General features: G+C 42.2%; 79 protein-coding genes, 1 tRNA gene, 1 other RNA gene and 1 pseudogene (1 of these 82 only partly in view). 36 read left to right on the plus strand and 46 right to left on the minus strand.

Features of this window, described 5'->3' with window-relative positions:
• A protein-coding gene (locus FTU00_RS06045) for a glutamine--tRNA ligase/YqeY domain fusion protein (RefSeq protein WP_180003190.1) crosses the window boundary here: on the minus strand, positions 1 to 514 show its beginning. Its footprint begins 1,214 nt before the window's first position; the window shows 514 of its 1,728 coding nt (coding positions 1-514); its start codon is at positions 512 to 514; the stop codon falls past the left edge of the window.
• Positions 515 to 944: 430 nt separating this feature from the next.
• Between FTU00_RS06045 and FTU00_RS06050 the strand changes: the two genes are divergently transcribed.
• On the plus strand, positions 945 to 1,454 hold the full coding sequence (locus FTU00_RS06050; protein ID WP_004786097.1) for a peptidylprolyl isomerase: 510 nt from the start codon (positions 945 to 947) through the stop codon (positions 1,452 to 1,454).
• 154 nt (positions 1,455 to 1,608) lie between these two features.
• Entirely contained in the window at positions 1,609 to 2,334 is a 726-nt protein-coding gene (locus FTU00_RS06055; RefSeq protein ID WP_166136617.1) for a UDP-2,3-diacylglucosamine diphosphatase, read from the plus strand.
• A 37-nt stretch (positions 2,335 to 2,371) separates the two neighbouring features.
• On the opposite strand, the gene FTU00_RS06060 is transcribed toward FTU00_RS06055, so the two are convergent.
• Complete coding sequence (locus tag FTU00_RS06060; protein WP_004786100.1) at positions 2,372 to 2,590, minus strand: hypothetical protein; 219 nt, start codon at positions 2,588 to 2,590, stop codon at positions 2,372 to 2,374.
• Between the two features lie 652 nt (positions 2,591 to 3,242).
• Positions 3,243 to 4,037, minus strand: coding sequence for a 4-hydroxy-2-oxoheptanedioate aldolase (gene hpaI, locus FTU00_RS06065; RefSeq protein ID WP_125278322.1), 795 nt, complete (start codon positions 4,035 to 4,037; stop codon positions 3,243 to 3,245).
• Positions 4,038 to 4,282: 245 nt separating this feature from the next.
• Here hpaI and nfsB point away from each other — a divergent pair, with 245 nt between their 5' ends.
• Both nfsB and FTU00_RS06075 read left to right on the plus strand, forming a co-directional pair.
• Positions 4,283 to 4,936 (plus strand): oxygen-insensitive NAD(P)H nitroreductase, encoded by a 654-nt coding sequence (nfsB, locus tag FTU00_RS06070; protein WP_166136614.1) that lies wholly within the window; start codon positions 4,283 to 4,285, stop codon positions 4,934 to 4,936.
• Between the two features lie 107 nt (positions 4,937 to 5,043).
• Positions 5,044 to 5,271, plus strand: a complete 228-nt coding sequence (locus FTU00_RS06075) for a hypothetical protein (protein WP_004786112.1) — start codon at positions 5,044 to 5,046, stop codon at positions 5,269 to 5,271.
• Here FTU00_RS06075 and FTU00_RS06080 read toward each other — a convergent pair.
• From FTU00_RS06080 to FTU00_RS06095, 4 genes are all read right to left on the minus strand, one after another.
• On the minus strand, positions 5,234 to 6,088 hold the full coding sequence (locus FTU00_RS06080) for a DMT family transporter (protein ID WP_180179338.1): 855 nt from the start codon (positions 6,086 to 6,088) through the stop codon (positions 5,234 to 5,236). The genes FTU00_RS06075 and FTU00_RS06080 overlap by 38 nt on opposite strands.
• Positions 6,089 to 6,173: 85 nt before the next feature.
• Positions 6,174 to 7,211: a class II fructose-bisphosphate aldolase gene (gene fba, locus FTU00_RS06085; protein WP_104426189.1), complete on the minus strand. Its 1,038-nt coding sequence runs from the start codon at positions 7,209 to 7,211 to the stop codon at positions 6,174 to 6,176.
• Between the two features lie 120 nt (positions 7,212 to 7,331).
• Complete coding sequence (locus FTU00_RS06090; RefSeq protein ID WP_180003184.1) at positions 7,332 to 7,610, minus strand: hypothetical protein; 279 nt, start codon at positions 7,608 to 7,610, stop codon at positions 7,332 to 7,334.
• A 149-nt stretch (positions 7,611 to 7,759) separates the two neighbouring features.
• Entirely contained in the window at positions 7,760 to 8,947 is a 1,188-nt protein-coding gene (locus FTU00_RS06095; RefSeq protein ID WP_034702596.1) for a phosphoglycerate kinase, read from the minus strand.
• A 141-nt stretch (positions 8,948 to 9,088) separates the two neighbouring features.
• On the opposite strand from FTU00_RS06095, the gene FTU00_RS06100 reads away from it, so the two are divergent.
• From FTU00_RS06100 to FTU00_RS06110, 3 genes are read left to right on the plus strand one after another with little or no spacing between them, the layout of a single operon-like run.
• Positions 9,089 to 9,472: a DUF2237 family protein gene (locus FTU00_RS06100; protein WP_034170328.1), complete on the plus strand. Its 384-nt coding sequence runs from the start codon at positions 9,089 to 9,091 to the stop codon at positions 9,470 to 9,472.
• Entirely contained in the window at positions 9,472 to 10,065 is a 594-nt protein-coding gene (locus tag FTU00_RS06105; RefSeq protein WP_034702599.1) for a nucleoside triphosphate pyrophosphatase, read from the plus strand. Before FTU00_RS06100 ends, FTU00_RS06105 begins: the two co-directional genes overlap by 1 nt.
• Positions 10,066 to 10,089: 24 nt before the next feature.
• Complete coding sequence (locus FTU00_RS06110; protein ID WP_180179339.1) at positions 10,090 to 11,259, plus strand: cupin domain-containing protein; 1,170 nt, start codon at positions 10,090 to 10,092, stop codon at positions 11,257 to 11,259.
• A gap of 85 nt (positions 11,260 to 11,344) precedes the next feature.
• Here FTU00_RS06110 and FTU00_RS06115 read toward each other — a convergent pair whose 3' ends face one another.
• The 5 genes from FTU00_RS06115 to FTU00_RS06135 all read right to left on the minus strand — a co-directional run bounded on the left by FTU00_RS06115 (position 11,345) and on the right by FTU00_RS06135 (position 16,259).
• Positions 11,345 to 13,207 carry an ATP-binding protein gene (locus FTU00_RS06115; protein ID WP_180179340.1) on the minus strand — a complete coding sequence of 621 codons (1,863 nt, stop codon included), beginning with the start codon at positions 13,205 to 13,207 and terminating at the stop codon, positions 11,345 to 11,347.
• 59 nt (positions 13,208 to 13,266) lie between these two features.
• Positions 13,267 to 13,950 carry a response regulator transcription factor gene (locus tag FTU00_RS06120; protein ID WP_180179341.1) on the minus strand — a complete coding sequence of 228 codons (684 nt, stop codon included), beginning with the start codon at positions 13,948 to 13,950 and terminating at the stop codon, positions 13,267 to 13,269.
• Positions 13,951 to 14,172: 222 nt separating this feature from the next.
• Entirely contained in the window at positions 14,173 to 14,970 is a 798-nt protein-coding gene (locus tag FTU00_RS06125; protein ID WP_034702605.1) for a glutathione S-transferase N-terminal domain-containing protein, read from the minus strand.
• Positions 14,971 to 15,071: 101 nt separating this feature from the next.
• Complete coding sequence (gene rraA / locus FTU00_RS06130; protein WP_125278329.1) at positions 15,072 to 15,581, minus strand: ribonuclease E activity regulator RraA; 510 nt, start codon at positions 15,579 to 15,581, stop codon at positions 15,072 to 15,074.
• 12 nt (positions 15,582 to 15,593) lie between these two features.
• The gene (locus tag FTU00_RS06135; protein ID WP_180179342.1) at positions 15,594 to 16,259 is read right to left on the minus strand and encodes an NAD-dependent epimerase/dehydratase family protein; all 666 of its coding nucleotides are present in this window, start codon (positions 16,257 to 16,259) and stop codon (positions 15,594 to 15,596) included.
• A 213-nt stretch (positions 16,260 to 16,472) separates the two neighbouring features.
• On the opposite strand from FTU00_RS06135, the gene rpsT reads away from it, so the two are divergent.
• Positions 16,473 to 16,742 carry a 30S ribosomal protein S20 gene (rpsT, locus tag FTU00_RS06140; protein WP_004786139.1) on the plus strand — a complete coding sequence of 90 codons (270 nt, stop codon included), beginning with the start codon at positions 16,473 to 16,475 and terminating at the stop codon, positions 16,740 to 16,742.
• Positions 16,743 to 16,881: 139 nt separating this feature from the next.
• Here rpsT and FTU00_RS15555 read toward each other — a convergent pair whose 3' ends face one another.
• The 3 genes from FTU00_RS15555 to FTU00_RS06150 all read right to left on the minus strand — a co-directional run bounded on the left by FTU00_RS15555 (position 16,882) and on the right by FTU00_RS06150 (position 18,787).
• The gene (locus tag FTU00_RS15555; RefSeq protein ID WP_004786141.1) at positions 16,882 to 17,004 is read right to left on the minus strand and encodes a hypothetical protein; all 123 of its coding nucleotides are present in this window, start codon (positions 17,002 to 17,004) and stop codon (positions 16,882 to 16,884) included.
• A gap of 121 nt (positions 17,005 to 17,125) precedes the next feature.
• Positions 17,126 to 17,875, minus strand: coding sequence for a histidine phosphatase family protein (locus tag FTU00_RS06145; RefSeq protein WP_179992317.1), 750 nt, complete (start codon positions 17,873 to 17,875; stop codon positions 17,126 to 17,128).
• 60 nt (positions 17,876 to 17,935) lie between these two features.
• Positions 17,936 to 18,787 (minus strand): 3'(2'),5'-bisphosphate nucleotidase CysQ, encoded by an 852-nt coding sequence (locus FTU00_RS06150; RefSeq protein WP_180179343.1) that lies wholly within the window; start codon positions 18,785 to 18,787, stop codon positions 17,936 to 17,938.
• 12 nt (positions 18,788 to 18,799) lie between these two features.
• On the opposite strand from FTU00_RS06150, the gene FTU00_RS06155 reads away from it, so the two are divergent.
• The 4 genes from FTU00_RS06155 (at position 18,800) to FTU00_RS06170 (ending at position 21,798) form a co-directional block, all read left to right on the plus strand.
• Positions 18,800 to 19,486 (plus strand): HAD-IA family hydrolase, encoded by a 687-nt coding sequence (locus FTU00_RS06155; protein WP_180179344.1) that lies wholly within the window; start codon positions 18,800 to 18,802, stop codon positions 19,484 to 19,486.
• Positions 19,479 to 19,919 (plus strand): RNA-binding S4 domain-containing protein, encoded by a 441-nt coding sequence (locus tag FTU00_RS06160; RefSeq protein WP_004786147.1) that lies wholly within the window; start codon positions 19,479 to 19,481, stop codon positions 19,917 to 19,919. Before FTU00_RS06155 ends, FTU00_RS06160 begins: the two co-directional genes overlap by 8 nt.
• A 145-nt stretch (positions 19,920 to 20,064) precedes the next feature.
• Positions 20,065 to 21,108: a recombinase RecA gene (gene recA, locus FTU00_RS06165; RefSeq protein WP_004786150.1), complete on the plus strand. Its 1,044-nt coding sequence runs from the start codon at positions 20,065 to 20,067 to the stop codon at positions 21,106 to 21,108.
• A 75-nt stretch (positions 21,109 to 21,183) separates the two neighbouring features.
• Entirely contained in the window at positions 21,184 to 21,798 is a 615-nt protein-coding gene (locus FTU00_RS06170; RefSeq protein WP_180179345.1) for a regulatory protein RecX, read from the plus strand.
• Positions 21,799 to 22,102: 304 nt separating this feature from the next.
• On the opposite strand, the gene ffs is transcribed toward FTU00_RS06170, so the two are convergent.
• Positions 22,103 to 22,199, minus strand: an RNA gene (gene ffs / locus FTU00_RS06175) — signal recognition particle sRNA small type.
• A gap of 295 nt (positions 22,200 to 22,494) precedes the next feature.
• Between ffs and FTU00_RS06180 the strand changes: the two genes are divergently transcribed.
• Positions 22,495 to 23,298, plus strand: coding sequence for a YbgF trimerization domain-containing protein (locus tag FTU00_RS06180; protein ID WP_180003113.1), 804 nt, complete (start codon positions 22,495 to 22,497; stop codon positions 23,296 to 23,298).
• Between the two features lie 68 nt (positions 23,299 to 23,366).
• On the opposite strand, the gene lpxA is transcribed toward FTU00_RS06180, so the two are convergent.
• From lpxA to rimO, 12 genes are all read right to left on the minus strand, one after another.
• Positions 23,367 to 24,155 carry an acyl-ACP--UDP-N-acetylglucosamine O-acyltransferase gene (gene lpxA, locus FTU00_RS06185; protein WP_004786156.1) on the minus strand — a complete coding sequence of 263 codons (789 nt, stop codon included), beginning with the start codon at positions 24,153 to 24,155 and terminating at the stop codon, positions 23,367 to 23,369.
• Positions 24,152 to 24,637: a 3-hydroxyacyl-ACP dehydratase FabZ gene (gene fabZ / locus FTU00_RS06190; RefSeq protein ID WP_171064833.1), complete on the minus strand. Its 486-nt coding sequence runs from the start codon at positions 24,635 to 24,637 to the stop codon at positions 24,152 to 24,154. Before fabZ ends, lpxA begins: the two co-directional genes overlap by 4 nt.
• 5 nt (positions 24,638 to 24,642) lie before the next feature.
• Positions 24,643 to 25,713 carry a UDP-3-O-(3-hydroxymyristoyl)glucosamine N-acyltransferase gene (lpxD, locus tag FTU00_RS06195; protein ID WP_180179346.1) on the minus strand — a complete coding sequence of 357 codons (1,071 nt, stop codon included), beginning with the start codon at positions 25,711 to 25,713 and terminating at the stop codon, positions 24,643 to 24,645.
• Positions 25,714 to 25,716: 3 nt separating this feature from the next.
• Entirely contained in the window at positions 25,717 to 26,208 is a 492-nt protein-coding gene (locus FTU00_RS06200) for an OmpH family outer membrane protein (protein ID WP_213064459.1), read from the minus strand.
• An 80-nt stretch (positions 26,209 to 26,288) separates the two neighbouring features.
• Complete coding sequence (bamA, locus tag FTU00_RS06205; protein ID WP_179992311.1) at positions 26,289 to 28,793, minus strand: outer membrane protein assembly factor BamA; 2,505 nt, start codon at positions 28,791 to 28,793, stop codon at positions 26,289 to 26,291.
• A gap of 38 nt (positions 28,794 to 28,831) precedes the next feature.
• Positions 28,832 to 30,187 carry an RIP metalloprotease RseP gene (rseP, locus tag FTU00_RS06210; protein ID WP_004786165.1) on the minus strand — a complete coding sequence of 452 codons (1,356 nt, stop codon included), beginning with the start codon at positions 30,185 to 30,187 and terminating at the stop codon, positions 28,832 to 28,834.
• Between the two features lie 3 nt (positions 30,188 to 30,190).
• Entirely contained in the window at positions 30,191 to 31,387 is a 1,197-nt protein-coding gene (ispC, locus tag FTU00_RS06215) for a 1-deoxy-D-xylulose-5-phosphate reductoisomerase (protein ID WP_180179347.1), read from the minus strand.
• Positions 31,388 to 32,212: a phosphatidate cytidylyltransferase gene (locus FTU00_RS06220; protein ID WP_180179348.1), complete on the minus strand. Its 825-nt coding sequence runs from the start codon at positions 32,210 to 32,212 to the stop codon at positions 31,388 to 31,390.
• Positions 32,213 to 32,217: 5 nt separating this feature from the next.
• Positions 32,218 to 32,970: a polyprenyl diphosphate synthase gene (uppS, locus tag FTU00_RS06225; protein ID WP_179992307.1), complete on the minus strand. Its 753-nt coding sequence runs from the start codon at positions 32,968 to 32,970 to the stop codon at positions 32,218 to 32,220.
• Between the two features lie 7 nt (positions 32,971 to 32,977).
• Positions 32,978 to 33,532: a ribosome recycling factor gene (gene frr / locus FTU00_RS06230; protein WP_005235283.1), complete on the minus strand. Its 555-nt coding sequence runs from the start codon at positions 33,530 to 33,532 to the stop codon at positions 32,978 to 32,980.
• A 79-nt stretch (positions 33,533 to 33,611) separates the two neighbouring features.
• Entirely contained in the window at positions 33,612 to 34,340 is a 729-nt protein-coding gene (gene pyrH / locus FTU00_RS06235) for a UMP kinase (RefSeq protein ID WP_004786170.1), read from the minus strand.
• Between the two features lie 46 nt (positions 34,341 to 34,386).
• The gene (gene rimO, locus FTU00_RS06240) at positions 34,387 to 35,730 is read right to left on the minus strand and encodes a 30S ribosomal protein S12 methylthiotransferase RimO (protein ID WP_004786172.1); all 1,344 of its coding nucleotides are present in this window, start codon (positions 35,728 to 35,730) and stop codon (positions 34,387 to 34,389) included.
• A gap of 350 nt (positions 35,731 to 36,080) precedes the next feature.
• On the opposite strand from rimO, the gene glnL reads away from it, so the two are divergent.
• Both glnL and glnG read left to right on the plus strand, forming a co-directional pair.
• On the plus strand, positions 36,081 to 37,190 hold the full coding sequence (gene glnL / locus FTU00_RS06245; RefSeq protein ID WP_180179349.1) for a nitrogen regulation protein NR(II): 1,110 nt from the start codon (positions 36,081 to 36,083) through the stop codon (positions 37,188 to 37,190).
• A complete protein-coding gene (gene glnG, locus FTU00_RS06250) occupies positions 37,177 to 38,658 on the plus strand; it encodes a nitrogen regulation protein NR(I) (RefSeq protein ID WP_005235270.1) in 1,482 nt (493 codons plus the stop codon). The genes glnL and glnG overlap by 14 nt, the downstream gene beginning before the upstream one ends.
• 56 nt (positions 38,659 to 38,714) lie before the next feature.
• Here glnG and FTU00_RS06255 read toward each other — a convergent pair whose 3' ends face one another.
• The 3 genes and pseudogenes from FTU00_RS06255 to mnmG form a co-directional block, all read right to left on the minus strand.
• Positions 38,715 to 39,041 (minus strand): hypothetical protein, encoded by a 327-nt coding sequence (locus tag FTU00_RS06255; RefSeq protein WP_180003121.1) that lies wholly within the window; start codon positions 39,039 to 39,041, stop codon positions 38,715 to 38,717.
• A 76-nt stretch (positions 39,042 to 39,117) separates the two neighbouring features.
• Positions 39,118 to 40,041: pseudogene (locus FTU00_RS06260) on the minus strand (ADP-ribosylglycohydrolase family protein).
• Positions 40,042 to 40,186: 145 nt separating this feature from the next.
• Positions 40,187 to 42,067, minus strand: coding sequence for a tRNA uridine-5-carboxymethylaminomethyl(34) synthesis enzyme MnmG (gene mnmG / locus FTU00_RS06265; RefSeq protein ID WP_159122801.1), 1,881 nt, complete (start codon positions 42,065 to 42,067; stop codon positions 40,187 to 40,189).
• Positions 42,068 to 42,316: 249 nt separating this feature from the next.
• On the opposite strand from mnmG, the gene FTU00_RS06270 reads away from it, so the two are divergent.
• The 8 genes from FTU00_RS06270 to purD all read left to right on the plus strand — a co-directional run bounded on the left by FTU00_RS06270 (position 42,317) and on the right by purD (position 50,424).
• Positions 42,317 to 42,724: a hypothetical protein gene (locus FTU00_RS06270; protein ID WP_180104293.1), complete on the plus strand. Its 408-nt coding sequence runs from the start codon at positions 42,317 to 42,319 to the stop codon at positions 42,722 to 42,724.
• A 146-nt stretch (positions 42,725 to 42,870) separates the two neighbouring features.
• On the plus strand, positions 42,871 to 43,758 hold the full coding sequence (locus FTU00_RS06275; protein WP_179992304.1) for a bile acid:sodium symporter family protein: 888 nt from the start codon (positions 42,871 to 42,873) through the stop codon (positions 43,756 to 43,758).
• 87 nt (positions 43,759 to 43,845) lie between these two features.
• On the plus strand, positions 43,846 to 44,745 hold the full coding sequence (locus tag FTU00_RS06280) for a bile acid:sodium symporter family protein (RefSeq protein ID WP_180179350.1): 900 nt from the start codon (positions 43,846 to 43,848) through the stop codon (positions 44,743 to 44,745).
• 123 nt (positions 44,746 to 44,868) lie between these two features.
• On the plus strand, positions 44,869 to 45,774 hold the full coding sequence (gene prmA / locus FTU00_RS06285; protein WP_159122777.1) for a 50S ribosomal protein L11 methyltransferase: 906 nt from the start codon (positions 44,869 to 44,871) through the stop codon (positions 45,772 to 45,774).
• 18 nt (positions 45,775 to 45,792) lie between these two features.
• On the plus strand, positions 45,793 to 46,653 hold the full coding sequence (locus FTU00_RS06290; protein ID WP_180014129.1) for a DUF3426 domain-containing protein: 861 nt from the start codon (positions 45,793 to 45,795) through the stop codon (positions 46,651 to 46,653).
• A gap of 401 nt (positions 46,654 to 47,054) precedes the next feature.
• Complete coding sequence (fis, locus tag FTU00_RS06295) at positions 47,055 to 47,324, plus strand: DNA-binding transcriptional regulator Fis (protein ID WP_001086304.1); 270 nt, start codon at positions 47,055 to 47,057, stop codon at positions 47,322 to 47,324.
• A gap of 94 nt (positions 47,325 to 47,418) precedes the next feature.
• Complete coding sequence (gene purH, locus FTU00_RS06300) at positions 47,419 to 48,993, plus strand: bifunctional phosphoribosylaminoimidazolecarboxamide formyltransferase/IMP cyclohydrolase (protein ID WP_180179351.1); 1,575 nt, start codon at positions 47,419 to 47,421, stop codon at positions 48,991 to 48,993.
• Positions 48,994 to 49,140: 147 nt separating this feature from the next.
• Complete coding sequence (gene purD / locus FTU00_RS06305) at positions 49,141 to 50,424, plus strand: phosphoribosylamine--glycine ligase (protein WP_180179352.1); 1,284 nt, start codon at positions 49,141 to 49,143, stop codon at positions 50,422 to 50,424.
• A gap of 272 nt (positions 50,425 to 50,696) precedes the next feature.
• On the opposite strand, the gene FTU00_RS06310 is transcribed toward purD, so the two are convergent.
• The gene (locus FTU00_RS06310; protein WP_159122780.1) at positions 50,697 to 50,972 is read right to left on the minus strand and encodes a hypothetical protein; all 276 of its coding nucleotides are present in this window, start codon (positions 50,970 to 50,972) and stop codon (positions 50,697 to 50,699) included.
• 72 nt (positions 50,973 to 51,044) lie between these two features.
• Here FTU00_RS06310 and FTU00_RS06315 point away from each other — a divergent pair, with 72 nt between their 5' ends.
• The 13 genes from FTU00_RS06315 to FTU00_RS06375 all read left to right on the plus strand — a co-directional run bounded on the left by FTU00_RS06315 (position 51,045) and on the right by FTU00_RS06375 (position 68,948).
• Positions 51,045 to 51,584 carry a GNAT family N-acetyltransferase gene (locus FTU00_RS06315; protein WP_180179366.1) on the plus strand — a complete coding sequence of 180 codons (540 nt, stop codon included), beginning with the start codon at positions 51,045 to 51,047 and terminating at the stop codon, positions 51,582 to 51,584.
• Positions 51,585 to 52,124: 540 nt separating this feature from the next.
• Positions 52,125 to 53,000, plus strand: coding sequence for a MetQ/NlpA family ABC transporter substrate-binding protein (locus FTU00_RS06320; protein ID WP_099339387.1), 876 nt, complete (start codon positions 52,125 to 52,127; stop codon positions 52,998 to 53,000).
• 72 nt (positions 53,001 to 53,072) lie between these two features.
• Positions 53,073 to 54,098: a methionine ABC transporter ATP-binding protein gene (locus FTU00_RS06325; protein WP_163171439.1), complete on the plus strand. Its 1,026-nt coding sequence runs from the start codon at positions 53,073 to 53,075 to the stop codon at positions 54,096 to 54,098.
• Positions 54,095 to 54,790, plus strand: coding sequence for a methionine ABC transporter permease (locus tag FTU00_RS06330; protein ID WP_004786199.1), 696 nt, complete (start codon positions 54,095 to 54,097; stop codon positions 54,788 to 54,790). The genes FTU00_RS06325 and FTU00_RS06330 overlap by 4 nt, the downstream gene beginning before the upstream one ends.
• Before the next feature lie 596 nt (positions 54,791 to 55,386).
• The gene (gene dnaE, locus FTU00_RS06335) at positions 55,387 to 58,959 is read left to right on the plus strand and encodes a DNA polymerase III subunit alpha (protein WP_180179353.1); all 3,573 of its coding nucleotides are present in this window, start codon (positions 55,387 to 55,389) and stop codon (positions 58,957 to 58,959) included.
• A gap of 35 nt (positions 58,960 to 58,994) precedes the next feature.
• Positions 58,995 to 59,843 carry an RNA methyltransferase gene (locus tag FTU00_RS06340; RefSeq protein ID WP_034703830.1) on the plus strand — a complete coding sequence of 283 codons (849 nt, stop codon included), beginning with the start codon at positions 58,995 to 58,997 and terminating at the stop codon, positions 59,841 to 59,843.
• A complete protein-coding gene (gene cysE / locus FTU00_RS06345) occupies positions 59,843 to 60,652 on the plus strand; it encodes a serine O-acetyltransferase (RefSeq protein WP_159122783.1) in 810 nt (269 codons plus the stop codon). The genes FTU00_RS06340 and cysE overlap by 1 nt, the downstream gene beginning before the upstream one ends.
• Positions 60,653 to 60,774: 122 nt before the next feature.
• Entirely contained in the window at positions 60,775 to 61,725 is a 951-nt protein-coding gene (locus tag FTU00_RS06350; RefSeq protein WP_004786208.1) for an ABUW_2363 family tetratricopeptide repeat lipoprotein, read from the plus strand.
• 124 nt (positions 61,726 to 61,849) lie between these two features.
• Positions 61,850 to 63,856 carry a triacylglycerol lipase gene (locus FTU00_RS06355; protein WP_180179354.1) on the plus strand — a complete coding sequence of 669 codons (2,007 nt, stop codon included), beginning with the start codon at positions 61,850 to 61,852 and terminating at the stop codon, positions 63,854 to 63,856.
• Positions 63,857 to 64,144: 288 nt separating this feature from the next.
• On the plus strand, positions 64,145 to 66,769 hold the full coding sequence (gene mutS, locus FTU00_RS06360) for a DNA mismatch repair protein MutS (protein WP_180179355.1): 2,625 nt from the start codon (positions 64,145 to 64,147) through the stop codon (positions 66,767 to 66,769).
• A 204-nt stretch (positions 66,770 to 66,973) separates the two neighbouring features.
• Positions 66,974 to 67,297: a ferredoxin FdxA gene (gene fdxA / locus FTU00_RS06365; RefSeq protein ID WP_004786212.1), complete on the plus strand. Its 324-nt coding sequence runs from the start codon at positions 66,974 to 66,976 to the stop codon at positions 67,295 to 67,297.
• A 139-nt stretch (positions 67,298 to 67,436) separates the two neighbouring features.
• The gene (locus FTU00_RS06370) at positions 67,437 to 68,150 is read left to right on the plus strand and encodes a D-Ala-D-Ala carboxypeptidase family metallohydrolase (RefSeq protein ID WP_004786214.1); all 714 of its coding nucleotides are present in this window, start codon (positions 67,437 to 67,439) and stop codon (positions 68,148 to 68,150) included.
• 132 nt (positions 68,151 to 68,282) lie between these two features.
• The gene (locus FTU00_RS06375; protein WP_180179356.1) at positions 68,283 to 68,948 is read left to right on the plus strand and encodes an O-methyltransferase; all 666 of its coding nucleotides are present in this window, start codon (positions 68,283 to 68,285) and stop codon (positions 68,946 to 68,948) included.
• Between the two features lie 170 nt (positions 68,949 to 69,118).
• On the opposite strand, the gene FTU00_RS06380 is transcribed toward FTU00_RS06375, so the two are convergent.
• The 14 genes from FTU00_RS06380 to FTU00_RS06445 all read right to left on the minus strand — a co-directional run bounded on the left by FTU00_RS06380 (position 69,119) and on the right by FTU00_RS06445 (position 88,119).
• Complete coding sequence (locus FTU00_RS06380) at positions 69,119 to 69,961, minus strand: universal stress protein (RefSeq protein WP_034703837.1); 843 nt, start codon at positions 69,959 to 69,961, stop codon at positions 69,119 to 69,121.
• 187 nt (positions 69,962 to 70,148) lie between these two features.
• Complete coding sequence (locus FTU00_RS06385) at positions 70,149 to 70,766, minus strand: DapH/DapD/GlmU-related protein (RefSeq protein ID WP_180179357.1); 618 nt, start codon at positions 70,764 to 70,766, stop codon at positions 70,149 to 70,151.
• Positions 70,759 to 71,358: a YigZ family protein gene (locus tag FTU00_RS06390; protein WP_180179367.1), complete on the minus strand. Its 600-nt coding sequence runs from the start codon at positions 71,356 to 71,358 to the stop codon at positions 70,759 to 70,761. The genes FTU00_RS06385 and FTU00_RS06390 overlap by 8 nt, the downstream gene beginning before the upstream one ends.
• 114 nt (positions 71,359 to 71,472) lie before the next feature.
• A complete protein-coding gene (locus FTU00_RS06395; protein WP_004786223.1) occupies positions 71,473 to 72,660 on the minus strand; it encodes an HlyD family efflux transporter periplasmic adaptor subunit in 1,188 nt (395 codons plus the stop codon).
• Positions 72,657 to 74,795 (minus strand): type I secretion system permease/ATPase, encoded by a 2,139-nt coding sequence (locus FTU00_RS06400; protein ID WP_180179358.1) that lies wholly within the window; start codon positions 74,793 to 74,795, stop codon positions 72,657 to 72,659. The genes FTU00_RS06395 and FTU00_RS06400 overlap by 4 nt, the downstream gene beginning before the upstream one ends.
• Positions 74,792 to 76,333 carry a TolC family outer membrane protein gene (locus FTU00_RS06405; protein ID WP_180179359.1) on the minus strand — a complete coding sequence of 514 codons (1,542 nt, stop codon included), beginning with the start codon at positions 76,331 to 76,333 and terminating at the stop codon, positions 74,792 to 74,794. The genes FTU00_RS06400 and FTU00_RS06405 overlap by 4 nt, the downstream gene beginning before the upstream one ends.
• A 140-nt stretch (positions 76,334 to 76,473) precedes the next feature.
• A complete protein-coding gene (gene lptB / locus FTU00_RS06410) occupies positions 76,474 to 77,217 on the minus strand; it encodes an LPS export ABC transporter ATP-binding protein (protein WP_004786227.1) in 744 nt (247 codons plus the stop codon).
• On the minus strand, positions 77,217 to 77,783 hold the full coding sequence (gene lptA, locus FTU00_RS06415; protein WP_159122791.1) for a lipopolysaccharide transport periplasmic protein LptA: 567 nt from the start codon (positions 77,781 to 77,783) through the stop codon (positions 77,217 to 77,219). The genes lptB and lptA overlap by 1 nt, the downstream gene beginning before the upstream one ends.
• The gene (lptC, locus tag FTU00_RS06420; protein WP_175967395.1) at positions 77,767 to 78,315 is read right to left on the minus strand and encodes an LPS export ABC transporter periplasmic protein LptC; all 549 of its coding nucleotides are present in this window, start codon (positions 78,313 to 78,315) and stop codon (positions 77,767 to 77,769) included. The genes lptA and lptC overlap by 17 nt, the downstream gene beginning before the upstream one ends.
• A 33-nt stretch (positions 78,316 to 78,348) precedes the next feature.
• The gene (locus tag FTU00_RS06425) at positions 78,349 to 78,888 is read right to left on the minus strand and encodes an HAD family hydrolase (RefSeq protein ID WP_034170294.1); all 540 of its coding nucleotides are present in this window, start codon (positions 78,886 to 78,888) and stop codon (positions 78,349 to 78,351) included.
• Between the two features lie 3 nt (positions 78,889 to 78,891).
• Positions 78,892 to 79,869 (minus strand): KpsF/GutQ family sugar-phosphate isomerase, encoded by a 978-nt coding sequence (locus FTU00_RS06430; RefSeq protein WP_004786235.1) that lies wholly within the window; start codon positions 79,867 to 79,869, stop codon positions 78,892 to 78,894.
• 273 nt (positions 79,870 to 80,142) lie between these two features.
• Positions 80,143 to 80,218: transfer RNA gene (locus tag FTU00_RS06435), tRNA-Gly, on the minus strand.
• Positions 80,219 to 80,283: 65 nt separating this feature from the next.
• Positions 80,284 to 81,705 (minus strand): cysteine--tRNA ligase, encoded by a 1,422-nt coding sequence (gene cysS, locus FTU00_RS06440; RefSeq protein WP_180179360.1) that lies wholly within the window; start codon positions 81,703 to 81,705, stop codon positions 80,284 to 80,286.
• Between the two features lie 150 nt (positions 81,706 to 81,855).
• Positions 81,856 to 88,119: an Ig-like domain-containing protein gene (locus FTU00_RS06445; protein WP_218951765.1), complete on the minus strand. Its 6,264-nt coding sequence runs from the start codon at positions 88,117 to 88,119 to the stop codon at positions 81,856 to 81,858.
• Positions 88,120 to 88,156: the final 37 nt, after the last annotated feature.

The following is an 88,156-nucleotide window of genomic DNA, read 5'->3' on the forward strand; positions in this document are numbered from 1 at the left end:
CGCGTTGTGGCGAGTTTTTACCTGGCTCTACAAAGTTACCGCGGTTCAGCTTGATCTCTTCCGGAGTTTGCAGATCCACATAGGCATCGCCCTGTTCAATCAGTTGAATTGCCCATGCATATAACTGATCAAAATAGCTTGATGCATAGCGTGGCTCACCATTCCACTGAAAGCCCAGCCATTTCACATCATTGGCAATACCATCCACATATTCCTGCTCTTCTGCATCTGGGTTGGTATCATCAAAACGCAGGTTGCACAGGCCACCAAATTCTTCAGCAATACCAAAGTTCAGGCAGATTGCTTTTACATGACCAATATGCAAATAACCATTTGGTTCAGGCGGGAAACGGGTGACCACTTGCTGGGTACGGCCAGCTGCTAGATCGTCAGTAATCACCTGACGTACAAAGTCTAAGCCTGGTTGTTGTTCCTGCTGCTGCGCTGAATCGACTGCATTCTTATTTTGGGTCGGGTTGTCGGGCAGAGACGTCACAACATCATTTGGCTTCATGATTAATCATTCACTTCTAAAGTTAAAAAGGGATTAATGAATATGCAGTAGCTCACGCGGTCTAACTGTATTCACTAAATAAAGGTTCTTTAGTTTAACTATAGGTGAATGATCTCTCAACCGTTAACTTAGGTATTTGATTTCAATTCGTTCATTTTCAAATTGGAAAATACAATAGCTTACCAAATCGTAAAATATCCGCTTTTGACTGAGCCAGCAGATCAGTGCATGCTCTTAGGGTCAGACAAGCTTTATGAAGACGCATGATCTAGAAGAAATGACTTTGTAAATCAATGCATAAATAAGATACGATTTTTATGTTTTTAACAAAGAAAATTATGTTTTTGCTTGCCTTGTCGATTGTAGTTTGCTTATGCTTCCTTCATTCAGAAAAAACCATGGCATTAGTCCATGATTAGGAGATTACACAATGAGTTTTCCTCAAGTCGAATTAAACACCAATAAAGGTCGTATTGTTCTTGAATTAAACGCTGAAAAAGCACCTAAAACAGTAGCTAACTTCTTGCAATATGTACGTGACGGTTTTTATGACGGCGTAATTTTCCACCGCGTTATTGATGGTTTCATGATCCAGGGCGGCGGCATGGATGAAAACTTCAAAGAAAAAGCAACACGTGATGCGATTGAAAACGAAGCTGACAACGGTTTAAGCAACGATGTAGGCACCATTGCAATGGCACGTACTCAAGCACCTCACTCTGCTTCTGCTCAGTTCTTCATTAACGTGAAAAACAACTCTTTCCTTAACCACACTGGTAAAACTGCACAAGGTTGGGGTTATGCCGTATTTGGTAAAGTAGTTGAAGGCATGGACGTTGTTGATGCAATCAAAGGCGTTCGCACTGGTAACCGTGGCTACCACGCTGACGTTCCTCTAGAGAACGTTGTGATCGAATCTGCAAAAATCATTTCTGAGTAATTTTAAATCCTCCCTAACCCTCCTTTAATAAAGGAGGGAACCACCATTTTTAAAGATGGTTTTTCTCCTCCCTGAGTAAGTTTTAAAGCACTGCTTTTAAAACGAAACGCAAGAAAGGGAGGTCGGGAGGGATTAAAAAATAAGGAAAAGATTCGTGACCTATCTGTTTATCTCAGATTTACATTTGTCACCTGATCACCCTCGACTCGTTCGGGGGTTTTTAGATTTATTGGCAGCTTATCAGCATAAAAATACCCAACTGTATATTTTGGGCGACTGGTTCAATGCCTGGATTGGAGATGACTACACTGCTCCCTGGCTGGATGAAATCGTCAGTGCTTTAAAACAGTTTAACCAGGCCGGCAATCAGATCTATTTTCTCATCGGTAACCGTGACTTTGCCTTAGGCCAAGATTTTCTGAATCAATTTTCCGGACAGCTTTTACCTGAAATGACCAGTTTAAATATCGGTTCGATCCGATACCGGATCGAACATGGCGATGCACTCTGTACCGATGATGTGTCCTATCAACGTTTCAGAAAAATCATCCGTCATCCCTGGATGTTAGGTTTTTTAAGAAAAATGCCTCTTAGCTTTCGAGCCAGACTCGCCAACGGTTTCCGCAAGAAAAGCCATGAAGCACAGCAATTGAAAAGCTATGAGGTTATGGATGTAAACCCATCTGCGGTAGAAGCAGCACTCAAAGAAGCAGATGTGCTGATTCATGGACATACTCACCGCGCTGCAATCCATGATGTAAATGGTAAAAAAAGAATTGTTTTAGGAGATTGGAAAGCTGATTATGCTGAGATTTTAGAGCTGGGCAGCTCGGATATTGATATTCATAACATTCAGCTAAAAATCTGGTATTACCCATAAAAAAAGCAACTGCGAGTAGTTGCTTTTTATATTTTATTTAACTTAAACGGTATAACTGGTTAAAACCAGTATAGAAACTTTTACCATCCAGATTAAATGGATATTGTTCACCATTTTCAAGTTCAATCATCTTGCCCACATTGACCATAATCATACCATTGATGGTATTTTGCTGACGTTGCATTGGTACAACTTTGACTTGAATTTCACAACCATTAATGGCGGTCGCGATAGACCATGTATTTAAATTTTTCAAAATATTCACTCATAATATGAGCTTTTTGTGATTAAACAAGGAGAGCTATAGACTAAAAATAAATCTTATTTCTGGGTTTGCTAGAGTTTTTTTAACAGGAAAACCTGTCTTTCGTGTATCACAATCAGCTAAAAATAAACCAGCGAAAACAGTATTCGCTTTAAAGTAATTATCTTATAACTCTTTTTTGACCAAATAGCAAAATTACATTGTAATGACATATGTCAAGAGTAGTATTTTTCAGATGCTTTTTCGCCTATCTGAATGTCCAGTAAAGAAGTATTTCAACATATAAAACAAACCGATCAACATCATGATACTAAAGCCAGAGATCAAATCACCTGAATCAAGAAAGTTTAAAACTGCCAGATATCCACTAAGCAATGTATAAGTCAGCATTAAAGACGAATAAGATACGTTGCCCTAAATGATAACGTTGTTGTTTTTTTGCTCATGGATCTGTTTTTGCTGCTCAAAAAATATATCAATTTCTTCTGGTTTCATTTTACAATCCCACCCATCTTATTTTTTAAACTACTATAGCTAAAGTAAATAAAAAAGCTCTGACAAATCAGAGCTTTTATAAAATATCTTCTATGTAAGTAATCAATATTGAGAAACCACAATTTACGACTCTCTGATATTTTTATAATCAATAACCGCCTTCTGACTTGATGACTTCAGCATCAGGTTTATATTTCGCCAAAAGTTCACGAAGCGAATTCATCAGAACACTGGTATCAACCCCTACTGCAACGAACTCAGTTCCAAGCGCCAGATATTTCTGGGTAGCTTCATGCTGAGTCGATAAAATCCCAGCAGCCTTACCTGATGCACGAATCCGCTGAATAGCGTCTACTACTGCTTTTTGTACTTCAGGATGGTTCGGATTCCCCTGATAACCCATAGTCGCTGAAAGATCTACCGCCCCAATAAATACACCATCAATCCCCTCAATCTTGAGGATTTCATCCAGATTTTCCAGACCTGTCACCGATTCAATCTGAATTAACAAACAGATATTTTCATGAGCAGTCTGATAATAATTCGGGATACTGTTCCAGCGTGTCGCACGTGCCAGCGCAGCACCCACACCACGAATTCCTTCCGGTGGATAACGGACTGCTTTGACCATTAATTCGGCCTGCTCCACAGTTTCTACCATAGGAATCAATAAGGTCTGTGCGCCAATATCGAGTAACTGCTTGATCAGTTGTACACTGCCGATTGGTGGGCGTACTACAGCTTGAGATGGATAAGCAGCGATACTCTGTAATTGAGAGAGCGTTGTTCTTAAATCGCTTGGGGCATGCTCACCATCAATCAAGAGCCAGTCATAGCCCGCATTTGCCGCAATTTCTGTTCCATACGCGTCAGCCAGTCCGACCCACAAGCCAATTTGCTGCTGCGTCTTTAATTTACGTTTAAAGTAATTGGTATATTGCATCGGCCCACCTATCTTGCATGCTATTGCCTGAAGTTCTTATTAAACTCCTGTTACCAGAAACTGCCAATATACAAAAGCTTGCTTTTTATCTGATTTAACTCTTAGTTTTTCATAAAATTTCACTCAAGATTATATAAATATAAACTTTGCCGATGATGTTTTTATTGTAATAATCTTTTGATCAGAAAAATCTAGATGCCTAAAGCATATTTCTAAACGCCTTATCAAAAGATTGGAGTCCATCAATGGATTTACTCAAGATCGCTCAAACCCGTTATACCACTAAAGCTTATGACCCTAACAAGAAGGTTCCAGCAGAACAATTTGAACGTTTATTAGAAATCTTACGCCTGACGCCATCTTCGATTAACATTCAGCCTTGGCATTTTTTTATTGCCGACAATGATGCCGCTAAACAGCGTATTGCCAAAGCACTAGTTGGAACTTATGCCTACAATGCTCCCAAAGTGCTGGACTCTTCACATACCATTTTATTTTGTACCAAAGCCGATATTGACGAGTTACATCTGGACAATCTGTTAAATCGTGATGATCTCAGTGGTCGTTTTAAAGATGAGAGCGCCAAAGAAGGTCAAAAGAATACCCGTACCGGCTATGTACATTATTATCGTAATGAAAAAGGTGATATTCAGCGCTGGGCAGAAAACCAGACCTTTATCGCGCTGGGACAAATTCTATTAGCTGCAGGAAGTGAAGGGATTGATGCCACTCCGATCGGTGGTTTTGATGAAGACATTCTGAGTGAGGAATTACAGTTAGCTGAACAGGGCCTGATTCCATCAGTACTGCTTACTTTAGGTTATCGCAGTGAAAATGATTTCAATGCCAAATTACCGAAATCCCGTCTGCAAGCTGAAGATATTTTCACCAAACTGTAAGCATTTTATGTTATAAAAGGGGTCTAGTGCCCCTTTTCTTGTCAATTTGGGCCTAATTTTTGCTTTATTCTCCAAACATCCAACTAGAATAACAATTAGAGGTACCCATGTCTGTTTTACCATCCAGCTCTTTAAAATTCGAATGCAAACACTGCGATAAGATCTATTTACATCACTATGCTAATGCCCAGCATCGTTATCCGCATTGTCCAGACTGCAAACAGGCAGGCTTATTGCTTGGACGGGCTGAAAAAGAAGACCTGTTACGTTATCCGCTTGAATTTGCATCTTCCTATGTTAAACAGACATTGCATATGCTAGGCAAACAACACTAATCACACCTAGAATCAACCCGATCACACTTGCAGGTTTGAGTCGTTCTTTAAAGATGAGCAATCCTGCAATCACACCAAAAATCACCACCAGAATATTCATGCCCGCAAATACAATCGCTGGCGTATCTTTGAGCATCATGTGTGCTTTGACGTAAAAAGCAATATTGGCAAAGTTCAACGCACCCAATAACAGACCGAAACCAATATCCTTGCCAGAACCCAGATGACGATATTGCAGCAGCAGATAGATCATCGACAGAATCATGGCGCAGATAAACATCAAGTTCAGTGCCACAGCAAATTGTAGACCAAGGCCGGTGGTATATTTCAACAAGACATCAATCAGTGCATAACCAAACCACACCAGACCCAGAAAAAACATTCCCTGCCTGGAGCTTTCTGATGCCTGACGGTGTGAGAATAGAATGCACAGTACGGAACTTATGCCTAAGACAATACCCAGCATCTTGAGCTGGTTAAATTGTTCCTGAAAAATGAAATAAGCAGCGGCCAGTGATAGTACAACCGATAATCGCTGGGCAATTTCAGTTTTTAAGATTCCTGCTGTTTGTAATGACTTGGCCAGAAACAGGAAGACACTCGGTAATAAAACGCCAAGCGCCAGAATCAGTAGCCATGGAGTCTGACTCATGGAAATATGCTGGATGTCTGGCTTGAACCAGAAAAAACACAATACGCTGGCTGTAACATAATTCCAGCTAATCATGTGGATGGGGCTCAAGCCTCTATTTTTAGCAATTTTTAAGAGTATCGAGACTGCAACACTACATAATGCTGCAATAAAAATCAGTTCCATATGCTGCTCTTATTCTTCATCTTTATTTAAATATAAAAAAGCCCACATTCGCTGTGGGCTCTTCTTATAAATTATTCACAAGGAATTATTTATAACGCTCAACCATTTTCTCTAAAGAGATTGGGCGAATCTTGTCTGCATTACCTGCAGTACCAAATGCTTCGTAACGGTCGATACAGATTTGCTTCATTGCATCTACAGTTGCGCTGAAGAATTTACGTGGATCGAATTCGCTTGGTTTTTCAGCCATCATACGGCGCATTGCACCTGTAGACGCTAAACGCAAGTCAGTATCGATGTTGATTTTACGAACACCGTGTTTGATCGCTTCAACCAGTTGCTCAACAGGAACACCATAAGTTTCTTTGATGTCGCCGCCATACTGATTAATCACAGCCAGCCATTCTTGTGGCACAGAGCTTGAACCGTGCATTACAAGGTGAGTATTTGGCAGTGCTTCATGAATTTCTTTAATGCGGTCAATTGCAAGAATATCGCCTGTAGGTGGACGAGTAAACTTGTATGCACCGTGTGAAGTACCTACTGCAATGGCTAATGCGTCAACATTGGTATCTGCAACGAATTGACGAGCTTCTTCAACTGAAGTTAGCAGTTGAGAATGGTCAAGTACGCCTTCAGCGCCTACACCATCTTCTTCGCCTGCCATACCTGTTTCAAGGCTACCCAGACAGCCGATTTCACCTTCTACTGAAACGCCACATGCGTGTGCCATTTGTACAGTACGGCGAGTCACATCAACGTTGTATTCGTATGAAGTCGGTGTTTTACCATCTTCACCCAGTGAGCCGTCCATCATGACTGAAGTAAAGCCTAACTGGATAGAACGTTGACATACGTCAGGGCTAGTACCATGATCCTGGTGCATTACCACTGGAATATGTGGCCATTCTTCAACTGCAGCCAAGATAAGGTGACGTAAGAATGGTGCACCTGCATATTTGCGAGCACCTGCAGATGCCTGCACGATTACAGGTGAATTCGTTGCATCTGCTGCGAGCATGATTGCGCGCATTTGTTCTAAGTTGTTTACGTTAAACGCTGGTACGCCGTAAGCATGTTCGCCGGCGTGATCCAAGAGCTGGCGCATCGAAATAAGAGCCATAATATCCTCCCAGGTAATGGGCCATATTCTACATGTTCAACTATTGCAATACAGCCAAAAAATACAATATTTTATAAAAAATCCCTGCAAAAGCAGGGATTTTTACTTGCATAGTCTGAGTTATGGTGTCATAGGCTCGGAAGCGCCTGATACAGATTGATCTACAGTCGCAGCATCTGCAGGTGCATTGGCAATTTCAGCTGGAACATCTGTATTTTTTTCATCCAGAACCGGTTTATCAATTGCATCAATTGCGGCCTGCTGTTCCGGACTAATGAACTCTTCATTTACAGCTGTTGTATTTTCTACGTCCTCGGCTGGTGTATTTTCCTGCTGGGTACAGGCAGTAAAAATAAAAGATGCTGCCAGCAATGCAGCTAAAGTGAGGTGCTGTTTCATCAAAAGATCTCATCTCCATACTCTATTGTCTGCATCTTATGACAGCTTTATTGCACTTTAATGAATCAGTGATGAACAGATCTGGAATAAATAAGCGATAAAAATAAAAAAGCTGGCATCAAGCCAGCTTTTTACATTAGGACATGCGATTAAGCACGTTCTAACAATACCGCAACTGCAGGAAGTGTTTTGCCTTCAACGAATTCAAGGAATGCACCGCCACCAGTCGAGATGTAGCCAATTTTGTCAGCAACTTCGTATTTGTCGATTGCAGCTAAAGTATCGCCACCACCAGCAATCGAGAAGCCTTCAGATTCAGCAATTGCTAAAGACAGTGCTTTAGTACCTTCACCGAACTGATCTACTTCGAATACGCCGACTGGACCATTCCAAAGGATGGTTTTAGACGTTTTCAGGATTTCAGCAAATGCTTTTGCAGTTTCTGGACCCACGTCAAGGATCATGTCATTGTCTGCAACATCTTCAACTTTCTTCACAGTCGCTTTCGCTGCAGCTAATGAACCCAGGAAGTCATCAAAGTTGATTTCAGATGCATCAGCAACCACAACATCAGTTGGAAGCGGAACTGAAACTTTTGCTGCAATCGCTTTCGCTGTATCGATCAGGTCATTTTCACACAGTGATTTACCTACATTGTAACCAGCAGCTGCAAGGAACGTATTTGCGATACCACCACCAACGATCAATTGATCACAGATATCAGACAATGAAGTCAAAACATCAAGCTTGGTAGAAACCTTAGAACCCGCAACGATCGCAACCATTGGTTTTTCAGGCGTTTTCAATGCACGACCCAATGCATCCAGTTCAGCTGCCAATAAAGGACCTGCTGCTGCTACTTTAGCTAAACGAGCGACACCTTCAGTTGATGCTTCTGCACGGTGTGCAGTACCAAATGCATCCATCACAAATACGTCGCAAAGTGCTGCATATTTTGCTGCAAGTTCAGGATTATTCTTCTTTTCACCTACGTTGAAGCGGCAGTTTTCCAGTAAAACCACTTGACCCGGCTGAACTTCAACACCGTCCAGATAGTCTGTGAAAAGTTTTACTTCCTGACCCAATGCTTCAGTCAGATAAGCTGCTACAGGCGCAAGAGACTGTTCAGCCTTCGGCTCACCTTCAACTGGACGACCAAGGTGTGAATACACCATGACAGCCGCGCCCTTTTCTACTGCAGCTTTAATTGTTGGTAATGCAGCACGTAGACGCGCATCGCTAGTGATTACACCATTTTTAACCGGTACATTTAAATCTTCACGGATCAGAACACGTTTACCCGTCAGGTCAAGGTCAGTCATACGCTGAAAGTTCATTGTAGAGCTCTCTTTATAGATATTAAAAACGAGGCGATTTTAAATGATTATGCAGAAAAAGGTTAGCATCTTTTGCAGAAAACATTATGAATGCCAAAGTTTTGTTATGATAGAAAAAAGCTTCTTCCAGATTCAGTACCTATGTCGATACATCCTGATCCTAATCTTAACCGTCTTAATGTTCTGGGCGAGCCTTTGGCAAGCTGTTGTTTTGATCCCATTACTGGGTATTTCCGTAATGGCTTTTGCCATACCGCACCTACCGATCTGGGACAGCACACTGTCTGTGCACAGATGACCTCTGAATTTCTGAATTTTTCCCAGAAAGTGGGCAATGACCTGATTACACCATTACCAGAACTGGGATTTCCTGGACTGCAACCTGGTGATTTCTGGTGTATCTGCGTTACACGCTGGGTAGAAGCTTATGAAGCTGGACAAGCGCCACCGATCAAGCTGCAAGCCTGTCACAAAGCTGTCCTTGCTTACGTTCCTCTCCATATTTTAGAAGAATACGCTGTCTAATGAATACCGCAAAAATCATCTTGGCTTCTTCAAGCCAGACCCGTAAAGAACTGATGAACCGTCTACGTCTTGATTACGTATCGGTCGTCCCGGACATAGATGAATCACCCCAAGGTGAAAATCATGCGGATGAATTAGCCAAACGCCTGGCTTTTGAAAAAGCTCGTCATATCGCTGAGCTACATCCTGATGCGATTGTAATTGGGTCTGATCAGGTAGCCTGGCGTGAAGGCGCACCAGATATCTTTATGGGTAAGCCTTTAACAATAGAAAAGGCCATTCGCCAGCTGCAGGCCAATTCGGACAAGATTGTGTATTTCAGTACAGCGCTCAGCGTTCAGCAGAAATCTACCGGTTTTGAACGTACGCTGGTAGAACATTACAAAGTCAAATTCCGCAAACTGTCTCAAGCGGAAATTGAGCGTTATGTAGAGATCGAACAGCCGCTGCATTGTGCCGGTAGTTTTAAATGTGAAAGCCTTGGGATTAGTCTGTTTGAAACCATGATCGGTCAGGATCAAACTACCCTGATGGGTATGCCAATGATTCAGCTATGTAATATTCTTCGTGAGCTAAAGATTTTAGTTCCTTAATCTCCTTTATTTTAGGCTTTATTTATGTCCCTACCTCTAGACGTTTTAGGCGGTATTACCGCTGAACAATTCCTTGCCGAATACTGGCAAAAAAAACCGCTGCTGGTACGTAATGCCATGCCTGAAATCGCAGGCCTGCTAGAGCCTGATGATGTGATGGAGCTAGCACTTGAAGAAAATGTCACTGCACGTCTGATCAAGCAGAAAGATCGTGATCCAAATCAGTGGTCGGTCAAGACATCTCCTTTATTAAAAGCTGACTTCCAGAAGATGCCTAAGCTTTGGACTTTACTGGTTCAGGCTGTGGATCACTATTCTTTCGACCTGTCTGAACTCTGGAAAAAGTTTGCCTTTATCCCTCAATGGCGTCGTGATGACATCATGGTGTCTTATGCACCTCAAGGCGGTTCAGTCGGTCAACATTTCGACTTTTATGATGTTTTTCTGGTTCAAGGCTATGGTCATCGCCGCTGGCAACTGGGGCAAATGTGTGATGCCGAGACCGAACTTGTACCGGGGCAGCCATTAAAATTATTGCCAGAAATGGATGTGCATTTTGATGAAGTTCTTGCACCCGGTGATTTGCTGTATATTCCACCCGGTCTGTCTCATTACGGCGTAGCAGAAGATGACTGTCTGACTTTCTCTTTTGGTTTCCGTATGCCAAATGTCAGTGACATGATGGACCGTGTAGGCGATAAATTTTCGGAAAATGAAGTCTTACGCAATCCATTGACTGACATCATTCGCGATCATATCAGTGCTGCGGGTGAAGTCACAGGCAATGAACTTGAATATCTGAAAGGCAAAATCATGGAGCAGTTGCATAACTCCAATGTGCTTGAAGATGCCATCATGAGCCTGATGTCAGAACCAAAATATGAAGAGAATATTCCGGAAGCTGAAGAAATTGGTACAGGTGATCTGGAAGAAGCACTTGATCAGGGCTATAGCCTGATGCTTGAACCCGCTTCACGCTTACTCTATACAGAAGAAGATGGTGAAACCTTATTCTGGGCCAATGGTGAGGGAATCTGTATTTCTGAAGCATTTACTTCAAAACTGAAGCAGATTGCTGATGGTGCGCGTGTCTTATTGGATGAAGATTTCGCTGACGAAGATATACTGGAGGATGTTGCTGAGCTATTGAATGATTCTGTACTGATGCTAGTGCCACCGGCTGACGAAGAGTAAGTTTTTATATCTCGGTCATTTTAAGTCTATAAAAAAAGAGGATCATATGATCCTTCTTTTTTATGTATGTATAATTTTGAGATGATTAAGGCTGATAGAGTTCCATCACCACGTGTACGCAAGTATCGCCTTTCGCAGACTGAATATCCAGCATTCCACCCATGCGTTCAATACGCATTTTCATACTGCGCATACCAATGCTCATGCCATTTTTCTGCACCATCTCCGGATTAAAACCGATACCATTGTCCTGAATTTTTAAAGTCAGTTGATGTGGTTGTGTATATTCCATACTCACACTCACTTTTGTGGCCTGACTATGCTTGATAATATTGGTCAAGCTTTCTTCTACCACACGGATCAGGGTCAGACATTGTAAAGCCGTAGGTTCACGCTGCCAGACTTTAGGAAATGACCATTCTACGGCGATATCCATTTCTTCCAGCAATTGAGTAAATCGGTAACGTACTGGCGCAATCCAGATCACTGGCGTTTCAGGCACTTTATTGTCAATAGAAGAACCGCTATCGATGATTTGACGCAGGTCATCCCTAAGCAGCTTCAGCATAGATAAAAACTGTCGATTGGAAATGTTTTCGGTACTTTGATCCACCAGAATCATGGAACGCACAATCGAGCCACCTAGTCCATCATGCAGTTCATGTGACAGATTAATCCGTTCCTGCAAACGCACATTATCCAGTTCCAGCTTATGCTGATCACTCAGGCTTTTATTTAGATCTGCACTGACTTGCCGTACTTTGGATCCCAGCTGCGTATTAAATTTTTCGATTTTTTTAATATTACGATTCAGTCGTGTCCCCATAATTAGCACGACAAACAGGATAATAATCGGTGATGTATAAGGTGATAAAGGTGAGAATTCACTAACCGCCGTTTGACCCAGAATGATCAGATCTATAATGACACACAGCAAAATTCCCCACAGACAAAGCATCAGAAACAGATATTCGCCATTTCGAGTTTTAATTGCCCAGTAGCTAACATAGATGACACAACTAATATAAAGCAGCACATAGCAGACAAAAGCAACACTGAGCACTGCTTCTAAATGATCTAAAGAACTGGCTATGATGAATAGACTGAATAAAGCAGTCACCCCGATAAGTCCCCGCTCCAAACGCTGAAATTTCTGCTTCAAGAACCGAATTAGATACAGACAAAAACAGTGCATATAGAGGATAAAGAAAATCAGATTGGCTTTACCGGCCCATATACTGGAGGGAAAAGGAAAATTCTCTGTGGTTAATACATTGGAGATAAACAGAATCCACAATAATGAACTCAACGCCAGCCAGCCAAAAGTGGTTTCTGAACGTCGGAATAGCCAGATAATCAGGCTAATGACTCCAATCGTACCGGATAGAATCATATTGATCTGAAAGAGCGTACGGCGATCCCAGATCTTTTTTGAGTAATGCTGGTCATTGGCCATGATGTTGTGAAATTCAATTCTGCCAAGCCCTGCACCCTGGAAACTATAGCCTCGTACATAAATCAGCAGTTCATTGTCTGTCTGCTTCAAGCCCGCAATGGGCAAAATCCAGTAACGTGGTACATTCCAGCTTTTAGACAAAGGCTCTTGCAGGTTTTGATCCGACCACAGCAGATCATCATTCAGGAAAACAGCTCCAGCAGAGTTCAGATAATCAATACCAAAAACAATGGGTTCAGCGAGACGTATATTGTCCTGACAAGACCAGCCCCAGCGAATTTTATACCAGGCACCCCCATTATATTTTGGCCAGTTATTTTTCCAGTTATCCGGCAATGTTACAGGTTGCCAGCCCGCCTCCGGAATTTCGAGATGACTTGGGACTTGAACTTTTTGTTGCTGTTCAATGTTCACCTGACAAAGCTCGTTAATCTGAAAATTATTCTGTGCCAGACTGATGCAAGAGAATAGGCTCAGCCAGCTCCCTATCATTAATAGAGCGAAGAGCCTTAGTCTTTGCCCAAACATCTTGCTAACAGACAGCATTCGCACTAAAGAATACCTAAATGCCGGGCGGTGCTGACTGCTTTGGTCCGCTTGCTAACAGAGAGTTTGCGGTAAATATGCTTGATATGACTTTCAACGGTATAACGTGACACGCAGAGTTCATCAGCAATTTCACGATTGCTGAGCCCCTGTGCCACCAATGAAAGAATTTCTTTTTCCCGTTGGGTCAGGCTTTCCTGTTCAGGATCAGGTACAACCTGCTCCAAAGAGGAAGATGGCTCTGAACTGGAAATCTGCTTGAGAATTTCACGCGCAATAAAAGGATCAATGGGTGCGCCGCCCCGCAAAATACTACGAATTGCCAGACTCACTTCTGTATCATCGCGTTCCTTGAGTACATAACCAGTTGCTCCTGCCTTAATTGCTTTTAACAGGCTGTCCTGAGTACTCCAAGCGGATACGACGAGTATCAAAGTTTGTGAACCGAGCTCATGTATTTTTTCAATAATGGAAATGCCATTTCCATCTGGCAGTCCAAGATCAATCAGTGCTAAACAGAACGGTTCTTGTTGCAGAAGATATTCGGCTTCCCTGACATTATTGGCGAACAGCAATACTTCATCGCTATACCCCAGATCCTTCAAAATATTTTTTAAACGGCACTGAATGACATATTCGTCTTCAACAATTAATACAGGTACCGGTAGTACGGCGTCTTGTGCTGTCATAAGCACACCCCTTATCGTTATTCTTATCACCCCATTGAAATTAAAATATAAACAAAAAAAGAAGAAAAATCATGAGTTTTTTTAACTTTATTGTGAGTAGCTCTAAGTATGAATAATTTTGAAAGCAGAGTTCTTGTTCTTGGAAAATTTAAATTTATAAACCATAAAAATGCCATCTATTTTCAGATGGCAATTTTTTATCTTCCAAATATTAGGAGCAGTTTATTTTTTGCTTTTCTTCTCAGGACCATATTGCTGCTTCAAATACTCCACAATATCTTTGGACTCAAACATTTTTGTATTGGTATTTGGGTCAACCAGATAAGGAACCTGAATATTATCTCCCATTACTTTTAAGACCTGTTCACGCTTACCACCCGGTAAAGGTTCATATTTCCCCGGTTTTAAACGCAGTTTTGCCAGACCTTGATCCTGCCAACGTTCTTTTGCCACATTATGATAGATGTAAGGGATTTCCAGTTCAGACAATACGCCACGGACAATACGGGTATATGGACTGGCTTCAAAGCCCCACAGCTCAAGAAGCTGTTCAGGCGCAGGGCTATTCTTCGACAACGGTTTAGCCATGCCACCACGTAGACCATTCACCATCGTACCTGCAATGGCAGCAACCGGCACTTTTGGATAATTTGAATATTTGGCTGGAGTCTTACCTGTCTTGCCATAATGCTTAAACAGGTGATGAATAATATCCTGAGATTCGTATAGCTTATCTCCGGTATTTTCATCTACTAAAAATGGAAACTGAAGTTTGCCACCTTGCTGTTTCACTTCGGGACGAAAGCGTTTACCGCCTCGTGGGCACGGATACACTTCATAATCGAGATTCAGTAAAGTCATGACCTCACGGACACGACGACAGAATGGCGATCCTTCATATTCATAAAGCTTGAGAGGCTTTTCAGGCTGATTCGGAAATGGTGTTCCAGTGGTACCACGTCCACCTTCCAGAAATGCGGATGCCAATGCCTGTGCTACTTTAATCTGATGGCCTAACATATCGTCTGTCCTCTTTATTATTTTCAAACCGTGAAAGCAGCAATCTAAACTGCCTGACTTCCACGGTATAGCTTGTTTTTGTATATTTTCAATAACCGGAATTAGTCCACCAGTTGCTCTTTGGACAGGACAATGCCGTTGTTATCAGCATAGACATACTCGCCTGATTTAAAGGTCACGCCACCAAAATAAAGCGGCACATCTACCTCACCAATCCCCTTACGGTTGCTCTTTTGAGGAATAGAAGCTAAAGCATGTACACCAAGATCAAGCTCAGCAATCGCATCGACATCACGGACACAGCCGTAGATAATTACACCATTCCAGTGGTTTTTCACCGCAGACTCAGCAATCAGGTCACCCATCAATGCACAACGCATCGAAGCACCACCATCTACAACCAGAACCTTGCCGGTACCATCTGTCGCCAATAACTCTTTTACTCGAGAGTTATCTTCAAAACATTTTACGGTCACAATCTGGCCGCCAAAGCTTTTACGTGCACCATAGCTTCTAAAGAATTTGCCATCCAGGCATGGGGTGACCACCTGCAAGTTTTTATCCGGATTGTCATCAAGCAGGTCACAAGTTACAAATGGTACGCTGGACACGATTTTTTACCCTCATTTCATTTTTTGTATGGCTAAATTATCATAAATTTCAAATTTCACAGTCTGATTCAGCGCTGCATATACCATAGTATGAGCCACCTGCTCTGCTGTCACTGGCTTGTATTTAAAAGAATCGGGGATGAAATGCGAAAACTTGTCAAACAGGTTCTGTGCCGCGTCTTCCAGTAACCGCTGATGATCCCGCTCACCAATCAACAAAGAGGGTCGGAACAAGCTGATACGCTCCAGAGACAAGGTCTGGATATAATCCTCTAATTCACCCTTTACCCGGTTATAGAACAGTCTGGATTTTGAATTGGCACTCATCGCACTAATCAACAGATAATGAGCATCCGTTTGCTGCACCAGTTCGGCAAAATGGGCGTTGATGGTGTAATCGGTATTATAAAAAGCTTCTTTGGAGCCGGCTTTCTTTAGCGTGGTACCCAGACAGCTAAAGGCATGGGTATGGCCACTGACATCCTGATCATTGAGCATTAAAAAGTCCTCAACGACCACCTGCTTGACCTTGTGCCACTGTTCAAATTCTGGTTGATGTTTACGCACGATGACGCTAATACGCTTACAACTAGGTTCATTTACCAGCTGTTGTACCAAAGTCTTTCCGACCAAGCCTGTAGCGCCAATCACGATAGGATATGTAATGGTTTTAGTCATTTTTTGTACGATCTCCCTGCTTAGATACTAATCTAACGTTTTCTTTAGAATTTTTCTGCAACTAAAATGTTGTCAAAGCATGTCAAGACTTGACTTAAGCCCATAGTTTCCTCAAAATATGGCACTTGTTTACGGGCTGGTGATAGTTCTTCTGATGTGGTTTTCAGTTGAGTTTCAGCCCGCCCAGACCAATCTATTTCAAGGAGTGCACGAGTGGCAAACTCTGCTCAAGCAAAAAAACGTGCTCGTCAAAACGTTAAAGCACGCAAACACAACGCAAGCTTGCGTTCTATGGTTCGTACATATCTTAAACGTACAGTAGCTGCTATTGCTGCTGGCGACTATGCTGTTGCTACTGAAGCTTACAAAAAAGCTGTTCCAGTAATCGACCGTATGGCTGACAAAGGTATCATCCATAAAAATAAAGCAGCTCGTCATAAGAGCCGTTTGAACGCGCAAGTTAAAGCATTAGCTTCTAACTAATCGCAAATCAAAAGAAGCCCTTTTAGGGCTTTTTTTGTGCCTGAGATTTAATACCGAATCAATAATAAAGAATGATGAATACCAGAAAGTATCTAATCCTAGTTATAGAAATCTTCTATTCAAATAAAAATAGAATACATTATTCATCCTTATCCATAGAATGAGGTGTTGTCGTCTGATCTTGCTGCGCATTGTCTGTATCACGCTGACAGGCAGTTAATCCCAGCATAACGACCAGACTTAAAATTGTGATTATTTTCATGATGACTCCTATGCTTCCAAAATTGGTTTAAATATCAGCATAGTGATATTTCATCGTTACTCTATTTCACTTTCATACGATAAATGTAAAAAAGCTCAACCTAAATGATTGAGCCTTTGAATTATTTATTTACCTTTAATTCGGCATTCTGAAATTGGGAAATATCCAGCTCATGCACTTTGCCCCGCCAGATCCATTTTAGTTTAGATTCCTCAAATACATCGCCTTCAAACCAGACAAACAGACCTTCCATCATTTTCGGCCAGTCTTCACGACTGACTTCCTGATGCCCAGACATCACTGCAATCATCGCTGCCAGAATGGTGTCATGACTGACCGCCAGACTGAGTCCATACAGCGTTTTCGGATGAGTGTTGTAAATTAATTCCAGTACATCCACTACGCCATTAATGGGATGTTTCATTCCGGGCAAGGCATTATTGACGAAGCTATTGATAAAGCCCAATGCCCCCTGTTTTTTGAAATATGGCCCTGCTTTTTGAATATCCAGTACAAAGCTGCCTGGCTCAACTAGCAAACCCTGTTCAACGATTTCAATCTTATGGGTATGCGGTGCTTTATCCGTTGCATCTGCCCCCTCGATCATCAATGCTGCGGTATCTACACAGCGCTGAATCGGACTCGATATACAATGCTGGATATGCCGATCTGTCTGATTAACCAGATAAGCACCCCATTCCTGCGCCAGATCACGTCCTTGCGGCGTCAACTGCAAATCATAACCTGCCAGTCCCTGACCAGCGACATCTTCACGCAGAGAATGCCGCGTAAACAGAGTCACAGGTGTCTTGGTATCAGGCAATAAATCTATTGCACTGAGCATACTTGGTGGAAGCAGTTTTAATGCCACAATCTTGCCAACTGATCTATCAATGGAATCTTCCTCACTATACCATGAACGGCTATGAGCTCAATCATTGTCTTGCATGTCTGCCAGTGCCCGTAAAGCCAGTGCTTTCATTGCTTCATTCTTATAGGCGATAAACCCGCCATTCAGTAAGGTCTTGCGCTGATTGTAGATGAATGGCCGACCTTCAAGATCAACCAGCCCTCCACCAATCCGCTCAAGCATGCATTGACCGGCACTGGTATCCCATTCAGAGGTTGGATGGAAACGCGGATAGATGTCTACTCGGTCTTCAAGGATCATGCAGAATTTATAGGCACTTCCTGCCTTGAACTCGGTGTACGCGCTAAGTTTAGCCAGGCTTTGCAGATACTCGACATATTTAGGTTTTTGCTGGCTGCTCTGACTCAGACCGACAAAGACATCCTGATGATCGGTAGCTGACTCATAGCCAAACCATGCCTGATTCTGAATATCGTATTTAATCGGCAAGCCTTCTTCAGGACAGAAATAAATTAGCTGCTGCGCAGGAACCGCCAGAATCGCAAAGGTAGTCAGACTGCCTCTGACCAGACTGAGATTAATCGTGAATTCGGGGCGCTGATGCAAAAACTCTTTGGTGCCATCCAGAGGATCAAGCAACCAGAAGTCTGTCCAGGCATGACGCTGATCCTGCTGCCCCTCTTCTGACAATAAAGGCAATTCTGAGATTTCCGCTAAAGCTTGGGTTAAATAACTATTCACCCGATAGTCTGCCTGGGTCACAGGAGAATCATCACTTTTCTTGACAATACCAAACGCAGCACCTGAACAATAACGCTGATATTCTTCTCGCAAAATTTCACAGGCCTGTGTCAAAATGGGCACAAACTGCAATATCATCGGATCTTGTGGTGCTATTGTCGCTTTAAACATAGAAAACCTTATATGTCGAATTGCTCAGAAAAACCGCCTGTCATTTTTGATATGGACGGAACTTTACTTGATCTTGCCTACGATGATTTCATCTGGAGCGAGTTATTACCGGTCCGTTATGCTGAAACACATGGCTGTAGTCTGGAACAGAGCCGCGAAACGCTTTATGCATTCTATCAGCAACATAATCATACCCTAAACTGGTACTCTTCTCGCTTCTGGACGGCTAAAGTCGAAGTCGACGTTCTGGCCATGCAAATCGAGCATAAAGATAAGGTTAGCTTACGCCCTTATTGCCTCGAATTACTCGATTATCTTAAAAATAATGGCTATCCCATCTGGCTTGCCACCAATGCCGACTGTGCAGGACTCGCCTTCAAACTGGATCATCTGAATCTCAAAGATTATTTTGATGTGATTGTCAGCTCGGAAAGCATTGGACATGCCAAGGAATTTGTAGAATTCTGGCAAGGTCTGAATGCTTTGCACCCCTTTGATCCTGAGCAGGTCTATTTTATTGATGATACCGAAAAAGTCCTGAATGGTGCCAAGGCTTATGGCATCCAGAACCTGTTCTGTATCCAGCAACCATCTTCCAGTAAAGTTGCACGCCAGACTTGTAATTACCCGATGCTGCACCAATTAACAGATTTAATCACTCATTTAAATCAGTCTGAGGTAACCAAGCAATATGCGTAAATCGTCTTTACCCGAAGATGCGGTAGGCATGCGTATAGATAAATGGCTGTGGGCGGCACGTTTTTTTAAAACCCGTTCCATTGCCAAGAATGCTATTGAGGGCGGTAAAGTCCATCATAATGGTGAGCGTGTAAAAGTATCTCGCGAAGTCCGTGTGGGTATGGAGTTGACGATTCAGCAAGGTATCGACAAAAAAACCGTAGTTGTAAAAGAACTTTCTGATGTTCGTGGTCCTGCACCTGTGGCACAGAAACTGTATGAAGAAACTGAAGTCAGTATCGCTCGCCGGGAATTGATTGCATCACAAAGAAAGTTGCATAATCTAGCGCGTCCCGATCATCGGCCAAGCAAAAAAGATCGTCGAGACATCAGTCGATTCAAGAATGAAAATAGTCAGAACTTTGATCAACATTGGTCATATAATGATGATTAAATTCAAGCGTCAGCATGTGTCGTAACACTGCTGGATTTTATAGAATACAAGGGAAATTTCTGTCACTATATTCCTGTGGAACGAAGCTCTAATGTAAGACATCCACTTGAGTACTAAGTTTGTGACATCGTATTGAGGTTGTAAGATGGATGAGAATAAAAACAAGGCGCTCAATGCTGCCTTAAGCCAGATTGAAAAACAGTTTGGTAAAAACACAGTGATGCGTCTTGGTGACAATACCGTGCAAGCAGTTGAAGCTGTATCTACAGGTTCTTTAACGCTTGATATCGCACTGGGTATTGGTGGTTTACCGAAAGGCCGTATTATCGAGATTTATGGTCCTGAATCTTCAGGTAAAACCACAATGACATTGCAAGCGATTGCTGAATGTCAAAAAGCTGGCGGTACATGTGCATTCATCGATGCCGAGCACGCGCTTGATCCTCAATATGCCCGTAAACTCGGTGTAGATATTGATAACCTGCTGGTTTCTCAACCAGACAACGGTGAACAGGCACTTGAAATCGCTGACATGCTGGTACGTTCTGGCGCAATTGACCTGATTGTAGTCGACTCTGTTGCTGCCTTGACCCCTCGCGCAGAGATTGAAGGCGAAATGGGTGACTCACATATGGGTCTGCAAGCACGTTTGATGAGCCAGGCACTGCGTAAAATTACCGGTAATGCCAAGCGTTCAAACTGTATGGTGATCTTCATTAACCAGATCCGTATGAAGATTGGTGTAATGTTCGGTAGCCCGGAAACGACTACTGGTGGTAATGCACTTAAATTCTACGCTTCGGTACGTCTGGATATTCGCCGTATCGGTCAGGTAAAAGAAGGCGATGAGATTGTAGGTTCTGAAACCAAAGTCAAAGTTGTGAAAAATAAAATGGCACCTCCATTCAGAGAAGCTCTGTTCCAGATTCTGTATGGTAAAGGTGTTAACCATCTTGGTGAACTGATTGACCTTGCAGTACAGCAAGAAATTGTTCAGAAAGCGGGTGCATGGTATTCATATCAAGGCGACAAGATTGGCCAAGGTAAGAACAATACCATCCGTTATCTGGAAGAACACAAAGAGCTGGCGGATACTATTGAAAAACTGATCCGTGAGCAACTGCTTACTACAGGCAAAGTAGTCGAAGATAAAGACGAAGAAGAACCAGCAGACTTTCTGGATGCATAATCCTTGAACGTCATAACAGAGCGCCCTACGGGGCGTTTTTGTTATTATGGAATAGATATTTTTATCGAGATCAATATGTCAGACGCAAAATTCAGCAAACTTTTGGACTATGACGCGATTAAACAGCAGTTTGGTGATGCTGAAGACTCAGTCACTCCTGCACCTGTTGAGCCACAGACTTTGCCAGAATTTGATCCGGAAGACAGCTTATTTGGTAACTCCGATAAAGAGCAGAAGAAACCCGGTCTAACCGGCACCCGTTTGCGTTCTTATGCCTTTGCTGTACTAACTCGCAAAGAATACTCCAAAGCTGAACTCATTGAGAAACTGGCGCTTTATGCAGAAGATCGAAATGAAGTGGTCACTTTGGTTGAAGAGCTATCTAGAGAAAACTATCAAAGTGATCAACGTGTCGCTGAAATCATGTTGTCGAGCCAAAAGCGTAAAGGCAAAGGTCCCAATCAGATTAAAATGAAGCTGAAAAGCAAAAAAATTGATACTGCCCTGATCAGTGAAGAACTCAAAGAAACGGACTGGGTACAACAGGCTTATGAACTGAAGCTTAGAAAATATGGTTCAGAAGTGACGAAAGATCCAAAACTTAAAGCCAAACAGATCCGTTTTCTAATGTATCGTGGTTTTGAAATGGATGCGATCATGAAAGCGATTAGCCGCAAGGCCGAAGATTAATTCTTTTTTTTATTTGTGAAAATTACGCTTAGGCTATTTTATTATTTTCCTCATTACCATCTTACTTAAATAGTTTCCCTTATTACAATTAATCCCAAACAACAAAAAGCTTTCAAAAACTCAAATTAAGATAGTCTATTCAAAAGATTGAATTTCAATATTCCAAACAATATGGCATCCACGAAAGCAGCTGTGAATAGAAGATTGAAAGTAAAGATTAAAAGGAATAGAAAACAATAGAAATTAAGATTGAAAAATAAAAAAATAATATAGAGAAATTTTATAATTATAAATCTGGTGGCAACCCTACCAGCAAAGCTCCGGCACATCATAGATCTACTACCGTTGCTACCTTCCGGTCCTGGCGGGGTTCATAGAGTACAATTGCGAAGTAACCGGCAGGGCTACCATTACAGGAACAGAGTATAGAGATTTTTATTGAAGTTGCAAGGGCTGTATTTCAAATTTTCGGCATAAGCTATCCGTTTGATTATTTTAAAAACAATATACCCCATTATGCTGATTTTTTAATATTCTTCACAATTAATTCATGAATATCGAAATTCACATGATCTTTGTAAAACCTTGTTGCAATTTCTAAAAATGCCGTTTTAAATGTGAAGCTATAAACAGGTTATCTCTTTTAGAATAAATGAGCTGCGGATACATAATCTCGCCAAGAATCATGGAACTTATATGATGTTTAAGAAACAGGTATTGTGTGCCCTCACTGCACTCTGTACAACCTCTCTTTTTGCTGCGATTCCTATCGAATCACGTGGACTCAGCCAAGGTGCTCAATCAAATAATATCAGCACTCAATCTGCCATTGCTACAGGTGCAGATGCACCTCAGACCAATACCAGCTGGCAGCTCATGCAAAAAAACCAGCAGCTTGAAAATGATCTACGCAGTTTACGTGGAAAAATCGAAGAACAAGAAAATGAAATCGAGAGATTAAAGAGCGAATTAACCAACCGCTATGCCGATCTGGATCAACGTCTGGAACTATTGCAGCAAAAAATTGAACCTGCTGAAGATACCTCCACGGAGGATAACCAACAGGATATTTCTCCCAGTTTAAGCTCTAATGCTCCAGCTACCACTCATCAGGCATCCACAACGCAACAGCCGAGTGAGCAGGAAAAAGCGGCTTATACCATTGCACTAGATGCCTATAAAAATGGTGGTGCAGCTAAAGCCATTGCGCCCATGCAAAATTTCATCAAGAATAATCCGAATAGCGTCTATATCAGCAATGCTCACTTCTGGTTAGCCGAATTTAACCTGTCGATTGATCCGCCGAATTTTAATGAAGCAAAGAAGAATTATCTGATCGTGGTTGACCGCTATCCGAATTCTGCAAAAGCCTCTACTGCCCTTTATCAGCTTTATAATATTAGTAAGGATGTAGAAAAGAACGCTACTCTTGCTTCACAATATAAAGCGAAACTACTCAAGAACTATCCGAAAGCTGAAGAAGTTAAATTTTTGAAGTAAATAAAAAGTCCCATAAAAAAAGACACCACGAAGGTGTCTTTTTTTAATTCTACTTTCATTTCTTTAGCTTAGCGCACAATGCCACGCTTTGATTGTTCGAGTGAATCAATCAGACGTTGTGCTTCAGAAACTTCTGGAAGAATCTCGTTACGGATTTTCTCAATAGCTTCCTGAGTCGTTAAACCAGATTTGTAAATCAGCTTAAAGGACTCACGTAAACCGTTAATTACGTCTTTCGACCAGCCTTTACGACGCATGCCTTCAACATTCATGGCAAATGCATGTGCCGGATTACCCGATACCATCACATAGGCAGGAACATCTTTCAGAATCAGTGAAGCGCCCCCAATCATGCTGTAAGAGTCAATTTTACAGAACTGGTGAATACCTGAGTTACCACCAATCACGACATAATCGCCTACGTGTACGTGACCCGCTACACCGACATTATTTGCGAAAATATTATGATCACCAACCATACAGTCATGTGCAATATGGGTATTTACCATTAACAGGTTATGACTGCCAATCTTGGTAATACCTTTGTCTTGCACCGTACCACGGTGCAGACTGCAGTGTTCACGGATCTTGTTATAATCACCAATTTCCAGCCAGGTTTCCTCACCTGCATATTTCAGATCCTGGCAGACTTCACCGACACTGGCGAACTGAAAAATTTCATTATGTTCACCAATACGTGTGAAACCACCTACCACGACATGTGAATGCAGTTTGGTACCAGCACCAATCGTGACATTTGGCCCAATAATACAGTAAGGGCCAATCTGTACATCTGCAGCAATTACTGCAGATGCGTCAATGATGGCAGTTGGATGAATTAGGGGATTATTGCTCATGCCTGCTCGACTTTCAGATGGGAAACCATAATTTCCGCGGTTGTTGCGACAATGCCATCTACTGTGGCAATGCAATTATATTTATAAATGCCACGTTTTTGCATCACTAATTCAGATTTAAGTACTAATTGGTCGCCAGCAACCACTTGTTTTTTAAATCTAACCTTCTCAGCGCCAGCAAAAAGAAATAATGAACCTTCTTTTGGAGTTTCATTATTCATGACAAAACCAAGGATACCTGAGATCTGTGCTAATGCCTCTACAATCAATACGCCTGGCATGATTGGATAGTTCGGAAAATGGCCTTGCAGAAACTCTTCATTAATTGAGACGTTTTTATAACCAACAATGCCATTTTCGGTAATATCGACAACGCGATCAACCAGTAAGAATGGATAGCGATGGGGCAAATATTCACGAATCTTTTGAATATTCATTGGCAATTCAGGCTTCGTGAATGTAGGCAAATTCGACTCTGTCATCATAATTATTTACGCAACTTAAATGTTGATTCAATGGACTCAATTTGAGATTGCATATGATCCAATCGTTTCACCAACTGGGTCAATGGCACATCTGCTAATTGTCTTAAGCGAACCACTGTGCGTTTCCATTGCTGATTTGGCAACAATCCCATGCCTGAAGAATAAGTACCTTCTTCAGTAATGTTATTTGTCACCATTGACATTCCTGTCAAGGTCACATTATTGGTGATATGTAGGTGTCCTGCTACCCCACAGGCCCCCGCAAGAATACAGTTTTTGCCAATCGTGGTACTGCCGGCAATCCCGCATTTGGCTGCAATCGCAGTGTTTTCACCAATCTTGACGTTATGGGCGATTTGCACAAGATTATCAATAATGACACCTTGTTCCAGAATTGTGTCATCCAGTGCACCCCGGTCAATACTACAGTTTGAGCCGATCCGGACATCATCTGCAATACGGACTGAACCCAACTGGGCAATTCGATGCCATTTCCCTTGATAAGGTGCAAACCCAAAACCTTCACTACCAATTACGGTATTGGCATGGATCCGAACACGATTACCGATTTTTGTAGCACCTGTTAAAGTCACATGTGCATCAATAAAACAGTCCCGACCAATTTCAACCTGGTCGTCGATCTGAACGTGTGACTGGATAATCGTATTTTCACCCACCACACAATTCTCACCAATAACGGCATAGTGGCCAATATAGGCACTGTCAGCAATGATGGCAGATGGATGAATTTGTGCGGTACTTTCAATTCCCTGAATCGTATGTTTTTTCTCAAAAACGTGAGTCAGAATTGCAAAAGCCAGATAAGGATTGGCTACGACAATGAAGTTCTGCTGGGAAGTTAGCTGCTCTTTTAATTCAGCAGTCACAATTAAAGCGCCCGCCTTACTCTGAGCTGCCTGTTCCAGATATTTATCTGCATTGACAAATGCAAGGTCATGAGAGGTTGCATTTTCAAGACTTGCCAAACCTCTCAAACATAAATCTGCCTGACCTACATACTCACCTTGGACAAGACGAGCGAGGTCAGCTAACTGAAGTTTTTGATAATTCATCGATTATTTAATTGCATTAACCTTTTGAATCATTTTATCAGTTAAATCATACTTCGCGTCATAAGCAAGTACGGAATTTTTATTTAAAACCACATCTAGCTTGTTTTCTTGGCGCAATTGTTCAGCAGCACGCTTCAGATTTCCTTCAAAAGCCTTATTTACACTTTGCATGCGCGTTTGCACAGTTGCCTGTACTTGTTGCTGCACACCTGCCAGTTGAGTCGCTTTACCTTCAAATTCTTTGGCTATTTTTTCACGTTCTGCTGGTGTTTTTGCAGCCTGGCCTTTTTGCTTGATTGCAGCAAGGTCTTTTTGAAACTGTGCAATCTGTGCGGTTTGCGGCTTGATTTCATTTTCCAGAGTGGCATTTTGCTGCTTTAAATAGGTACTGTTTTGTACTACTTTTTCCAGATCAACAATTCCGTAATCATCCGCATGTGACAATGAAGTTAATCCCGCTAAAGCAATACCCATTGCCATCATCATTTTTTTCATGTTTTTACCCATTCAAAAAATTTTGCTCACAAAACCTGATGGCTTCATGAGCAAAATTTATATTTAAGATCAAAGTTTTCTTAGAAAGTACGTCCAATTTCAAACTGAACATTTTGAGTTTCATCACCGTCTTTATCATTCAACGGGTATGCATAGCTCAGTGATAATGGACCAATCATGGTAATCCAGGTGAAACCAGCACCTACGCTATAACGCATATTGCCTGCATCGAAACCAAAGTTATCTTTACAGTACTGTTTACCACTAATCGAGCTGCCATTCACGAAAATATTATCATTAGATACATCACACTGAGTATCAAATACTTGAGCACCTTCAGCAAAGAGTACCGGACGAACCTGACGCGCCCAATCTCCCTTAAATGGAACAGGCAGAACTAACTCAGTACCAAACTGAACTAAAGCATTACCGCCCACTTCTTCTGGGGATGGATCAGTTCGGCCGATGTCAGAGAAATATACGCCTGGATATTTAGGACCTAAGGTACTGTTTTCATAACCACGTACCGAACCATAACCACCGGCATAGAAGTTCTTATAGAAAGGCAGGTCATTACCATAGCCTAAACGGCCATAACCACGCAGAACAAAGTCTTTGCCTAATGGGAAGAAAGCCTGTGCGTCATAGGTGAGCTTTTGATATTCCACATCACTACCTGGCAAGGCAATTTCTGCATTGACACGATGTGACATACCTGTAGTCGGGAACATTGGACGGTTCAAGGTATTATAAGACCAACCCAGATTCAGGTTATAGGTCAAGAAATCGCCTTTAAACTCTTGACCATATGAAATAGTATCAAGTGGAGCACCATTTGCATCTACACAGTTGCCTGTTGCAGATTCAACCTGACCTGGGCAGAAGTCACCACGCTTGGTTTCTTTACCACCATTACGTTCCAAATAGTCAGCCACATATGTAGATACATATGGCCCTGTGGTCACTTCAGTCTGGTCTATATTCAGACCCAGGCTTACACTCTGGTTCTCATCAATTGGATAACCAAAGTTAATACCACCACCCAAGCTGTCTGTAACATAGTTGTTTACGTTATAGTCATCATCCAACTTTGTTTTACGGTAGTAAAGATTATAACCGCGCCGTACACCATCAATCGTGAAGTACGGGTCCATTACACTCAAGTTATAATAATCTTGAGTTTCGGAACGTGACAGATCAATCGAAACGCTGTTCCCTGTACCCAGGAAGTTAGTCTGACTTAGACCAGCCTGGAACGTTACACCACCACTTTGAGAGAAACCAACAGCTAGAGTACTTGTACCTGAATGCTGCTCTTCAACTGCCACATTCAAATCAATCTGATCTGGTGATCCCGGAATACGAACAGGTTTGATATCAACTGTTTTGAAGAAACCAGTACGTTCTAAACGTACTTTAGACAGGTCAATCTTCTCATTGCTTGCCAGCGCACTTTCCATCTGGCGCATTTCACGACGTAATACCTCATCGGCAGTTTTAGAATTACCTGTGAAGTTGATCCGACGCACAGTGACTTGTTGACCTGGGTTAATATAATAGTTCAGGTCAACCTGTTTAGTTTCGTTATTGATTTGAGGTACAACATTTACTTCAGCATAGTAATAACCAGCATTACCATATTTACGTAGCAATAGCTGCTTGACCGCATTCACTCGTTCCTGAGAGTATGTGTCGCCTTCTTTATACAATTGCAAAGCTTGTAGCTCTTCAGGTTTATAAAGCGCATCACCCAAGAATTTGGTTTGTCCAAACTTAAACTGTTCGCCTTCATTGACTGAAACTTCAATAAAGACATTCTTTTTATCTTCACTCAGATTCAGACTTGAATTGGTAATATTGAAGTTGATGTAACCGCGGTTCAGATACATCGCACGTAAAGCTTCCAAACTCGCAGCCATTTTTTCACGTGCATAACGGTCATTACGTGAAATGACCGAGCTCCAGCCACTTTCTTTAACAGCGAAAGCCTGCTTGATATCTGATTCTTTAAAGACAGTATTGCCGATAATATTGATATCAAAAACTTTAGCGGCTTTACCTTCAACAAAATCAATCAGCACTTCAACGCGGTTATTTGGTCGCGGTGTCGTTGTTACCGTAATATCGGCATCATAACGACCTTGCTGCATATATTGCTGTTCCAGCTCGGTTTCGACTGTTTGCAGTGCAGATTTCTTCAGTACCTCACCTTCAGCCAGACCCATTTTTTTCAGGCCTTCTTCCAGCGCTTCCTTTGGAATCAGCTTATTGCCTTTCAGCTCAATTTTCGAAATTACCGGACGTTCTACGACCTGGAATACCAAGGTATTGCCCTGTTGAACGGCTTTGATGTCATCAAATAGTCCAGATGCATACAGGCTACGAATCGCATTGGCAATGATCGGATCATTCACCCGGTCACCACTGTTGATTGGCACCAAGCCGTACACATTTTCTGGAGTTAAACGTACCAATCCATCAAATTTTATATCTTGTACAATGAAGTCTTCTGCCGCATATACTTGTTGTGCTACTGCCATTGCACTAACGAGTGCCAAAGGCATAAATAAATGTGTGTGCTGCATGCCAGTCTTTTCCGCTGTTAATTATTCCATTTACGTTATTATAAACGCATAAAGTCATTAAATAATGCCAAAAGCATCATACTGCCGAGCAGTACCATACCAATTTTTAATCCAACCAATTGTATTTGTTCAGAAACAGGTTTACCACGAATTAATTCGATAAAATAATAAACCAGGTGTCCGCCATCAAGCATTGGGATTGGCAATAAGTTTAATATCCCTAAACTTACACTCATTAGCGCCATAAAGGAAATAAAAGTTTCCCAACCCATTTCCGCGCTTTGTCCCGCCACTTTGGCAATGGTAATTGGGCCTGAAAGATTATCCAGACCAATCAGACCACGTACCATTTTGACGATCGAGTTCAGAATCATTGAAGACAGATGTGCTGTCTTGTCAAAGGCCATCACCATCGCCTCAACAGGCGTATAGTGAATCGTCTGTTTATATTCAGCAGGAATTGTCACCTTACCCGGATCGCTTTGCACTCCGAGCATACCGGTTACATTCCCCATATTGTCACGTTTGCCTTGCGGCATGACCTGAAGATGTACGACCTGATTGCCACGTAATACATCTATTTTGAGTAATTTTTCTGGTGATGCCTGTACAACCTGTACCACATCGAACCAGTCTTTCATCTGTACACCATCAATGGCCAGAATCTTGTCACCTTCTTTAAGACCCTGACGAATGGCTGCACCATCTTCACTCAGTTTGCTCACCACAGCCGGAATTTCCGGACGATATGGCAAGAAACCTAGTGTATCAAGGGGTGACTGACTTTGATCTTTAAGAAAGTCTTGAATTGGTAACTGGAATATCTTGTTTTCACCCGCACGATCTGCCTGAATCGAAACCACACCAGTTTCACCCACACGATCCACCAAGGCATAACTCAGTTTTTCCCAAGTTTCGACTTGTGTACCATCTACAGCGACAATCTTGTCGCCCGGCTGCATCTGTACCGCGGCTGCAGGTGTATTTGGTAATACCTTGCCTACGCGAGTATTAAGCTGTTCTTGTGCAGGTAAAAAAAGCACCCAAAACAGAACAACGGCTAAAAGCAGGTTAATGAGAGGACCCGCAGCAACGATGGCAATACGTTTCCAGGGATGCTGACGGTTAAAGGCTTTGGGCAGATCTTCTTCTGCCACACTACCTTCACGCTCATCCAGCATTTTGACATAACCACCCAAAGGCAAAGCAGAAAGCTGATATTGGATACCGGATTTTTTGGAAGTCCATTTTAGGAGGGTTGGCCCAAAACCAATGGAATAGACCAGTACTTTAACGCCCAGTTTACGTGCCACAATGTAGTGACCAAACTCGTGAATCGCAATTAAGGGACCGAGTAATAGGATTGCGGCTGCAATAATAAACAAGGCGTTCATGTCTTAACTTCCTTTATTCACAACATATTGCTGTGATAAACCTCGTGCTATGTGATCTGCATGCAGGATAGTATCCAGATCGTGTGCTGGTTGATTGTCCATCTGGTTCAGGACAGTTTCAACCACCTGAGGAATTTGGGTAAATCTGATTTGCTGATTTAAAAATGCAGCAACTGCAATTTCATTGGCTGCATTCAAAATTGTAGGCGCAATTCCACCACTCTTCATGGCTTGACGTGCTAATTTCAGTGCCGGAAAACGCACCACATCCGGTTCCTGGAAATTCAGCTGTGAATGCTTAAACAAATCCAGAGCCGGGATATGGGTACTGATCCGTTGTGGCCATGCCAAAGCATGTGCAATTGGCGTGCCCATATCCGGGTTACCCATTTGTGCCAATGTCGACCCGTCCACATATTGCACCATGGAATGAATAATACTCTGTGGATGCACAACAACTGTAACAAATTGTTCTTGAACTGCAAACAAATGACACGCTTCGATAAGTTCCAGCCCTTTATTCATTAAAGTAGCGGAATCTACGGAAATCTTTTGCCCCATTGACCAGTTAGGATGTTTGCAGGCTTGAGCAGGTGTCACATCATGCAATTGTTCAAGCGAATGGTTCAGGAATGGACCGCCAGAAGCAGTCAGTAAAATCTGATGAACACCGAGCTTAGGTTGACCATTACGTTCGGCATCAAAGTAGTTTTGAGGCAGGCACTGGAAAATCGCATTATGTTCAGAGTCGACTGGCAACAAGAGTGCACCATAATCTCGCGCAGCTTGCATCATGATGTCGCCGGACATGACCAAGGCTTCTTTATTGGCCAATAGGACACGCTTACCCGCTTTGACTGCAGCCAAGGTAGGAAGCAGGCCTGCCGCCCCGACAATTGCTGCCATTACGATATCAACATCCGCATGCTCTGCAACTGAAATTAAGCCTGCTTCGTTCTGAAGAATTTCGATATCTGATAAGCCCTGCACTTGTAGCAGCTGAGAAAGTTCATCGACTTTATTTGCAGGCACTACAGCCACTTTAGGACGGTACTGCTGACAGATTTCTGCCAGCTCAGTAATACGACTTTGCGCTGTCACAGCGAAAACCGAGTAAGCTTCAGGATGTTGCTGCAAAATTTTTAAAGTACTTTGACCAATTGAACCTGTAGCACCCAGTATACAAACAGCTTGTGACATTTATAAATCTACGCCAATAAGTTTTAAAACATATATGCCTGTTGCAAAGATAGGAGCTGCAGCAAGCAAAGAATCAATACGATCTAGTACACCACCATGACCCGGCAAAATACGGCCCGAATCCTTTATTCCAGCACGACGCTTAATCATGGATTCAAACAAGTCACCTAGCACTGAACTAAACACGGTAATAACAGAAAGGATCAGGAACAGACATAGCTCTGGCCAGGTCATATCCAGATAAAGTGAAGCGACGACAACCACGATGAGCATGGAGGTAAGAATACCGCCGTATAGACCTTCTACCGACTTGTTTGGGCTGACATTTGGTGCGAGTTTTTTCTTGCCGAATTTGCGTCCAACAAAGTAAGCGCCACTGTCTGCACCCCATACCAGCAGAAACAGGTACATCAACCACCATGGGGAGTTTAGCCAAACCGAGAAGATTGCTGTAACAGCAGCAGAAACCAGTACAATCCCGATGCCGTGCAAGCTGACATTGTACCAGCCATCATAATCAGGATAGGTTTTAACCCAGTAAATACTCAGCAACCAGGTCAGGATAGATGCTGACCACAATAATAAGGCCACATCCCAATAGTATAAAGCCAGTGCAGATAAGGCTGCAGTCAGTAGACCATAACCCCACGCCATTGGCTTGATTACATTTTTACATTTTCGCGGCATGAGTTTAAACCACTCATAGCCTGCCACCCCGGCAGCCACAACCATCAATGCGAACATTGGATATTGTGATTTGGTCGCAAACATACAGCTCAGTACGACTGCAACCAGCACCAATGCGGTTATAATCCGCTCAAACATGTGTATTAATTCTCAAGTCTTTCTTGAAGAATCTGCTCTGATGTTTTACCGAAACGACGTTCGCGCCCGCCAAATACAGCAAGTGCGTCATCGAATTCCTCTACGGTAAATTCTGGCCATAAGGTCTCAGTAAAATACAGCTCTGCATATGCTGCCTGCCAGAGCAGGAAATTGGACAGGCGGAAATCTCCACCGGTACGAATCAGCAGATCAACAGGCGGCAAGTCACTCAAACTGACATATTGACCGAACACATCAGTATCAATTGCTTCAAGATCTAATTTATTTGTTAAAACATCCGCAGCAATCTGCTTTGCAGCTTGTGCCATGTCCCACATTCCACCATAGCTGATTGCAATGGTAAGCGTCATACTATCGAAATTAGCAGTCCTTTGTTCTGCTTGCAACATCAATGCTTGCAGTTCAGGAGATAAACGCGACCGATCACCAATAAAACGTAAAGCAATATTAAATTTTTGCATACGTGGCAACTGTTCATGAATCGTGTCTTCCAACAACTTCATGAGCAGGTCGACCTCATATTGGGGACGGTTCCAGTTTTCGCTGGAGAATGCAAAGACCGTTAAAGCCTGGATATTTCTTTTTCTACAATGTTCAACAATCGGGTCTAGAACCGTTTTTCCTTCACGGTGTCCATCGCCTTTCTGCATCTGATTTTTTTTGGCAAAACGATTGTTGCCATCCATGATGATGGCAACATGTTTTGGAAGACGGGAATTTTCTTCAGAAGCGGTCATTGATGAATTAGACCTTCATCAATTCAGCTTCTTTCGCAGCCAAGCGCTTGTCTACTTCAGCAACAAATTTGTCTGTGATTTTCTGAATTTCGTCAGATGCACGACGTTCATCATCTTCAGAAATTTCTTTTTCTTTCAACAATGCTTTGATGTCACCTAAAACATCACGACGGATGTTACGGATCGCAACTTTGGCATTTTCAGCTTCGTTACGTGCAACTTTCTGCATGTCACGACGGGTTTCTTCAGTTAGTGCAGCCATTGGTACACGGATCGCGTCAGCAGTAATCGGATTCAAACCAAGATCAGACTCACGGATCGCCTTATCAATCGCAGCAACCATTGAACGTTCAAATGGTTGAACCAGCAATGTACGTGAATCTTCCACGCCTACGTTTGCAACCTGATTCAATGGCACATCAGAGCCGTAGTAAGGAACCATGACGCCGTTCAAAATTGATGGATGCGCACGTCCGGTACGAACTTTAGCGAAACCATGTTCTAACGAGTCAAGAGACTTGTTCATACGCTCTTCTGCGTCTTTTTTAAGATCGTTAATCATATGATCTTCCTTACTTAATTCTTAAAAGATGTATTTACTAAATTAGGAGGTAGTATAAAGGGCTTTGTAGCTCACGTCATTAATTGGTGACGTGAGTTCCTTCTTTTTCACCCATCACCACTGAAAGCAATGCGCCAGATTTGTTCATGTCAAATACTTGAAGTGGCACATTGTGGTCACGACATAAGCAGATCGCAGTTAAATCCATGACGCCCAACTTCTCGTCCAACACCTGATCAAATGTCAATGTGTCGTATTTCACGGCATCTTCGTATTTGCTTGGATCTTTGTTGTAAACACCATCAACCTTAGTAGCTTTCAGGATCAGGTCAGATTCAATCTCGATACCACGCAAACAAGCTGCTGTATCCGTAGTAAAGAACGGATTACCTGTACCCGCTACAAATACGCACACTTCACCTTGAGTCAGATGACGAATCGCATCACGGCTAGAATAAGATTCAACCACTGCACCAATCGGTAATGCAGACATCAAACGGGTTTTGATATTACGGCGTACCAAAGCATCACGTAATGCCAGACCGTTCATGACAGTTGCCAGCATACCCATCTGGTCACCGGTTACACGACCTACCAGACCATCTTTTTGCAACTGGCTACCACGGTACAGGTTACCACCGCCCACGACGATACCGACTTGTACACCCAAACCCACGAGATGCGCAATAGAAAGTGACATCTGATCGAGCACTTGTGCATCGATACCCATGTCTTTGTTCCCTGCCAGTGCTTCACCAGATAGCTTTAGCAGGATGCGACCAAATCGTGGCTTTTTAGAATCCAACATCATAAAACTCCAAATTATTTAATATAAATTCTTTTAATTCAAAATCTTAAGCAGACTTGATTGAGATCAGCTTAGCAAATAAATCATATTCATCTGCATCAGTGATTTCGACTTCAAGCAAATCCCCTGCCTTAATCACACTTTTGTCGATATCTTCAACAAAAACATTACCATCAATTTCAGGCGCATCCGCATATGAGCGCGCTACAGCAACCGGGAATTCTTCTTCCAGGTCATCGACTAGCACAGTCATTTTCTGGCCAATACGTTTTTGTAGCTTCGCTGCTGAAATTTCCTGCTGAACCTGCATGAAACGTTCATAACGTTCTTGCTTGATCTCTTCCGGCACATGGTCTGGAAGATCATTCGCCGTCGCACCTTCAACTGGTGAATAAGTAAAACAGCCCACACGATCCAGTTGTGCTTCTTTCAGCCAGTCCAGAAGCATCTGGAAATCTTCTTCAGTTTCGCCCGGGAAACCCACCACAAATGTAGAACGGATGACTAGGTCAGGACATTTCTCACGCCATACTTTTAAACGCTCCAGTGTATTTTCACTGTGCGCTGGACGTTTCATCAGTTTCAGGATTCTTGGGCTGGCATGCTGGAATGGAATATCCAGATAAGGCAGGATTTTGCCTTGAGCCATCAAATCGATCACGGCATCTACGTGTGGATATGGATAGACATAGTGCAGACGCACCCAGATGCCCAATTGACCCAATGCTTCACACATGTCATAGAATTTGGTTTTAACTGGCTGGCCGTTCCAGAAGTCCAGTTTGTATTTGGTGTCGACACCATAAGCAGAAGTATCTTGGGAGATCACGAGTACTTCTTTGACACCTGAACGTTTCAGTGCTGCAGCTTCTTCAAGCACAGAACCAACTGGACGGGAAACCAGATCACCACGCATACTTGGAATGATGCAGAAGGTACAACGGTGGTTACAGCCTTCTGATATTTTCAAGTACGCATAGTGTTTCGGAGTAAGACGAATGCCTTGCTCAGGCACCAGATCAATAAATGGATTGTGTTTTGGCGGCTCAGGAACATATTCATGTACCGCATCCATCACTTCTTCATAGGCCGCTGCACCTGTCACTTTCAGGACGTTCGGGTGCATTTGGCGAATTTTATCTTCGTCTTTTCCTAGACAACCTGTTACGATTACACGACCATTCGCGCTCATCGCTTCACCGATGGCATCTAAAGACTCTTGTACTGCAGATTCAATAAAACCACAGGTATTTACTACTACTAAATCAGCACCGTCATAATCCGATGCGACATCATAACCTTCAGTCTTTAACTGAGTTAAAATTCGTTCAGAATCTACCAATGCCTTAGGACAACCTAAAGATACAAAACCGACTTTGGGGGACTTCATGAATCTGCGCTCCACTAGAATGCGCGTATTGTATGTCTTTTCGCATCATAAAAATAGTTGAAATGGCCACTCTTTGCATCACGCACTAAAATAACGCCATAAAATATTCAATATAAAAGCTTATGCACCAAAATGAATCATTTTAGGTTTACAGCCTCAATTTAATCCGTTATACCTGAGTTTGATTGGGCATCCCCGTCAGATTTCGTGCATTTTTCAGCAAAATTTTAACAAGAGTTCTAAAGTTGGCGTACATCTTGCTTAATTTGCCTCAAATCTGAACTTTGAAATTGTTATTTTGCTTTATGAAGATGCCATTGCGCCATTTTAATACAGGAAAACCACCGCTAATGGATCAGCCTCTTTCCATCGACTATCGCCTTTTGGTGGACAACCTGACCACTGCCATTATGCTGGTTGATAGTCATCTGAATATTTATTACTTAAATACAGCCTGCGAGACCATGTTTGATGTCAGCCTGTTACGCGCATCAGGCACGCCGGTATTAAATATACTGCAAGCGCCAACAGATGAATTCAATACTGAAGAATCTCTCTATAACACACTGCATACTGGCCAACCTTATACTCGCCGTGAGGCGACGATCATCGTCAACTTTAAAGACATTCATGTGGACTATACGGTTTCCCTGCTCAATGCGGGCAAGCCAAATCATCCTTTATTGTTGATCGAGCTGAATCAGCGTGACCGTATGCTGAAAATCTCACGTGAAGAAAACTATATCCAGCAGCATCAAGTTGCGCGCCAATTAATTCGTGGTGTTGCACATGAGATCAAGAATCCACTCGGTGGCATTCGTGGTGCAACCCAGCTTCTGGCACGTAGCCTTGAAGATCCAAAATATAAAGAGTTCACTGACATTATTATTAGTGAAGTGGATCGCCTGAGAAATCTGGCAGATAGCATGCTCGGTTCACGCCAGTTACCAAGCTATGAAATGGTCAATGTGCATGAGCCTTTAGAACGCGTCCGCTCACTGATTGTGAATCAGACTAAAAAGAAAATTAAAATTACCCGGGACTATGATCTGTCCCTGCCAGAAATTCTGGCAGATCGCGATCAGCTCATTCAGGTCATGCTAAATATCTGCGTGAATGCCGTTCAGGCCATGACAGAAAACAAGGATTTCTTTATCGAGCATCAACCGGAACTTATTTTAAGAACCCGGATTCAGCGTCTTTATACCATTAGTGGTGTGATTCACCGATCTGTGGTTCGAATCGACATCGAAGATAATGGTCCGGGTGTTCCAGACGATATTATCGAAGCCGTGTTCTACCCGCTTGTGACCAGCCGTGCCAAAGGTACCGGACTAGGTCTCAGCATTGCTCAAAATATTATGCATCAACATAACGGAATGATTGAATGCCAGTCAGTTCCAGGAAAAACCGTATTTAGCTTATTTTTACCTTGGGAGTCAGATCATGTCGCGAAATAAAATATGGGTGATTGATGACGATCGTGCCATGCGTTGGGTACTAGAAAAAACATTTAAAGAAGAAGGTTTCGACGTTACCAGTTTTGAAGAAGCCCAGTCAGCACTTGATCAGTTAGGTGTCGATGCACCTGATGTGATCCTGACCGATATCCGTATGCCGGGTATTGACGGTTTGACCTTTTTAGGCAAGGTGAAAAATACCAATCCTGATTTGCCGGTTATTATTATGACGGCGCATTCAGATCTGGAATCTGCGGTATCCAGTTATCAAACGGGTGCTTTTGAATACCTACCAAAACCATTTGATATTGATGAAGCATTGGCACTGGTTAATCGTGCAATTTTGCATATCACCAAATTACAGCAGCAAGAATCTGCCAAATCTGCACCAACCATTCAATCGACTGAGATCATTGGTGAATCGCCTGCCATGCAGGAAGTCTTCCGTGCCATTGGTCGTTTGTCTCAATCACACATTACCGTGCTGATTAATGGTGAATCCGGTACAGGTAAAGAACTGGTAGCGCATGCCCTACACCGCCATTCACCGCGTAGCAATAAACCGTTTATTGCACTGAACATGGCGGCTATTCCAAAAGACCTGATAGAGACTGAATTATTTGGTCATGAAAAAGGTGCTTTTACCGGTGCAAATACGCAACGTCAAGGCCGTTTTGAACAGGCCAACGGCGGTACGCTGTTCCTGGATGAAATTGGCGACATGCCTTTTGAAACACAAACGCGTTTATTACGTGTCCTTGCAGATGGTGAATTCTATCGCGTTGGTGGTCACATTCCGGTTAAAGTTGATGTACGTATTGTGGCTGCAACGCATCAGGACTTGGAAAAACTGGTACATGACGGCCGCTTCCGTGAAGACTTATATCACCGTCTAAACGTGATTCGTATTCATATTCCTAAACTGGCGCATCGCTCTGAAGATATTCCGATGCTGGCACAGCACTTCTTGGCGCGTGCAGGTAAAGAACTGGGTGTAAATCCTAAAATCTTACGTCCTGAAACTCAGGAATATATGCAGAAGCTGCCTTGGCAAGGGAACGTTCGTCAGCTTGAAAATACCTGTCGCTGGCTCACAGTGATGATCACAGGCCGTGAAGTTTATCCAGAAGATCTGCCACCTGAATTAAAACAGATTCCAATTCAGCAGCAAGATCCGGGTGCTCCAATTCCAAACCTGAATCAGATTGCGCCGCATCACTGGGATGAATTACTGGGTCAATGGGCAATCCAGAAACTGAAAAACGGCGAAATGAAGCTGTTAGATGTGGCTACACCAATGTTTGAACGCACACTCATTAATGCTGCACTACAACAAACTCGTGGTCGTAAGCGTCATGCAGCGGAACTTTTAGGTTGGGGGCGTAATACGCTGACCCGTAAGCTGAAAGAGCTCGGCATGGACAGTGCGGATGATGATGAAGTAGAAGAAGTCGAAGGCCAAGCCTGAAATTAAAAAAGCACCCTCGGGTGCTTTTTTATTGCTTATGTATAGTAATGACATTTTTACACTGTTAAACCGATATAACGCGAATAACCTGCCGCGCCTAGATCCGATTTTAAAATCAGATAATTCGGATAAGTACTTGTGGTGATTTCTTCGAACATGTTTACAACATCATCATTAGCATGCAGTTCATCCACTGTTTTTCGCATAGTTTGCTCAAATTCATCGGTGATGTATTCAAAACCGATATCCATGGCAATAAATAAGGTATGTTCACAGGGTTGAACATACTGCTCTTCTTGCCAATTAATGATGTCTTGATGGCAATGAGGGCAAGCGATGTTGTCTGTGGCTTGGATATCGAGTTCAACGAGTTGGTATGGCATTGGAATGATCTAGATGTGGAACTTTTGAATATTTTAGCAAATCCCAACATCATCGCAGTCATTCTTTAGAAAATTTCTACAACCATTGCACAAGCAATTCTTCCACCATTTCTTTACCTCGTAAATGATTCATCCAAGATGATGGAATTGCATCTACACCATAATATAAACCAGCTATACCACCCGCCACACATGCAGTCGTATCTGTATCATTACCCAGCGCAATTGCTGTCTTAATCACCTTTTCATAATCGCTAGCTTGTAGTGCGTAATATGCCGACTTTAAACAATCTACGACATAGCCAGTACCTGTCGGTCGATCCCAGTCATCACTTAAAATATGGTGCTCAAGCTCATCTAACGCACCATTCTGATCACTCAATTCACGCTTGAGTATTTCAATTGCTTCTATCCATGAATCTTGAATAGAACAACCATCTAAAATTTTACGTACCCATAAACAATATAATGCACAACATAATTTAGAACGGATATGCGCATGAGTCAGATGTGATTGTATAAATGCCGCCTCTATTAATTCACGATTAGAGCCTTGATGCCAGAGCGCTAAAGGCAATACACGCATCAGCGCACCATTACCATTGGCATATTCATCATTTTTCGCAACTTGATTTAACTAGATACCCGATTGATAACGATGTATCGCATCAACCGTTTGAATTCCCACATCGAATACCTGACCATCGACAGCCATATAACCTGATTGGTACCAATCGCAAATCCGTTGCATAAAATCTTCAGGATTGAGTTTCTTTTGATCTAACAATGAGGCCAACAAACATAATGCTTGTGCACCATCATCTGACCACGTTCCAATTGGAAGACTGGCATAAGTCCGCGCAAATCCTTTTGGGGGAATCATATCAATTTGTTCAATATCAGGCAGCTGGCTCGGCACTTTAAACTCATAAGGCACACCTACCGCATCACCAACAAGTAAACCGTAAATCGCGCCCCGTATGTATTTTTCTCTATCCATGTTTTAGCTTCATTGTTGTACATTTCCCATAATTAACATAGCAAAATTACTGAATTTATTCATGAAATAATTGATCTTTTAATTTTTTTAACTTCATTAAATATAAAAAACCCGCATTACGCGGGTTTTTTATCACTTCAAAATCTTATGCAGATTTTTTCGCTTGGGCATTCTTACGAATCGTAATCATCACCAATTGAACTGCCGCAGGTGTTACACCCGGAATACGGCTTGCTTGAGCCAGTGTTTCAGGACGAATATCTTTTAACTTCAATGTAATTTCACGAGAAAGACCTGAAACAACATCATAGTCAAAATCAGCAGGAATCTTGGTTTCCTCTAAACGTTTCATTTGTGCAACGTCTTGATGCTGACGGTTGATATAACCTTCGTATTTCACCGCAATCTCAATTTGATCACCCACTTGTGGTGAAACTTCAGAACCTGTGAGCTCTGCAATTTGAGCAAAGGTGATGTTTGGACGTTTTAACAAATCAATTGCAGAACATTCTTTAGAAAGATCCGCACCCGTCATTTCTACGAATTTTTTACCCATTGGATTGTTTGGTGCAGCCCAAAGGTGTTGCAAACGACCTGTTTCTTTCTCTACAGCTTCCATTTTTTCACAGTAAGCTGCCCAACGTTCGTCATCAACCAGACCCATTTCACGACCGATTGGTGTTAAACGCTGATCCGCATTATCTTCACGCAACATCAAACGGTATTCCGCACGTGAAGTGAACATACGATACGGTTCTTTAGTACCTAAAGTAATTAGGTCATCAACCAGTACGCCCATGTATGCTTCATCACGTTTTGGTGTCCATTGTTCTTGATCCCATGCACGACGTGCAGCGTTCAAGCCTGCAAGCAAGCCTTGTGCGCCCGCTTCTTCATAACCGGTTGTACCATTGATTTGACCAGCAAAGTACAGGTTATTGATCGCTTTTGTTTCCAAAGTGAACTTTAATGCTTGAGGGTTGAAATAATCGTATTCGATTGCATAACCTGGACGAAGAATGTGCGCATTCTCCATACCACGGATTGAGCGTACCAATTCAAACTGAACATCAAATGGTAAAGAAGTAGAAATACCATTTGGATAAAGCTCATGTGTATCTAGGCCTTCTGGTTCAAGGAAGACCTGATGGGAGTCTTTATCAGCGAATTTATGAATCTTATCTTCAATCGATGGGCAATAGCGTGGACCTACACCTTCAATCACACCAGTGTACATCGGTGAACGGTCTAAACCGCCACGAATGATCTCATGAGTACGTTCATTGGTATGAGTGATGTAGCAATTCACCTGTTCAGGGTGCATAGACACATCACCCATAAATGACATGGTTGGAGACGGGAAATCACCCGGCTGCGGTGTCATGACAGAGAAGTCGACTGAACGTGCATCAATACGTGGTGGCGTACCAGTTTTTAAACGACCTACAGGCAAGTTTAATTCACGTAAACGATGTGCTAGTGAAATTGAAGGAGGATCGCCGGCACGACCACCTGAAGCATTGTTAAGACCGATATGAATCACACCACCCAAGAATGTACCTGCAGTTAGCACCACAGTTTTCGCATCAAAGCGAATACCCATTTGGGTCACGACACCTTTAACAGTATCGCCTTCAACAATCAGGTCATCTGCTGCTTGCTGAAAGATATCCAGATTCGCTTGATTTTCTAAAGTCTCACGAATCGCCGCTTTATAACGAACACGGTCAGCCTGCGCACGAGTTGCACGAACTGCTGCGCCTTTACGTGAATTCAGAATACGGAATTGAATACCGCCTTTATCGGCAGCCAGTGCCATTGCACCGCCCAAGGCATCAATTTCACGCACTAAATGTGATTTACCGATCCCGCCAATGGCCGGGTTACAGCTCATCTGCCCTAAAGTCTCAATGTTATGAGTTAAGAGTAATGTCTGTCGACCCATACGTGCTGCAGCCAGTGCTGCTTCCGTACCTGCGTGACCGCCACCGATAACAATGACATCGTATACTTTAGGATAGTGCATAGTGGTAAATAGAGAGATAGAAAAAGGATAGCTGAACATTATAGCAAACTTCCTTCCAAAGTTGACAAAATCACTTGAATTTATCCTTCAGAATTTACTCTGCCAGCCAATAAAGCAATGTAATTAAACTTTGCATACTTACTATATAAATTAAACATCTAAACTCAAAAAGTTACCCGACTCATATTGTTTAATATTGATTAGTTTTTAATCTATAAAGTGGTCACATTACAAACAAAGGTATACATGATGAATAAGAATATTTTCCTAGCAACAGCGCTCTGCGGTCTATGTTTCGCTCCATTTGCAGCCTCAGCAAATGATAAAGTCGAAAAGGTTTATAATGCCCAAAAATACCAGCAAGTTTGTAAAGGTAAATCAGAGGGTGCTCCTGTAAGTTTTGCTTACCGCGGCATTATCTGGAATGGTACCTGTCAGCAACAGTTCTTCCCTTCATCATCAACCAATATCAAAGGCGATGAACCTGAACTTTATACATCTTGTAGTTCAGGCGGCGAAACTTCTGCAACCATTAATGGCACTCAGGTCAATGGTAAATGTGCATTAGGCTTTACCCCTCCACGTCCACAGTCACAAATGCAGTCTCAACCACAAATGCAAACTCAGCCTCAAACCCCATCTCAATCAGGGATGTAAATCACTATATAGCTGATTAAATATATTTTTAATCAGAAACTTAACGGGTAAAATGCATAAATTTTACCCGTTTTTATATTGCTTATTTATTCATCTACGCTAAACTCAAAACATACCTAAAAAATGAATAATAAAAAGGAAACTTCATGGATTCGGGGTTTTTTAGTTTGTTTTTGCCGATTACTTTGGCAATTACGATGATGGGGTTAGGACTACAGTTAACAGTCAAGGATTTTCTGCATGTTAGTCGTTATCCCAAGGTGATTTTTATTGTCTTATTCTCACAACTGGTCATTTTAACCGGTTTAACCTTTTTAATCTGTCTGGTACTGGATCTGCCACCATTGCTTGCTGTAGGCATGATGCTGCTAGCTGCCTCTCCAGGAGGTGCCACTGCCAATCTGCTGAGCTATCTTTATAAAGGTGATGTGGCGCTTAATATCACGTTAACCGCCATCAATACGATTATTTCTATTTTCACCTTACCTTTTATTATGAACCTGTCCCTGTACTATTTTATAGGACAGGATACCGGCATCGGCTTACCGCTTGAAAAAATGGCTCAGGTTTTTCTGATTACAATTATTCCGGTTGTGATCGGCATGCTGATTCGGGCAAAATTTCCAAAGCTTTCAGATATTGTACATATGCCAATGCGGTTTCTATCTATCGCTTTTTTAAGCATGCTCTTGATTTATGCCATTTTCCAAGAGCGCTTTAACATCATCGAATATTTTGCCAGTATCGGGATTGCTACTTCCATATTATGTTTTTCCAGCCTGTTTCTCGGTTATTGCCTGCCTTTATTAATGGATATCCCAGACAAGATGGCACGCGCCTGTACCTTTGAAGTCGGCATTCACAACACAACTGTATCAATGACGATTGCGATTTCTGTCCTCAATAATGTCACCATTGCCATCCCTGCGGGTATTTATTCAATTGTCATGTACGTTTTTGCCGGTATTTTTGGTTTTATGATTAGTCAGCAAAAGCTTAGCTATAGTGGCAAGAGTCGTTTATCAGATTTGTAACTTCCTAAGTCAAATGCCTGCTTAAGCTGTATGCTTTTTATAGAAAATTTAAAACTATTAAAATAAATTTCTATAAGGAGCATGCAGATGGACTCTGGCATCATAACAATATTCCTCCCCCTCGCACTCGCCATCATCATGGTGGGATTAGGACTCGAACTCACACTCAAAGATTTTGCCCGGGTAAGTCAGCACCCTAAAGCAGTGCTGGTTGCCTTGTTGTGTCAATTAATTCTGCTGGTAAGCATTGCTTTCATTCTATGTAAAGTTCTGGCTTTACCACCTTTACTCGCTGTTGGTCTGATGTTGCTGGCTGCATCGCCAGGTGGTAGCACTGCAAATCTGTTCAGCTATCTATTTAAAGGTGATTTGGCGCTTAATATTACCTTGACTGCGATCAATTCGGTGATTGCTGCATTTACCTTACCTTTAATCATGAATTTCTCGATCATGCATTTTATGCAGGACAGTCAGCAAATCAGCTTGCAGTTTGGAAAGATCCTGCAAGTGTTTGGTATCATTATTATACCGGTCGCGATTGGTATGTTGATTCGTCATTATGCCCCAGCACTCACTGTAAAGCTGAATAAGCCTCTTCGCATTTTTGCAGTCCTCTTTCTGGTGCTGATTATTGCCGGAGCAATTTATAGTGAACGCGCCAATATTGCCGAATATCTGACTCAGGTAGGTTTAGCAACCGCCCTGTTCTGTCTCTTCAGCTTAATGATTGGCTATTTTGTTCCACGACTAATGAACATCAATTCTGCTCAGGCACGTGCCAGCGCTTTCGAGATCGGTATTCATAACAGTACACTCGCCATGACCATTGCACTTACTGTCATGTCCAGCACTGTGGTTGCCATGCCTGCTGCGGTCTATTCCATCTTCATGTATATCTTCGCGGCTATTTTTGGATTATTACTGAATCGCTTTGCTCCAGTAACTGCACGTCCTAGCATTTCTCCCACTCAGGAAAATGCGTTTTAACCGGTTTTCATAAAAAGGATGCGAAAGCATCCTTTTTATTTAACTCCGTCTCAAGAAGATCACACCTTCAAGCCGAACTTCCGTTACAATAGCTTTTTGAAAAAATGTATAAAGGTTATTTCTGTGAAGTGGTTACAAATTCATATTACAGTTGATCAGGCTCAGGTAGATTTTACTGAAACATTACTTAGCTCACTGGGCGCCGTAAGTGTCACTCTGGATGATGCTGAAAACCAGGATTTGCTGGAACCACTTCCAGGTGAAACACCACTCTGGAATAAAGTGATCGTGACTGGCATCTATGCTCAGGAAGATGACGAAGAAGAAATCGATGTAGCTGCATTGGAAACCTTTATTCGCGCACAACTACCTGAAGCACCGATCCGGCATGAATTCCTGGAAGATCAAGCTTGGGAACGCACCTGGATGGATGCCTACGAGCCAATCCAGATTTCTGAAAAATTCTGGATTGTTCCAGAATGGATGCAAGCGCCTGAAGCAGATGCAGTGAATATTAAACTTGATCCAGGTTTGGCCTTTGGTACAGGTAACCATGCATCTACTTTCCTTTGCCTGCAATGGCTGGGCAAAACCGATGTAAAAGACAAGATCGTGATCGATTATGGCTGTGGTTCAGGTATTCTGGCTGTCGCTGCATTGTTACTTGGTGCCAAATATGCCTATGCAACTGATATTGACCCACAAGCTGTTTTAGCCACCAAACAGAATGCTGAACTGAATGGCGTATTGGATCGACTTTATGTTGGTTTACCGGAAGAGTTCAACACAGAGCTTGGCGAGCAGAAAGCAGATGTGTTTGTTGCCAATATTCTGGCTGGCCCACTCATGATGCTTGAGCCTGAGTTCGCAGAATTGGTCAAACCTGAGGCAGAGTTCGCACTCGCAGGTGTTATCGAAGAGCAAGTTGCTGATGTTACTAGCATTTACTCAAAACATTTTGATATATTAGAAGTAGAAAAACGCGATGAACACTGGTGCCGTATTTCGGGGAAACGCCATAAGAATTAAAGAGTCTATAAAACATTTATGAGTGACAAGCGAACCCACTGCCCGACCTGCTCTACAACCTATAAAGTTACGGTTGCGCAATTAACCATTGCCCAAGGCATGGTTTGCTGCCCAAAATGTAGTACAACCTTTAATGCTTTATCGCATCTGGTGACCGAAGCACAGAATTCGGTCGCCCTTACTCATACGCCAAGTCATGTTTCTTATATTAATAGAAGCCTCGCTGAATCTACTTCTTCAACTAATTCTTCAGATCAGCACTATTTACTGAACATTTTTGATGAAAAAGTTGAAAACTCCAATATTGATCTGAAAACCTATCTGAACAACCTGAATTATTTCAGTACCGAACCGATTGCTGTACTGCCTAGCATGAACTGGGATGATCAGGCAGACAAGCAGCACAATAAAGGCCCGCTTTATTATTTAGGATGGACCAGCCTAAACCTGTTCTTATTTGGCTTACTGTTATTTCAATTCTTCTGGTTCAATCCACACTATATTAAGAATAGTCATGTGATGAGTGTGGCTTTTAATAATATCTGTGAAGTGTTCAACTGTTCCAATCTGGAAGAACATTACAATCTGATCAATACCAATAAGGTCAAAGCCAAAGCGATTGCTACTGATAAAACCCAGTTTAGTGGTGAGCTGATCAATTTCCACAAGCGCAGTCTGGAAATGCCAAACTTAAGAGTTCACCTTAAAGATCAGGGTGTAGTCTTGGCGACTTATAATTTAAAACCTCAGGAATACCTGATCGAAAGCCTGGTTAAGATTCAACGTATTCCCCAAAATAGCCCATTTAAATTTGAATTTGTGCTTCCTGTCGACCGTAAAGACTTCGATAATTACAGTTTGGAAATAATTCGACCTTAATATTGATAAAAACTATTAAAAAACGAAAAAAAAGTTAAAAAAAATGCAGTTTTCTTGCTCACTTTTCCCGAGACAATGGTATTATACGCGCCACGAAAGCTATGTGCTGCAAACTCCTCGCTACTTTTTCACAACAAATACAGTCTTGCCTAATGCGCTATAAAACTTATTGCGTATCGAGCAGATTTTTTTGTTTTGATTTTGGTCAGTAACAAAACTTTAACTATTGTTACGCTTATTTTTCGACCAAATCGTCGAGATGTGGCAAGCTACAAGCTCAATGTAATGACCAAGTTTTAGAACTCCAGTTTTAGGATCTAAAATGGAGTTCATTTCAATTTCTAGACCACTTTTATATATCACTTTACCCAAGTGATATTTGATTTTTCGGATTAATTCGCATGAATAGCAAATCTCCTATTTTTACTGCACAATCTGATGTCGCTCTTCGTATTCACGTAGATCGCGCAGTTCGCCACTACTTTGCACAACTGCAAGGCGAGCAACCTTCTCAGGTGTACGACATGGTGCTGGCAGAAATGGAGAAGCCTTTATTATCTGTCGTTCTAGAATATACGCGTGGTAATCAGACACGCGCTGCCGAGATTCTCGGACTAAACCGCGGTACTTTACGTAAAAAGTTAAAAGCTCACGGTTTAATGAGTGAATAAATGATAAAATGCTTGCGGCTACCGCAGGCATTTTTTTTGACTGTTAATTAGCTATTTAGATTTAATCTGTTCCTTGGTAACTGTGACGAAGATCATGACTATTAAACGCGCTTTAATCTCTGTTTCCGATAAAACCGGTATTGTGGAATTTGCACAAGACCTTGCTGCTCTTGGGGTAGAAATTTTATCTACAGGTGGTACATACAAATTGTTGAAAGACAATAATGTTGCTGTAGTAGAAGTTTCGGAGCACACTGGTTTCCCAGAGATGATGGACGGCCGTGTAAAAACGCTACATCCGAAAATTCATGGTGGCATCCTGGCTCGTCGTGGTCTAGACGAAGCTGTGATGGCTGAACACAACATCGATGCGATCGATCTTGTCGTTGTTAACCTGTATCCATTTGCTGCAACTGTAGCGAAACCAAACTGTTCACTAGCTGATGCAATTGAAAACATCGACATCGGTGGTCCAACAATGGTTCGTGCTGCTGCGAAAAACCACGCGTCTGTTGGTATCGTAGTAAATGCTGCTGACTATGCAACTGTAATTGCTGAGCTTAAAGCTGTGGGTGCTTTGTCTTATGCCACTCGTTTCGACCTTGCTGTTAAAGCATTCGAACATACTGCACAATACGATGGTATGATCGCATCTTACCTAGGCGCTCGCGTAGGTAAAGAAGAAGGTCAAGCAGATAAATTTGCGCGTACTTTCAATACTCAATTAAACAAAGCTCAAGACTTACGTTACGGTGAAAACCCGCATCAGTCTGCTGCTTTCTATGTAGATCCTGCTGCGAAAGAAGCTTCTGTTGCGACTGCTAAGCAGCTACAAGGTAAAGAACTTTCTTATAACAACATCGCGGATACTGATGCTGCACTTGAATGTGTGAAATCATTTGCGAAACCTGCTTGTGTGATCGTAAAACATGCGAACCCATGTGGTGTTGCAGTTTCTCTAGACGGCATCAAAGCTGCTTATGATCTTGCTTATGCAACTGACCCTGAATCTGCATTCGGTGGCATCATTGCATTCAACCGTGAATTAGACGTTGCAACTGCACAAGCAATTGTGGATCGTCAATTCGTTGAAGTGATCATTGCACCAAGCATCGCTGAAGGCGTTCTTGAAGTGACTGGCGCGAAGAAAAACGTACGTGTACTCGTATGTGGTGAACTTCCAGCAATTAACGAACGTGCTCCACAACTTGACTACAAACGTGTAAATGGTGGTTTACTGGTTCAAGATCAAGACTTGGGCATGATCACTAAAGATGACCTGAAAGTTGTGACTAAACGCGCACCAACTGAGCAGGAAATCGATGACATGATCTTCGCTTGGAAAGTTGCGAAATACGTTAAATCTAACGCGATTGTTTATGCGAAAAACCGTCAAACTATCGGTGTAGGCGCTGGCCAAATGAGCCGTGTAAACTCAGCTCGTATCGCCGCGATCAAAGCTGAACATGCAGGACTCGTGGTTGAAGGTGCAGTTATGGCATCTGATGCATTCTTCCCATTCCGTGATGGCATCGACAATGCGGCTAAAGCCGGCATCAAATGCATCATCCAGCCAGGTGGTTCAATGCGTGACGAAGAAACAATTGCAGCAGCTGATGAAGCTGGTATTGCAATGGTATTCACTGGCATGCGTCATTTCCGCCACTAATTTTTAAGTATTAAATTCCAGACCCTCCTTTTCGTAAGGAGGGTTTGTTACATCAGTAGATTATTTAATATCTTGCTATAAGATGTTAAAAGATTTTTAAACCTCATTGGGTTTGTGGAATTTCATTTTCGAGGGAATTTTCTAAAGATGAACATTTTAGTTTTAGGTAGTGGCGGCCGTGAACATGCGCTTGCATGGAAAATCGCACAAGACGATCAAGTGGCAAAAGTATTTGTTGCACCGGGCAATGCAGGCACCGCAACTGAAAATAAATGTGAAAATGTCGCTTTGGACATTCTCAATAACCCTGCCATCATTGATTTTGCAAAAAACAATGCAGTTGAAATGATTATTGTGGGTCCTGAAGCACCATTAGTAAATGGTGTAGTTGATGCTTGCCGCGAAGCAGGCGTGAAAGTTTGGGGTCCAACTCAATTTGCTGCTCAGCTGGAAGGCTCTAAAGCATTCGCGAAGCACTTCTTAAAACGCCATAACATTCCAACAGCTTTCTACGATGTATTTACCGAAGTAGATGCAGCGAAAGCCTTTGTAGAGAAAAATGGTGCACCAATCGTGATCAAGGCTGATGGTCTTGCTGCGGGTAAAGGTGTAATTGTTGCCATGACCAATCAGGAAGCATTCGATGCCATTGATGACATGCTGGCAGGCAACAAATTTGGTGATGCCGGCTCTCGTGTGGTGATTGAAGAATTCCTTGCTGGTGAAGAAGCATCTTTCATTTGCATGATCGATGGTGACAACATCCTGCCAATGGCGACTTCTCAAGATCATAAACGTATTTTTGAAGGCGACCAAGGTCCGAACACTGGCGGTATGGGAGCATACTCTCCTGCTCCTGTTGTGACTGCTGACGTATTCGAAAAAGCCATGAATGAAGTGATGCGTCCGACTGTTGAAGGCATGAAAAAAGATGGTCACGTATATACAGGTTTCTTATACGCAGGCTTGATGATTGACGACAAAGGCCAACCAAAAGTGATTGAGTTCAACTGTCGTTTTGGCGATCCAGAAACTCAACCAATCATGATGCGTTTAAAATCATCTTTGGTTGATTTAGTCCAAGCAGGTCTTGAAGGTAATTTACCTGCAGAAGCTGAATGGGATGAGCGTAAAACTGTTGGTATCGTACTGGCATCTAAAGGCTATCCTGAAACTTCTAGTAATGGCGATGTGATTTCAGGTTTAGATACTGAAATGACTGATGCGAAAGTCTTCCATGCAGGTACAAAAGCCAATGAAAAAGGTGAAATTGTCACTGCGGGTGGTCGTGTTCTTTGTGTCACTGCTTTGGGTAATACCATTGGTGAAGCGCAAGCCAAAGCTCTAGAACTTTGTGAAAAAGTAACGTTCGACGGCGTTCAATATCGTAAGGATATTGGTTACCGTGCAATTGCTCGTGAAAATGCTTAATTCTTTCTCGTAAAAAATTAAGTAAAAACCCCGCTGAGTGCGGGGTTTTTTAAATGCTCTCATTTTAAACAATAGGCTCTAATCCATTGCCAGAGCATCTTGGACATCTACCATTCAGCCCCATCACCACCACATTGTTTACAAAAAATTGTATCTACAGTATTAAATGTTTGTTTGTAAATATCTCTTAAATCTTTTTCTTCTAATTGGTTAGGATTTTTTGTATCTAATAAAATTGATGTATCTTTGTTTGCATTTATAAATCCCTTAATCTATTCCAGACTAACAGAACGTCCTTTATATTTTCTAGTTAAAACTTCAGTTCTATGCTTATATAATTTTAAGCCATTATTTAATTCAATCTCCAACAGCACACACTTTTTATCATTCATACGTGATAATTTCAGAAGTCTTCCATCATCGATACAATAACGATGACTAGAATTTTCTAAAAATATTTTACTTTTCTTGCCAAAAATATAAGCATATAAATTTTTTTCTTGTGCTAAATCCTTTATATTTTCTAATGTTTTTTCTAATAGATCCATTTTTCTACTCTTAATTTGATCTCATACAATTATTACTTCAAATTTACAAATTTCAAGATAAACATGATTGCAATTATAAAAACCCCTCGCCTCATCCTCCGCCAATGGCAAGACGCTGACACTGCCCCATTTATCCAAATGTGTGCAGATGAGGATGTCATGCGTTATTTTCCCGCTCCACTGACATCTAAACAAAGCCTACAATTTATTGAAAAAGTAACACGGCAAATTAATCAGCATGGTTGGGGCTTATGGGCAGTTGAACTAAAACAGACTAAAGAATTTATTGGTTTTATCGGCCTGCAACCCCAACCTGAATTGTTTGAGTTTTCACCCTGTATTGAAATTGGCTGGCGGCTAGCAAAAAAATATTGGCATCAAGGTTATGCGACTGAAGGTGCACGTGCAGTATTGGATTACGCGTTTACCACTTTAGGTTTGGATAAAGTTGTGTCTTTTACTGCCACAGTCAATACACCATCCGAAGCAGTGATGAAAAAGATAGGCATGGTAAAGACTCAAGAATTCCAGCATCCACGCTTGCCTACGGATCACCCTTTATGTTGGCATGTATTGTATGAAATCAATCAAATTAATTACTCAGGCAAATAAGACACGGCTTAAATCCTCCTTAAGCGTTTATTAAAAAAGATTTTTCAGTAGTTCAATGAGCTAGTAGATTTACCCATGTTTATTCATTTTTATGATTTCTATTGGATAAAATCTTATAAAGATCAATATTTAAGCGATCAGAAATTTTGGCTTATCTTCAATAAAAATAATATATTGTATTCATTAATATTTTAATCATTTTTATCCAATTTATATTCTATTAAAAAGATAAGTAAATACTTTTTATCCACTATATCGAATAAATAATAATTGCTATGATTGCGCCCATTCAGAGCACCAAATTTGACTATATCTTTTATAAAATCTCTATTTACTCTCTCCAAATAGAAAACCGATATAGTGGTTTGGTGAACTCTGACCCGATCGAATTAACGTGAACTGTTGCAGTACATTTGCATTTTCCCTGCCGGAGCCACATGCGACATCGATCCAGGGTCAGATGAAAGTGTAATAAAACTCCACTTTAACATGACCTTAAAATGCATATACTTTAGGCAACACGAGAATTAGGACATCTTTATGAAAAAGCTACTTGGCGTTTTACTCAGTGCATCTGTATTGACACTAACTGCATGCGGAAAACAAGAAGCGCCTGCAACGGACGCAGCACAAAACAAAGACTCAGGTGAACTTCAAACAGTTACTATGGCATCCACTGGTTCAGATGCTGACGTATGGCGCTACATTTCAACTTTGCCTGAAACTAAACAAGCCGGCATCAAACTTGATGTGAAAAACTTCACTGATTATGTTGCGATGAACACTGCGGTTGCCAACAAAGAAATTGATGTTAACGCATTCCAGTCTTATGCCTATATGGTGGCTTATAACGACGCCAATACTCAAAAGATCGCTCCACTTTCTACGACTTATCTTGAGCCAATGGGGATTTACTCAAGCAAAGTGAAAAAAGTTGAAGAGTTTAAGCAAGGTGCGACAATTGCTATTCCTAACGATGGCGCGAATGAATCACGTGCATTGTTACTTTTACAATCTGCGGGTCTGGTAAAACTTAAACCAAACTTTGACCTGGTAAAAGGTACGCCTGCTGACATCACTGAAAATGCGAAACAGATTGTCATCAAGCCAATTCAAATGGCGACTGCAGTCCGTGTGAAAGATGAAGTAGATGCGATTGTTCTAGGTAATACTTTGGCAATGGAAGGTGGTCTGAACGTATTGAAAGATGCGATCTATTACGAAGCGATTGATCAAAGTACTAAAATGAATGTTAACGTTTTAGCTGTCGCTGCTGACCGTCAAAATGATCCTGTACTTCAAAAAGTTGGCCAGTTGTATCATACTCCTGCTGTGAAAGCCTATGTTGATGAACACTTCGGTGGTACTAAAGTTGCTGTCAATAAACCAGTGACTTATTTAACCGAAGAAAAGTAATACAATAATCAATATTCAGAACAGGCAAGATTTCTTGCCTGTTTTTTTATTCGTGATGCAGTATTTGACACTATGATTGAATTTAAAGACATCTCCAAACAGTATGAGCTCAAGGGTCAAACCTTACGTGCCTTGAATCGGATTAATTTACAGATTCCGACCGGCAGTATCTTTGGCATTATTGGCTATAGTGGTGCCGGTAAAAGTACCCTGATCCGCCTGATTAATCTGCTTGAACGCCCTACTTCTGGTCAGGTGATTATCAATGGCACGGACTTTACTGCTTTGGATGCCAAATCATTGCGTCAGGAACGTACCCAGATCGGCATGATTTTTCAGCATTTTAACTTGATGCAGACTAAAACAGTGGCTGCCAATATTGAAATGCCAATGAAGTTGCTTGGCTGGAGTAAAGCTGAACGGGAAAAACGTCTCGAAGAACTGCTGGATTTTATTGACCTAAAACATAAGCGTCATGCTTTTCCGGACGAGTTATCAGGCGGTCAAAAGCAGCGTGTCGGTATTGCTCGTGCCTTAGCAAACCATCCGAAAATTCTGCTGTGTGATGAAGCAACTTCCGCACTTGATCCGCAAACCACCAAATCTGTACTGCAATTGCTGAAACGCATTAATCAGGAACAAGGCATTACCATTGTTATGGTCACCCATGAAATGGATGTCATTGAGACCGTATGTGATTATGTGGCTGTCATGGAAAAAGGTGATGTGATTGAAACCGGTTCTACCCTGCAGATCTTTAGTCAACCTCAGCATCCAACAACCAAGAATTTCATTCAAACTGTACTCCAGCAAAACTTGCCAGTGAATATTCTGGCGAATCTGGAAAACCAGAATCATCACAGTATTTATTGTTTAAAATTCCTGGGCAGCTCAGCGCAGGAAACCGTGATTCAAGGTGTGATCAAACAGTTTGATGTCAGTTTAAATATCCTGTTTGCCAATATGACAGAAATTAATGGTTCAGTGATTGGCCAGATGTTTATCCAACTTTTAGGCGATCCAGCGCAAATCACAGCGGCAATGCAATATCTGAGAGATAACGGCGTACAAGTCGATCAGGCAGGAGTACAAGAATGAGGGACTTAATTGTACAGTGGTTGACCACTATTACTGCGCCATTCTGGAAAAGTTCACTATCGATGGATCAGTTTGTTACTGCACTGCAAGAAACCTTTCACATGGTGTTCTTCGCAATGCTGTTTGGCTGTATCTGGGGCTTTATTCAGGCGATCATTTTACTTGTCACTCGTCCAAACGGGATTCTGCCAAACCGTGTGATTTATCATGCTCTAAACCCGATTGTGAATGCACTGCGTTCCCTACCCTTTATTATTCTGCTGATTGCAGTTATTCCCTTAACAAAATTCTTGGTCGGTACTTCTATCGGTACTTGGGCAGCGATTGTACCTCTAACTATTTATGTCGGTCCTTATATCGGCCGTCTGGTAGAAACTTCTCTACTGGAAGTGAATGAAGGCATTATCGAATCTGCACAAGCGATGGGAGCAACGCCAATGCAGATTATCTTTAAGTTTATTCTGCCAGAAGCACGTAGCTCACTGATTCTGAACCTGACCACAGCAACCATTAGCCTGATTGGTGCAACCGCAATGGCGGGTGCCGTTGGTGCTGGTGGTATTGGTGACTTAGCGATCTCTTATGGTTATCAGCGTTTTGATACATCTGTGGTGATCATGACCGTGATTGTCTTATTGATTCTGGTGCAGATTGTACAAAGTGTTGGCGACTGGTTATCGCGACTTCGTTAAGCTAAATTCCTAAGTAAATAAAGCCCTCTTTTTGAGGGTTTTATTTTCTACCCATAAAAATATCTGCATCTTAAACATCGAAGCGAACATTTGATACATGGCTTAGCAGCATGGATGCTGCCGTTGATCTGTCTTACACAAGCTTTAAAGCAATGCTTAAAGCTTGCTCAGGAAGTGCCATCAGATCAACGAGGGGTTTTGTTACTTTTGGCCCGTCAAAAGTAAGGCATAACTACTCAAAATTTAAATTAAAGTAAAAATAATGAAATTCTAATTTTCAAATAACTTTATGAATAAACTTACTGACACTTGAAATTCTTCTTTTACTTTTGAAAGATGAATAGCACTGCTATGCAAGGTAACAAAAATCTTCTGTTAGCTTGATGATACTTCCCTGTATCACAAGCCAACGGCGACATCCATGTCGCCTCATACAAATTCAATTTGGGTGCGTAGTTCTATTTCGATAAAATGATAAGCATAGCTTTAAGTCAATTCTAATTCACAATCTAAAAGTTCAGCATTTCCCCTCAATTTCAAACTGAAACAATAAATCCCGTGCTAAACTATCGAGTGGTTTTTGCAGGGACTCATTTATGCACTTTGTTCATCTTGGTATTCATACAGAATTTTCGATTACTGAATCCATCGTACGTATACCTGACTTGGTCAAAGCTGCTGCGAATGACGAGATGCCAGCACTCGCGCTGACTGATTTATCCAATCTACATGCTGCTGTTAAATTCTATAAAAAATGTTTGGATAAAGGCATCAAACCGATTCTTGGCTCTGAAATTCGTCTGAATGATGCTGAGCATCGGGTTACCCTGCTTTCCATGACCAACAAAGGCTGGCGCAACCTGACCGAACTGGTGTCTGAAGGTTATATCAGCGGCCAGCAACTGGATATTCCTTGCGTACAAAAAGATTGGATCTTGAATCAGCACGATGACATGATCGTATTGCTCGGTATGCAGTCCGATGTCGGCAAAATGCTGATTACTTCAAATCCCGATAAAGCTGAACCGCTACTGCAAGAATGGGTAGAGAAATTTGGAAATCGTGTTTATCTCGCCCTCACCCGCACCGGCCGTGCTAATGAAGATACATTCATTGAAGAAGCGGTAAAGCTCGCGAAGAAATATAATATCGGTGTCGTGGCACATAATGATGTGCATTTTATTGCACGCGAAGACTTTGAAGCACATGAAGCGCGTGTCTGTATCGCAGATGGTTATGTGCTTGGTGATAACCGTCGTCCTAAAACCTATAGTCCTGAGCAATATTTTAAAAGCTCTGAGGAAATGGCGGAGCTGTTCTCGGATATTCCAACTGCGATTGAGAATACCTTCCATATCGCAAGACGTTGTAATGTCACCCTACGTTTAGGCTTCAATGACTTACCAGATTACCCAATTCCTGAAGGCCATACTATTGACACCTACTTCGCACATTTATGTGAAGAAGGTTTAGAAGAACGCCTGAACTTCCTGTATCCACCAGAAAAACGTGAAGAAGACTGGCCTTTAATACGCCAGCCTTATGATGAACGTCTGGCTTTTGAAATCAAGATTATTCTGGATATGGGTTTCCCGGGTTACTTCCTGATCGTGATGGACTTCATTCAATGGTCCAAAGGGAATGGTGTACCGGTTGGTCCGGGCCGTGGTTCAGGTGCGGGTTCCCTCGTAGCCTATAGTTTGAAAATTACCGACCTCGATCCCCTGCGTTATGACCTGCTGTTCGAACGTTTCTTGAACCCGGAACGTGTCTCGATGCCCGATTTCGACGTCGATTTCTGTATCGCTGGTCGTGACCGCGTGATTGACTATGTGGCACGGACTTATGGTCGTGATGCGGTATCCCAGATTGCGACTTTCGGTACCATGGCGGCTAAAGGTGCGATTCGTGACGTAGCCCGTGTACTAGGTAAATCTTATGGTCTGGCCGATCGTATTTCCAAACTGATTCCCACCAAACCTTTGGGTTTAAGTCTGGAAGAATCTCTGGAAGCAGAACCACAGCTGAAAGATATCGTCACCAATCCATCCAATCCAGATTATGACGATGCTTCAGAAATCTGGGAAATGGCATTAAAACTGGAAGGTATTACTCGTAATACGGGTAAACATGCCGGTGGTGTGGTCATTGCACCAACCAAATTAACTGACTATTCAGCCGTGATGTGTGATGCGGATGGTACAGCACGTGTAGCCCAGTTCGATAAGGACGATGTCGAAGCTGCCGGTCTGGTCAAATTTGACTTCTTGGGTCTGCGTAACCTGACTGTAATTGAAGATGCCATCAAGCATATCAACGCCCGTCCAGACGTCACTGAGCCAGTCAATATTTCCTATATTCCGCTGGATGATAAACCAGCCTATAACATCTTCGCGACGGCGAATACCACCGCGGTATTCCAGTTTGAATCCGTCGGCATGAAGAAGATGCTCAAGGAAGCACGCCCAAGCAAGTTCGAAGAAATTATCGCCTTCGTATCGTTATATCGTCCCGGTCCAATGGATCTGATTCCTGACTTTATCCACCGTATGCATGGTGGCGAGTTTGAATACCTGCATCCTTTGCTGGAAAAAGTATTAGAACCGACCTACGGGATCATGGTCTATCAGGAACAGGTAATGCAATCCGCACAGTTCTGTGCCGGTTATAGCTTGGGTGGTGCGGACTTACTTCGTCGTGCGATGGGTAAGAAAAAACCTGAGGAAATGGTCAAGCAGCGTAAGATCTTTATTGAAGGTGCTGCGAAAAAAGATATTGATGAAGCCACAGCCAACCATATCTTCGACTATATGGAAAAATTCGCAGGCTACGGTTTTAACAAATCGCATGCTGCCGCCTATGCCCTAGTTGCTTATCAAACGGCCTGGTTAAAAGCGCATTATCCTGCTGAATTTATGTCAGCGGTGATGACTTCGGAAATGCAGAACACTGACAACGTGGTATTCCTGATTGATGACTGCCGTCATAACGGACTGGAAGTATTGCCACCATCGGTGAATATGTCGATTTATCAGTTCCATGCCAGCGACCCAAAAACCATTGTCTATGGCCTAGGAGCAATTAAAGGCGTTGGTGAAGCGGCTATGCAATCCGTGATTGAGTCTCGTCAGAAAGAAGGTCCATATAAAGACCTGTTTGACTTCTGTCACCGTATCGACCTGAAAAAAATCAACAAACGTACGCTCGAAGCCTTGATCCGTGCGGGTGCGCTAGATTGTCTTGGTATTGAACGTGCTGACCTAATGGCGCAATTGCCTGAAGCGGTACAAGCTGCGGATCAGGCCCGTCAAAACCGTGAAACCGGCATCATGGACCTGTTTGGTGAAGTTGAAGAAGTTCAACGGAAACCTGCCAAACCGGTGAAACCTTGGTCAGATGAAGTGCGGCTCAAAGGTGAAAAAGATACACTCGGCCTATATCTAACAGGTCACCCGATTGATGTATATCGTAATGAACTAAAAGCCTTTGTACCTTGTCAGATCAATGAATTAACCCCAACCCGTCGTGGTGTAACGACTGTGTTTGCCGGTCTGGTAGTCGATGTCGCTAACTTCCCGAACCGGATGATGGTAACACTGGATGATGGTACTGCACGTATCGAAATTTCCACCAATCATGAACGCTTCCAGCGCTTTAAAGAGATTGTTCAAGTCGATAAAGTGGTGGTGATTGAAGGTGAAATTTATGAACGTGAAGGTTTTGATCGTCCACTCGGTCGTTTGACCAAAGCCTTTAGCCTGAATGAAATCCGTCAGAAACGTGCTAACAGCATCAAGATTACCTTGCAAGCTGAACATTACAGCAAAACCCTCAGCCGTGACTTGCAGCAGATTCTAGTGCCATATACCAATGTGGACATGAGCACGCATATTCCCGTGATTCTATATCTGGATTATGGCTATGCCACGGCCGAACTGCATCTGGGTTTAAGCTGGAAAGTTGCGCCGCTGGATGATCTTCTCGCCAAGCTGCGTGATTATTTTGGCAAGACTGCGCTCTATATCGAGTATCAGGTGAAGTCTAAAGCTGCACGTGCCGTATCTTATGAACAAGCCAAGCCGGTCGAGGTTCCGCCTCCACCTGCTGACATGAGTATGGACGATGCTCTGGCACAATATGAAGCTGAATCTCAGCCGCAGTATTCATAAATCTCCCATTTTAATATATCCAAACTGGAATCATCATGAGTCAAATTGACAATGCTGCTGTTTCAGCACATCTCTCCCATGTGCGTATTGTCATGGTTAATACCACCCTGCCTGCCAATATTGGTAGTGCCTTACGTGCCATGAAAACTATGGGCCTGTGCAAACTGGTCTTGGTTGCACCAAAAACCTACCCACATCCGGACATTGATGCCCTAGCTGCAGGTGCAACCGATCTGATCGAGCAGATTGAAATCGTAGAAACACTGGAAGAAGCCATTAAGGATTGCCAGATCGTCTTTGGGACCAGTGCGCGTAGCCGCACCATTCCATGGCCTTTACTAGATGTCCGTCCAGCGGCAGAAAAAGCACTTTCTGCTGTGGTGCAAGAAAAACAGGAAATTGCGATTCTGTTTGGCCGTGAAGACCGCGGTCTGACCAATGAAGAACTGGCAATGGCGAATTATCACTTAACCATTCCTGTGAATACGGATTATGGTGTTTTGAATGTTGCTCAAGCCATTCAGGTGATCTGCTATGAACTGCGTATGGCAGCACTGGATCAGGTTGAACACCCACGTGATCCAAAAGCCACCATGCAAGTCATTGATGGCATTGAAATGGAATGGGATGAACCACTGGTGACCCATGAACAGATGGAACAGTTCTACCCGCATCTGGAAAAAATGCTGGCAGAAATTGAATTTATGGATCCAAAAAACCCACGATTACTTCCTTTACGCTTGCGTCGCCTTTTCGGACGTATACAATTAGATCGTATGGAATATCACTTACTTCGTGGTATTTTCACTCGTGTTCAGGCACTGAATAACGGCACCTGGAAAAAATCTTCCCATACATCACAACAGGATGAGGATCAAAACTAATGCTAAAACAGCTCAAAGAAGATATCCAAGCTGTCTTTGCGCGCGATCCTGCAGCACGCAATACCTTAGAAGTCTTAACCACCTACCCTGGCATCCATGCACTGATTATGCATCGCATGGCACATGAGCTATGGAAAAAAGACTGTAAAGGTACAGCGCGTGTTTTGTCCTCTTTTAGCCGTTTTGCAACAGGTATCGAAATTCACCCAGGTGCCAAGATTGGTAAACGTTTTTTCATTGATCATGGCATGGGCGTTGTGATTGGTGAAACTGCGGAAATTGGCGATGATGTCACCTTGTATCATGGTGTGACTTTGGGTGGTACCACCTGGAATAAAGGCAAGCGTCACCCGACTCTGGAAGATGGTGTTGTTGTTGGTGCAGGTGCTAAAATCCTGGGGCCATTCACGGTAGGTAAAAATGCCAAGGTTGGTTCCAATGCTGTGGTTACCAAAGCAGTTCCGCCGAATACCACAGCGGTCGGCAATCCTGCCCGATTTATTACCAAAGACCAGCCAAAAGAGGATGCTGAAGCACGTCGTCGTGATTATGCGGAAAGCATTGGTTTCCAGCCTTATGCAACTACACAGGATCAGACCGACCCGATTCTGGAAGGTATGCGTGTTCTACTTGACCGTATTCAACAAAATGAAAAACGCATGAATACACTGTGCAACCGCCTGTCTCTACTTGACCCGACTTTTAAGAAAAACCAGTTAAATGAACAGCCGTTTAGCAAGGAAGAACTTAAAATTCTGGAAGATGCGCGCCGTGAGTGCGAAGCACAAACCAGTCAGTCCAAGGCCTGACTATAAATCGTAATTCTTTTGTAACACGCATTTGCTTGCATGATCGCAGCACTTTTCATAGACTGACGATCATGCATTTTTTGAATAGATGTTTTAAAAAATAACATGAATGGACGGATATTATGACCTTGAAGCCCTTAGCAATTGCTTGCTTAGCTTTTACCATGACGGCGTGCTCTATGGCACCGACCTCAAGCAAACAAGAACAGAAACCAGCTGATCAGGTAGTTTTTGTTGAACCTGAACTTACTCCGCCATTTTATGCTTTAAATCCATTTAACTATAACGAACCACCTCCATTTGAAGTTCATTTGCAAAAAGCCGCTGCGCAGCCAGTGACGAAAATGGTGGTCACTGATCCTAAAGATCCGTCTAAACAGTTAACCCTAGATGTGAACAAGCTGATCATCCCGATGGTGGATAGCAATACACGCAGTATGCGTTATGCAGCACTTGCCAATGAAAATGAAATCGACATTACCGAAATCGATGATTTCTTGCAGATGGTAGAAGGTAAAGCGCGTCATTACCCACCCCGCTTTAGCGACCGTCAGGAACGCCGTGGTTTTGAAGCAAAACTTCGCGAAGTTTCTCAACAATTGGATACTTTAGCTTCACGTCCAAATGCTTCATTTGATGTCTTAATGCGTGCATTTAAGGCCAGCGTGATGGCACGTAATCTTGATTTGGGTTCTATCTATACCACCAAATCAATGACCTATGCACAGCGCATTCTTCGTATTAACCAGGATGATGCTGAAGCAAACTTCTGGTTCGGTTTTGGTCTGTCTGAAGGTGGTGGTCACCGCGAAGCAATTCAGTATCTGGACAAGGCAATGCAGGCGGGTGTTCAGGAAGCTTATTTATCTGCGGCAAATAACTACATTGCCATGGAGAATAAAAAGAACGCTGTTCAGGTTCTGAATAATTACAAAATTAAATATCCGCAAGAAGCTGAAGTCGCTGATCGTCTGATTCAGGAAATTGAAAAACAGGGTCGCTGGAACGTATGGCAAGTCATGCAAACAGCCGCTCCTGCACCAACAACCCCTGCGCCTACACCAGCACAATAAGCTATATTTCAGATTCATAATATTACAAATAGACCGCTCCGGCGGTCTATTTTTATGGGAAAAAATTAGTAAAATACAAAGCATTATCAAGCTTTATAATTTTAAATGAGTGTTCAAAGTCTTTATGCACGAGAAAATAAATAAGATAGCATTACTTTGCACTGTACTCATGACAGCTGTACTGAGTGGCTGTCAGGTGGTGAGTGTTAAAGAGCAGGCTATTAATGTCACCATCAATAATGAACGCGATAGCATTCTTACACGCGATAAGTTGAGTGAAGCTAGTCTGAATGTCCTGTCCATGACCGGACGTGAAGCACAAGTCTGTGAAAATAATCCAGAAGAATGTGTGAAAGAGCTACAAGAAATTCCACAGATTCTGGATGAGCAATTACTTTCAACATCGAGTGAATTATATCTAGCTAAATCACTCCAGCTTGGTAAATCGGCTGAATGTAAGACCAGTGCTCTGGCTAAGACCCGATCTGAAGAAAAACAGCAACTGCAAACCCAGAACCTGCAAAAATGTCAGGAACAGCAGTTACAAATGCTGGATAAAAGTATCCGCTACAGTTATGCCTATCTGTTTCAGACTGAACGTGCACCACAGGACCGGATCTTCGACAACCGACAAGTTCAGATTCGTGACTTTTATAACCTGGCGATTGCTCATTTAATCCAGATCTACGCGGAACGTTATAAAACCAAAGAAGCCGGTCAACATCTGCAGGTTGGCAACAGCGTCTATACCATTAATCTGGACAATTTCCCCCAGCTCAAGAATCAGTCGATTGAACAGTTAATGTCGACCTATAACATGAACTTCTCTGGTCTGCGCTCGATTACCCGTCGTGACGGTTTCGGCTCTGAGTTTCTGGTGGTTTTGCCAGAAGAAAAAATATCCAAAAAAGATAAAAAATATCTGGTTGATCCCCTAAATCACCAATATCAAAATGGCGTAAATCCTTTTATTCATTCAGCACGTTATCTGGCAACCACGATTACCGCCATTCCAGAATCAGCAAACTCTGTGGAACAGATCCTGAATAACAGCAACTTCTATTTAAAACTTTATGACCCGTATAAATATGACAAGATTAAAGTTGCCAATAAGGAATATGCTTTAGCGGCAAACTTTTCAGCGCCTTATGGCTTATGGCTGGCAGAAAATAACCTGGGACGTGCAGCCTATCTGACACTGATCAATCGTGACGATAATCTGGTCATGCCTCATCTATTTATGCTGGAACCTTATAATCCAAATAAAAAGGTTTTAGTGCTGATTCATGGTTTGGCCAGCAGCCCGGAAGCCTGGATTCGTTTAACGAATGATATTATGGGTGATCCGGTCTTAAGAGAAAATTTCCAGGTGTGGCAGGTCTTCTACTCAACCAACATGCCTATTCTGGAAAGCCGTTTCCAGATTAATGCGCTGCTTCAACAAGGTTTCGCGCGTATTAGTAATAATGCACCAGCCAAAAAAGAAGCTGTACTGGTTGGACACAGTATGGGCGGTGTCATTGCCCGTCTATTGGTGAGTGATGCAGATATTACTGAACCCGCTTTTAATATTGTAAAAAATTCAAAGCTGACCAAGTTCCGGGACAATCCGCTCTTTAAAGCACGCTTGAAAATGCAGCCAGTTCCGAATTTTAGTCGCGCTATTTTCCTGGCAGCACCGCATAAAGGTACCGATTATGCAGATCGCTGGCATACCAAACTGGCACGTAAAATTATTCGTGTGCCGAGTGCCTTTTTGGGTGCATTTGCCGACACTGTCCAAGGTGAAATTGGTTTAAGTGATTTTCTACATGAAGTTGGTCGTGACCTGATTCAGAATGGTCCGAGTGACCTTAGTAAAAAATCAAAATTCACAGCACTGACCAAAGATATCAATCCTGCACCGGGTTTCAAATTTCACTCGATTATTGGCAATAATACAGATAGTGATGATGAAAATATCATGACTGATGATGTGGTTGCTTATCAGAGTGCATATCTCGAAGGTGCAGCTTCCAATAAAATTATCAAAGGTGGACATTCCGTTCAGGAAACTCCCGAGGCTGTACTGGAACTCCGCCGCCTTCTCAGATTACATCTGGTCGACCTGGGATTATATGACCCTGATTAAATCTTGATAAAAGATATAAAAAGCTGCCTATCGGTGGCTTTTTTTATGGGCAACCCATGTATCAATACCCTTTTATGCTTTATATCGACTAAGTCCGTCCAAATACAGATTCCTGCGGATTTATATTTCTTTCTAAAAATTAAATTTGTTAGACTTGGGGCAATTATTTTTGACATTCAAACCAGTCTTTACAGGATTTTAGCTTAGGCTATTTTTCAGGTTTTCCGAGGATAGTGTTTCGGAAAAAGATTCAGGTTTTGCTTTATATATTTAAAGGATTTTTTCTTAATGACCAGTTCAGAACTTGTGGCTGATCTCTCTAGCTTAACGCCCATGATGCAGCAGTACATGTCGGTCAAAATGCAGCATCCACACTCATTGATGTTCTATCGCATGGGTGATTTCTATGAACTGTTCTTTGAAGATGCCCATAAGGCCGCCAAAATTTTAGGCATTACCCTGACCCATCGCGGTAAAGCCAATGGCCAGCCAATTCCCATGGCCGGTGTACCTTTCCATGCTGCTGAAGGCTATCTAGCTCGTCTGGTGAAAAAAGGCGAAACGGTGGTGATCTGCGAGCAGATCGGTGAAGTGACTGGTAAAGGTCCAGTTGAACGTGGGGTCGTCCGAATTATCACTCCCGGGACTTTAACTGATGATGCCTTATTAGGTGCGCATCAAACCTCCAACCTGGTTGCTCTGTGTGTTCACCAGCAACAAATCGGAATTGCACTTCTCGACCTGAGTGCGGGTTTATTTAAAGTCCAGCAAATCGATTATGACTTAAGTCAGTTAGCCATTGAGCTGGCACGCCTGATGCCAAGCGAAATTGTGGTGGATGAAAATCTGCAAGATCAGGCACTGATAGAACACTTAAAACAACAGCTAGATATTCCAATCAGTAAACGTCCGAATGTTGACTTCAACCAGAACAATGCTCAGAAGACATTATGCGACCAGTTTGCAGTAAGCACACTTTCAGGTTTCGGAATTGATCATCTCCCTTTGGCCAAAGCTGCTGCGGCTGCATTGATTCACTATGCCAAAGAAACCCAGAAAACGGCTTTACCACATATCCGAACCATTCAACTGGAACAAAGTTCAGACTTTATTGCACTGGATCCAGTTACCCGTCGTAATCTTGAGCTAATTGAGCCTTTATTTGAACATGGCACTTCATTGTTCCAGCTAATCAATGATTGTCAAACTGCTATGGGTGGCCGTCTGCTTAGCCGAACCTTGATGCAACCGCTTCGTGATACCGCGATTCTGGATGAGCGACTAGATGCGACACAGGCATTGCTTAAAGGTTTCCATGAATCGCCAGTCCGTCTGGTCTTAAAAGAAATCAGTGATATTGAACGTGTACTCAGCCGTATTGCTCTCGGCAGTGCACGTCCACGCGATCTGGTTCAATTACGTCAAGCTTGTGCACAGATTCCATTTTTACGCCATGCGTTACAACCGCTGTTAAGTCAGCAGAATTCGAAATTATTGCAACAGCTGAATGAAGAACTGGGCGATTTTCATGGCCTGCATCAGCGCCTGATGTCAGCTATTGTTGAAAATCCGCCGGTACTGCTACGTGATGGCAATGTCATTGCAGAAGGTTTCGATAGCGAGCTGGATGAGCTGCGTAAAATCCGTGATCATGCCGGACAGTTCCTGATTGATCTGGAGATTAAGGAACGTGAGCAAAGCGGCATTCCTACCCTGAAAATCGGCTATAACCGTGTCAGTGGTTATTATATCGAACTGACTCGTGCACAAGCTGAACAGGCACCTGAACATTATATCCGTCGTCAGACGCTGAAAAATGCCGAGCGTTATATCACGCCTGAACTAAAAGCTTTTGAAGATAAAGTATTGTCTAGCGAATCCCGTGCACTTGCTCGCGAGAAAATGCTATTCGAAATGTTGCTGGATGAACTGCGTCAGGATATTGGCAATCTACAGATGATGAGCAGTGCGATTGCCCAGATCGATCTGTTGGCAAACTTTGCCCATCAGGCACGTTTACGCAATTGGGCACGACCAAAATTCAGCCCTGAAATTGGTGTGAAAATCGTTGCCGGCCGTCATCCTGTGGTTGAAGCCTTAAGCAAGGCAGCCTTTACTCCAAATGATACCCAGCTGGATTATCAGCACCGTATGGCCATTATCACCGGTCCAAATATGGGTGGTAAATCCACCTTTATGCGCCAGACTGCCCTGATTGCCCTGCTGGCTTATTGCGGTAGTTATGTGCCAGCGCAATCGACAACACTGGGTCCAATTGACCGAATCTTTACCCGGATTGGCTCTGCAGATGATTTGTCGACTGGCAAATCAACCTTTATGGTGGAAATGACGGAAACTTCGCAAATTCTGCATCATGCTACCAGTCAATCTCTGGTTCTGATGGATGAAGTGGGTCGTGGAACCAGTACTTATGACGGGCTGTCCCTGGCTTGGGCTTGTGTGCTGGATCTGACTAAACGGATTCAATGTCTATGTCTGTTCGCAACGCATTATTTTGAGCTAACCGAACTGGACAAAGAAGCAGGAATTGATAACTATCATGTCACAGCCAAAGAACTAAATGGCAACCTTATTCTGCTGCATAAAGTCCAACATGGCCCAGCTAGCCAGAGTCATGGTTTACAAGTGGCTAAACTGGCAGGTATTCCTGCGGCTGTAATTAAAGAAGCTCAGCATCGCTTGAAGATTCTGGAAAAGCAGCATCAGGCCAAACCACAGAGTCCGCAGCATGATCTGTTTGCGATGCCTGAAATCATCGAAAAAGTCATCGAGATTGAAAAGCCTTCAGCAGCGCTTGAATTATTAGAAGACATTGATGTCGACAATCTGAGCCCACGTGAAGCATTACAGCAACTTTATGCTCTTAAAGATCTCATGAAACAGCCAAGTTAAAATCTCTTCTAAGCCCTATCCCGCATAGGGCTTAGCTGATGATGATTCTCATTCCCTAAGCCTTTCATCCAATCATCGCAGTTTTTTCAAATTTAACAGCCCTATATATAACAAATATCAATAAAAGGAATTGTTTGTTCCCTCTATTTTTGCCTAAAATACGGTATTCGTCATTAGAACCATATTTTTTAGGTAGCTGTCGCCATGACCTTCGTTGTCACTGAAAATTGTATTAAATGTAAATATCAAGACTGTGTTGAAGTTTGCCCAGTAGACTGTTTCTATGAAGGTCCTAACTTCCTTGTGATTAACCCGGACGAGTGTATCGACTGCGCGTTATGTGAGCCTGAATGTCCTGCGAATGCAATTTTCTCTGAAGATGAATTACCGGAAGGCCAAGAAGTCTTTATCGAGCTAAATGCTGAACTGTCTCAAAAATGGCCGAACATCACACAAATTGGTGAGCAACCTGCTGACCGTGAAGAGTGGAATGGTAAAACTGATAAATTACAATATCTTGAAAAATAATTTTTCAAATCTTAAAAAAGACCAGCATAGACTGGTCTTTTTTTATACCCCATCCACACATTTCATTGCAATTTATCCTGATTTTCTCCGTAAAAGTGGACTAAAATAGCGCTATTTTAAAATATCTGAATTGCTATCAATGAAGCATTTAATAAAGGGGTTATTGAGTGTTTGTATAATCCCGCTTGTCTTTGTAGGATGTGCTACCACCACAAAACAGTCTGGTAAAGTAACTCCAGATAAAAGGATTTACATCCCAGAAGAACGAGTCCAGTACAACCATAAACCACAGCCTAAACCGGTTCCTTATGTCTATACTCACTGGGTATCGGCACTAAATAACCTGTCTCTTGTACGTGAATATGAAAACTTTTTGGCCCAGCAAGGGGTCGGAAATATTATTCCAAGTTTTGAGCTGATGCGTACTGCACGGGATTGGGCTAAATGTGGTCGATCGCAATATATGATTCCAAGCCGTGAGCTCTGGTCAAATCAGGTGCCTACTTTACGTGTCTTCAAATATCTGGTTGCTGCCAATGTACTGACTGATTTTGAAGTCACTTCGGTTTATCGTGACCTGCCTTTAAATCAGTGTGCCGGTGGAGCCAATTCTTCACGTCACCTGTTTAACTCGGCAATTGATTTTCGGATCGGACCTGAGTACCCACAGGCTCAGGATTATGCAGCAATTGAAAATACCAAGTTCAAACTGTGCCAGTTTTGGTTACAGCATGGACAAAGCCTGAATATGGGGCTCGGTTTATATGCCTCTGGCCAAATCCATATTGATACTCAAGGTTATCGCACTTGGGGCCCGGATTTAAGTCGTCGCTCATCAATGTGTAATTACTAAGTCATTTCATTTTCTATACAAAGCCAGCTTTTGGCTTTGTATAGCCTAAAAAATCAGCGAATATAGAACAATAAATTGCGCTGTGCCCGGAAAAGTTTAAAATGCACGCATCACAACAAAGGTGCGAGTACTATGCAACAAATGTGGACAGATATTGACCGCTACATTGATTCACATTTAATTCCTGAAGATCCTATCCTGAATCAGACTCTTGAAAATACTGCTGCACATGGTTTTCCAGATCATCTGGCTGTTGCGCCGAATCAGGGCATGCTGCTGCAAATGCTGATCCAGATGAATAAGTGCAAGCGCGTACTGGAACTAGGAACCTTTGCTGCATATAGCACCATGTGGCTGGCTCGTGCCCTCCCTGAAGACGGTTATATCTTGACCATTGAAGGCCGTGATACACATGCTGCGATGGGACAGGAAAATATTGATCGTGCACAGTTAAAACAGAAAGTTGAGCTGAAATGTGGCCGTGCTGCAGATGTGCTTCGTGCCCTGCCTCAAGATACTGAAGCCTTTGACTTTATTTTTATTGATGCCGATAAGCAAAGCTATCCTGAATATCTTGAGCTGAGCTTAAATCTTTCTCACTCCGGTACTATCATTTTCCTGGACAATGTGATTCGTGCCGGTGATATCATCAATCCGGATAATAAAAAACCAAGTATTGAAGGCATTCGTGACATGTTTAAAGCGCTGGAAAATCATCCACGTATCTTATCTTGTACTGCTTTACAGACCGTTGGCAGTAAAGGACATGATGGTTTTGCACTCGCAATTGTCAAATAATACGACTAGAACAAAAATCAGCCAATAAAGTATTCTCGATAAATAACATCATCTTACAGAATGTAACCACAGAGTTATCCACAATATATGAGGATAACTCTGGTTATTTTTAATTCAAGCTGTAACAATTTATCAAAAAATACATTTCTGTAGGTTTTATCACCCTCTTTCTACTTCGCTACCAATAATGGCACTTTAGAATTTCGGAAAATCGTTGTCGCAATACTGCCCAAGAAGAACTGGTGGATCTTGCTGTGACTGAATGCCCCCAAGACAATTAACTGAATCCCATGTTCCTGCTGATAAGACAGGATATTTTCAGCTACTTCTCCATAGCGGTATTCTGGAACGACCTCTAGTCCTGCTTCTGTCAAATATTGCAGAGGCTCATTCAGGATTTCCACATGATCCCCGATATAAAGCAGATGACATTGTAATTGTCTTAATAAATCACTTTCTGCAATGCGTTTCATCATCTTCACACAAGTCGGCGAATATTCATAAGCAAAGATAAAACGTGTCGGTGGTCTGAAGTGTTCCCCTACAGTCATCACTGTACAGTTAGCACCACGGATAAAGTTTTCTACATTGGTGCCGATTGGCTTGTTTTTCTCGGCAGAACGCTCACCGAGTAGTCCGATTACAGCAATATCATCAGGTTTTAGAATCTGAAAACTTTGTTCCAGAAAATCACCCTTTTCCTGAATATGGGTGGTGCGGATACCATAATCTTTAAAGATACGATCCGAAATATGCTGGAGCAGATTATTGCTATAACTAAGCGCAATTTCACTTTGCTTTTGCTCCAGCTCAGCCAGCTCTTTAAGCAACATGGCATTGCTTTCAAAGCCAATCACACCGCTAATTTCCCCAAGATGATAACTGGCCGGGTAATAATCCAGAACCTGTAATAAAACCAGTTCACGGCCGGTCTGTTTGGCAATCCATGCAGCCGCATCTGCAAGTGCGTTCGTGCATGGTGAGGAGTCTATGCAGGCAATGACACGTTTCATGTTCAGCCTCTCTTTTATAATAAAAATTTCTTAGTTATTTTTAACTTAGCACAAGCATTAGTAAATGTGCACTGAAATCTGTAAGGCTTGAATTGAAATATGTTAACTTTTATGTGATGTGATAAGACCTTTACCTAATATTAAGCGCTTGATATAAATCCTTTTTCCAAGCACCTTTTTTACTATTTTAATCCCGATATCGAATCAATTTTGCCGGATTTCCGGCGACAATTGCACGCGCTTCAATATCCTTCGTGACCATGCTATTCATCCCTATAATCGCCTGATCGGCAATTTTCACCCCATCTTTAATGCCAACATTGGCACCTAACCAGACATCCCGACCAATCTCAATTCCTTTGGACCTGACTGGCTGCTGATAAATCGGCTGATCCAATTCCATCCCATGATCAAAGGCATAAAGATGACAATAGGCTGCGATGCGTACCTGATCATGCAGTTTAATCCCAACCCGACCACCATCCAGAATACAGTGATGATTGATTGCAACTTCGCTCCCTATCTCCAAAGGACCATGTAGCGTACAATCTGCCGCAATAAAGGTATTATCTCCGATACTAATTTTACGACCCGGCTCAGCAAAGATATGCGCCAACGGCGAAATAAAACAGTTTTCGCCAATCTCAACTGTTTCCATCTCCATCAAATAGGCCTGATATTCTTTCTGCCAAGCTTCAGCCCAACCACGATTCTTCGGTTTTAAGGACCAATATAGCCAAGGCATATAGTTCAGACGATGTTTATGCTGCTCGCGATATTTCAGTAATGGATCTTGTTCAGTCATCTGTGGCTTCTTCTATGATTTTTAATTGTTTACGACCGCGAGTGACATCCTGAATTTTTAAAGCAAAAGGTTCAATCTGATGTTTCTGGAATTGTGCCTGAACCTGTACGCCTTCAGCCGAATATTCTTCCTGATAGTCAATCTGCTGCTGATTCAACTCATACTGAAAGATCGCCCACTCATTAAACTGGCAAGCAAATTCGACCTTTTTCTTTTCAATCAGCTCAATTTTTTCAGCTAATAACAAACATTGTCCAGCACAGCCGCCATAGGCACGGACCAGTCCGCCGGTGCCTAATTTAATACCGCCATACCAGCGATTCACCAGTACCAGTACATTGGTTAGCTCATTGCCTTCAATAGTCGCGAGGATCGGTCGGCCAGCGGTACCCGATGGCTCACCATCATCATTAAAGCGTACATGATGACCGATTTTCCAGGCCCAGCATTGATGAGTGGTGGTCGGATCACGATAGACCTCCAGAAAATCCTTCACATCCTGCTCATTTTCTACAGGTGTGGCAAAGGCCTGAAATCGGCTTTTTTTGATGTCTTCCTCAAAACTGACAAGGCTGGCAATGGTAAATGGCATAACTTCAGGCATTCAAATTTCACCTGTGCAGTATACCTGTTTTGATGGGGCAAAGAAAAAGCCTCTCTAAACGAGAGGCTTGATTCAATTTAATTTTATTAATTACTTTTAAATTTAACGTTCACGCAATGCTTCTTTAGCCTTGTTGAATGGCTTGATCAGATAGTCCATTACCGTTTTTGCGCCGGTACGAATGTCAACAGAGGCCACCATACCTGGTGTGATATTAAACTCCTGCCCGGCGGCATTTCTCAATTTGTCACTATCGGTACGGATATACACACGATAGTAGAACTGATCCTGTTTGACTTCATCCCGCAAGGTATCTGGCGAAATCACGGTCACTTTACCTTTTAGACCGCCATAAATCGAGTAATCATAGGCAGTAATCTTCACCAGTGCTTCCTGATCAGGACGGATAAAAGCAATATCACGTGGTGAAATTCGGGCTTCAACCAGTAATTTCTCGTCCAGAGGCACGATGGTCATCAGCTTGCCATTTTGTGGTACCACTCCACCCAAAGTCATGACATCAATTTCTTTGACCACGCCACGAACTGGGGATTTAAAAATGGTCCGGTTCAAGGTATCTGACTTGCCGCGTACCACCTGTTGCTGAGTTTCCACATCAGTATTGGCTTTGGAAAGTTCTTCCCGTGCTTTAACATAGTACTGGTTACGAATATCATTCATCTGGTTACGCAGGTCATTGGCTTCTCGCTTCAACCGTAAAACTTCAACTTCACTGGCTGCCCCTTTAGCCACCAATGGCGCGGTCATTTCCAGTTCCTGTTGTACCAGTACCAATGCCTGTTGCAAGCCGGCAAGAGATTCTTCCAGATTGGCACGACGTGACTGATACAGTGCGGTTTCTTCTTTAACCAGTTTCGGATATTTCAGCACTTCTTCAGGGAAAGACAATGGCGTACCACTCACTTCTGCACGTAAACGGGCGGAAGTCGCACGTGAAGCGATTAGTAAGGATTCTGATTCACCGACATTTGATTCAAAGCGGGTTGGATCAAGCTGAGCCAAGACTTGGCCACGTTCTACAATCTCGCCTTCTTTAACATTTAACTTGGTTAGAATGCCGCCCTCCAGAGACTGAATCACCTGTTCTTTGGAAGATGGAATGACTTTACCCGTACCGGTCGAGACCTCTTCCAGTTTAAATAGCCAGGCCCATGTCAATAGAATTAACAAGCCAATGCCCACAATCCAGATAATCAGACTAGATTTAGGTAATGGCGGTTCCTGAAAGCTCACTTTGTTTGAACGCGTTAATGTTTGTGGTTCACTCATGCGCTTGCTCCCACGACCCGTTTAGTTCCTACCTGTGACTGATTTAATATTTGGTCTCGTGGACCATCCATGACAATTTTGCCATCATTGACCACGAGAATACGGTCAACTAACTCCAGTACGGCGCGACGATGCGTTGCCACTACCAGTGTACGATGGGACAGATACCCTTTCAGATGATCAATTAACTGCTTTTCTGAAACATCATCAATCGCTGCAGTTGGCTCATCTAACAACAAAATTTTAGGCTGGCGGATCAGGAGTCGTGCGAGTAATAAGGCTTGACGCTGTCCACCCGAGAAGCCCACTCCACCTTCCAGAATGATATGATCCAGACCTTCTTTTTTCTCTTGAACAAAGTTAAGTGCACCAGTGATTTGTAAGGCTTCCAGAATCTGTTGATCCGTAGCGAGCGGTGCACCCAAAGTCAGGTTTTCACGAATACTACCGTAAAAGAGTTGTGAATTCTGATTGAGCAGGCCCATATCACGGCGTACATCTGAAGGATCTATCAGGGTCAGATCAATACCATCCAGTTTGACCTTACCCTGTGCTGGGGTTTGCATGCTCGACAACAGTTGTAACAGCGTCGATTTACCTGCACCGTTACGGCCCAGAATTGCAATTTTTTCACCTGGCTTAATTTCCAGTTTTGGAATGACCAGACTCGGTTTGGGATCATCATCGCCGTATTTGAATACCACGCCACTCAGGTCATAATGACCATCCAATACAGGACGGTGAATCAGATGTGAATAGTCCGGTTGATCCACCGGTTTTTTCATCAATTCATCCAGACCGCCTTTAGCCACTTTGGCTTGTTGTAAACGCCCCAAGACACCAGTGATTTGTGAAATGGGTGCCAGCATCCGTGATGATAAAATCGAACAGGCAACTAAAGCACCTGTCGTCATCTCACCATCCATTACTGCAAATGCACCCACCAAGACCACAATGGCAAAGGTGAGTCCCTGAATTTTTTGAGTCCATGCTGTCATTAAGCCAACAATTTTACGTTGTTGCATGCTGACATCAGCAGAGACTTCATTCATATGATTCCATTGGTTCTGGAAGCGGGTTTCAGCTCTTAACAGCTTGATATCTTCAATCCCTTGTACGGCTTCCACTAATAAAGCATTACGGATCGCAGATTCACGCATTCCTAACTGTGCCAACTTAGCCAGTTTTTTCTGCGCCAGAATCCCTGGAAGAATCATGAGTGGTACTACCAATAGCATAACCCAGAACAGGTTGCCGCCAATAATCCAGAAGATCCCCAGGAACAGGAAGAAGAATGGCAGATCTGCAATAGCCGTCACAGTAGTTGAAGTGACCAGTTCACGCACACCTTCGAGTTCACGAATCTGCGAAATAAACGTTCCGGTCGATTTGGAACGCTCACTGTTTTTAATTCTTAAGGAATGCCCAAATACCCGGTCAGATATTTTCAGGTCAGCCCGTTTACCAATAATGTCTGAAAGATAAATACGGGATACCCGCAATACAAACTCGAAAATCGCCGCAATCAGTACACCGCCGGCCAACACCCATAAAGTAGGAATCGATTGTGAAGGAATGACACGGTCATAAACGTTCATCGAGAAGACAATCGTTGCCAAAGCCAGAATATTGGCGATTAAAGAGGCAAACATCACATCGATATAGCGTTTCCAGTCTTTAAGAACAATTGACCAGAACCAGTTTTTCTCAAAGGGCTTGATGTATTCGTCGACACGCGCATCCGGCACAGAAGACTCTGGTCGCAGGATATAAACATGCTTCGCACCTGTTTCTAACTGCTCGATGGTAAAACTTTGCGATAAACCGGCATCACCACTCAGTTGTACACTGACATTACCTTGTGTGTCGATACGTTCAATAACACCGACATCTCCGCTATCAAATTCAACCAATAAGGGCAAACGCCAGGGATTCAGCAGACTGCTATCAAATTTATTTTTGCGGACATTTAATCCCATCTGACGGCTAACAATCTTGAGCATTTCATCAATGTCATGATGCTGGTTCCAGTCCAGTTGCAGACGAATGCGCTCCTCAGATGGTTCGATCCGATAATGCTTGGCAATATTTAAAACTGCCTGAAGCCACGGTTGATAATTTATTGTAGTACTCATGGCTGAACTTCAAACCCCTGAATAGAAATACGGTTAAGCGCGTAAATATCCCGTGTACGACCTGTCACCTGAATGTATTGCACAATTGCCGAATAGATGTCATAGCGCGCTGATTCAATTTCCTGTGCTGCGCTGTGAATAGCCTGTTCTGCGTTTAATAAATCCACTACAGTCCGTGTGCCCAATTTATATTGTTCTTGATATAGCTCTTTGGTTCGTACCGTGGTTTCACGGCGCTGAGCCAGGACATCCATTTGTCTTTGTTTATTTTCAATCTGTTCCCGGATTAAGCGAACCTGATCCAGCACATCCAGATAAACGGTATTGACCTGTGCGCGTGCCGCTTCTTCGGCATAACTGGCAGCACGTGCCTGAGACCGAACAGCGCCCCCCTGATAAAAATTGCTGCTGGCTTCAATCATAATTGAATTATAAAAGCCATCATCTTCATTATTATTTGGATTTCGACCATTGACTGCCTGACTTAAGCTACCTTTCAGATTAATGGTCGGATAACGGCTTAAACGTGCCTGATCTTTTTGCAATCGAGCTACATCTACCCCTGAATGTGCCAGGATCATACTGGGAATCTGAGTAAATTCAGGATCCTGATAAAGATCAGCCTGGGTTACGATACGATCTGGAATTTCCCATTGGATTGCAGAGACATCAAATCCCAATAATGTTCGCAGACGTTGCTGATATTGTCTTAACTGGGTCTGTTGCACAATCAGGTTAGATTGTGCAGCTTCCAGATTGGACTGCGCCTGAACCGGATCGGCCTGTGTGCTAATCCCGGCGCGGGCACGTAAATTGGCAATTTCTGCAATCCGTGCGATACCCTGAATCTGCTGTTCGGCAATCTTGGTAATTTCCTGATAGCGTTTAATATTGACGATGGCATCCGCCACCTCTAATGCAACCTGATCCAGGCTTACCAATACTCTTGCCTGATCTTCTGCCAGTCTCGCCTCTTCAACACTGACATTGGTTTTAATCTTGCCAAAGTCATATAGCATCTGGGTTGCATTCAGAGAAACCACCTGACGTCCACGTTCACCTGAGGTCAAATCTCCGGTACCTACACCGCCAGATAACTGCGGATAATAGGCTGCTTTGGCCACATCAATATTGGCTGCCTGTGCAGATAAAGACGAAATACTCTGGGCAATTTCCGGACGACGCTGAACTGCTGTATGAACCGCCTCAATCAGACTCATTTTTGCAGGAATACCAGCATTTATAGGTCGAATTGAAGATTGTCCCTGCTGCGGCCGACTAATCTGTGGCAGTTCGGCTACTTTTGAGGTATCCAGTGAGTACTGACTCAGTGAGCTAATATCAATCGTCTGCGCTGATCGCGTTGGCTCTGGAGCAATCAGTTTTCCTAACCCACTTTTAATATTATTAAAATAATTCTGTGAATTTTCTGCATGTACGAATGGCACAGATAAAGGTAAAAGAAGAATGATCCATATCCCCTTATTTTTATCTATTATCCCCTGAACATTTTTTAAGTGCTGCACCCTAAATTGCATAATAATGAATGTTTCGTGTTTTAGCCTAACAATATATCAAATCATACAAAAAGATAGCTTTTTCGTCTTAAGTTAAGTAAAAAAAAACCGCATTTGACGACTAAAGTCTTAATGCGGGTTTTTCTGATAATGAAAATTTTCTATACAGTAAAGTCATCACCCAGATAAACTTTACGTACCGTTTCATTGGCCAGAATTTCTTGTGCCGTGCCTTCAGCAATGACTGAACCTTCGCTGACAATATAGGCATGTTCACAGATGGCCAAAGTTTCACGAACGTTATGATCGGTAATCAATACCCCAATTCCACGATCTTTCAGCGTCGTAATAATATCTTTAATATCGCCCACTGAAATCGGGTCAACCCCGGCAAAAGGTTCATCCAATAACATGAATTTTGGGTCGGCCGCCAAAGCACGAGCAATTTCAGCACGACGACGTTCACCACCCGAAACACTCATACCCAATGAATCTTTAATATGGGTAATTTTAAAGTCTGCTAGTAATTCGGCTAAACGTTGTTGACGCTGAGCTTTGCTTAAATCCTTACGGGTTTCCAGAATCGCCATAATATTTTCAGAAATGGTTAGTTTTCTAAAAATAGAAGCTTCCTGAGGTAAATAGCCAATCCCTTTTCGCGCACGTTCATGCATTGCCAAGTCAGACAAATCGAGATCATCCAGATGGATTTCACCCTTGTCCATACGCACCAGACCCACCACCATATAGAAACTGGTAGTTTTACCTGCACCATTAGGCCCTAAAAGCCCAACAATCTGCCCACTTTCCATACTGAAGGAAACGTCCTTGACTACCCAGCGTTTACTATAATTTTTCGCCAGATGCTTAATGGTTAAAGTTTGAACCTGATGCGTCTGTGCCATTAATCACGTGCTCCCGGAAAGGATTTCGAAGATGAAGGCGGAATCACGATTTGTACACGACCTGCTGCTGAACCGGTTTTATTTGGTGTACCTGTTGCTTCAATATCGCCTTTATTCATGCTGTATTTCAGTGTATTACCACGGATACTAGCGCCATCTTGCTGCAAGTAGGCATTTCCAGATAGGGTAATAATCCCGGTTTCCGCATTATAGACAATTTTCTGTGCCTGACCTTTGGCCAAACCTTTGGCAGGATCAACTTTCTGCTGAAATTGAGCCGGGCTACCTGTTGCCGTAATCAGGCTGATCTGTTTTTTATTATTCAGATTCGCCACAATTGAATTGGCTTGCAATTTCATGGTGCCCTGTTCAATGATGACATTACCCGAATAAGTGGTGACTCCAGTACGCTCATTAAAAGTCGCACGGTCAGCTAATAAGGTAATCGGCTGATTACGGTCAGATGGCAATGCAAACGCAGTGGCTGAACCCAATGCAACCAGACTTAACAACGCAGCGCGCTTAAGGAAAGTTTTCATCATTTTAGCTCTAGGAATTTGGTTCATACTTTCCTCGAATATTAAAGAATTCGTATTGACCATCATTAAGATTGGCTTTTAGGCCCTGACTGATAAATTCAGCCTGTGGAGATTCAACAATGACAGTTTTATCGGTTTCAATTTCACGTGTTTTTGGAAAAGCGGTCAGCTCCTCGGTACGGAACTGCATTTTTCCATTTTGCATGATCTTGGTCGCCAGCACTTCTTGAGAAAGTACAACTTTTGTATTGTCATCATAACCGTTGCCCTGTTTGGCAAAGAATGTCGCATCAACCTGACCGTCTTTATAGGTCGTTGCCTGCAGATTTTTGAGACTTGAAGTCTCTAGCTGCAGGTTTTGTTCAAGCTGGTCGACCTGGGCACGAACAGACAACATGCCCTTTTCATCAGTTTGGGTTAAGTTAATATTATTCGCAGAATAGGTCATGCTACGTGCAGAATCAGTCTGCAACTTGTTGCCTTTACCGCTGTAATAGTAATAACCACCACTTATTGCGGCAATGATAATAGCCGTAAGATATAAAACTCTAGTGTCCATAAGCGGTGTACTTAATCCAGGATGTATGACTTATTAATAAGGCGCACGAGTATATTTTTCAAGTAACTCTTGGTACTTACCTTTGGACATCAGTAACATGTCACAAATCTCGCGTACCGCACCACGACCACCATAGGCCTGCGTTACCAGATCAGCACGACGACGTACTTCAACATGGCCGTTTGGAACAGTCACTTTCATGCCAGCAATCGCGAAGGCAGACAGATCAGGCCAGTCATCACCCATGTATAAACAGTCTTCAGGGTCGATATTGAGCTGAGTACAAGCTTCACGTAAAGCAGTCCCTTTATCTTCGCGGCCCTGATAAACCAGATCTACACCTAAATCCGACATACGTTTTTGTACGATATTGCTTTGACGTCCAGTGATAATGATCACTTTGATTCCGGCTTGCTGTACCAGTTTCATACCCAGCCCATCACGGATATCAAAAGACTTGATCTCATCACCCGTATTGGTCAATGTAACAAAACCGTCGCTTAAAATACCATCTACATCAAGTACCAGTGCCTCAATATGACGTGCCTGCTCTAATAATACATAAGATGCCATTTATTAATTTACCCCAGCCTGAATCAGGTCATGCATACTAATTACACCAATAACTTTATTGGCATCATCAACCACTACAAATTGATTAATTTTACGTTCGTTCATTTTTTCCAGTGCAACGACAGCACGTGCTTCCTGAGAAATCGTCAGCGGATTTTTGGTCATCACTTCCTGAATCGGTAAATTGACATCAAAACCTTGCTGCTTGTCGATCAGTCGGCGCAAGTCACCATCAGTGAAAATACCCAGCAGAAGGTCATTTTGATCCACAATTGTGGTTAAACCTAGGCGTTTATTTGAAATCTCGTATAAAACTTGATTCATCGGTGTATCTGGTGACACTTTTGGCAATTCTGAACCTGTATGCATGAGATGTTTTACATGCAGCAATAAGCGTTTACCCAAGGCACCTGCTGGATGTGACAAGGCAAAATCGTCAGCAGTAAAACCCCGTGCATCCAGAAGAGCGACAGCTAGTGCATCACCCAGCGCTAAAGTTGCCGTTGTACTCGAAGTCGGTGCCAGACCAAGTGGACAGGCTTCCTGAAGATGACCCAGAGTTAAAGCCACATCAGCATTTTGTGGCATTGGGCCTTTAGCATCACCACTAATGGTAATTAAGGGAATTTCCAGACGCTTGATCAGAGGCATCAGCATCATGATTTCATCGCTTTTGCCTGAGTTTGAAATGGCAATCAGTACATCACCCGGTACCAGCATCCCAAGATCACCATGCCCTGCCTCACCTGGATGCATAAAAAATGAAGGCGTGCCCGTAGAAGCAAAAGTTGCCGCCATTTTACGGCCAATATGCCCGGATTTCCCCATCCCGGTAATCACCAGACGACCTTTACACTGCAGGATAATTTCACATGCCTGACTAAAACGCTCATCAATCTGCGTGGCTAAAATCTGTAATGCTTGTTCTTCGATACGCAAGGTTTCAAGTGCAACTTTCTGGAAGTCTATTTGATTTGGCATATTTGGTGGGTTCAAAGTAGGTTTACCTTAACTCTATACAGAGTTGACTCATTCTAGCAAAAAATAATTTTCGCAATTTTATCATATCTATGCAAATAGCAGGTTTCAAAATGTAGAGCTTTTCATAAAACTTAAACAGAATGTTTTGAAATTTCCCTGACCGAAAGCTCTTCATTATTTAGAATTTCATTAGGTAAATCAGTTCTGGTTGTCCTTTTTATTTTGCGTAGGCAATAAAAAACCCCAATCTTCCGATCAGGGTTTTTTGAATTTTGGAGCGGGAAACGAGACTCGAACTCGCGACCCCAACCTTGGCAAGGTTGTGCTCTACCAACTGAGCTATTCCCGCAATATGGGAGTGAATTATAGAGAGTTTCTGCTAACTGTCAACTCTCTATCGATTCAACTGTCGAATTAATCAGCACGACGCCATACAGTTCCTTGACGGGTATCTTCCAGCACCACCCCTTGGTCTAATAAAGACTGGCGGATTTCATCAGCACGAGCAAAGTTTTTCTCTTTTTTGGCATCTTTACGTTGCTGGATGAGATCTTCAATCTGCTCTTCTGACAGGTCTAAAGCTTCCTGACCAATATCAGACTTCAAGAATTCGTCGACATTGTGCTGTACCAGACCCAGAATATTGGTGAGATGGCGCAGAGTAGAATAATAAACTGTAGCCTGTTCCTGATTCTGATCTTTTACTGCACGGTTCAGCTCTTTATTCAGTTCAAACAATACTGCAATGGCTTCTGGTGTATTAAAGTCATCTCGCATTGCCGTATTAAAACGCTCAACAAAGCTTTGATCTAAAGTTTCAACAACTTGCTCACCATATACCGCTTGATAAGCTTTAAAAGAATGATAGAAACGCATCAGCGTATTTTTTGCTTCTTTTAAAGCTACATCTGAATAGTTCACCGGGCTGCGGTAATGTGAAGATACGATAAAGTAACGCACCACTTCTGGATGGAATTTTTCAATCACATCACGGATGGTGAAGAAGTTACCCAAAGACTTCGACATTTTTTCGCCATCAACATTGATGAAGCCGGCATGCATCCAGTAGTTCACATACTGTTCACCTGTCGCTGCTTCAGACTGTGCAATCTCATTTTCATGATGCGGGAAGCTTAAGTCAGCACCGCCACCATGAATATCAAAATGATTGCCCAGGCAGCAGGTAGACATGGCTGAACATTCAATATGCCAGCCTGGACGACCATTGCCCCATGGTGAAGCCCAGGAAGGTTCATTTTCTTTGGCATGTTTCCACAACACAAAATCGAATGGGTGTTTTTTCTCAACTTCGACGTCTACACGTTCAGAAGCCCCTGCCTGCATATCTTCCAGTTTACGACCTGAGAGACGGCCGTATTTGGCGAATTTTTCAACCTCGAAGTAAACATCACCATTATTTGCCGGATATGCAGTCCCTTTTTCCACCAACGTCCCAATCATGTTTTGCATTTGCTTGATGTAATCAGTGGCTTTTGGTGCTTCATCCGGTGCAAGACAGCCTAACTTGGCGAAGTCTTCATTCATGGCATCAATAAAACGGCTGGTCAGTGATGAAATGCTTTCCCCATTTTCATTGGCACGTTTAATAATCTTGTCGTCAATGTCAGTGATATTACGGACATATTTTACTTTCCAGCCCTGACTGCGCAGAAAACGGATAATATAGTCAAATGCAACCACGGTACGTGCATGTCCGATATGACAGTAGTCATAGACCGTCATCCCACAGACATACAGATCAATCTGACCTTCTTTACGAGGCACAAATTCTACTTTTTTACGTTGCTCTGAGTTATATAGAACAAATGGTTGCATAGGTCTTCTAGAATGCTTTTACAAATGATGGCTCATCTTAACCTAAGCATTATTTTTCATAAAGTTTTAAGAAAAGTTTTTATAGCTTTACTTATAAAAAAATCCCCAGCCAAAGCTGAGGATTTTTTAAAACAATTTTCTAAATTTTGATTAGAAAATGATTTGGTTGTTTTCCATTAAGATTTTGAGTAGATCAAAGTTACTTGCATCAGCATTTTCAAGATACTTGGCAGTTGCACTATCCTGAATATGAAGTGTTAATAACTCAGTCATTTGATATTTATCACCTTCACCATCGCGGTCAACCGACAATACTGCTGTATTCTTCTCACCACCCAAGAAATCAAGGTTAACAAATTGATCTACTTTTGTGCTGTCGAATTCTACAAGCAACTCGCTTAGGTCGATACCATCTGCTTCATCATTTGCAGAATTACCTAACGCGAAGTCAGTCCAAATATCTTGACCATTACCGCCAGTATGGTTGTCAGCCAATACTTTATAAATCAGTGTATCGTTACCACCCATACCTTTAATCAAGTTGTTCAGCTCATTACCAATGAGAACATCATCATAGTTAGTTCTACCGATCAACTGACTATCAGTGCCATTCTCAGGTAATTGTTCGATTGAATCAGAACCAATAGTGATTGTTAAAGTTGTATCAACATAATCACCATTTAATGCTGTCAGGCGATAAGTGAATACATCTTCTTTACCAATTGCAGTGAGATCAGTCACTTTAGAAGGAAGATACTCATAGTAGCCATTAGACCACACGTACAGATCACCATACTTACCTTCAATCTTAGTGGCTGTTACATCTTTTACTTTTGTAACATCTGTTGCCACATTATTTTCGATCACTGTTTCAACTACAGTAACCTTACCTGAATAAGTACCTGCCGTTAAACCACCTTGAATCTCTGTTAAAGATCCATCCTGATTTACCATAGTAAGTTTATTGGTGTTGCTATCGTATTTATCGTTAGCAAGCAGATACCCCTTACTTACAGCCAGTTCAACAGATTCATCTACCATATACTCATGTTCATGAATTGTGATTACACTTACATCAGTTAAAGTAGCTGAGTTTTTAAACTTAACTTGGTATTTACCTTGATCAAGACCTGTAATAAACAGTGGATCACCTGATGAAACTGAACCTGATTGAATAACATCGTACTTATTGGTTTCAGGGTTGAATTTCAATAATTCCCAATCTGTTTTTAAAGCACCATTAGATACTTTTGCAGCTTGGAACACCCCTTGAACACCAGTACCAACGATTTCGAAATCAAAAAGACTGCTATTCGTCGTTTCAATTTTAGAACCAGTGTTTTCAACTGGCGCACCTTTACCAACAATCGGATTAATTACATCAGTTCCTTTTGCTGTCATTTCGATAGTAGCAGTTGTTGCCGTACCTGAACCACGAACAAAATAAACAGTGTAGTTACCATCAAGCAGATCTGTTAAGGCAAGTAACTTGTCAGCAGAAAGCGTAATACTAGATGCAAGATCTTTAGAAGTTGCATTCTGAACACCTGAATTAATTACATTGTTTTTTGAATCTAATGTAAGGTTCAGATATTCGGTTTTTTCTACACCATCTTTCATGTAAGTACGAGCAACAACAACTGTGAATTCACGGTCAATGGCAGTCGTCTTATTCATCAATGAGATGAAGTTTTGAGATGGCTCTACAGTGTTATCAGGTAACGTTTGCTTAGGTAGATTGTTTACCGTGAATTTAACAAAATACTCGTCACCTTTTGTAGCGTTTGCAAAACTAGAACCATCATTTAAAACTAAAGACTGTTGCTCTTTGACAAAAGTAACTGTTTCGTCACGTACTTCTTTATTTTTAGAAGCAATCTTAGCTACGTTTACATCATCGGTGGTAACGATAGTTTTACCTTCGCTAACATTCTGTTTTTGAGCAATTGTGTCTTTATTTAGATCCACTTGTGGGCTTTCAATCTGAACAGCAATTTCATAGCCATACTCAGAATATTGATCACCATCAGCTACGCTATGGGCATTATTAAAGACAATAGTGAAGTTGTCGATTGAGCCAACATTCTCTGCCTTGTCAGTGTTTGGTTTGTACTCGTAAGAACCATCCTGACTAATATACAGATTACCGTATTGACCTTTGATTAACGTTAATTGCTTATCGCTATCAACACTTGTCCATTCACCATTGAAGTAAACTTTAGTGACTTGATAATCACTTAAATTAGGCGGTAAATCTTCTTGGCCAAATTTAAGGTCGGCAATTTCAACAAAAACATCCCCTGTGTAGTTAATTGGATTATCAACATCAACTCGAATGCCTTTAGTCCAATCATACTTCCAAGCATTTGTCATTTGGATAGTCAAGAATTGACCCAAAGCAAGACCTACTGTTGGTACAGCAGTAACCTTATACTCACCTGAACCTAATTGTGTTACTGGTACAGTAATACTATTACCAATGAAGAGTGCACCACCTACAGAACCACTTGCAATAGTTGTATCAACCCAATTGTATGAACCATCAGCTTGATACACTTTTTCTTGGATCAGGATTTTTACACCAGTACCACCAAGCAAACCATTTGCTGAGAGTTTTACGTCAAAATCCCAAGTAGTATTAGGCTCAATTGTGAACTTGATACTTGCGGAAGATGCAGCAATATCAGCACCTAATACACTTCCTGCACCAATATCAGCTAAACCACCACCAACGTCTTTAAATTTATCTTCATCAGAAGTATCAATTTTAGTGGCAGTTACAGCTAAATTTAAACCTGCATAAATGTCTTTTTCGAAGACAGTTTCAGGATAGATGCTCTTCATACCATAAGTGAATTCTAATGCTTTAGTGCTTTCTAAGCCTGATGCATCAGTCATCTTAACAACAACATCTAAGTTACCTAAATCACCGTCACGACCTGCAAGAACAACAGAGCTTGGCAAATATGCAACCCATGTACCAGTTGACGGTTGGTAAGCTGCTTCAATTCCACCAATAGCTACAGACTTAGCAACTGCATCAGATGGAACACCTTCAAGTGAGAATTCTAGTTTTTGCAAACCATTAATATCATCACGGAATGTGTAAGCCTTCTGAACTAGAACAACATCGCTCAATTCAGGCGCTAAAGCATCAATATAAGTTGCTGAGTTCGATGCTTTGTTACCTTTGGCATCTTCATAAGATAAAGTGATTTGGTTGCCGTTCAGTAATGTTTTACTCAAGTCAATAACAGCCGTACCATCAGCAAGAATCTCGCCTGTACCGATAACCTTACCTTCATGAGTGATCACAACTTTTGCATTAGGCTCACCATGTACCACAACTGATTTACCGTCATCAGCGATTTCAGGTTCATCAATCAACACAGCCTTATCAAAGTATGTAAGTTCAGTTACTTCTTTAATCTGACCCGCGCTAATTTCTGTAACTGTAACTTTTTTACCATCCACTAGCGGAGTTGCAAGTGTAGCTTCAAAGTTACCTTGAGCATCAGCTACAACAATTTCAGAACCACCTTCATATTCAACAAGGACTTTTGCATTAGGGGTGACTTTACCTGAAACAATACGACCATCATCAGAAATGAACTTTGTTACAGGTACATCAGAACCGCCTTGAGCGTATTGATCTACAATTTCAGAACCATTTCCTGCTTTATCAAACATTTGAACGGCAATTTTTTCACCATTGTTATATGCAGGTAATGGTAATTGAACAATGTAAGTACCATTATTTTCTTTCACCTGATAAGTATTAGGCTCAAGAGTATTACCATTCACAGTAATTTTTAGTGTGGCATCAGGTTCACCTGTCACCACTAATTTATTTGATGCCTGATCATAAATCACATCATCAATTACTGGTGCAACAGTATCAGATGCAGTGGCATGAGTGGTTGCCTGTTTGTCACCAAACACCGCAGTAATCTCAATATCTTCACCACTATTTAAAGCAGGCGTAAACAATACTTTAAAATCGTCACCTTGTTTTGAAACAAAGTAATCTTCGCCTTCTTTCAGCTCTTTACCGTTCGCAGTTAATTTCAATTGAACTGCTTCATCAGCATGAACAATTAGATAACCGTTATCAAGATTTGCTACATTTACTACTGGTGGGTTTACTTCCAGACCGTCAATAGCGTCTGTAAGTTCTGCAATAGTTTGAGCATAATCTTCATTAGATTGTGGTGGATATTGCTCTAGATTTTGCAATACACTTGCAAGATCTTCGATTGAGTCAGAAGTAAATGGTCCTTCTAACAGATCTTGTGCTTTCGCAACAAGCTCTTCTAGTTCAGTCACATAAGAATCCTGAATACCATCTTCATTTCTATCCAATGGATCAATTGGTTTAAGAGCATTTAACGCAGCTTGAAGATCATCAATAAGCTCTTGAAGTTCAGCATCAGATTTAGGTGTAGCTAATTCAACTTCATTTAATACAGATTCTAATTCTGCTTTTGAAGAGTTTGTATGGTCAGGATTAGCAAGTTCATTAGTTGCATCACCTATTAATTTCTCTAATTCTGCTTCTAGAGAATCTAATAACCCATCACCATCAACATCATTAGCTTTATAAGCAGTAACAGAATTACTTATAGATGTATTGCCATTTCTATCTTCAAGAACTACAACAATTTTTTCGCCATTTGCTAGAGGTGGCGTAAATGCAATGGCAAATCCTGTATCAGTATATTGAACTAGATAATCTAAATCTGAATACTCTTCATTATTTACAAGCACTTTCAGATCAGCAGTAGTATCGCCTGTAACCTTAACAACACCATTTTCAGCCAACTCAATGCCTTTCAGTTCAGGCGCAGTAGTGTCTTCTGCTTCGATCTCAGCTTTTGCAGACTGATCACCGTAAACAGCAGTTACTTCAATGCTTTCGCCATTGTTGTATGAAGGCGTGAACAGAATAGTAAAATTATCACCTGATTGGCTTACAAAGTAGTCCTTGCCTTCTTGCAACTGATTACCATTAACCGAAATTTGCAGAGTAACTTCTTCGTCTGCATGAACGGTCAGAATGCCATTTTCCACTTTCAGTACAGGTTTAGAGATAACAAGTTCAGGTACTACAGGTGTTTCAAGGCCTTTGATTGCAGAATCAAGTTCAGAAACCAGTTTATCAAGAGCAGCTTGATCAGCAGGTTTAGTACCTACAGCTTCTTTCAAGGCATCCTGAACAGCTTTCCATGATTCAGCAGTGTAATCAGCTTGGTTCAGATCAAGTGCACCAGTAATCAGGTCTTTTAATTCTGCTTCTTTGGCATCAGACAGACCGTTACCGTCCTTGTCATTTTGATCAACAACAGGTTCAGTTGGCTCTTTAAGACCTTTGATTGCAGCATCTAGATCAGCCACAAGCTTGTCTAAAGCAGCCTGATCCGCAGGAGTTGTACCTACCGCTTCTTTCAAGGCATCCTGAACTGCTTTCCATGATTCAGCAGTATAGGCAGATGGATCTTTGCCTAACGCATTAGTAATCAGATCTTTTAGAGCTACTTCTTGCTCGTCAGTTAAGCCATTACCATCTTTATCTGCCTGATCAATTTCTTTCAGACCATTGATCGCATTATTCAGCTTATCGATTTGAGCTTGTGCATCTGCATCAGAATTAATTTCTTTAGCAGTTACATCGGCAACAGCATCTTGCAGAGCTTTCAGAGTTGCGTCAGTGTAAACATCAGATTTGCCAATTTCCTCTTGTGCCTTATCTAGCAATTCAGCAAGTTTGGCATCAAGTTTGTCATCAACATTGTTATCGTTCAGGTCATGCACATTTGGTGCTTCAACCGTTTCACTTACCGCACTATTTCCTTTCGCATCAGTAAGTTTAACCGCAACTGATTCACCGTTTTCCAGTGCAGGAACAATCGCAACCTTGAAGCCAGTGTCGGTTTTTTCAACCACCACACCAGTAGTCAAAGGTTCGCCATTAACAAGAACAGTTAATTCAGCAGTGTTGTCACCTTCTACAATCAATACGCCATTTTCAAGATTGATAGGTTTAAGTTCAGGTGCAGTAGTGTCTTCTGCGTATGCGTCAGCTTTTTCAGACTGATCACCATAAACAGCAGTCACTTCAATTTTTTCGCCATTGTTGTATGAAGGCGTGAACAGAACAGTAAAATTATCACCTGATTGGCTTACAAAGTAGTCCTTGCCTTCTTGCAACTGATTACCATTAACCGAAATTTGCAGAGTAACTTCTTCGTCTGCATGAACGGTCAGAATGCCATTTTCCACTTTCAGTACAGGTTTAGAGATAACAAGTTCAGGTACTACAGGTGTTTCAAGGCCTTTGATTGCAGAATCAAGTTCAGAAACCAGTTTATCAAGAGCAGCTTGATCAGCAGGTTTAGTACCTACAGCTTCTTTCAAGGCATCCTGAACAGCTTTCCATGATTCAGCAGTGTAA

The sequence above is a fragment of the Acinetobacter sp. YH12041 genome (genome assembly GCF_013419975.1).
GTDB lineage: Bacteria > Pseudomonadota > Gammaproteobacteria > Pseudomonadales > Moraxellaceae > Acinetobacter.

Coding starts and splice junctions, on each gene's coding strand:
- FTU00_RS06310 (WP_159122780.1), bottom strand. CDS start 50,972: ATGGATCTATTAGAAAAAACATTAGAAAATATAAAGGATTTAGCACAA.
- hpaI (WP_125278322.1), bottom strand. CDS start 4,037: ATGCAATATACCAATTACTTTAAACGTAAATTAAAGACGCAGCAGCAA.
- FTU00_RS06180 (WP_180003113.1), top strand. CDS start 22,495: ATGATGTTTAAGAAACAGGTATTGTGTGCCCTCACTGCACTCTGTACA.
- cysE (WP_159122783.1), top strand. CDS start 59,843: ATGCTAAAACAGCTCAAAGAAGATATCCAAGCTGTCTTTGCGCGCGAT.
- FTU00_RS06220 (WP_180179348.1), bottom strand. CDS start 32,212: ATGTTTGAGCGGATTATAACCGCATTGGTGCTGGTTGCAGTCGTACTG.
- FTU00_RS06110 (WP_180179339.1), top strand. CDS start 10,090: ATGTCCCTACCTCTAGACGTTTTAGGCGGTATTACCGCTGAACAATTC.
- lptC (WP_175967395.1), bottom strand. CDS start 78,315: ATGGACACTAGAGTTTTATATCTTACGGCTATTATCATTGCCGCAATA.
- FTU00_RS06370 (WP_004786214.1), top strand. CDS start 67,437: ATGAAGCATTTAATAAAGGGGTTATTGAGTGTTTGTATAATCCCGCTT.
- mnmG (WP_159122801.1), bottom strand. CDS start 42,067: ATGCACTATCCTAAAGTATACGATGTCATTGTTATCGGTGGCGGTCAC.
- fdxA (WP_004786212.1), top strand. CDS start 66,974: ATGACCTTCGTTGTCACTGAAAATTGTATTAAATGTAAATATCAAGAC.
- fis (WP_001086304.1), top strand. CDS start 47,055: ATGAATAGCAAATCTCCTATTTTTACTGCACAATCTGATGTCGCTCTT.
- FTU00_RS06405 (WP_180179359.1), bottom strand. CDS start 76,333: ATGCAATTTAGGGTGCAGCACTTAAAAAATGTTCAGGGGATAATAGAT.
- FTU00_RS06320 (WP_099339387.1), top strand. CDS start 52,125: ATGAAAAAGCTACTTGGCGTTTTACTCAGTGCATCTGTATTGACACTA.
- recA (WP_004786150.1), top strand. CDS start 20,065: ATGGATGAGAATAAAAACAAGGCGCTCAATGCTGCCTTAAGCCAGATT.
- FTU00_RS06430 (WP_004786235.1), bottom strand. CDS start 79,869: ATGCCAAATCAAATAGACTTCCAGAAAGTTGCACTTGAAACCTTGCGT.
- mutS (WP_180179355.1), top strand. CDS start 64,145: ATGACCAGTTCAGAACTTGTGGCTGATCTCTCTAGCTTAACGCCCATG.
- rseP (WP_004786165.1), bottom strand. CDS start 30,187: ATGAACGCCTTGTTTATTATTGCAGCCGCAATCCTATTACTCGGTCCC.
- FTU00_RS06275 (WP_179992304.1), top strand. CDS start 42,871: ATGGATTCGGGGTTTTTTAGTTTGTTTTTGCCGATTACTTTGGCAATT.
- FTU00_RS06330 (WP_004786199.1), top strand. CDS start 54,095: ATGAGGGACTTAATTGTACAGTGGTTGACCACTATTACTGCGCCATTC.
- frr (WP_005235283.1), bottom strand. CDS start 33,532: ATGATTAACGATCTTAAAAAAGACGCAGAAGAGCGTATGAACAAGTCT.
- FTU00_RS06200 (WP_213064459.1), bottom strand. CDS start 26,208: ATGAAAAAAATGATGATGGCAATGGGTATTGCTTTAGCGGGATTAACT.
- FTU00_RS06135 (WP_180179342.1), bottom strand. CDS start 16,259: ATGACTAAAACCATTACATATCCTATCGTGATTGGCGCTACAGGCTTG.
- bamA (WP_179992311.1), bottom strand. CDS start 28,793: ATGCAGCACACACATTTATTTATGCCTTTGGCACTCGTTAGTGCAATG.
- FTU00_RS06090 (WP_180003184.1), bottom strand. CDS start 7,610: ATGAAACAGCACCTCACTTTAGCTGCATTGCTGGCAGCATCTTTTATT.
- FTU00_RS06160 (WP_004786147.1), top strand. CDS start 19,479: ATGCGTAAATCGTCTTTACCCGAAGATGCGGTAGGCATGCGTATAGAT.
- FTU00_RS06100 (WP_034170328.1), top strand. CDS start 9,089: ATGTCGATACATCCTGATCCTAATCTTAACCGTCTTAATGTTCTGGGC.
- FTU00_RS06325 (WP_163171439.1), top strand. CDS start 53,073: ATGATTGAATTTAAAGACATCTCCAAACAGTATGAGCTCAAGGGTCAA.
- FTU00_RS06075 (WP_004786112.1), top strand. CDS start 5,044: ATGTCTGTTTTACCATCCAGCTCTTTAAAATTCGAATGCAAACACTGC.
- lpxA (WP_004786156.1), bottom strand. CDS start 24,155: ATGAGCAATAATCCCCTAATTCATCCAACTGCCATCATTGACGCATCT.
- rimO (WP_004786172.1), bottom strand. CDS start 35,730: ATGAAGTCCCCCAAAGTCGGTTTTGTATCTTTAGGTTGTCCTAAGGCA.
- FTU00_RS06385 (WP_180179357.1), bottom strand. CDS start 70,766: ATGACTGAACAAGATCCATTACTGAAATATCGCGAGCAGCATAAACAT.
- fabZ (WP_171064833.1), bottom strand. CDS start 24,637: ATGACAGAGTCGAATTTGCCTACATTCACGAAGCCTGAATTGCCAATG.
- FTU00_RS06115 (WP_180179340.1), bottom strand. CDS start 13,207: ATGATAGGGAGCTGGCTGAGCCTATTCTCTTGCATCAGTCTGGCACAG.
- lptA (WP_159122791.1), bottom strand. CDS start 77,783: ATGAACCAAATTCCTAGAGCTAAAATGATGAAAACTTTCCTTAAGCGC.
- FTU00_RS06400 (WP_180179358.1), bottom strand. CDS start 74,795: ATGAGTACTACAATAAATTATCAACCGTGGCTTCAGGCAGTTTTAAAT.
- FTU00_RS06095 (WP_034702596.1), bottom strand. CDS start 8,947: ATGAACTTTCAGCGTATGACTGACCTTGACCTGACGGGTAAACGTGTT.
- fba (WP_104426189.1), bottom strand. CDS start 7,211: ATGGCTCTTATTTCGATGCGCCAGCTCTTGGATCACGCCGGCGAACAT.
- FTU00_RS06050 (WP_004786097.1), top strand. CDS start 945: ATGAGTTTTCCTCAAGTCGAATTAAACACCAATAAAGGTCGTATTGTT.
- glnL (WP_180179349.1), top strand. CDS start 36,081: ATGGATCAGCCTCTTTCCATCGACTATCGCCTTTTGGTGGACAACCTG.
- FTU00_RS06425 (WP_034170294.1), bottom strand. CDS start 78,888: ATGGCATCTTATGTATTATTAGAGCAGGCACGTCATATTGAGGCACTG.
- FTU00_RS06120 (WP_180179341.1), bottom strand. CDS start 13,950: ATGACAGCACAAGACGCCGTACTACCGGTACCTGTATTAATTGTTGAA.
- pyrH (WP_004786170.1), bottom strand. CDS start 34,340: ATGTTGGATTCTAAAAAGCCACGATTTGGTCGCATCCTGCTAAAGCTA.
- FTU00_RS06155 (WP_180179344.1), top strand. CDS start 18,800: ATGTCGAATTGCTCAGAAAAACCGCCTGTCATTTTTGATATGGACGGA.
- FTU00_RS06350 (WP_004786208.1), top strand. CDS start 60,775: ATGACCTTGAAGCCCTTAGCAATTGCTTGCTTAGCTTTTACCATGACG.
- ispC (WP_180179347.1), bottom strand. CDS start 31,387: ATGTCACAAGCTGTTTGTATACTGGGTGCTACAGGTTCAATTGGTCAA.
- uppS (WP_179992307.1), bottom strand. CDS start 32,970: ATGACCGCTTCTGAAGAAAATTCCCGTCTTCCAAAACATGTTGCCATC.
- nfsB (WP_166136614.1), top strand. CDS start 4,283: ATGGATTTACTCAAGATCGCTCAAACCCGTTATACCACTAAAGCTTAT.
- lptB (WP_004786227.1), bottom strand. CDS start 77,217: ATGGCACAGACGCATCAGGTTCAAACTTTAACCATTAAGCATCTGGCG.
- FTU00_RS06150 (WP_180179343.1), bottom strand. CDS start 18,787: ATGTTTAAAGCGACAATAGCACCACAAGATCCGATGATATTGCAGTTT.
- dnaE (WP_180179353.1), top strand. CDS start 55,387: ATGCACTTTGTTCATCTTGGTATTCATACAGAATTTTCGATTACTGAA.
- FTU00_RS06380 (WP_034703837.1), bottom strand. CDS start 69,961: ATGAAACGTGTCATTGCCTGCATAGACTCCTCACCATGCACGAACGCA.
- FTU00_RS06170 (WP_180179345.1), top strand. CDS start 21,184: ATGTCAGACGCAAAATTCAGCAAACTTTTGGACTATGACGCGATTAAA.
- FTU00_RS06395 (WP_004786223.1), bottom strand. CDS start 72,660: ATGAGTGAACCACAAACATTAACGCGTTCAAACAAAGTGAGCTTTCAG.
- FTU00_RS06125 (WP_034702605.1), bottom strand. CDS start 14,970: ATGTTAGGCCATCAGATTAAAGTAGCACAGGCATTGGCATCCGCATTT.
- FTU00_RS06080 (WP_180179338.1), bottom strand. CDS start 6,088: ATGGAACTGATTTTTATTGCAGCATTATGTAGTGTTGCAGTCTCGATA.
- FTU00_RS06280 (WP_180179350.1), top strand. CDS start 43,846: ATGGACTCTGGCATCATAACAATATTCCTCCCCCTCGCACTCGCCATC.
- purD (WP_180179352.1), top strand. CDS start 49,141: ATGAACATTTTAGTTTTAGGTAGTGGCGGCCGTGAACATGCGCTTGCA.
- FTU00_RS06270 (WP_180104293.1), top strand. CDS start 42,317: ATGAATAAGAATATTTTCCTAGCAACAGCGCTCTGCGGTCTATGTTTC.
- lpxD (WP_180179346.1), bottom strand. CDS start 25,713: ATGAATTATCAAAAACTTCAGTTAGCTGACCTCGCTCGTCTTGTCCAA.
- glnG (WP_005235270.1), top strand. CDS start 37,177: ATGTCGCGAAATAAAATATGGGTGATTGATGACGATCGTGCCATGCGT.
- FTU00_RS06290 (WP_180014129.1), top strand. CDS start 45,793: ATGAGTGACAAGCGAACCCACTGCCCGACCTGCTCTACAACCTATAAA.
- FTU00_RS06375 (WP_180179356.1), top strand. CDS start 68,283: ATGCAACAAATGTGGACAGATATTGACCGCTACATTGATTCACATTTA.
- FTU00_RS06105 (WP_034702599.1), top strand. CDS start 9,472: ATGAATACCGCAAAAATCATCTTGGCTTCTTCAAGCCAGACCCGTAAA.
- FTU00_RS06355 (WP_180179354.1), top strand. CDS start 61,850: ATGCACGAGAAAATAAATAAGATAGCATTACTTTGCACTGTACTCATG.
- cysS (WP_180179360.1), bottom strand. CDS start 81,705: ATGCAACCATTTGTTCTATATAACTCAGAGCAACGTAAAAAAGTAGAA.
- FTU00_RS15555 (WP_004786141.1), bottom strand. CDS start 17,004: ATGAAAATAATCACAATTTTAAGTCTGGTCGTTATGCTGGGATTAACT.
- FTU00_RS06390 (WP_180179367.1), bottom strand. CDS start 71,358: ATGCCATTTACCATTGCCAGCCTTGTCAGTTTTGAGGAAGACATCAAA.
- purH (WP_180179351.1), top strand. CDS start 47,419: ATGACTATTAAACGCGCTTTAATCTCTGTTTCCGATAAAACCGGTATT.
- FTU00_RS06255 (WP_180003121.1), bottom strand. CDS start 39,041: ATGCCATACCAACTCGTTGAACTCGATATCCAAGCCACAGACAACATC.
- FTU00_RS06340 (WP_034703830.1), top strand. CDS start 58,995: ATGAGTCAAATTGACAATGCTGCTGTTTCAGCACATCTCTCCCATGTG.